The 104,839-nt window shown below is 72.8% G+C and carries 96 protein-coding genes and 2 pseudogenes; 50 read left to right on the top strand and 48 right to left on the bottom strand.

Annotated features, from left to right (window positions below; all coding sequences use genetic code 11):
- The 5 genes and pseudogenes from AB0E14_RS16385 to AB0E14_RS16405 form a co-directional block, all read left to right on the top strand.
- Positions 1-155, top strand: a pseudogene (locus AB0E14_RS16385) (biotin synthase BioB); the annotation flags it as partial.
- Positions 148-1,428 (top strand): adenosylmethionine--8-amino-7-oxononanoate transaminase, encoded by a 1,281-nt coding sequence (locus tag AB0E14_RS16390; RefSeq protein WP_362417395.1) that lies wholly within the window; start codon positions 148-150, stop codon positions 1,426-1,428. The pseudogene AB0E14_RS16385 and the gene AB0E14_RS16390, both read left to right, overlap by 8 nt.
- A gap of 53 nt (positions 1,429-1,481) precedes the next feature.
- On the top strand, positions 1,482-2,180 hold the full coding sequence (bioD, locus tag AB0E14_RS16395) for a dethiobiotin synthase (protein WP_362417398.1): 699 nt from the start codon (positions 1,482-1,484) through the stop codon (positions 2,178-2,180).
- Between the two features lie 72 nt (positions 2,181-2,252).
- Positions 2,253-2,597 (top strand): VOC family protein, encoded by a 345-nt coding sequence (locus tag AB0E14_RS16400; protein ID WP_362417401.1) that lies wholly within the window; start codon positions 2,253-2,255, stop codon positions 2,595-2,597.
- 53 nt (positions 2,598-2,650) lie between these two features.
- A complete protein-coding gene (locus AB0E14_RS16405) occupies positions 2,651-3,319 on the top strand; it encodes a class I SAM-dependent methyltransferase (RefSeq protein WP_362417404.1) in 669 nt (222 codons plus the stop codon).
- Between the two features lie 13 nt (positions 3,320-3,332).
- Here AB0E14_RS16405 and AB0E14_RS16410 read toward each other — a convergent pair whose 3' ends face one another.
- The 3 genes from AB0E14_RS16410 to AB0E14_RS16420 form a co-directional block, all read right to left on the bottom strand.
- Positions 3,333-3,704, bottom strand: coding sequence for a fic family toxin-antitoxin system, toxin component (locus AB0E14_RS16410; RefSeq protein ID WP_362417407.1), 372 nt, complete (start codon positions 3,702-3,704; stop codon positions 3,333-3,335).
- On the bottom strand, positions 3,701-3,928 hold the full coding sequence (locus AB0E14_RS16415) for an antitoxin (RefSeq protein ID WP_361957366.1): 228 nt from the start codon (positions 3,926-3,928) through the stop codon (positions 3,701-3,703). Before AB0E14_RS16415 ends, AB0E14_RS16410 begins: the two co-directional genes overlap by 4 nt.
- A 67-nt stretch (positions 3,929-3,995) precedes the next feature.
- A complete protein-coding gene (locus AB0E14_RS16420) occupies positions 3,996-4,406 on the bottom strand; it encodes a Fur family transcriptional regulator (RefSeq protein ID WP_362417411.1) in 411 nt (136 codons plus the stop codon).
- A gap of 236 nt (positions 4,407-4,642) precedes the next feature.
- Here AB0E14_RS16420 and katG point away from each other — a divergent pair, with 236 nt between their 5' ends.
- The 8 genes from katG (at position 4,643) to AB0E14_RS16460 (ending at position 14,270) form a co-directional block, all read left to right on the top strand.
- A complete protein-coding gene (katG, locus tag AB0E14_RS16425) occupies positions 4,643-6,865 on the top strand; it encodes a catalase/peroxidase HPI (protein ID WP_362417414.1) in 2,223 nt (740 codons plus the stop codon).
- Positions 6,866-7,003: 138 nt separating this feature from the next.
- Positions 7,004-7,441: a GNAT family N-acetyltransferase gene (locus tag AB0E14_RS16430; protein WP_362417417.1), complete on the top strand. Its 438-nt coding sequence runs from the start codon at positions 7,004-7,006 to the stop codon at positions 7,439-7,441.
- 146 nt (positions 7,442-7,587) lie between these two features.
- Positions 7,588-8,937: a hemolysin family protein gene (locus tag AB0E14_RS16435; protein WP_362417420.1), complete on the top strand. Its 1,350-nt coding sequence runs from the start codon at positions 7,588-7,590 to the stop codon at positions 8,935-8,937.
- Positions 8,934-9,950 carry a hemolysin family protein gene (locus AB0E14_RS16440; protein ID WP_362417423.1) on the top strand — a complete coding sequence of 339 codons (1,017 nt, stop codon included), beginning with the start codon at positions 8,934-8,936 and terminating at the stop codon, positions 9,948-9,950. The genes AB0E14_RS16435 and AB0E14_RS16440 overlap by 4 nt, the downstream gene beginning before the upstream one ends.
- Positions 9,951-10,131: 181 nt before the next feature.
- Entirely contained in the window at positions 10,132-10,911 is a 780-nt protein-coding gene (locus AB0E14_RS16445) for an SGNH/GDSL hydrolase family protein (protein ID WP_362417426.1), read from the top strand.
- Positions 10,912-11,020: 109 nt separating this feature from the next.
- Entirely contained in the window at positions 11,021-12,463 is a 1,443-nt protein-coding gene (gene purB / locus AB0E14_RS16450) for an adenylosuccinate lyase (RefSeq protein ID WP_362417429.1), read from the top strand.
- Positions 12,460-13,026, top strand: coding sequence for a G/U mismatch-specific DNA glycosylase (gene mug / locus AB0E14_RS16455; protein WP_362417666.1), 567 nt, complete (start codon positions 12,460-12,462; stop codon positions 13,024-13,026). The genes purB and mug overlap by 4 nt, the downstream gene beginning before the upstream one ends.
- Before the next feature lie 86 nt (positions 13,027-13,112).
- The gene (locus AB0E14_RS16460; protein WP_362417432.1) at positions 13,113-14,270 is read left to right on the top strand and encodes an ROK family transcriptional regulator; all 1,158 of its coding nucleotides are present in this window, start codon (positions 13,113-13,115) and stop codon (positions 14,268-14,270) included.
- A gap of 115 nt (positions 14,271-14,385) precedes the next feature.
- Here the strand turns inward: AB0E14_RS16460 and AB0E14_RS16465 are convergent, their stop codons facing one another.
- Both AB0E14_RS16465 and AB0E14_RS16470 read right to left on the bottom strand, forming a co-directional pair.
- Positions 14,386-15,126 (bottom strand): GntR family transcriptional regulator, encoded by a 741-nt coding sequence (locus AB0E14_RS16465; protein WP_362417436.1) that lies wholly within the window; start codon positions 15,124-15,126, stop codon positions 14,386-14,388.
- Positions 15,127-15,383: 257 nt separating this feature from the next.
- Positions 15,384-16,268: an RNA polymerase sigma-70 factor gene (locus AB0E14_RS16470; protein ID WP_362417439.1), complete on the bottom strand. Its 885-nt coding sequence runs from the start codon at positions 16,266-16,268 to the stop codon at positions 15,384-15,386.
- Positions 16,269-16,383: 115 nt separating this feature from the next.
- Here AB0E14_RS16470 and AB0E14_RS16475 point away from each other — a divergent pair, with 115 nt between their 5' ends.
- Positions 16,384-17,214, top strand: coding sequence for an alpha/beta fold hydrolase (locus tag AB0E14_RS16475; protein WP_362417442.1), 831 nt, complete (start codon positions 16,384-16,386; stop codon positions 17,212-17,214).
- Between the two features lie 45 nt (positions 17,215-17,259).
- Here the strand turns inward: AB0E14_RS16475 and AB0E14_RS16480 are convergent.
- Positions 17,260-18,096 (bottom strand): annotated as a pseudogene (locus AB0E14_RS16480) (EamA family transporter); the annotation flags it as partial.
- A 47-nt stretch (positions 18,097-18,143) separates the two neighbouring features.
- On the opposite strand from AB0E14_RS16480, the gene AB0E14_RS16485 reads away from it, so the two are divergent.
- The 7 genes from AB0E14_RS16485 (at position 18,144) to AB0E14_RS16515 (ending at position 29,723) form a co-directional block, all read left to right on the top strand.
- Positions 18,144-19,682, top strand: coding sequence for a PLP-dependent aminotransferase family protein (locus AB0E14_RS16485; protein WP_362417445.1), 1,539 nt, complete (start codon positions 18,144-18,146; stop codon positions 19,680-19,682).
- A gap of 112 nt (positions 19,683-19,794) precedes the next feature.
- The gene (locus AB0E14_RS16490) at positions 19,795-21,408 is read left to right on the top strand and encodes an alkaline phosphatase D family protein (RefSeq protein ID WP_362417448.1); all 1,614 of its coding nucleotides are present in this window, start codon (positions 19,795-19,797) and stop codon (positions 21,406-21,408) included.
- Positions 21,409-21,479: 71 nt separating this feature from the next.
- Complete coding sequence (locus AB0E14_RS16495; protein WP_362417451.1) at positions 21,480-22,901, top strand: SWIM zinc finger family protein; 1,422 nt, start codon at positions 21,480-21,482, stop codon at positions 22,899-22,901.
- The gene (locus tag AB0E14_RS16500) at positions 22,898-25,588 is read left to right on the top strand and encodes a DUF6493 family protein (protein WP_362417454.1); all 2,691 of its coding nucleotides are present in this window, start codon (positions 22,898-22,900) and stop codon (positions 25,586-25,588) included. The genes AB0E14_RS16495 and AB0E14_RS16500 overlap by 4 nt, the downstream gene beginning before the upstream one ends.
- A gap of 133 nt (positions 25,589-25,721) precedes the next feature.
- The gene (locus AB0E14_RS16505) at positions 25,722-27,131 is read left to right on the top strand and encodes a GNAT family N-acetyltransferase (protein WP_362417457.1); all 1,410 of its coding nucleotides are present in this window, start codon (positions 25,722-25,724) and stop codon (positions 27,129-27,131) included.
- Between the two features lie 334 nt (positions 27,132-27,465).
- Positions 27,466-29,172, top strand: a complete 1,707-nt coding sequence (locus AB0E14_RS16510) for a DUF885 domain-containing protein (protein ID WP_362417460.1) — start codon at positions 27,466-27,468, stop codon at positions 29,170-29,172.
- A 95-nt stretch (positions 29,173-29,267) separates the two neighbouring features.
- Entirely contained in the window at positions 29,268-29,723 is a 456-nt protein-coding gene (locus tag AB0E14_RS16515) for an Lrp/AsnC family transcriptional regulator (protein ID WP_362417463.1), read from the top strand.
- 37 nt (positions 29,724-29,760) lie between these two features.
- On the opposite strand, the gene AB0E14_RS16520 is transcribed toward AB0E14_RS16515, so the two are convergent.
- The 4 genes from AB0E14_RS16520 to AB0E14_RS16535 form a co-directional block, all read right to left on the bottom strand.
- Positions 29,761-32,769, bottom strand: coding sequence for an SMC family ATPase (locus tag AB0E14_RS16520; protein WP_362417466.1), 3,009 nt, complete (start codon positions 32,767-32,769; stop codon positions 29,761-29,763).
- Positions 32,766-33,944 (bottom strand): exonuclease SbcCD subunit D, encoded by a 1,179-nt coding sequence (locus AB0E14_RS16525; RefSeq protein WP_362417469.1) that lies wholly within the window; start codon positions 33,942-33,944, stop codon positions 32,766-32,768. The genes AB0E14_RS16520 and AB0E14_RS16525 overlap by 4 nt, the downstream gene beginning before the upstream one ends.
- 99 nt (positions 33,945-34,043) lie before the next feature.
- On the bottom strand, positions 34,044-34,670 hold the full coding sequence (locus tag AB0E14_RS16530) for a YigZ family protein (protein WP_362417472.1): 627 nt from the start codon (positions 34,668-34,670) through the stop codon (positions 34,044-34,046).
- Between the two features lie 9 nt (positions 34,671-34,679).
- Complete coding sequence (locus AB0E14_RS16535; protein WP_362417475.1) at positions 34,680-36,029, bottom strand: helix-turn-helix domain-containing protein; 1,350 nt, start codon at positions 36,027-36,029, stop codon at positions 34,680-34,682.
- 173 nt (positions 36,030-36,202) lie between these two features.
- Between AB0E14_RS16535 and AB0E14_RS16540 the strand changes: the two genes are divergently transcribed.
- Both AB0E14_RS16540 and AB0E14_RS16545 read left to right on the top strand, forming a co-directional pair.
- Complete coding sequence (locus AB0E14_RS16540; RefSeq protein ID WP_362417478.1) at positions 36,203-37,747, top strand: long-chain fatty acid--CoA ligase; 1,545 nt, start codon at positions 36,203-36,205, stop codon at positions 37,745-37,747.
- The gene (locus tag AB0E14_RS16545) at positions 37,747-39,345 is read left to right on the top strand and encodes a carboxylesterase family protein (RefSeq protein ID WP_362417481.1); all 1,599 of its coding nucleotides are present in this window, start codon (positions 37,747-37,749) and stop codon (positions 39,343-39,345) included. Before AB0E14_RS16540 ends, AB0E14_RS16545 begins: the two co-directional genes overlap by 1 nt.
- Before the next feature lie 29 nt (positions 39,346-39,374).
- Here the strand turns inward: AB0E14_RS16545 and AB0E14_RS16550 are convergent, their stop codons facing one another.
- A complete protein-coding gene (locus AB0E14_RS16550) occupies positions 39,375-40,547 on the bottom strand; it encodes an AI-2E family transporter (RefSeq protein ID WP_362417484.1) in 1,173 nt (390 codons plus the stop codon).
- A gap of 205 nt (positions 40,548-40,752) precedes the next feature.
- Between AB0E14_RS16550 and AB0E14_RS16555 the strand changes: the two genes are divergently transcribed.
- Positions 40,753-41,160: a CoA-binding protein gene (locus tag AB0E14_RS16555; RefSeq protein ID WP_362417487.1), complete on the top strand. Its 408-nt coding sequence runs from the start codon at positions 40,753-40,755 to the stop codon at positions 41,158-41,160.
- Positions 41,161-41,226: 66 nt separating this feature from the next.
- Here AB0E14_RS16555 and AB0E14_RS16560 read toward each other — a convergent pair whose 3' ends face one another.
- Positions 41,227-41,784: a YbaK/EbsC family protein gene (locus tag AB0E14_RS16560; protein WP_362417490.1), complete on the bottom strand. Its 558-nt coding sequence runs from the start codon at positions 41,782-41,784 to the stop codon at positions 41,227-41,229.
- A gap of 44 nt (positions 41,785-41,828) precedes the next feature.
- On the bottom strand, positions 41,829-42,401 hold the full coding sequence (locus AB0E14_RS16565; RefSeq protein WP_362417493.1) for an XRE family transcriptional regulator: 573 nt from the start codon (positions 42,399-42,401) through the stop codon (positions 41,829-41,831).
- Between the two features lie 115 nt (positions 42,402-42,516).
- On the opposite strand from AB0E14_RS16565, the gene AB0E14_RS16570 reads away from it, so the two are divergent.
- Positions 42,517-43,386, top strand: coding sequence for a DMT family transporter (locus AB0E14_RS16570; protein ID WP_362417496.1), 870 nt, complete (start codon positions 42,517-42,519; stop codon positions 43,384-43,386).
- Between the two features lie 46 nt (positions 43,387-43,432).
- On the opposite strand, the gene AB0E14_RS16575 is transcribed toward AB0E14_RS16570, so the two are convergent.
- Positions 43,433-44,176, bottom strand: a complete 744-nt coding sequence (locus AB0E14_RS16575; protein ID WP_362417499.1) for an acyltransferase — start codon at positions 44,174-44,176, stop codon at positions 43,433-43,435.
- Positions 44,177-44,296: 120 nt separating this feature from the next.
- On the opposite strand from AB0E14_RS16575, the gene AB0E14_RS16580 reads away from it, so the two are divergent.
- Positions 44,297-44,824: a gamma carbonic anhydrase family protein gene (locus AB0E14_RS16580; RefSeq protein WP_362417502.1), complete on the top strand. Its 528-nt coding sequence runs from the start codon at positions 44,297-44,299 to the stop codon at positions 44,822-44,824.
- An 84-nt stretch (positions 44,825-44,908) separates the two neighbouring features.
- Here the strand turns inward: AB0E14_RS16580 and AB0E14_RS16585 are convergent, their stop codons facing one another.
- A complete protein-coding gene (locus tag AB0E14_RS16585; protein ID WP_362417505.1) occupies positions 44,909-45,580 on the bottom strand; it encodes a DedA family protein in 672 nt (223 codons plus the stop codon).
- Between the two features lie 196 nt (positions 45,581-45,776).
- On the opposite strand from AB0E14_RS16585, the gene AB0E14_RS16590 reads away from it, so the two are divergent.
- The 3 genes from AB0E14_RS16590 to AB0E14_RS16600 all read left to right on the top strand — a co-directional run bounded on the left by AB0E14_RS16590 (position 45,777) and on the right by AB0E14_RS16600 (position 49,940).
- Positions 45,777-47,138, top strand: coding sequence for a hypothetical protein (locus tag AB0E14_RS16590; protein WP_362417508.1), 1,362 nt, complete (start codon positions 45,777-45,779; stop codon positions 47,136-47,138).
- Between the two features lie 163 nt (positions 47,139-47,301).
- The gene (locus AB0E14_RS16595) at positions 47,302-48,585 is read left to right on the top strand and encodes a MoxR family ATPase (protein ID WP_362417510.1); all 1,284 of its coding nucleotides are present in this window, start codon (positions 47,302-47,304) and stop codon (positions 48,583-48,585) included.
- Positions 48,582-49,940 carry a VWA-like domain-containing protein gene (locus AB0E14_RS16600; protein ID WP_362417513.1) on the top strand — a complete coding sequence of 453 codons (1,359 nt, stop codon included), beginning with the start codon at positions 48,582-48,584 and terminating at the stop codon, positions 49,938-49,940. Before AB0E14_RS16595 ends, AB0E14_RS16600 begins: the two co-directional genes overlap by 4 nt.
- Positions 49,941-49,985: 45 nt before the next feature.
- Here the strand turns inward: AB0E14_RS16600 and AB0E14_RS16605 are convergent, their stop codons facing one another.
- Entirely contained in the window at positions 49,986-50,447 is a 462-nt protein-coding gene (locus AB0E14_RS16605; protein WP_362417516.1) for a DUF4442 domain-containing protein, read from the bottom strand.
- A 106-nt stretch (positions 50,448-50,553) separates the two neighbouring features.
- On the opposite strand from AB0E14_RS16605, the gene AB0E14_RS16610 reads away from it, so the two are divergent.
- Positions 50,554-51,639, top strand: coding sequence for a hypothetical protein (locus tag AB0E14_RS16610; protein ID WP_362417519.1), 1,086 nt, complete (start codon positions 50,554-50,556; stop codon positions 51,637-51,639).
- Between the two features lie 47 nt (positions 51,640-51,686).
- Positions 51,687-53,009 carry an MFS transporter gene (locus AB0E14_RS16615; RefSeq protein WP_362417522.1) on the top strand — a complete coding sequence of 441 codons (1,323 nt, stop codon included), beginning with the start codon at positions 51,687-51,689 and terminating at the stop codon, positions 53,007-53,009.
- Here AB0E14_RS16615 and AB0E14_RS16620 read toward each other — a convergent pair.
- The 3 genes from AB0E14_RS16620 to AB0E14_RS16630 form a co-directional block, all read right to left on the bottom strand.
- The gene (locus AB0E14_RS16620; protein ID WP_362417669.1) at positions 52,996-53,790 is read right to left on the bottom strand and encodes a fused MFS/spermidine synthase; all 795 of its coding nucleotides are present in this window, start codon (positions 53,788-53,790) and stop codon (positions 52,996-52,998) included. The two genes, AB0E14_RS16615 and AB0E14_RS16620, sit on opposite strands and share 14 nt — an antisense overlap.
- A gap of 164 nt (positions 53,791-53,954) precedes the next feature.
- On the bottom strand, positions 53,955-55,124 hold the full coding sequence (tuf, locus tag AB0E14_RS16625; RefSeq protein ID WP_362417525.1) for an elongation factor Tu: 1,170 nt from the start codon (positions 55,122-55,124) through the stop codon (positions 53,955-53,957).
- Between the two features lie 286 nt (positions 55,125-55,410).
- The gene (locus tag AB0E14_RS16630; protein ID WP_362417528.1) at positions 55,411-56,118 is read right to left on the bottom strand and encodes a DNA alkylation repair protein; all 708 of its coding nucleotides are present in this window, start codon (positions 56,116-56,118) and stop codon (positions 55,411-55,413) included.
- A gap of 197 nt (positions 56,119-56,315) precedes the next feature.
- On the opposite strand from AB0E14_RS16630, the gene AB0E14_RS16635 reads away from it, so the two are divergent.
- Positions 56,316-57,110: a TVP38/TMEM64 family protein gene (locus tag AB0E14_RS16635; RefSeq protein ID WP_362417531.1), complete on the top strand. Its 795-nt coding sequence runs from the start codon at positions 56,316-56,318 to the stop codon at positions 57,108-57,110.
- A gap of 105 nt (positions 57,111-57,215) precedes the next feature.
- Here AB0E14_RS16635 and AB0E14_RS16640 read toward each other — a convergent pair whose 3' ends face one another.
- Positions 57,216-58,385, bottom strand: coding sequence for a thiolase family protein (locus tag AB0E14_RS16640; protein WP_362417534.1), 1,170 nt, complete (start codon positions 58,383-58,385; stop codon positions 57,216-57,218).
- A gap of 118 nt (positions 58,386-58,503) precedes the next feature.
- Here AB0E14_RS16640 and AB0E14_RS16645 point away from each other — a divergent pair, with 118 nt between their 5' ends.
- The 5 genes from AB0E14_RS16645 to lnt all read left to right on the top strand — a co-directional run bounded on the left by AB0E14_RS16645 (position 58,504) and on the right by lnt (position 62,541).
- Positions 58,504-58,983, top strand: a complete 480-nt coding sequence (locus AB0E14_RS16645) for a helix-turn-helix domain-containing protein (protein WP_362417537.1) — start codon at positions 58,504-58,506, stop codon at positions 58,981-58,983.
- A 130-nt stretch (positions 58,984-59,113) separates the two neighbouring features.
- Entirely contained in the window at positions 59,114-59,989 is an 876-nt protein-coding gene (locus AB0E14_RS16650) for an undecaprenyl-diphosphate phosphatase (protein ID WP_362417540.1), read from the top strand.
- Between the two features lie 83 nt (positions 59,990-60,072).
- Positions 60,073-60,288 (top strand): hypothetical protein, encoded by a 216-nt coding sequence (locus tag AB0E14_RS16655; RefSeq protein ID WP_137990668.1) that lies wholly within the window; start codon positions 60,073-60,075, stop codon positions 60,286-60,288.
- A gap of 74 nt (positions 60,289-60,362) precedes the next feature.
- Positions 60,363-60,800 (top strand): nuclear transport factor 2 family protein, encoded by a 438-nt coding sequence (locus tag AB0E14_RS16660; RefSeq protein WP_362417544.1) that lies wholly within the window; start codon positions 60,363-60,365, stop codon positions 60,798-60,800.
- 79 nt (positions 60,801-60,879) lie between these two features.
- Positions 60,880-62,541, top strand: a complete 1,662-nt coding sequence (gene lnt / locus AB0E14_RS16665) for an apolipoprotein N-acyltransferase (RefSeq protein WP_362417547.1) — start codon at positions 60,880-60,882, stop codon at positions 62,539-62,541.
- Here the strand turns inward: lnt and AB0E14_RS16670 are convergent.
- A complete protein-coding gene (locus tag AB0E14_RS16670; protein WP_362417550.1) occupies positions 62,465-63,370 on the bottom strand; it encodes a Gfo/Idh/MocA family oxidoreductase in 906 nt (301 codons plus the stop codon). The two genes, lnt and AB0E14_RS16670, sit on opposite strands and share 77 nt — an antisense overlap.
- A gap of 41 nt (positions 63,371-63,411) precedes the next feature.
- On the bottom strand, positions 63,412-64,599 hold the full coding sequence (locus tag AB0E14_RS16675) for an FAD-dependent monooxygenase (protein ID WP_362417554.1): 1,188 nt from the start codon (positions 64,597-64,599) through the stop codon (positions 63,412-63,414).
- A gap of 111 nt (positions 64,600-64,710) precedes the next feature.
- Between AB0E14_RS16675 and AB0E14_RS16680 the strand changes: the two genes are divergently transcribed.
- Positions 64,711-65,349 carry a TetR/AcrR family transcriptional regulator gene (locus tag AB0E14_RS16680; protein ID WP_362417557.1) on the top strand — a complete coding sequence of 213 codons (639 nt, stop codon included), beginning with the start codon at positions 64,711-64,713 and terminating at the stop codon, positions 65,347-65,349.
- Between the two features lie 52 nt (positions 65,350-65,401).
- The gene (locus AB0E14_RS16685; RefSeq protein WP_362417559.1) at positions 65,402-65,923 is read left to right on the top strand and encodes a DinB family protein; all 522 of its coding nucleotides are present in this window, start codon (positions 65,402-65,404) and stop codon (positions 65,921-65,923) included.
- A gap of 70 nt (positions 65,924-65,993) precedes the next feature.
- On the opposite strand, the gene AB0E14_RS16690 is transcribed toward AB0E14_RS16685, so the two are convergent.
- The 11 genes from AB0E14_RS16690 to AB0E14_RS16740 form a co-directional block, all read right to left on the bottom strand.
- Positions 65,994-66,473: a hypothetical protein gene (locus AB0E14_RS16690; RefSeq protein ID WP_362417562.1), complete on the bottom strand. Its 480-nt coding sequence runs from the start codon at positions 66,471-66,473 to the stop codon at positions 65,994-65,996.
- A gap of 95 nt (positions 66,474-66,568) precedes the next feature.
- Positions 66,569-67,252 carry a uracil-DNA glycosylase gene (gene ung, locus AB0E14_RS16695; RefSeq protein ID WP_362417565.1) on the bottom strand — a complete coding sequence of 228 codons (684 nt, stop codon included), beginning with the start codon at positions 67,250-67,252 and terminating at the stop codon, positions 66,569-66,571.
- A 115-nt stretch (positions 67,253-67,367) separates the two neighbouring features.
- On the bottom strand, positions 67,368-68,945 hold the full coding sequence (locus AB0E14_RS16700; RefSeq protein WP_362417568.1) for an ABC transporter substrate-binding protein: 1,578 nt from the start codon (positions 68,943-68,945) through the stop codon (positions 67,368-67,370).
- A 150-nt stretch (positions 68,946-69,095) separates the two neighbouring features.
- The gene (locus tag AB0E14_RS16705) at positions 69,096-69,863 is read right to left on the bottom strand and encodes an SDR family oxidoreductase (RefSeq protein WP_362417571.1); all 768 of its coding nucleotides are present in this window, start codon (positions 69,861-69,863) and stop codon (positions 69,096-69,098) included.
- A gap of 26 nt (positions 69,864-69,889) precedes the next feature.
- Positions 69,890-70,651 (bottom strand): 3-oxoacyl-ACP reductase FabG, encoded by a 762-nt coding sequence (fabG, locus tag AB0E14_RS16710; protein ID WP_362417574.1) that lies wholly within the window; start codon positions 70,649-70,651, stop codon positions 69,890-69,892.
- Between the two features lie 148 nt (positions 70,652-70,799).
- Positions 70,800-71,183 carry a DUF3037 domain-containing protein gene (locus tag AB0E14_RS16715; RefSeq protein WP_362417577.1) on the bottom strand — a complete coding sequence of 128 codons (384 nt, stop codon included), beginning with the start codon at positions 71,181-71,183 and terminating at the stop codon, positions 70,800-70,802.
- On the bottom strand, positions 71,180-72,019 hold the full coding sequence (locus AB0E14_RS16720; RefSeq protein WP_362417580.1) for a HipA family kinase: 840 nt from the start codon (positions 72,017-72,019) through the stop codon (positions 71,180-71,182). The genes AB0E14_RS16715 and AB0E14_RS16720 overlap by 4 nt, the downstream gene beginning before the upstream one ends.
- Positions 72,020-72,180: 161 nt before the next feature.
- Positions 72,181-73,371, bottom strand: coding sequence for a Gfo/Idh/MocA family oxidoreductase (locus AB0E14_RS16725; RefSeq protein ID WP_362417583.1), 1,191 nt, complete (start codon positions 73,369-73,371; stop codon positions 72,181-72,183).
- Positions 73,368-75,029: a hypothetical protein gene (locus AB0E14_RS16730; protein WP_362417586.1), complete on the bottom strand. Its 1,662-nt coding sequence runs from the start codon at positions 75,027-75,029 to the stop codon at positions 73,368-73,370. The genes AB0E14_RS16725 and AB0E14_RS16730 overlap by 4 nt, the downstream gene beginning before the upstream one ends.
- A gap of 72 nt (positions 75,030-75,101) precedes the next feature.
- Entirely contained in the window at positions 75,102-76,040 is a 939-nt protein-coding gene (locus AB0E14_RS16735) for a carbohydrate ABC transporter permease (protein ID WP_362417589.1), read from the bottom strand.
- Positions 76,037-77,062, bottom strand: a complete 1,026-nt coding sequence (locus AB0E14_RS16740) for an ABC transporter permease subunit (protein WP_362417592.1) — start codon at positions 77,060-77,062, stop codon at positions 76,037-76,039. The genes AB0E14_RS16735 and AB0E14_RS16740 overlap by 4 nt, the downstream gene beginning before the upstream one ends.
- 397 nt (positions 77,063-77,459) lie before the next feature.
- Between AB0E14_RS16740 and AB0E14_RS16745 the strand changes: the two genes are divergently transcribed.
- Positions 77,460-78,608: an ROK family protein gene (locus tag AB0E14_RS16745; protein ID WP_362417596.1), complete on the top strand. Its 1,149-nt coding sequence runs from the start codon at positions 77,460-77,462 to the stop codon at positions 78,606-78,608.
- Between the two features lie 200 nt (positions 78,609-78,808).
- On the opposite strand, the gene AB0E14_RS16750 is transcribed toward AB0E14_RS16745, so the two are convergent.
- From AB0E14_RS16750 to AB0E14_RS16785, 8 genes are all read right to left on the bottom strand, one after another.
- A complete protein-coding gene (locus AB0E14_RS16750) occupies positions 78,809-79,399 on the bottom strand; it encodes an exonuclease (RefSeq protein ID WP_362417599.1) in 591 nt (196 codons plus the stop codon).
- A gap of 25 nt (positions 79,400-79,424) precedes the next feature.
- A complete protein-coding gene (locus tag AB0E14_RS16755) occupies positions 79,425-79,742 on the bottom strand; it encodes a hypothetical protein (protein WP_362417601.1) in 318 nt (105 codons plus the stop codon).
- The gene (locus AB0E14_RS16760; protein WP_362417603.1) at positions 79,735-80,862 is read right to left on the bottom strand and encodes a hypothetical protein; all 1,128 of its coding nucleotides are present in this window, start codon (positions 80,860-80,862) and stop codon (positions 79,735-79,737) included. Before AB0E14_RS16760 ends, AB0E14_RS16755 begins: the two co-directional genes overlap by 8 nt.
- Entirely contained in the window at positions 80,859-83,666 is a 2,808-nt protein-coding gene (locus tag AB0E14_RS16765) for an ATP-binding protein (protein WP_362417606.1), read from the bottom strand. Before AB0E14_RS16765 ends, AB0E14_RS16760 begins: the two co-directional genes overlap by 4 nt.
- Entirely contained in the window at positions 83,666-83,791 is a 126-nt protein-coding gene (locus tag AB0E14_RS16770; protein ID WP_362417609.1) for a hypothetical protein, read from the bottom strand. Before AB0E14_RS16770 ends, AB0E14_RS16765 begins: the two co-directional genes overlap by 1 nt.
- A 95-nt stretch (positions 83,792-83,886) precedes the next feature.
- The gene (locus AB0E14_RS16775; protein WP_362417612.1) at positions 83,887-86,085 is read right to left on the bottom strand and encodes a hypothetical protein; all 2,199 of its coding nucleotides are present in this window, start codon (positions 86,083-86,085) and stop codon (positions 83,887-83,889) included.
- Between the two features lie 28 nt (positions 86,086-86,113).
- Positions 86,114-87,649: a M48 family metalloprotease gene (locus tag AB0E14_RS16780; protein ID WP_362417615.1), complete on the bottom strand. Its 1,536-nt coding sequence runs from the start codon at positions 87,647-87,649 to the stop codon at positions 86,114-86,116.
- 327 nt (positions 87,650-87,976) lie between these two features.
- Entirely contained in the window at positions 87,977-88,810 is an 834-nt protein-coding gene (locus tag AB0E14_RS16785) for a methyltransferase domain-containing protein (protein WP_362417618.1), read from the bottom strand.
- Between the two features lie 214 nt (positions 88,811-89,024).
- On the opposite strand from AB0E14_RS16785, the gene AB0E14_RS16790 reads away from it, so the two are divergent.
- Positions 89,025-90,395: an MFS transporter gene (locus tag AB0E14_RS16790; protein ID WP_362417621.1), complete on the top strand. Its 1,371-nt coding sequence runs from the start codon at positions 89,025-89,027 to the stop codon at positions 90,393-90,395.
- Positions 90,396-90,423: 28 nt separating this feature from the next.
- Here the strand turns inward: AB0E14_RS16790 and AB0E14_RS16795 are convergent, their stop codons facing one another.
- On the bottom strand, positions 90,424-90,900 hold the full coding sequence (locus AB0E14_RS16795; RefSeq protein WP_362417624.1) for a hypothetical protein: 477 nt from the start codon (positions 90,898-90,900) through the stop codon (positions 90,424-90,426).
- Positions 90,901-91,096: 196 nt separating this feature from the next.
- Between AB0E14_RS16795 and AB0E14_RS16800 the strand changes: the two genes are divergently transcribed.
- The 3 genes from AB0E14_RS16800 (at position 91,097) to AB0E14_RS16810 (ending at position 94,735) form a co-directional block, all read left to right on the top strand.
- Positions 91,097-91,558 carry a hypothetical protein gene (locus tag AB0E14_RS16800; protein ID WP_362417628.1) on the top strand — a complete coding sequence of 154 codons (462 nt, stop codon included), beginning with the start codon at positions 91,097-91,099 and terminating at the stop codon, positions 91,556-91,558.
- A gap of 373 nt (positions 91,559-91,931) precedes the next feature.
- Positions 91,932-94,235 (top strand): alpha-N-acetylglucosaminidase, encoded by a 2,304-nt coding sequence (locus AB0E14_RS16805; RefSeq protein ID WP_362417631.1) that lies wholly within the window; start codon positions 91,932-91,934, stop codon positions 94,233-94,235.
- A gap of 77 nt (positions 94,236-94,312) precedes the next feature.
- A complete protein-coding gene (locus tag AB0E14_RS16810; RefSeq protein WP_362417635.1) occupies positions 94,313-94,735 on the top strand; it encodes a Rieske (2Fe-2S) protein in 423 nt (140 codons plus the stop codon).
- On the opposite strand, the gene AB0E14_RS16815 is transcribed toward AB0E14_RS16810, so the two are convergent.
- Positions 94,722-95,405 carry a cysteine hydrolase gene (locus AB0E14_RS16815; RefSeq protein WP_362417638.1) on the bottom strand — a complete coding sequence of 228 codons (684 nt, stop codon included), beginning with the start codon at positions 95,403-95,405 and terminating at the stop codon, positions 94,722-94,724. The genes AB0E14_RS16810 and AB0E14_RS16815 overlap by 14 nt on opposite strands.
- A 175-nt stretch (positions 95,406-95,580) precedes the next feature.
- Here AB0E14_RS16815 and AB0E14_RS16820 point away from each other — a divergent pair, with 175 nt between their 5' ends.
- A complete protein-coding gene (locus AB0E14_RS16820; protein WP_362417641.1) occupies positions 95,581-96,048 on the top strand; it encodes a pyridoxamine 5'-phosphate oxidase family protein in 468 nt (155 codons plus the stop codon).
- A gap of 90 nt (positions 96,049-96,138) precedes the next feature.
- On the opposite strand, the gene AB0E14_RS16825 is transcribed toward AB0E14_RS16820, so the two are convergent.
- The gene (locus AB0E14_RS16825) at positions 96,139-97,044 is read right to left on the bottom strand and encodes a LysR substrate-binding domain-containing protein (RefSeq protein WP_362417644.1); all 906 of its coding nucleotides are present in this window, start codon (positions 97,042-97,044) and stop codon (positions 96,139-96,141) included.
- 73 nt (positions 97,045-97,117) lie between these two features.
- Between AB0E14_RS16825 and AB0E14_RS16830 the strand changes: the two genes are divergently transcribed.
- A complete protein-coding gene (locus AB0E14_RS16830) occupies positions 97,118-98,227 on the top strand; it encodes a DMT family transporter (protein ID WP_362417647.1) in 1,110 nt (369 codons plus the stop codon).
- A gap of 96 nt (positions 98,228-98,323) precedes the next feature.
- Here the strand turns inward: AB0E14_RS16830 and AB0E14_RS16835 are convergent, their stop codons facing one another.
- Complete coding sequence (locus tag AB0E14_RS16835; protein ID WP_362417649.1) at positions 98,324-99,655, bottom strand: aminotransferase class I/II-fold pyridoxal phosphate-dependent enzyme; 1,332 nt, start codon at positions 99,653-99,655, stop codon at positions 98,324-98,326.
- Positions 99,656-99,690: 35 nt separating this feature from the next.
- On the opposite strand from AB0E14_RS16835, the gene AB0E14_RS16840 reads away from it, so the two are divergent.
- Both AB0E14_RS16840 and AB0E14_RS16845 read left to right on the top strand, forming a co-directional pair.
- The gene (locus tag AB0E14_RS16840) at positions 99,691-100,365 is read left to right on the top strand and encodes a pyridoxamine 5'-phosphate oxidase family protein (protein WP_362417651.1); all 675 of its coding nucleotides are present in this window, start codon (positions 99,691-99,693) and stop codon (positions 100,363-100,365) included.
- A 9-nt stretch (positions 100,366-100,374) separates the two neighbouring features.
- Positions 100,375-101,025 (top strand): FMN-binding negative transcriptional regulator, encoded by a 651-nt coding sequence (locus tag AB0E14_RS16845; RefSeq protein ID WP_362417653.1) that lies wholly within the window; start codon positions 100,375-100,377, stop codon positions 101,023-101,025.
- A 92-nt stretch (positions 101,026-101,117) separates the two neighbouring features.
- Here the strand turns inward: AB0E14_RS16845 and AB0E14_RS16850 are convergent, their stop codons facing one another.
- The 3 genes from AB0E14_RS16850 to AB0E14_RS16860 all read right to left on the bottom strand — a co-directional run bounded on the left by AB0E14_RS16850 (position 101,118) and on the right by AB0E14_RS16860 (position 103,837).
- The gene (locus AB0E14_RS16850) at positions 101,118-102,056 is read right to left on the bottom strand and encodes a DMT family transporter (protein ID WP_362417672.1); all 939 of its coding nucleotides are present in this window, start codon (positions 102,054-102,056) and stop codon (positions 101,118-101,120) included.
- A 198-nt stretch (positions 102,057-102,254) separates the two neighbouring features.
- Positions 102,255-103,244: an EamA family transporter gene (locus AB0E14_RS16855; protein ID WP_362417656.1), complete on the bottom strand. Its 990-nt coding sequence runs from the start codon at positions 103,242-103,244 to the stop codon at positions 102,255-102,257.
- Between the two features lie 41 nt (positions 103,245-103,285).
- Positions 103,286-103,837 (bottom strand): Clp protease N-terminal domain-containing protein, encoded by a 552-nt coding sequence (locus AB0E14_RS16860; RefSeq protein WP_362417659.1) that lies wholly within the window; start codon positions 103,835-103,837, stop codon positions 103,286-103,288.
- Positions 103,838-104,034: 197 nt separating this feature from the next.
- On the opposite strand from AB0E14_RS16860, the gene AB0E14_RS16865 reads away from it, so the two are divergent.
- Together AB0E14_RS16865 and AB0E14_RS16870 are read left to right on the top strand one after the other, a co-directional pair.
- Positions 104,035-104,244, top strand: coding sequence for a hypothetical protein (locus tag AB0E14_RS16865; RefSeq protein ID WP_362009586.1), 210 nt, complete (start codon positions 104,035-104,037; stop codon positions 104,242-104,244).
- A 68-nt stretch (positions 104,245-104,312) separates the two neighbouring features.
- A complete protein-coding gene (locus AB0E14_RS16870; protein WP_362417663.1) occupies positions 104,313-104,741 on the top strand; it encodes an SRPBCC family protein in 429 nt (142 codons plus the stop codon).
- Positions 104,742-104,839: the final 98 nt, after the last annotated feature.

Raw genomic sequence — 104,839 nt, forward strand, 5'->3', positions numbered from 1 at the left:
GCGGTGGCCACGCGGCGACGGCCGCAGCGGAGCCGGTCGCTCAGTCCGACGCCGAGGTGCCGACGCAGGTCGCCGCCGACGCGTCCAACGCCCGGACCGACCTGGTGGCCGTGCGCCGTCGCGGCGCCGGAACGGACCTCGCGCCGAATGCGTAACGACGAGCTCGTCGCCCTTGACCGGGCGCACGTCTGGCATCCGTACGGCCCCATGCCGGGACGCGTGGATCCGCTGGTCGTCGCGTCCGCGTCCGGGGTGCGCCTCCGTCTCGCCGAACCGGCGTACGGACAGGCCGAGTTGATCGACGGCATGTCCTCGTGGTGGTCCGCGATCCACGGCTACAACCACCCGGTGCTCAACGAGGCCGTGCGCGGTCAGCTGGACCGGATGAGCCACGTCATGTTCGGCGGACTCACCCACGAGCCGGCGGTCCGGCTCGCGACGCGGCTGGTGGAGATCACCCCCGAGCCGCTGCGGCACGTCTTCCTCAGCGACTCCGGTTCGGTCTCCGTCGAGGTCGCGGCCAAGATGTGCCTGCAGTACTGGCGCTCGGTCGGGCGCCCGGAGAAGCAGCGGTTGCTGACCTGGCGCGGCGGCTACCACGGCGACACCTGGCAGCCGATGTCGGTGTGCGACCCCGAGGGCGGGATGCACGAGCTGTGGTCGGGCGTGCTGCAGCGGCAGATCTTCGTGGAGGCGCCGCCGGTCGCGTACGAGGAGCGGTACGCGGAGCTGCTGCGGGCCGAGATCGCCCGGTACGCGGACGAGACGGCGGCCGTCGTCGTGGAGCCGGTCGTGCAGGGCGCCGGCGGCATGCGGTTCCACGCGCCGGAGTACCTCCGGGTGCTGCGGGAGGCGTGCGACGCGCATGACGTCCTGCTCGTGTTCGACGAGATCGCGACCGGCTTCGGCCGTACGGGCGCCCTCTTCGCGGCGGACCACGTGGGCGTCTCGCCCGATGTGATGTGTGTGGGCAAGGCTCTGACCGGCGGTTATCTGTCGATGGCGGCGACGCTCTGCACCTCCCGGGTCGCCGAGGGGATCTCGCGCGGCGAGGTCCCGGTCCTCGCCCACGGGCCGACGTTCATGGGCAATCCGCTGGCCGCCTCGGTGGCCTGCGCCTCGATCGATCTGCTCCTTTCCCAGGACTGGGCGGTGGAGGTCAAGCGGATCGAGTCCGGTCTGCGCGCGGGCCTGGCGCCCGCGGCCGCGCTGCCGGGGGTCCGTGACGTACGGGTCCTCGGCGCCATCGGTGTCGTCCAGCTCGATCACGAGGTCGACATGGCCGCGGCGACGGAGGCGGCGGTCCGCGCGGGCGTCTGGCTGCGCCCGTTCCGCGACCTGATCTACACGATGCCGCCGTTCGTGACGGGCGACGACGACCTCGCGCGGATCTGCGCGGGGGTCCGCGCCGCCGCCGCGGCGGGCTGAGGACATCGCACGGAGCCGGCCGCGACAGGCCGGTCGGAGAGGACTGCACACACATGAGCGTCATCGTCGTCAGCGGTACGGGTACGGAGATCGGCAAGACGATCGTCACCGCCGCCCTGGCTGCCGTGGCCGTCCGTGAGGGCCGGTCCGTGGCCGTGCTCAAGCCCGCGCAGACCGGACTCGCGCCGGGCGAGCGCGGGGACGCGGACGAGGTCGTCCGGCTCTCCGGGGCCACGACCTCGGTCGAACTGGCTCGGTTCCCCGAGCCGTTGGCGCCCGCGACCGCCGCCCGGCGGGCCGGGATGACCCCGGTCGGCCCGCGCGCGGTCGCGGAGGCGGCGGGCAAGCTGGCCACCGAGTACGACCTGGTCCTCGTGGAGGGCGCGGGCGGGCTCCTCGTCCGCTTCGATCACGACGGCGGCACGCTCGCCGACGCGGCCCGGCTCCTCGGTGCCCCGGTCCTGGTGGTGACGCCCGCCGGGCTCGGCACGCTCAACTCGACCGCGCTGACCGCCGAGGCCCTCGCGGCGCGCGGCATCGAGCAGCTCGGCGTCGTGGTCGGCAGCTGGCCGGCCGCACCCGACCTCGCCTCGCGCTGCAATCTGGCCGATCTGCCGGAGGCGGCGGGCGCGCCGCTGCTCGGTGCGGTGCCGGAGGGCGCGGGCGGTCTCGACCCGGACCTGTTCCGGGCGGAGGCCCAGCGGTGGCTTGCCCCGGCGCTCGGCGGGACCTGGGCGGCGGACACGCTCTGACGGCGGGGGCGGCTCGGCCCTCTCAAGGCCCTTCGGCCGCCGCGGTCCGCCCGGTCTCCGTAGGCTTGTGCCATGCGCGCACACGTCTCGGAGCTGGTCTTCGACTGCGGTGACCCGGCTTCTCTCGTGCGGTTCTGGGCCGGGCTGCTCGGCGGCAGCCCGGTCGACCGGAGCCCCGACTGGTCGTACGTCGAGCCGCCCGGGTTCGTCCGGATCGCCTTCCAGAAGGTGCCCGAGGGCAAGGTCGCGAAGAACCGGCTCCATCTGGACCTGCACGCGCCCGATGTGAGCGCGGCGGCCGACGAGGCCGTCCTCCTCGGGGCCGCGCGCTCGGGCGGGCTCGTCACCGACGAGCAGGGCGACTTCCAGGTGATGCTCGACCCCGAGGGCAACGAGTTCTGTTTCGTGGCGGGCTGAACGGGGCGGAACGGGGCAGAATCACCCCGTTCGTGTCGCACGAGGAGGCCCCGATGTCATCCCGTACCGCCCGGGTCCCCCGGGACGCCGTCCACCATCCGCTGTTCGCCCGCTTCTACGCCCGCTTCAGTGTCTCCGCCGACACCAAGGGCGGCGTCGGCGCCCTGCGCGCGGAGCTGCTGACCGGTCTCGCCGGCCGGGTCATCGAGATCGGCGCGGGGAACGGGCTGAACTTCGCGTACTACCCGGCGGCGGTGTCCGAGGTCGTGGCGATCGAACCGGAGCGGCATCTACGGCAGTTGGCCGTCGAGGCCGCCCGGGGCGCCGATGTGCCGGTGGACGTCGTGCCGGGGGCGGCGGAGGCGCTTCCGGTGAAGAGCGAGGCCTTCGACGCGGCGGTCGCCTCGCTGGTGCTGTGCACGGTACGGGACGTGCCGCGCGCGCTCGCGGAGGTGCGCCGGGTGCTGCGGCCGGGTGGCGAACTGCGCTTCTTCGAGCACGGGGTGGCGCCCTCGGCGGGGATGGCGCGGACCCAGCGGGTGCTGGACCGCACGGTGTGGCCGCTGCTGTTCGGCGGCTGTCACACGGGCCGTGATCCGGTGGCGGCGATCGAGGCGGCGGGCTTCGAGGACGTCACGTACCGCAGCTTCGTCGTCCCCGAGGGTGGGCCGAAGCTGCCCAGCTCGTACTGCGTGCTCGGCACGGCGCGCCGGCCGGGCTGAGCGATCGGGTGCCTCAGCGGCTCCACTGACGCAGTTCGTCGGCGATGGCCCGGACGTCCGCCTCGCCCTTCTTCACCAGCCGGGCCAGGTCCCTGACCTGCTCCGGCGAGGTGACGACCTTGAGGCCGCTGGCGACGAGGTAGCCGTAGGCGACGGCCGAGGCGAACATGGCGTTGGAGTGCTCCAGGGCCGGGACGTGCAGCAGGAGTTGGAGCAGGGCGGCGGCGCGGGCGTGCGGGTCTCCGTACACCGGCACGCCGAAGATCTCGGCGTCGTGCCGGCCGACCGCGGCGACGAGCGCGCCCCAGTCGGCGACCTGGGGGTCGCCGGGCGTCTGGTGTTCGGCCACCATGAGCAGCCAGGAGAGGTCGACCGTGAGGCTCATGCGGTGCGGTCGCGCTCCGTCCCGAACTCTTCGGCGAACACCGATTCGTACTGCTTCATGAAGTCGGCCGCCGCCTCGACGAAGGCGCGCCCGGACTCCCCGGCGTCCTGCTGGACGAGTTCCTCGATGTACCGGTTGACGCTCACGCCGCGCTGCTGCGCCCGCCGGCGGGCGGTGTCGGCGGTCGTCTCGTCCACCCGGACGTTCAACTGGGTCTTGGCCACACGACCACGCTAGCGCCGGGGCGCTAGCACCGGCAAGGGCGACGGCGCGGCGCACGGTCCCCGGGCGCTACGCGCAGGACGGGCAGAGCCCTCGGTACGTGACCTCGGCCGTCGAGACCGTGAAGCCGAAGCGCTCCCCCGCCGGGAGGTCGGCCAGCGGGTCGCCGTGCGGGTGGACGTCCCGGATGGTGCCGCAGCGGGAGCAGACGAGGTGCTGGTGCGGGTGGTGGGCGTTCGGGTCGTAGCGCTTGGCCCGGCCGTCGGTGGAGACCTCGACGACCTCGCCGAGGGAGACCAGCTCGCCCAGCGTGTTGTAGACGGTCGCCCGGGAGATCTCCGGGAGCCGCTCGGCGGCGCGGACGTGGACCTCGTCGGCCGTCAGGTGCACATGGTCGCCGTCGAGGACCTCGGCCACGACACGCCGCTGGGAGGTCATCCGCCAGCCACGTCCACGCAGTCGCTCCAGCAGGTCGCTCATTTCGGTTCACCCATTCAGCTTGGATTTCGGCGGGACACACGACGTTCACCCAGGGACGGCAGGCTTTCCGATCGGGTAGAGGGTTGGCGTGCTTCTTGACTTGGACTCTGTCCATCGTAGGATCGGTTCCGGCAATAGCCAAGGGACAACATGGCTCCGGTCGAGCGGCACAACCACTCGCCCGGACCGCCCGCCCCGGCTGAGCAACGCGATCCGCCCCGTCCGGAAGGATTCCCATGTCCGAGAACCACGACGCCATCGTCACCGACGCGAAAGCGGAGGGCGCGGGTGGCTGCCCGGTGGCGCACACCGCGCGCGCCGCGCACCCGACCCAGGGCGGCGGAAACCGCCAGTGGTGGCCGGAGCGGCTCAATCTGAAGATCCTCGCCAAGAACCCGGCCGTGGCGAACCCGCTCGGCGAGGAGTTCGACTACGCCGAGGCGTTCGACGCGCTCGACCTGCCGGCCGTGAAGCGGGACATCGCCGAGGTGCTCACCACCTCGCAGGACTGGTGGCCGGCCGACTTCGGCAACTACGGCCCGCTGATGATCCGGATGGCCTGGCACTCCGCCGGCACGTACCGCATCAGCGACGGCCGCGGTGGCGCCGGCGCCGGCCAGCAGCGCTTCGCGCCGCTGAACAGCTGGCCGGACAACGGCAACCTCGACAAGGCCCGCCGCCTGCTGTGGCCGGTCAAGCAGAAGTACGGCCAGTCCATCTCCTGGGCCGACCTCATGATCCTCACCGGCAACGTGGCCCTGGAGACGATGGGCTTCAAGACCTTCGGCTTCGCCGGCGGCCGCGCCGACGTGTGGGAGGCGGACGAGGACGTCTACTGGGGCCCGGAGACCACCTGGCTCGGCGACGAGCGCTACACCGGTGACCGCGAGCTGGAGAACCCGCTCGGCGCGGTCCAGATGGGTCTCATCTACGTGAACCCGGAGGGCCCCAACGGCAACCCGGACCCGATCGCCGCCGCCCGCGACATCCGCGAGACCTTCCGCCGCATGGCGATGAACGACGAGGAGACCGTCGCCCTCATCGCCGGTGGCCACACCTTCGGCAAGACCCACGGCGCCGGCCCGGCCGAGAACGTCGGCGCCGACCCCGAGGCCGCGCCGATGGACGCGCAGGGCCTGGGCTGGTCCAGCACGTACAACACGGGCAAGGGCGCCGACGCGATCACCAGTGGCCTGGAGGTCACCTGGACCACGACGCCGGCCCAGTGGAGCCACGACTTCTTCAAGCACCTCTTCGAGTACGAGTACGAGCTCACCCAGAGCCCGGCCGGTGCGCACCAGTGGGTCGCGAAGAACGCCGAGGCGATCATCCCGGACGCGTACGACGCCTCGAAGAAGCACCTCCCGACGATGCTCACCACCGACCTGTCGCTCCGCTTCGACCCGGTCTACGAGCAGATCTCGCGCCGCTTCTACGAGAACCCGGAGCAGTTCGCGGACGCCTTCGCCCGCGCCTGGTACAAGCTCACGCACCGTGACATGGGCCCGGTCGTGCGCTACCTCGGCCCAGAGGTCCCCGCGGAGGAGCTCCTCTGGCAGGACCCGCTGCCGGCGCGTGAGGGCGAGCAGCTCGACGCCGCCGACATCGCCTCCCTCAAGGAGCGGATCCTCGGCTCGGACCTCACGGTCTCGCAGCTGGTCTCCGCCGCCTGGGCCGCCGCCTCCTCCTTCCGGGGCAGCGACAAGCGCGGTGGCGCCAACGGCGGTCGCATCCGCCTGGAGCCGCAGCGCAACTGGGAGGTCAACAACCCGGACGAGCTGGCCCAGGTCCTCCGTACGCTGGAGTCGATCCAGGAGTCCTTCAACGCCGCCGGCTCCAAGAAGGTCTCGCTGGCCGACCTCGTGGTGCTCGCGGGCTCCGCGGCCGTCGAGCAGGCGGCCAAGGACGGCGGCTTCGCCGTCGAGGTGCCGTTCACGCCGGGCCGTGTCGACGCCGCGCAGGAGCAGACGGACGTCGAGTCGTTCGCCGCGCTCGAGCCGGCCGCCGACGGCTTCCGCAACTACGTCGGCAAGGGCAACCGCCTGCCGGCCGAGTACCTGCTGGTCGACAAGGCGAACCTGCTGACGCTGAGCGCGCCCGAGCTGACCGTCCTCGTCGGTGGTCTGCGCGTCCTGGGCGCCAACCAGGGCGGTTCGAAGCACGGTGTCCTCACCACCAAGCCGGGCACGCTGTCCAACGACTTCTTCGTGAACCTGCTCGACCTGGGCACCGCGTGGAAGGCGACGTCCTCGGCGCAGGACGAGTTCGAGGGCCGCGACGCCGCCACGGGCGCCGTCAAGTGGACCGGCACCCGTGCCGACCTGGTCTTCGGCTCGAACTCCGAGCTGCGCGCGCTCGCCGAGGTCTACGCGAGCGACGACGCGAAGGAGAAGTTCGTGAAGGACTTCGTCGCCGCGTGGGTCAAGGTCATGGAGCTGGACCGCTTCGACCTGGTCTGATCGCCCGGTAGCCGTCTGTCGTGACGTCCGGGCCCGCCCTCGGGGGCGGGCCCGGACGTCCGTCGTTCGGCGTAAACCGCGTTCCGCATGGCGAAACGCGGTTTACGCGTGGCCGAACCCGGTGGTGGGATTCCGGACATGACCGCACCGCAGACACGGGCCGCCTCGCCGGCCGACCTCGACGCCGTCCTCGCCTTCTGGAAGACCGCCGCCGAGGGCACGAGCATCAGCGACGACCGCGACGGGATCGAGCGCCTCGTCGCCCGTGACCCCGAGGCCCTGATCCTGGCCGAGCGGGACGGGGAGCTCGTCGGCACGGTGATCGCCGGCTTCGACGGGTGGCGCTGCCACCTCTACCGCCTCGCGGTGCACCCGGACCACCGCCGCCAGGGCATCGGCGCGGCCCTGCTCGCAGCGGCGGAGGAACGTTTCGTACGCCTGGGCGGGCGGCGCGCGGACGCGATGGTCCTCGACCGCAACACGCTCGGGCAGCACGCCTGGCGAGCCGCCGCGTACGGCCCGCAGGAGCAGTGGACCCGCTGGGTGAAACCGCTGTCCGCGGCCCCGCGCCCGTAACCCCTCTTTGCACGTCCTTTACGATGGGTGATCCCACCCAGCACGACCGAAAGGTGTGAGCGTCCGCCCATGGGCGAGCCTCCTAGTACCAGTACCAAGCGAGCGATCTCTCCGTCCCTGACTGATCATGGAACGGAGGTGAACCGATGATCGAAGTGCTTCTGCTCGTGGTGGCGCTGTTGCTCTCGCTCGCCTGCGGTGCCTTCGTCGCGGCCGAGTTCTCGCTGACCACCGTCGAGCGGTCCGATCTCGAACGGGCCGCCGAGCGCGGCGAGCGGGGCGCGACGAGCGCGCTCAAGGCCGTCAAGTCGCTCACCTTCCAGCTCTCCGGCGCCCAGCTCGGCATCACGGTGACCAACCTGATCGTCGGCATGCTCGCCGAGCCCTCGATCGCCGCGCTGCTGCGCGGGCCGTTCGAGGCGCTCGGGCTGTCCGCGTCGGTGGCCTCCTCGGTCGCCCTCGTCGTCGGCACCGCCCTGTCGACCGTCGTCCTGATGGTCGTCGGCGAGCTGGTGCCCAAGAACTGGGCGATCTCCTCGCCGCTGGCGGTCGCCAAGCGCGTCGCGACCCCGCAGCGGGTCTTCACCGCCGCGTTCAAGCCGCTGATCAGCCACCTCAACAACACGGCCAACCGGATCCTGCGCCGCCTCGGCATGGAGCCGACCGAGGAGCTGGCGTCCGCCCGCTCCCCGCAGGAGCTGGTCGCCCTGGCCCGCCACTCCGCCAAGGAGGGCGCCCTGGAGGCGGACACCGCGGAGCTGTTCGTACGGACCCTCAACCTGGCCGAGCTGACCGCGGAGAACGTGATGACCCCGCGCGTCCAGGTCACCGCCCTGGAGGTGCAGGCCACGGCCGAGGACGTCGCCAACGCGACCCGGGCGACCGGTCTGTCCCGTTTCCCCGTCTACCACGGCAACCTCGACACCGTCGTCGGCATCGCGCACATCAAGGACGTGCTTGCGATACCGGCCGACGAACGGAGGCTGCGGCGGATCGGCGACATGCTCCGTGAGCCGCTGCTCGTCCCGGAGACGCTGACCGTGGACCGGCTCCTGGACCGGCTGTCCGGCAAGCAGACGATGGCCGTCGTCATCGACGAGTACGGCGGCACCGCCGGTGTCGCCACGCTGGAGGACATCGTCGAGGAGGTCGTCGGCGAGGTGCGCGACGAGCACGATCCGCACGAGACCCCCGACCTCGCGCGGGCGGGCGTCGACGCGGACGGGCGCGAGCTCTGGTCCGCCGACGGCGCCGCCCGCACCGACCAGCTGGAGGCGATCGGCCTGCGCGTCCCGGACGGACCGTACGAGACGCTGGCCGGCGTCATCGCGGCCGAGCTGGGGCGGATCCCGGCGGTCGGCGACCGCGTGGAGCTCGCCGACTGGCAGCTCGACGTCGTGGACGCCTCCGGGCGCAGGGCCGCGCGCGTGCTCATGCACATGCCGCCCGTCCAGGAGACCGGTGAGTCCGGTACGACCACGGAGGCCGGCCGATGATCGCGATCCAGTTGCTGATCGGCGCGCTGACGCTGGTCGTGAACGCCTTCTTCGTCGGCGCCGAGTTCGCCCTGATCTCCGTGCGCCGCAGCCAGATCGAGCCGGAGGCCGAGGCGGGCAACCGCCGGGCCCGCAGCGTCATCTGGGGCCTGGAGCACGTCTCGGCGCTGCTCGCGGCGGCCCAGCTCGGCATCACGCTGTGCACCCTGGTGCTCGGCATCGTCGCCGAGCCCGCCATCGCGCACCTGCTCGAACCGGTCTTCGACGCGGTCGGCGTGCCGCACGGTCTGGTGCACCCGATCTCGTTCGTCATCGCGCTGGCGGTGGCGACCTATCTGCACATGCTGCTGGGCGAGATGGTCCCGAAGAACATCGCGCTCGCCGAGCCGACCCGCTCGGCGCTCGCCCTCGGCCCGCCGCTGGTCGCCTTCGCCCGGGCGCTGCGCCCGGTGATCTTCACGATCAACGCCTTCGCCAACGCGCTCCTGAAGCTGTTGCGGGTCGAGGTGAAGGACGAGGTGTCGGCCACGTTCTCGGACGACGAGCTGGCCCGGATGGTGACCGACGCCGGCCACGCGGGGCTGCTCGACGACCGCGCGGCGGAGCGTCTGCACGACGCCCTGGAGCTGGGACGCCGGCCGGTGGTCGACGTCGTCATGCCGGTCGAGAAGGTCGTCTACGCGGCGGTCGGAACGACCCCTGAGCAGCTGGAGGCGCTCTCGGCCGAGTCGGGCTTCTCCCGCTTCCCGGTCGTCGACACGGGCCGCCGCATCCTGGGCTACCTCCATGTGAAGGACGCCCTCGACGTGACGCCGAGGGACCTTCCCTTCCCGGTCTCGGCGCTGCGGCCGATCGCCCGGGTCCGGGCGGCCACGCCCATGGACGACGTCCTGACGGCGATGCGCCGGGGCCGTACGCACCTGGCGGCGGTCCTCGACGAGGACGGCAAGCTGGCCGGGCTCGTCACGATGGAGGACGTCCTGCGGGAGCTGGTCGGCAGGCCGGCCGGGTAACGGCGGAACGGGCGGGACACCCGCCAGGGCCCCGGGGCGCGCGATGCGCCCCGGGGCCCTTTCGTTCCGCCGCGTGGCACGAGGTCCTTCCGCCATGTCGTGCGGCACGAGGTCGTTCCGGCCGTGCGGCACGAGGGCTCGGACCGGCGTCCGCATACCGCACGGTATGATCGCTTCCGCCATGGAGATGAATGCCACGTACACCAGTCTTGTCGCCGTCGGCGACAGCTTCACCGAGGGAATGTCGGACCGGCTGCCCGACGGCACGTACCGGGGATGGGCGGACCTCCTCGCGGCCAGACTGGCCGCCCGCACCCCCGATTTCCGGTACGCGAACCTCGCCGTGCGCGGCAAGCTCATCGGCCAGATCGTCGAGGAGCAGGTGCCCCTCGCCGCCGTGATGAAGGCGGACGTGGTGACGCTGGTCGGCGGCCTGAACGACACCCTGCGGCCGAAGTGCGACATGGGGCGCGTACGGGGCCTGCTCACGGAGGCCGTCGAGACCCTGGCGCCCTCCTGCGGGCAGCTGGTCCTGATGCGCAGCCCGGGCCGCAACGGCCCCGTCATGGAACGTTTCCGGCCGCGCATGGAGGAGCTCTTCGACCACGTCGAGGCGCTCGCCGCGCGCCACGGGGCCGTGGTGGCCGACCTGTACGGGGCGCCCGCGCTCGGCGACCCCCGCATGTGGGACGTCGACCGGCTCCACCTCACCGACGAGGGCCACCGGAGGGTCGCCGAGGCGGTGTGGCAGACACTCGGCCTGGCCCCGGAGCAGGACTGGCGGACGCCGCTCCCGCCGACCGCGCCGCCGTCCTGGCCGGCCCGCCGCCTCGGGGACGCCCGCTTCGCCAAGGAACACCTCGGTCCGTGGATCGGCCGCAGGCTGACCGGCCGTTCCTCGGGCGACGGCCGCCCGGCCAAGCGCCCGGAGCTGCTCCCGTACGAGCCGCCGACGGCCTGAGCGGCCGCCCGTCACGCGCGCGTGACGGGCGTCTCCCGGCGGTCTCGTAGTAAGAGACGAATCCGACCCTGGCGCTGGCCTGCAGAAATCGCCAGTAGAATTCGGTCACGTGACTGCTGTGACTGCGAAGCCCCGTATCCCCAACGTCCTGGCCGGCCGCTACGCCTCCGCGGAGCTCGCCGTCCTCTGGTCCCCCGAGCAGAAGGTGAAGCTGGAGCGCCGGCTGTGGCTCGCCGTGCTGCGCGCCCAGAAGGACCTCGGGATCGAGGTTCCCGACGCCGCCCTCGCCGACTACGAGCGCGTGCTCGACCAGGTCGACCTCGGCTCGATCGCCGAGCGCGAGAAGGTCACCCGGCACGACGTGAAGGCGCGGATCGAGGAGTTCAACGCCCTCGCCGGTCACGAGCACGTCCACAAGGGCATGACCTCGCGCGACCTCACCGAGAACGTCGAGCAGCTCCAGATCCGGCTCTCCCTGGAGCTGATGCGCGACCGCACCGTCGCCGTCCTGGCCCGCCTCGGCAAGCTGTCCGGCGAGTACGCCGAGCTGGTCATGGCCGGCCGCTCGCACAACGTCGCCGCCCAGGCCACCACCCTCGGCAAGCGCTTCGCGACCGCGGCCGACGAGCTGCTCGTCGCCTACGGCCGCGTCGAGGAGCTGCTCGCCCGCTACCCGCTGCGCGGCATCAAGGGCCCGGTCGGCACCGCCCAGGACATGCTCGACCTGCTCGGCGGCGACGCCGGCAAGCTCGCCGAGCTCGAGAACCGGATCGCCGGTCACCTCGGCTTCGCGCACGCGTTCACCTCGGTCGGCCAGGTCTACCCGCGCTCGCTCGACTACGACGTGGTCACCGCGCTCGTGCAGCTGGCCGCCGCGCCGTCCTCGGTCGCCAAGACCATCCGCCTGATGGCCGGTCACGAGCTGGTGACCGAGGGCTTCAAGCCGGGCCAGGTCGGCTCGTCCGCGATGCCGCACAAGATGAACACCCGCTCCTGCGAGCGCGTCAACGGCCTCATGGTCATCCTGCGCGGCTACGCGTCGATGACCGGCGAGCTGGCGGGCGACCAGTGGAACGAGGGCGACGTGTCGTGCTCGGTGGTCCGCCGGGTCGCGCTGCCGGACGCCTTCTTCGCCCTGGACGGCCTCCTCGAGACCTTCCTGACCGTGCTCGACGAGTTCGGCGCGTTCCCGGCGGTCGTCGCCCGTGAGCTGGACCGGTACCTGCCGTTCCTGGCCACCACGAAGGTCCTGATGGGCGCCGTCCGCGCCGGTGTGGGCCGGGAGATCGCCCACGAGGCGATCAAGGAGAACGCCGTCGCCTCCGCCCTCGCCATGCGCGAGCAGGGCGCCGAGCGCAACGAGCTGCTCGACAAGCTGGCCGCCGACGAGCGGATCCCGCTGGACCGCGCCCAGCTGGACGCGCTGATGGCGGACAAGCTGTCGTTCACCGGCGCCGCCGCCGACCAGGTCGCCGCCGTGGTCTCCCGCGTCGAGGAGATCGTCAAGCAGCACCCGGAGGCCGCCGCGTACACCCCCGGGTCGATCCTCTGACCCGGTTCACCCCGCAGCAGCTGGAGGCCGCCCGCGACCGCGTCATCCCCGACGTGGCCTCGGGCGGCCTTTCGGTCCTCTTCTGCGGGATCAACCCCGGCCTGATGTCGGCCGCGACGGGCCACCACTTCGCACGCCCCGGGAACCGCTTCTGGCCGGTGCTCGAACGGTCCGGCTTCACGCCCCGGCTCCTGAACCCCGCGGAGCAGGAGGACCTCCTCTCGTACGGCCTCGGCATCACGAACGTGGTCGCGCGGGCGACGGCTCGGGCCGACGAGCTGAGCGACGAGGAGTTCCGGGAGGGCGGCCGGCTGCTGACGCGGCGGGTGGAGCGGCTGCGCCCGCGCTGGCTGGCCGTGGTCGGGATCACCGCGTACCGCACGGCGTTCGGTGAGCGGCGCGCGGTCGTCGGGCCGCAGGAGCGGACGATCGGCGCGACCCGGATCTGGGCGCTGCCCAACCCCAGTGGCCTGAACGCGCATTGGACCCTGCAGACGATGGCGGAGGAGTTCTCCCGGCTGCGCGAGGCGGCGGGGGTGCCGGACCGGGGCGCGCAACCGTAGTCGGACCGTGCCCGGGCGGGCCTCGCCGCACTCCAGTCCATTGAGTAACATCCGGCACACATGCGCACGAGCTGGGAGGACACACGGTGGGGCGGCTGACCGGCGGAGATCCGTCGCTGCTGCGGCGGATCAATTCCGCGGTGGTACTCCATGCTCTGCGGGGCGCCGACGCGCTCACGCTCACGGACCTGACCCGGGTCACGGGTCTGTCCCGGCCGACCGTCGAGGGCGTCGTCGAGGGGCTCATCGTCGGCGGGCTCGTCGTCGAGGTCGCGCCCGAGGAGGGCGAGGCGAGGCGCCAGGGGCGCCCGGCCCGGAGGTTCCGCTTCCGTGCGGAGGCAGGGCATCTCCTCGGCATCGAGATCGGCCCGCACCGGGTCGCCGCGCTGCTCTCGGGCCTCGACGGCCGGATCATCGGCGCGGGCTCCCGCGAGGTCTCGGAGTCGGCCCCGGAGGACGAGCGCCTGGAGCGGGTCCGCACGGTCGTCGCGGACGTGCTGCGCAGGACCGGGGTGCCCCGGGCGAACCTGCGGGCTGTCGGCGTCGGCACGCCCGGGATCGTAGAGGCGGACGGCACGGTACGGCTGGGCACGGCGCTGCCCGGCTGGACGGGTCTGGCGCTCGGGGAGCGGCTGCGGCGCTCGTTCAAGTGCCCGGTGCTCGTGGAGAACGACGCCAACGCGGCGGCGGTCGCCGAGCACTGGAAGGGCGCGGCGACCGACTCCGACGACATCGTCTTCGTCCTGGCCGGGCTGAGCCCGGGCGCGGGGTCCCTGATCGGGGGGCGTCTGCACCGCGGGTACGGCGGGGCGGCCGGCGAGATCGGCGCGCTGCACCTGCTGGGGCGCGGGGTCACCCCCGAGCACCTGCTGTCGACCACGGACGAGCCGTTGCACCCGCTGGACGAGCAGGCGGTGGCGGAGGTCTTCGCGCTGGCGCGCCGGGGCGACGCGCGCGCCGAGGCCGCGGTGGAGCGGTTCACGCAGCGCCTGGTCCACGACGTGGCGGCGCTGGTCCTCGCGCTCGACCCGGAGCTGGTGGTGATCGGTGGCTGGGCTGCGGGCCTGGACGGGGTCCTCCAGCCGCTCCGCGACGAGCTGGCCCGCTTCTGTCTGCGGCCGCCGCGCGTGGTCCTGTCGCTGCTCGGCGAGGCGGCGGTGGGGACGGGCGCACTGCGTCTGGCCCTCGATCACGTGGAGGAGCAGCTCTTCGCGGTGGAGGGCACGGCGACGGCGCGCCGCTGACGGGTCCGGGAGAACCGAGGGGCTTGGGGAGAACCGACGAGCCCGTACGGTGCCGCTGGTGGCGGTTCCGTACGGGCTCGTGCGGTGTGCTGGTGGCCTTACGGCATCGGGTCGGTCAGGACGCCATGACCAGGTCGCCGGAGTCCCCGAAGGTGAGGCGGCAGGTGTCGGCGCGGTACGTGGCGACGGAGACCGCGGCCGTGCGGCCCTCGGAGAGGTAGCGGGTGGTGACGACGAGGACCGGGGCGCCGGGGAGGCGGTCCAGTTCCTTGGCGTCGTCCGCGCGGGCCGAGCCGAGCTCCACGGAGCGGTCCTGGCCGTCGAGGGCGAGGCGCTGGAGCTCGCGCAGGACGCTGCGGGCGCGGGCCGGGCCGTTCGGGGTGTCGATCGCGGTCAGCTCGGGGACCGAGCCGGACGGCACGTACAGCAGCTCGGCGGCGACGGGCTGGCCCTGCGTGACGCGCAGTCGGCGCACCACGTGCACCTGCTCGTCGGGGGCGAGGTCCAGGAGCCGTGCGACGGCCGTGGGGGTGGTGTCGAGGGTGGAGTCCACGGACTGCCAGGTCTCTTCGGAGACGCCGGGCCAGACGTGCTGGGTCGTGGAGACGTCGACACCCACGCGCGGCGGGGCGACGGTCGTGCCGACCCCGCGGCGGCGCTGCAGACGGCCCTCCAGCTCCAGCTGCTCCAGGGCCTGCCGGAGCGTGGCGCGGGCGACGCCGAAGCGCGCGGCCAGTTCCCGCTCGTTGGGCAGGATCTCACCGACCGCGAAGTCGGAGTCGAGCGCCTCGCCGATCACGGTCTTGAGGTGCCAGTACTTAGGCTCCGGCACCGATTCCAGCTGCGTGGTCCCCACCCTGATCCTCCGCAATTCGCCGTGTCCCGCGGCGGTTTTCCGCGCCCTTGTTTATTAAAGGTTCCTGCACTAACTCTGCGACCATAGGGCGGCGCACCCACTTGGTCAAGACCAATCCTGACCTCGATGCCCCCGAATGCGGCCCTCTGACGTAGATCGTTCACAGGACGTTCGCACCGTTGTGTGCCCTGCGCAGCAAAGTGCCCCGCCTCCGGGCGGAGGCGGGGCAGCGTGTTGAGCGGGCCAAGCGGACCGGGTCAGGAGGGTGCGACCGCGTGCAGCTTGTCGGGGTTGCGCACGATGTAGACGCACTGGATGCGTCCGTCGCGCACCTCGATCTGGAAGACCGTGTCCGGCTTCCCGTCGACGAGGGCGAGCAGTGCCGGCGCGCCGTTCACCTCCGCGAAGCGGAACTCGAAGAGCGACTCGGCGCCCGCGGCCACGGCCAGCAGGAAGCGGCCGACCTTGTCCGCGCTGTCGATGATCCGCAGCGGCGCCTTGGACTTGCCGCCGCTGTCGCCGACGAGCCTGACGTCCGGGGCGAGCAGGGCGAGGAGCTCGGCCAGGTCGCCGCCGGCCGAGGCGGCGAGGAAGCGCTCGGTGAGGTCGCGGCGTTCGGCCGGGTCGACGTCGTAGCGGGGCCTGCCCTCGTCGACGTGGCGGCGCGCGCGGCCGGCGAGCTGGCGGACGGCGGCCTCGGAACGCTCGAGGGCGGTGGCGGTCTCCGCGAAGGGGAAGCCGAAGGCCTCGCGCAGGACGAAGACCGCGCGCTCCAGCGGGGAGAGGGATTCGAGGACGACGAGGACGGCGAGCGAGACGGAGTCGGCGAGCATGGCCTGCTCGGCGGTGTCGGGGACGGCCGGTCCGTAGTCGGTGAGGACGGGCTCGGGCAGCCAGGGCCCGATGTAGGACTCGCGGCGGGCCTGGGCCTGGCGCAGCCGGTCGAGGGCGAGTCGGGTCGTGATCCGTACGAGGTAGGCCCGGGGCTCGCGGACGTCCTCGCGGTCGGTCGCGGTCCAGCGGAGCCACGCGTCCTGGACCACGTCCTCGGCGTCGGCGGCGCGGCCGAGCATGCGGTACGCCACACCGTGGAGCATGGGGCGGTGTTCTTGGAAGACGTCGGTCAGCGTGTCGGTCACCACTCCCCCATCCCAGCCGATGGATCGGCCCGCTGTCCAGTTCCTTCCGGGCCCTTGAACTCGTATCTACCGAGCGGTAATTCTTGCTGACAGGGTGTCTATGTCAAGGAGCACGCGTATGTCCGCACAGATCTCGTTCTCGATCGAGACCCCCGGGGGTCCGCGCACGGCCTCCGTGACGTACGAGCGCAGGGGCGCGGGCGAGCCGCTCCTGCTGCTGCACGGCATCGGCCACCACTGGCAGGCCTGGGAACCGGTGCTCGACATCCTGGCCGCCGAACGCGACGTCGTCGCCGTCGACCTGCCGGGATTCGGCGCCTCCGCAGCGCTGCCGGAGGGCTGCGCCTACGACCTGGCCTCGGTCGTCCCGGTGCTCGGCGCCTTCTGCGCGGCCCTCGGCATCGAACGGCCGCACGTGGCGGGCAACTCGCTGGGCGGGCTGCTCGCCCTGGAGCTCGGCCGGGAGAAGCTGGTCCGCTCGGTCACCGCCCTCTCCCCGGCCGGCTTCTGGTCGGAGGGCGAACGGCGGTACGCCTTCGGGACCTTGCGGGCGATGCGGGCCGCCGCGCTGTCGATGCCGGTACCGCTGATCGAGCGGCTGTCCCGCAGCGCCGCCGGGCGGACGGCGCTCACGAGCACCATCTACGCGCGCCCCGGGCGCCGTTCACCCGAGGCGGTGGTCGCCGAGACGCTCGCCCTCCGGGAGGCCACCGGCTTCCACCAGACTCTGGAGGCCGGCCGGACCGTGCTGTTCGGCGACGACGTCACCGCCGTGCCCGTGACCGTCGCGTGGGGTACGCGGGACAGGCTGCTGCTGCGCCGCCAGGGCGTCCGGGCCAAGCACACCGTCCCGGGCGCCCGGCTGGTGCGGCTGCCCGGCTGCGGGCACGTCCCCATGAGCGACGACCCGGCTCTCGTGGCGCGGGTGATCCTCGACGGCAGCCGCTGACGGTGCGCGGCGGCGGGTGAACAGCCCGGTCCCGAGAGCCGCCCCCGCCCCGACGAGAAGGCTGCCGACGGCCTGCGGCAGACCGAAGCCGCCGGTCGCGACCAGCGCGGCCGTCAGGGCGGCGGCGACCGGGATGGCTCCGGTGAACAGGGTGGCCCGCTCCATGCCGATCCGCTGGACGCCCATGTAGAAGAGCACGAACCCGACGACCGTGGCGAGGACCGCCTGCCACACCAGCGCGCCCGTCTCCACGGCCGTCGGCGTCCGCAGGAACCCGCCGCCGTCCACGACCAGTCCGAGCACGGCCGACTCGGCGGCCGCGATCCCGCACACGGCGGCGGTCAGCAGCTTCGGCCCGAGCGGCCGGAGCACCGGTACGGCGAGCACGGTGAACCCGACCTCGCCCGCCAGTGCTCCTACGGAGTAGGAGAGGCCGGCCAGGTCGGTCCGCCCCCACCCCTGGACGGTGAAGGCCCCCGCGGCGACCAGCAGGGCGCCGTACAGGACGGGCCTGCTCGGCCTGCGCCCCTCCAGGAGCGGCACGAGCACGGCCACGACCACCGGGGCGCAGCCGACGAGCACACCGGGGACGGCGGGCTCCGCCGTGCGCTCCGCCGCGAGGACAGCCAGGTTGAAGCCCACCATGCCGACGGCGGCGAGCACGGCGAGGCGCACCCATCCGCGGGCGCCGAGCGCCTTCAGCGGCGCGAGTCCGCCGGGACCGAGCAGGGGCAGCAGGAGGAGACAGGCGGCGCCGTAGCGCAGGGCCTGGCCACCCGCGTACGGATAGTCGCCCAGCAGGCTGTTGGCGGTGAAGGAGGCGCCCACGAGGGCGTAGGCGACGGTCACGAGGAGGGCCCCGCGCAGGGAGTTCTGGTTCATGGTGCCGACGCTAGGAAGTCCGCCGGACCGGTTTAAGGTCCACTTCCATGACGAGTTCGGGGACCACTTCGCACCCGGCGGGCGGGCGCCCGGAGCCTTCGGCCGCCTGGGAGTTGCTGGTGACCGCGGCCGGGGCGCCGGCCAGGGGCCGGGGGCGGGCTCTGCAGGAGGCGTTGCGGGACGCGGTGCGATCGGGGCGGCTGACGGCCGGGACACGGTTGCCGTCGAGCCGGGAGCTCGCGACCGATCTGGGCGTCTCGCGAGGGCTCGTGACGGAGGCGTACGAGCAGCTGACCGCCGAGGGGTATCTGCGCAGCGACCGCGGTTCGGGCACGTGGGTCGGGGAGACGGCACGGGCCGCGACCGGGCGGACCGTAAGAGATCCGGCGCCTCGCGCACCGGGCGTGACGGGTGCGTCAGGCGTGACGGGTACGCCGGGTGCGCCGGGTGTGGCGGGTGTGGCGGGTGCGTCAGGTGTGGCGGGTGTCCAGGTGGACTTCCGGCCCGGGACGCCCGACCTCGCGCTCTTCCCGCGCGCGGCGTGGGCGGCGGCCCAGCGGTCGGTGCTGTCCACGCTGCCCCACCGGGCGCTCGGCTACCCGGATCCGCGGGGGCTCCCGGAGCTGCGGAGCGCGCTCGCCGCGATGCTCGCGCGGCGGCGCGGTGTGGTGGCGGACCCGGAGCGCCTGGTGGTCTGCTCGGGGGTCGCGCAGGCGTCGACACTGCTCGGTTTCGTCCTGCGGGCGCGCGGGATGCGCACGGTCGGGATCGAGGATCCCGGCAGCCCGGAGCACGGCCGGCTCTTCGCCTCGACCGACATGGACGTCCGCTGGCTGCCGGTCGACGAGGAGGGGCTGCTGCCCGGTCCGCTCGCCGCGTCGGGGGTCCGGGTGGTGGTGACGACGCCCTCGCACCAGTTCCCCACCGGCATCGCGTACTCGGCGGGGCGCAGGGCCGCGCTCCTGGACTGGGCGCGGACGGTCGACGGCTACGTCCTGGAGGACGACTACGACGGCGACTTCCGCTACGACCGGGCTCCGGTGGGCGCCCTCCAGGGCCTCGACCCGGAGCGGGTCGTCTACACCGGCTCGGTGAGCAAGTCGCTCGCTCCGGGGCTGCGGCTCGGCTGGATGCTCGTACCGCGCGAACTGCACGCCGAGGTCGTGGAGCGCAAGCGGACGATGGACCTCGGCAACCCGGCCCTCGACCAGGCGCTGCTCGCCGAGTTCGTCACGCGCGGCGCCTACGACCGGCATCTGCGCCGCTGCCGGCGCGCGTACCGGGAGCGGCGGGACGTGCTGGTGGCCGCGCTGACGGGGGCCTTCCCCGGCACGACGGTGAGCGGGATCGCGGCCGGGCTGCACATCATCGCGCGCGTGGAGCCCCGGCACGGTCCCACCGCGCGCTTCGTGGAGCGGGCGGCGGCCGCCGGGGTGGCGCTGCGCCCGCTGGAGGAGTTCGGCACGTCCCGGCAGGCCGACGGCGCGGTCCGCCTGGTCCTCGGCCACGCCCATCTGACCCCGTCGGCCATCGCACGCGGGGTGCGGCTGCTTGCCGACGCCTGCGGGAGGCACGGAGAGGGCTGAACGGGGGGCGGGCCCGGGGTGTTCACCCCGGGTTCGTGTGCCCGCCGCCCCCGGCCGTTAGGGATGGGAGGTCACAACGACCCCATCCGGCACCGCACTTGGAGGCGCTTCGATGTCCCACTCCGTCCCCGGACCGACCCCCGCCCGCCGCAGCGTGCTGCGCGGCTCCCTGGCCGCCTCCGCGGCGCTGGCCGTCGGCGGTGGGGCCGCCGCCGGCGGAGTCCTCGGTTCCGCCGCGCCCGCGCTCGCGCTGTCGGGCCGGCCCCGGGCCGCCTGGGGCGTGCAGGCGGGCGACGTCACCGCCTCCTCCGGCCTGGTGTGGGTCCGCTCGGACCGGCCCGCCCGGATGATCGTGGAGACCTCGGCGAGCGAATCGTTCCGGCGTGCGCACCGTCACCACGGGCCGCTGCTCGGACCGGGCAGCGACTTCACGGGGACCACGGCGCTGCGCGGCCTGCCCGCGGGCGAGCAGATCCACTACCGGGTCACGCTCGCTGACCCCGACGACCCGCGCCGCACGGGCGAACCGGTCGTCGGCACCTTCCGTACCGCCCCGGCGCGGCGGCGGGACGGGGTGCGGTTCCTGTGGTCGGGCGACATCGCCGGGCAGGGCTGGGGCATCAATCCCGACGTCGGCGGCTTCCGTGCCTTCGAGGAGATGCGCGGGCTGAACCCGGACTTCTTCCTGAGCAGCGGGGACACGGTCTACGCGGACGGCCCGCTCCAGCCGAGCGTCACGCTGCCCGACGGCCGGGTCTGGCGGAACCTCATGACCCCCGAGAAGGCGAAGGTCGCGGAGACCCTGGACGAGTACCGGGGCCAGTTCCGGTACAACCTGCTCGACCACAACGTCCGCGCGTTCAACGCGCAGGTGCCCTCGATCGTGCAGTGGGACGACCACGAGGTGCGCAACAACTGGTACCCGGGCCAGATCCTGGAGGACGCCCGCTACACGGAGAAGGACGTGGACGTCCTCGCCGCGCGCGCCTCCCGCGCCTTCGCCGAGTACTTCCCCGTGTCCACCCTCCACGCGCGCGGTGACGGCCTCGCCACCCGGGGCCGGATGCACCGCGTCGTGCGCTACGGCCCGCTGCTCGACGTCTTCGTCCTCGACATGCGCTCGTACCGCAACGCCAACTCCCCCGGCCGGCAGGCCGACGACACCGAGGGCATCCTCGGCGCGGAGCAGCTGGCCTGGCTCAAGCGGGAGCTGAGCCGTTCGCGGGCGGTGTGGAAGGTGCTCGCGGCGGACATGCCGCTGGGGCTCGTCGTCCCGGACGGCGCGGCGAACTTCGAGGCGATCGCCCAGGGCGATCCGGGCGCGCCGCTCGGCCGCGAGCTGCAGATCGCGGAGCTGCTCAGGTTCATCAAGCACCGGCGGATCTCCGGCACGCTGTGGCTGACCGCCGACGTGCACTACACCTCGGCGCAGCACTACGCCCCGGAGCGCGCCGCGTTCCAGGACTTCGCGCCGTTCTGGGAGTTCGTCTCGGGTCCGCTGGCCGCCGGTGGCTTCCCGGCGAACGCGCTGGACGCCACGTTCGGCCCCGAGCGGGTCTTCGTCCGGGCGCCGCAGCGGGCGAACGTGTCGCCGATGGAGTCGCCGCAGTACTTCGGCGAGGTCGACATCGACGGCGGGAGCGGCGAGTTGACGGTCCGGCTGCGGGCGGAGGGCGGGACGGTCCTGTTCGGCAAGGTGCTCCAGCCGGGGCGGGTCGGGCAGTAGCGGGGGCCCGTTTCCGCAGGTCCGGAGGGATCCGGAGTCGATTGTCAGTGGTGGGTCCTAGCGTTTTTCCCATGACGCGATCCGTACAGGCGCTCGCCTACTCACGCCCGTCCGCCCTGAGTTCCTCCGGCAGCGGGCGGCTCCTCGGCCTGGAGACCTCCGGTGGGCTCACTCCCACCGGGGCCGAGGCCCATCCCCGGTTCTTCAGCGGGTTCCTGACGTCCCCGCAGGTCGCCGCGCGAGGTCTGCTCGCGGTGGCCGACGTCGCGGCGGCCCGCTACCACCAGCGGATACGGCCGGGTTCGCTGGACCCGGTCGTGACGGGGAACGGCGACCGGCTGCGGTTCGAGTCCTTCTCCGGGTGCGGCGGGGTCTACGCCCGGCTCGACGTGCTGAGCGAGGGCCTCGACGGCGCCGAGACGGGGCACGGCACGACGAACGTCGATGTCAACAACCCGCTGCGGGAAGCCCTGTCCCGGATGACGGGGACCGATCCGCTGCATCTGCGGGTCGGCCCCGAGGAGCTGGCCGTGACGACGCTCGCGGGCGCGGTCGTGGAGAAGAAGGTACCGCTGCCGGACCGCTGGCTGCGCGGTTTCGCGGAGGCCCAGGTGGCCTCGGCGGGCTTCGATCTGCGCGCGGAGCTGACGGGTGCGGAGGCCGTGCGGTTCCTGCGCTCGCTGCCGCGCTCGCAGGGGGCGGGGCGACGCGCGCCGCTCTGGGTGGTCCAGGCGGGGCGGACCCTGCGGCCGACGACCCGGCCGGTTCCGGGGGCGGTCTGTCTTCCGGGGCCCGACCGGCTGGTGGCCCTGGAGCGGGTGTTGCGCCACGCGACGGCCCTGCGGGTGTACGGGCCGGTGCCGGACGGCGTGGCCGCGGCGAGCGCCTGGGAGGTGACGCTGCCCGGGATGCGGCTGACGCTCACCCTCTCGCCCGACTCGGCGCGCGGATTCTCCGGCGAGGGCGGGGTCCTCGAGGCGCTGGCGACGGAGGAGGCCGCGCAGGACGCCGAGCTGATCTCGGTGCTGCTGGCCTGGGAGCCGAAGATCGACCCGGCGGAGCTGGGTGAGCGGTCGGGGCTTCCGGTGGACCGGGTGCGGGCGGCGCTGACCCGGCTCGGCACCGCCGGCCGGGTGGGGTACGACGTGGCCGACGCGGCCTACTTCCACCGTGAGTTGCCGTACGACGCGGATCGCGCGGAGCGGCACAATCCGCGGCTGGTGGCGGCGCGGGCGCTGGTCACCGAAGGGGCCGTGGTGCTCGACGGGGAGCTCGCGACGGTGGCTTCGGGCGAACGCCGCTACCGGGTGCGGGAGTCGGGCGGCGTCCTGAGCTGCACGTGCCAGTGGTGGGCCGACTACCGGGGCCGCCGGGGCCCGTGCAAGCACGCGCTGGCCGTGCGGATGAGCCGCCGGAGTGCCGTGAGCGCGGCGGCGGCCGCCGGCGTGACCGGTGGGACGGCCGGGGTCGAGGCGTTCGGGGGTGCGCGATGAGCGACGGATTCGACGCGGTGGCCTTCAAGGCGCGGCTGACGGCGGCACGGGACGACCGAGCGGTGAACGGGCTGCTGACGGCGGTCCGCGCGGGACGGGTCGACGCCGTCCCCGGGCTGCTGAAGGAACTGGACCCGGGCGACCGGAAGAAGGCCCTGATCGAGCTCAAGGCCCTGCGGACCGAGGTGCGCGGCTGGGACTGGAGCCGCTGGAACCAACAGGTACCGATCCAGAAGGCGCTGCGGGTCGCCGGGGCCGGCTGCCATACGGGCGCGGCGGCGGCGGCCGCCTGGATCGCCGGGCGTGACCTCGCGGACTGGGGCCGGTCCGCGAGCGGGCAGGTCCTGGAGGTCCTGGCCGACCGGGACCCGGCCTGGCTGGGCGACGTCGCGCAGCGGCTCGCGGAGCGGCCCACGGTGGCCGAGAGCGACTACGCCCTGGTGCGGGAGCTGGTCACGCGCGCGGGCTGCGCCGTGCCGACGACCGACGGCTACGTCCTCGGCTGGACGACCGCGAAGGACGGGCAGCGCCTGGTGGAGGACCTGCGCGCCGACCCGCAGACGCCTCTCCTGGTGCCCCGGATCCTGGACATGATCGAGACCCCGGACCGGCTCACGTGGTCCGTGTCGCCCGGGACGCGCGGCCACTGGCCGACCGCGCTGGCGACGCTCGCCACGGAGGGCGTGCTCGACCGGGCGTCCCTCGTGGACGGCTGTGTGGCGCGGCTGCTGCGCGGGGGCAGGCTGCGGGACCTGCGGTTCCCGTTGGCGCTGCTCCAGCTGCTCGAGCCGACGCCCGAGGAGCGGCGCGGCCGGACGGCGGACTGGATCGGGATGGCCGCCGACGCGCCGTCACCGGTCGCCGCGTACGCACAGGAGGTCCTGGCGGGCCTCGCCGCCGAGGGCGAGCTGTCGACGCCGGAGCTGGCGGAGATGTCCGCGCAGGTGCTCTTCCGCACGGAGAAGAAGCTCCTGCGCGCCCAGCTGACGCTTCTGACGAAGCAGTTGCGGGGCGACCCTGGTGCGGCGGCCGAGCTGCTGCCGGTGGTCGCGGACGCCTTCGGTCACGAGGACACCGGGATCCAGGAGCGGGCCCTGAAGCTCGTCGGGCGGTACCTGGCGACGGTGGACGAGCAGGTGCGGGAGGAACTCGCGGGCGCCGCGGCCCTGTTGAGCCCCATGCACCGGCAGGCCGCCGAGGAGCTGTTCGGCGCCTCGGAGTTCGCCGACGACCTTCCGTACGAGGAGACGCTGCCGCCCGTGCCGGAGCCGCGGCGCGTGGCGGGTCCGGCGGCGACGGTCGCGGAGCTGGTGGCGGATCTGGTGACCGTCTCCAAGGGCCGCGTCGACGCCTCGCCGGAGGAGTTCGAGCGGGTGCTGGACGGGCTCGTCCGCCACGCCCACCTGCACCGCGAGGAGCTGACGGCCGCGGTGACGGAGGCCTTCGCCGACGCGTGGTGGGCGGACGGCGAGGTCCACGGTCGCGATCCGTTCGCCCACGAGACGTACGGCGTGGATGTGGTGGCGGCCACCCTCATGGGCCGGGTCCGGGCGTCCCGTGTCCATGCCGCGCGGGTGCGCGGGCACGCCCCCTCGGCGTGCGTGCACAAGGCCTTGGACACGGTGGTCGACGCCCGGCTGTGGGAGGTGGCCGCCCTGGTCTCCACGGACCGGCTGCCGTTCCTGCTCGCGGCCCCCAACTGGCACACCGGAGCGATCGAGCCGTCCGTGCTCGTCGAGCGCCTGCGCGCCTACCGGGACGCGGGTGTCGATCCGGCGCCCGTCGACTTCGCGCAGGCGCTGCTGCGCCTCCGCAAGGGGGACCCGTCAGCGGCCGGGGCGGCCGCTGAGGCCGCCGCGCTGGGCACGAGGGCCGGGGAGCGACTCGCGGAGTGGCTGACGGAGCGGGCCTCCCTCGCCCCCGGCGCCCGGTTCCTCGCCCGGCAGCCGGACGGCACGCCGGGTGGCGTCGCGCTGGTCGACCGGTTCGTCCTGAAGCTCCGGGAGCGGCGGGGCGTACGGGACGAGTTCCCGCCCGCGTTCCGTTGGCTGGGCAGCGCCGAGACCGAGGCCGCTCACCCGTGTCACCGCTGGTTCCCTCAGGGGCCGCACTGGCCGGGCGTCCTGCCGGACGACCGGGAGACGCTGGCGGCGTTCCTGCTGCCCGTCCTCTCGGCCGGGGTGGACTGGGGAGAGCGGGGAGTCACCTGGGGGCTGACGGCGCTGGCCGAGTCGGACGGGCCCGTCGGCGAGACGACCCATCTCGCGCTGGCCGTCGCGCTCGGCTGCCGGCACACCGAGGACCGGCTGACCGCCGTGGACACCCTGCTCGTGCTCGCCGCGCGGGGCGAGCTGGATCCCGGCCTGCTGGGCGCTGCGCTGGCCCGGCTGGTCGGCGAGGGCACGGTGAAGCCCAACCGGATCGCCGACGCGGCCCGTACGGCGGCGGCCACGGGGGCGTACGGCACGGCCTGGGCGGTCCTCGCGCCGCTGCTGCCCTCGCTGCTCGCGGCCGAGAAGCCGGCCCGCGGGCTGGGTGAGCTGCTGGCCGTCGCGGCGGACTGTGTGGAGCGGTCCGGGGCGGCCGGGGAGCCGGCGGGGCTCGACGCGATGGCGGACCGGCGCGGTTCCTCGCAACTCGTCGTCCAGGCGGGAAGGCTGAGGAGGGCGCTGCGGGCCGACTCGTAAGAACAGGGCTTCAGGGCCGATCAGGACCTGACACAACCGGTCGAAATCGACCAGTAAACCCGCAGATCGGCGCTTAACCCGTCAGTCACAAAGCGTTCGTGATCACGCAACACCGTTGGGCCACAGTGTGGTCATGACCGATGTGACGTCCGCGAAGACCGCCCGCCGCCCCCACCACTGGCGGCGGGACCTGATCGAGCTCGCCGCCCTCTTCACGGCCGTGGTGGTGGCCGACACCATCGCCAAGACCGTGGTCCGCGGCGCCGACGGCCCGTACATGCTCGTCTTCTCCGCGATCGCGCTGATCGCCACGGCGACCTTCCACACCTGGTGGGCCAGGCGCCACAGCCATGCACCGCCCGTCGGCGATCCCGGCGGCACCGGGCTCACCCCGCTGCCGCCGGCCACCGAGACCCACCCCGAGGGCGGTGCTTCCGGCGCGCCCGTCGAGACCGCCCTCTGGCGGATGCGGACCACGGTCCGCGACACCCCGGGCAGCCTCGCCGCGCTGTGCACGGCGCTGGCCCGCCACGGGGTCGACATCCTGACCCTGCAGACCCACCCGCTCGCCGAGGGCACCGTCGACGAGTTCCTGCTGCGCACTCCCGGCGCTCTCCAGGCGGGCGAGCTGACGGCGGAGATCGCCGCGGCCGGTGGCCGGGACACCTGGATCGAGCGGGCCGACGCCCACGACCTGGTGGACACCCCCACCCGGCTCCTCGGCCTCGCCACCCGGACCGCGCTCGACGCGGCCGAACTCCCCCTCGCCCTGCGCCAGCTCCTCGGCCGCTGCAGGATCCACTCCCTGCCCGCCGTCTCCCTGAGCGGCCGGCCCACCGGCGAGACCGCCCCCGTCGAGGGCGTCCTGGAGGAGACGGTGATGCGGCTGCGCGACCCGAACGGCGGCGTGCTCACCATCGAGCGGGCCCACCTTCCCTTCACCCCGACCGAGTTCGCCCGCGCCCGGGCGCTCGTCGAACTGGACGCCCGCCTCGGCCCGCGCATCCCCCGCAGCCAGGACGTCCTGACCCTGCCCGAGGGCAACGAGATCACCGTCCGCCGCGCCGACCAGCGTGACCTCGCGGCCGCGCGCGCCATGCACGACCGCTGCTCCGCCCGGACACTCGCCCTGCGCTACCACGGCCCGGTCGCGGACGCCGACCGCTACCTCGACCATCTCCTGAGCCCCCGCTTCGGCCGCACCCTGGCCGTGCAGACGACCTCCGGCCGGCTCGTCGCCCTCGGCCACCTGCTCTGGGACGGCGACGAGACCGAGGTGGCCCTGATGGTCGAGGACGACTGGCAGCGCCGGGGTATCGGCGCCGAACTCCTCGGCCGACTGGTCGCGATGGCCGTCGAGGCCGGTTGCGCGAGCGTCTACGCCGTGACGCAGTCGTCCAACACCGGCATGGTGGCCGCGATGCGGGCCCTGAACCTCCCCCTCGACTACCAGATCGAGGAGGGCACCCTGGTCATCACGGCCCGTCTGGCCACGAAGCCCGCGCCCGCCGCCGTCCGCCGGCTGCAGCTCGGCGAGCGCTGACCACCGGACGCACGACCGACGCACCACGGCCGCCCACGGCCGCAACTTGGCCGGATCCTTCGCATGGCACCCGGGACGACCGGGGAACCGCCGCCGACGGGATCCGGCCAAAGTCGACTTGGGGCTTGCTGCGTGGCCGCCGGTCATGCGGCGGCGGCACCGGCGCGAACTGTTCGGCCCGTCCGTCGAGCGCATGCGCGCGGTGACCCGCGTAGACCGTCGGCGGGTCCCCGTCCGGGGGGCGCGCGAGCCCTCGATCCGAGCGCTCATTTGTCAGCCTCATGAGATCGATCGAGGATGACGCGAGGACCGTGGAGGCAGGAGGATGACCCCCATGCCAGAGACTTCCAGCAGCCCGATGCCCCGCCAGGTCGCCGACAGCTACGTCGACGCGCTCATCGAACTCGACCCGATCACCGGTACCTACCTGGGAGTCGAAGCGAGCGCAGGCCTCCTCCCCGACTTCTCGCCCGCCGGCCAGGAGGCGGTGGCGGAACTCGCCCGCCGCACCCTGGCCCGGCTCGACGAGGCCGAGCGGCTCCCGGGCGCGGACACCGACGCCGAACGGCGCTGCGCCCGGCTGCTGCGGGAGCGCTTGACGGCCGAACTCGCCGTCCACGACGCCGACGAGGGCCTCTGCGCGGTCGGCAACATGCGCTCCCCCGCGCACAGCGTGCGGATGGTGTTCACGGTGGCGCCGACCGAGACCGAGGCGGACTGGGAGGCCGTCGCCCAGCGACTGCGCGGCGTTCCGGCGGCGCTCGACGGCTACCGCGAGGCCCTGGCACTGGGCCTCGAGCGCAAGCTCCTGGGCGGGCCCCGGGCGACCACCACCTTCATCGGCCAGCTGACGGAGTGGGCGGGCGGGGACGACGCCGGGGCGCGGGGCTGGTTCGAGGAGTTCGCGGCCACGGCGCCGGAGTCGCTCCGCGCCGAGCTGGGTGCGGAGCTGGCCTCGGCGGCCCGGGGCGCCACGGAGGCGGTCGTCGCGCTGCGGGACTGGATGCGCGACGTCTACGCCCCGGCCGTCGCCGGCGCGCCCGACACGGTGGGCCGCGAGCGGTACCGGCGCTGGTCGCGGTACTTCAACGGCACCGACCTGGACCTCGACCAGGCGTACGCGTACGGCTGGTCCGAGTACCACCGGCTCCTCGGCGAGATGCGGACGGAGGCGGACCGCATCCTGCCCGGCTCCGGCCCGTGGGAGGCGCTCGCCCATCTCGACGTCCACGGCACGCACATCGAGGGCGTCGAGGAGGTACGGGTCTGGCTCCAGGGCCTGATGGACGAGGCGATCGAGGCGCTGGACGGCACCCACTTCGAACTCGCCGAGCGGGTGCGGAAGGTGGAGTCGCACATCGCCCCGCCGGGCGGCGCCGCCGCGCCGTACTACACGGGTCCGTCGGAGGACTTCTCCCGGCCGGGCCGCACCTGGCTGCCGGTCGACGGCCAGAACCGGTTCCCGGTGTACGACCTGGTGTCCACCTGGTACCACGAGGGTGTGCCCGGCCACCACCTGCAGATCGCGCAGTGGGTGCACGTCGCCGACCAGCTCTCCCGCTACCAGGCGACCATCGGCGGGGTCAGCGCCAACGCGGAGGGCTGGGCCCTCTACGCGGAGCGGCTGATGGACGAGCTGGGTTTCCTGCCCGACGCCGAGCGGCGCCTCGGCTATCTGGACGCGCAGATGATGCGGGCCTGCCGGGTGATCGTCGACATCGGCATGCACCTGCGCCTGGAGATCCCGGCGGACTCGCCGTTCCACCCGGGCGAGGAGTGGACGCCCGAGCTCGCCCAGGAGTTCTTCCAGCGGCACAGCAGCCGGCCGCCGGCCTTCGTCGAGAGCGAGATGACCCGCTACCTCTCGATGCCGGGGCAGGCGATCGGGTACAAGCTGGGCGAGCGGGCCTGGCTGCTCGGCCGCGAGAACGCGCGCGCCGCGCACGGCGACGCGTTCGACGCGAAGGCGTGGCACATGGCGGCTCTCTCGCAGGGGCCGCTGGGCCTCGACGACCTCGTCGAGGAGATCTCGCGGCTCTGACCAGGTGGGACATCCCGCCCGTCGGGTGTTCCGGACGGTGAGAACTCCCCGGCGATCGCTTGATCGCCCGGGGATTCCCCTGCACCATCACGGTCATGACCGTCTTGACCGGATACACCCCGGACGCCACCGACTGGCGCATCCTCGACGCCCTGCAGAGCCAGGGCCGGGCCAGCTTCACCGAGCTGGCCCGCGCCGTGTCCATGTCGGCCTCCGCCGTGACCGAGCGGGTGCGCCGGCTGGAGGAGGCCGGGGTGATCACGGGGTACGCGGCCGTCGTCGACCCGGAGCGGCTCGGTCTTCCGATCCTCGCCTTCGTCCGGCTGCGCTATCCCAACGGCAACTACAAGCCGTTCCACGACCTGATCGCCTCCACCCCCGAGGTGCTTGAGGCGCACCACGTGACCGGCGACGACTGCTTCGTCCTGAAGGTCGCCGCCCGCTCCATGAAGCACCTGGAGGAGATCTCCGGCAAGGTGGGCGCGCTGGGTTCGGTGACGACGAGCGTGGTGTACTCCTCGCCCCTCCCCCGCCGCTCGATCGGCCGCTGATCCCGGGCGGGACGGCACCGGCCCGGCGCCGGCACGCTCAGGCGCCGGTTCCCTTCTGCCGCACCGCCGATCCCGTCCGTTCCTTGACGACCTCCAACTGGGCGGGAATGCGCCGTCGCAGGTCGGCGACGTGGCTGACGATGCCGACGCTGCGGTCCCGCTCGCGCAGCGAGTCGAGGACGTCCAGGACCTCGTCCAGGGTCTGGTCGTCGAGGCTGCCGAAGCCCTCGTCGATGAAGAGGGTGTCGAGGCGGACACCGCCGGCCTCGTCGGTGACGACGTCGGCGAGGCCCAGGGCGAGGGACAGGGAGGCGAAGAAGGTCTCGCCTCCGGAGAGAGTGGCGGTGTCCCGCTCGTTGCCCGTCCAGGCGTCGACGACGTGCAGGCCGAGGCCGGCCCGCTTGCCGCCGGAGCGGGCGTCGGAGTGGACCAGGGTGTAGCGGCCGGAGGACATCCGCTGGAGCCGGGCCGTCGCCGCGGCCGCGACCTGTTCGAGCCGGGCGGCGAGGACGTAGGACTCCAGGCGCATCCTGCGTTCGTTCTCCGCCGAGGTGCCCGCGGTCAGTCCGGCGAGCCGGGCGACCCGGTCGTACTCCGCGCGCAGCGGTCCGAGACGGCGGACCTCGGTGTCGGTCTGCCGGGAGAGGCGGGCCAGTTCGGCGCCGCGCTCACGGACGGCGGCGAGGGCCGAGCCGGCCTCGCGCAGGGCGCGCTCGGCGCAGGTGTGAGCCGCCTCCGCGGCCTCCGGGTCGGCGGGCGGGTGCCCGGCGGCGGCCCGGGTCTCCGGCTCGGCGAGCCGGTCGGCGACGGCGGCCGCCTCCGCCTGCCAGGCGTCGAGGCGGTGCTGGAGCGTGCGGTGCTCACCGTCGTGGAGGAGGGCGGCGGCGGCCTCGTCGGGGGTGTCGAACCCTGCGCGGAACGCGGTGTCGGCGAGCTTGCCGTCGGCCTCCTTGAGGCGGCGGGCGGTCAACTCCACCTGGCGTACCGTCTCTGCGGCCTCGATCAGGACGGCGATCTTCCGCTCCAGCAGGGAGGCCTGCTCGGCGACGCTCGCGGACGCGCCGCGCCCCCGGGCCACTTCGGCCTCCAGGGCGGTCTGCTCCCGGTCGAGCGCCTCGCGCCGCGAGGTCCGCGCGGCGACGCGCCGCTCGGCGTCCCGCTGTGCCGCCACCCGGTTCTCGTACTCGCGCTCGGCCCGTGCGAGGGCTTCCCGCGCGCCGTGGGTCTGGGCGGCGAGCGCGTGCGCCTCGGCGTGCCGGAGCGTCAGCTCCTCCACCTCGGCGGCGAGTTCGGCGACGGAAGGGCCGGCCTCGGGGCCGGCCCCTTCGCGGGCCTCCTCGCGGGCCGCCGCCCATGCCTCGGCGGTGGCGGCCGCCTCGACCTCGGCCGCCGTACGGTCCTCCTCGGCGCGCGTGAAGGCGGCGTACGCGGCGTCCTCGGTGACCCGGTCGACGTGGTCGGCGCCCGTGCGGGCGGGGGCCGGGTGGTCGGCGGAGCCGCAGACCTGGCAGGGGTCGCCGGGCGTGAGCGCGGCGGCCAGTTCGGCGGCGATGCCCTGGAGACGGCGGGACTTGACGTCGAGCCAGCTCTCGTGGGCTTCGTTGCGGTGCTCTCGGGCGGCCGTCAGACGGGATTCGGCGGCGGTCGTCCGCTCGGCGAGTTCGTCCCTGCGCCGGGCGGCGCCCAGCCGGCGGCGGGCCGGTTCGAGCCGGCCCGCGAGGTGCTCGGCGCGGGCGGCGGCTTCCTGGGCGGCTTCGATACGGGTCGCGAGTCCGGCCCGGCGGGGCTCCCAGCCCGAGAGCCAGCCGCCCGCGTCCTGAAGGATGTCGTCGTCCGCGCGGGCCTGCCGGTCGAGGTCCGCGCGCTCCCGCACGACCTCGGCGGCGCGTCGCTCCGCCCGCCGGGCGGACTCGAGGCCGCCCAGCTCCTCGGTCAGCCGTCGCTCCCGGGCGGACAGCTGCTCCGCGCCCTCGTCGGCCAGCTCGGCGGGCAGCCGGCCGAGGCTCCGCTCGCGGGCCGACCGCGCCGACCCGTGGTCGCGCTCCGCGTCGGCGCGCAGGGAGAGGGCCGGGGCCACGAGATCGGCCTTGCGCGAGCGGTCGAGCACCGCCTGGACGCGGTCCCGCTCGGGCCTGCCGGACTCCAGCGCCTCCTGGCGGCGCAGGGTCTCCTCGTACCGCGCCTGACGGGCCGCCAGGTCCCGTTCCCGGTCGAGGGTCCTGCGTGCGGCGGCCTGGCGCGACTCGGCGGCAGAGACCGCCGCGTCGGCGATGTCGAGGGCCTCGCGCGCCTCGGACCGGGCGACGGCGGCCTGGGTCAGGACGGCCTGGGCGAGGCCGGGCTCGCCCGGCCGCTCGTCGACGACCGCCCCGCCCGCGACCTGCGCCGTGCGGTGGGCCAGCGCGAGCAGCCGCTCGTCGCCCTCCCGCACCTGCTGCTCGGCGGCGCGCCGCAGCTCCGCCAGGCGCTCCTCGACGGCCGCGAAGCGGCGGGTGTCGAAGAGCCGTCCGAGCAGCTTGCCGCGTGCCTCCGCGTCCGCGCGCAGGAAGCGCGCGAAGTCGCCCTGCGGCAGGAGCACGACCTGGCAGAACTGCTCGCGGCTCATGCCGACGAGCTGGGTGATCTCCTCGCCGATCTCCTGGTGGGAGCGGCTGAGGGCGGTCCACTCGCCCGTGCGGGAGTCGTGCTCGCGCAGCCAGCTCTGGGCCTTCTCGGTGGTGAAGCCGCCGCCCCGCTTCTTCGGGCGGGGCTGCGCGGGCCGTCGGGTGATCTCCAACCGCCGCTCCCCGACGGTCAGTTCGAGCAGCACCTCGGTGTACGTGCCGGACGGGGCGTGGTCGCTGCGCAGCGAGGTCCCGGGCGACTGCCGGGCGCCGGGCACCGCTCCGTACAGGGCGTAGCAGACGGCGTCGAGGACGGAGGTCTTGCCCGCGCCCGTGGGACCGTGCAGGAGGAAGAGGCCCGCGTCGGAGAGCGCGTCGAAGTCGACTTCCTGGGTGGCGCCGAAGGGGCCGAAGGCGGTGACGGAGAGGCGGTGGAGTCTCACCGGGCGCCCACCTCGCGCTCCGCGGCCGCCGCGTCGACGCGGACGTCGTCGAAGGCGCCGTACAGCACGGTCCGTTCGGTGTCGTCGGGTCCGGCGCCACCGCGCACATGGGCCACGAAGTCCTCCGCGATCTGCTGGTCGCTGCGGTCGCGCAGCCGCTGGGCGTACGAGGCGGACGGGTCGTCCTCGGCGCGCTCGGGCTCGAAGACCAGGTGCAGGGTGTGCGGGAAGCGCTCGGTGAGCCGGGCCATGGGCTCGGCGGGCCGTACCGGGTCGGTGAGCGTCGCCTCGACCCACGCCTCCTCGTGCGCGGCGAGTGCGGGGTCGGCGAGCAGGTCGTCGAGCCGGCCGCGGATGCGGGCGAGGGCGCGGGGGGCGGGGCAGTCCACGCGCTCGGCCGCCTCGATCGCGCCGTCGGGACCGAGGTCGATCAGCCACATGGTCTTGCGGTGGTGGACCTCGGAGAAGGAGTACGCGAGGGGCGAGCCGGAGTAGCGGACGCTCGGGGTGACGGTCTGGCTGCCGTGCAGATGGCCGAGGGCCACGTAGTCGACGCCGTCGAACACCCCGGCGGGCACGGCGGAGACACCGCCGACGGTGATGTCCCGCTCGCTGTCGCTCGGTTCGCCGCCCGCGACGAAGGCGTGCGCGAGGACGACCGAGCGGGTGCCCGCGGGCCGGGCGGCGAGGTCGGCCCTGACCCGGTCCATGGCGGCGGAGAGCACCGCCTCGTGTCCTGCCTTGGCGGCGCCGAGGCGCTCGCGCACCAGGGCCGGCTCCAGGTACGGCAGGCCGTAGAGCGCGACGTCGCCGTGGGCGTCGGCGAGGACGACGGGCGTGCCGACGCCGGCCGGGTCCGTGCGCAGGTGGATCCCGGCCCGCTCGATGAGCCCGGCGCCGACGCCGAGGCGGCGGGCCGAGTCGTGGTTGCCGGAGATCATGACCGTCGGCACCCCGGCCTCGGCGAGCCGGTGCAGGGCGGTGTCGAAGAGCTCCACGGCGGAGAGCGGCGGCACGGCCCGGTCGTAGACATCCCCGGCGACCAGGACCGCGTCCACGTCACGCTCGCGCACCGTCGCCACGAGGTGGTCCAGGAACGCGGACTGGGCGTCGAGCAGGCTCACCCGGTGGAACGACCGCCCCAGGTGCCAGTCCGACGTGTGCAGGAATCTCATGATCCAGGAGCGTATCGGTGGGGTCGGACAACGGCGGTGGCTTCGGGGATTCCGGTCGTCGGGGCCGCCCCGGTCCCGGTGGCGGCCCTGCGATCGCGCTCACGCATCGCCGTACGCCTCGCCGCCCAGCTCCAGGCTCGCGGCGCCGGCCGTCACGTCGGCGAGCCAGCCGCGGAAGGCGTCGACGTCGGCGTCCGGGAGCCCGATCTCCAGGGTGACGGCCTCGCCGTATCGCACCTCGCGCACGTTCCGGCCGGTCGCCCGCAGGTCGTTCTCCAGCTTGCCCGCGCGCTGGTGGTCGACGGTCACGGTGGCGAGCCGGTACCGCTGCCGGGTGAGGGTGCCGAGCGCGTCCAGGGCCTCGCCGACCACGCCGCCGTACGCCCGGATCAGACCGCCCGCGCCGAGCTTCACACCGCCGTAGTAGCGGGTGACGACGGCGGCGACGTACCGCACCTCGCGTCGCAGGAGCATCTGGAGCATGGGGACGCCGGCGGTGCCGCCCGGCTCGCCGTCGTCGCTCGCCTTCTGGACGGCGGCGTCGGCGCCGATGACGTACGCGAAGCAGTTGTGGCTCGCGGTCGGGTGCTCCCTGCGGACGCGCGCGACGAAGTCCTGCGCCTCCTGCTCGGTCGCCACCGGTGCCAGCGCGCAGAGGAAGCGCGAGCGGTTGATCTCGGTCTCGTGCACACCCTCGCGGGCGATCGTGCGGTACTGCTCCTGCATCCCGCCACCCTATGCGCCCGGGAACGCGCCCCTGTCCCCCTCCGTCCGCTCCTGCTCGTCACCGAGGTCCGCGAGGGGCAGGGCCCGCAGGGCCAGGGCCCAGCCGAGGCGGGTCTCGCCCGACTCGCTGGAGCGTCCGGTGAGCTCCGCGATACGACTGATGCGGTTGAGGACGGTGTTGCGGTGGCAGTAGAGCCGCTCGGCGGCCCGGGCGGCGGAACAGCCGCAGTCCAGCCAGACCCGGAGAGTCTCCAGGAGGGCGGCGCGCTCGCCGGCGGTGGCGAGGACCGGCCCGAGGTGGACGGCGACGATCCGGTCCACGATGTCGCCCCGGCCGCTGAGCAGCACCTCGGTGAGCCGGTCGTCGAACGCCGCGGCCTCACCGCTGCCGACGGGGAGGGTACGGAGGGTCTGTTCTGCGAGCCGGAGGGCCCGGCCCGCCTGGGCGAGCCGGTCGAACTCGGGGGATACCCCGGCGGTGGTGCCGGTCTGCCGGCGGAGCAGGTCGAGCAGCCCGCGCGCGGCGTCGGCACCGGCGCCGCGCGGCAGCCGGACGATGCCGGCATAGCGACCGGCGCGCGGTCGCCAGAAGGACCACAGGCCCGCGGCCTCCAGGACGGGTGCCGGGTGGGGCGGGGCGGCCGGGTTCTGGGCGGCGACCACGACGACGTACCGGTCGCTCACGGGGACCCCGAGGGCGGTGGAGGCGGCCGCGGCGACGGCGGGATCGTCGGCGCGGCCGTCGAGCAGGGCCTCGAAGAGGGCGACGCGGCGGGTGTCCTGGCGGCTCTGCATCTCCAGCTGGGTGAGCCGGTAGGCGTCGGCCATGGCGACCGAGTAGCGGTCGATCGTCTCCCACAGGGCGCCGGCGACGTCGAGTTCGGTGTCCCTGGTGTCGCTGTCCCGGCCGGGCCGGGCGCGCAGGTGTTCCGCCATGACCTGCCAGAGCACCCGGCCGCCCCGCCGGTAGGCGCGCAGGACGGTGTCGAGCGGCACGTCCTGCTCGGCCCGGCGCCGGCCGGTCTCGCGCGCGGCCTGCTCGAAGTCCACGCCGGTGGGGGCGAGACCGCCGAAGTCCTGAAGGGCCCGCAGCAGATTGTCCCGGCAGATCTCCCACAGGTCCGCGCGGGTGACGGGGGTCCCGGAGGCGTACGTACCGCTGTGGGCGCGGATGTCGTCCACGGCCCGGTCGGTGAGCCGGGCCAGGTCGCCGATGAGGGAGGCGGCGAGGGTACGGCGCAGGGTCGCCCCGGCGACGCCACCGGGCACCGCCACGGGAACGACGGGGGCGGGGCCGGACGTGGGGCCGGTGCCGGTCCGGGGGCCGGGGCCGGATGTCGCCGCCGGAGTGGGGTTCATGGGCGCACCGTAACGCCGCCGTTTGGCGGATGCCACGCTCCCGACATCTCGGAGGGGCCGCTGCCCACCTCGCGAGGGCACATGCTGGGCAGATGCACATGGTGCCCGGCCCGTGCCAGGAACGATTCTGGGCCGTGTCCGGCCTGTCAACGCAGCGTTTCCTGGAGCGTGCCATGTCACTGAGCGTCGCCAACGTCCTGGGCGAGTCCGCCCGCCGGTACCCGGACCGGATCGCGGTCGTCGAGGGGGCGGTCCGGCTGACCTACCGGGAGCTGTGGCACGACGCGCTGCGCTGCGGGGCCGGGCTGCGGGCCGCGGGGGTGCGGCCGGGCGACCGCGTGGCCGTGCTGCTGCCGAACACCACGGAGTTCCTGCGGGTGTACTACGGCGCGCTGGCCGCCGGGGCCACGGTCGTCCCGGTCCACGGCCTGCTGGTCGCCGAGGAGGTGCGGTACGTCCTGGAGCACAGCGGCGCGGTCGCGCTCGTGAGCGGCGGGCCCCTGTGGGCGGTGGCCGAGGAGGCGGCGCGGAGCGCCGGGGTGCGCGCGCTCCAGGGCGCCCCGATGGCGCCCGAGCCGCTGCGGGCCGCCGAGCCGGCCGGGCCCGGCGACACCGCGGCGATCCTCTACACGAGCGGGACGACGGGCCGCCCGAAGGGCGCCCGCCTCACCCATCTCAACATCGTCCTCAACGCGTCCGTGACCTCGCAGGACCTGTTGGGCATGGGTGAGCGGGACGTCGTCCTCGGCTGTCTGCCGCTCTTCCACAGCTACGGGCAGACCTGCGCGATGAACGGGACACTGCGGGCCGGCGCGACGCTCGTCCTGATGCCCCGGTTCAGCGGCCCCGCCGCGCTCGCGGCCCTCGTCGAGGAGGGCGTCACCGTCTTCATGGGCGTACCGACGATGTACCACGCGCTGGTGGAGGCGGCGGCCTCCGACGAGCGGCGGCCGGTGGCGCTGCGGGCGGCCGTGTCGGGCGGCGCCGCGCTTCCCGTCGCCGTCCTCGAACGATTCGAGGAGACGTTCGCCACGCAGGTCCTGGAGGGGTACGGCCTGACCGAGACCTCACCGGTCGCCACCTTCAACCAGCCGCACCTCGGGACGCGGCCCGGCACCGTGGGGCACCCGGTGTGGGGCGTCGAGGTCGAGGTCGCCGACGCCGGCGTCGACGACCGGATCGAACTCCTCGCGGACGGCGAGATCGGCGAGGTCGTCGTGCGCGGCCACAACGTCTTCGCGGGGTACCTGGACGATCCGGAGGCGACGGCCGCGGCGGTCGTGGACGGCTGGTTCCGCACGGGGGATCTGGGCGTTCGCGACGAGGACGGCTTCCTGAGCATCGTGGACCGGAAGAAGGACCTGGTGATCCGGGGCGGCTTCAACATCTACCCGCGCGAGGTCGAGGAGGTCCTCGTCCGGCACCCGTCGGTCGCGGAGGTCGCGGTGATCGGCGTCCCCGACGAGGCGAGGGGCGAGGAGATCTGCGCCGTCGTCGTCCTGCGGCCGGGGGCGGGGGACGTCGGGGCGGCGGAGCTGGTGGAGTGGTCGAAGGAACGCCTGGGCCGCCACAAGTACCCGCGGCTCGTACGGTTCGTGGACGCGATGCCGCTCGGCCCGACCGGCAAGGTCCTCAAGCGGGCGCTGGCCGGGGTGGGGGCGGGGGCGGATTCGGGCTCGGGCTCGGGCTCAGGCGGCTCGGAAGGGAGTCGTGGCTGATGACCGGGCTTCGCGAACCGATGGTGTCCACGCGGGGCGGGACCCTGCGCGGGTTCTGGGCGGAGCGGTCGGGGTCGGCGTCGGGGTCGGCGTCGGCGTCGGCGGGGTCGGGATCGGGATCGGCGCGTGCGGAGTCGAGGTCGGCTGGTGCGGAGTCGGCGTCGGCGGGTGCGGAGTCGAGCTCGGGTGTCGCGGCCTTCCTCGGGGTGCCGTACGCCCAGGCGCCGGTGGGGCCGCGGCGCTTCCGGGCGCCCGAGCCCGTCGAGCCGTGGGACGGCGTGCGGGACGCTCTCGCCTTCGGGGCGACGGCGCCCAAGCGCCCGTACAGGGCCCCGCTCGACACACTCCTCCCGGACCCTGATGTCGCGGGGAAGAACTGCCTCAACCTGAACATCTGGGCCCCATGGCCGCCGCCGGGCGGGCGGAGTGCCACGGGCCGACCCGTCATGGTGTGGATCCACGGCGGTTCCCTGGTCCACGGGTCGTCCGCCGTCCCCGTCTACGACGGGGAGGCGTTCGCCCGCGACGGTGTCGTGCTCGTCTCCCTCAACTACCGGCTCGGCATCGAGGGGTTCGGGGTCTTCCCCGACGCCCCGGCCAACCTGGGGCTGCGTGATCAGCTGGCCGCGCTGACGTGGGTACGGGAGAACATCGCGGCCTTCGGCGGTGCCCTGGACCGGGTCACCGTCTTCGGTGAGTCGGCCGGCGCGATCTCCCTCGCGGCGCTGCTCGCCTCGCCACTCGCGCGGGGCCTGTTCCGGAGGGCCGTGCTCCAGAGCGGAGCGCCGACGGCACTGCCCCTGGACCGGGCCCGTCGGACGACGGAGGCGATCGCCCGGCGGCTGGGCGTGGCGGCGACGGCGCGGGCGCTGTCCGCCGTACCGCCGGAACGGCTCCTCGACGCCCAGACCGAGGTGACGGGGAAAGGGTCGCCGCTGACCGGCGGACACTCCTTCCAGATCGCCGTGGACGGCGAGGTCCTGCCCCGCGATCCGTTCGAGGCACTGCGCGCGGGTGCTGCGGCGGACGTGGACCTGCTGATGGGCACGAACACGGAGGAGTACCGGCTGTGGTTCGTGCCGAGCGGGCTCACCGAGCGCATCGGCCGTCTCGCGCTGCGCGCGGCGGCGTGGAAGGCGGGGGTGCCGGCGCGGACCGTACGGACGTACCGGTCGCGCCGGCCCGGGGAGACGCCCGGCGAGGTGCTGGGCGCGCTCGCCACGGACAAGCTGTTGCGGGTGCCGCAGAACCGGCTGGCGGACGCCCGGGCGGCGGGGCCGGGGGCCACATATGTCTACGAGTTCGGCTGGCGCTCCCCGGTCCTCGGCCTGGGCGCCTGCCACGCCCTGGAGATCGCCTTCGTCTTCGACACCCTCGACCGGCCAGGGGCGGCGGCCCTGACGGGTCCTGACGTGCCGCGCCCGCTCGCCGACGCGATGCACTCCGCCTGGGTGCGGTTCGCGACGACGGGCGACGCGGGCTGGCGGAGGTGGGACGGATCACGGCCGGTGATGACCTTCGGCCGCCCCGGCGACGACGGACCGACCGTGGTCGAGTCGCCGCGCGAGGAGGAGCTGCGGGCCTGGGGCGTCGGCTGAGCGCGCCGATTCGGGAGTCCGGACCGAACCTAGGCCGGGACGGGGGTGTCGAGGGGCGCGTCCCCGGCGTCGCCGGACTCGTCGGTGCGCCCGAGACTCTCGGCCTCCGGCTCCTCCTGCCCCTCCAGCTCCGCCGCCGGTTCGCTGAGCTGTTCGCGCAGGTAGTTCCAGACGACCGCGATCAGCGCGGCGATGGGTACGGCGAGCAGGCTGCCGACGATGCCGGCGAGGCTGCCGCCCAGCGTCACGGCCAGCAGGATCACCGCGGCGTGGAGGCCGAGGCCGCGGCTCTGGATCATGGGCTGGAAGACGTTCCCCTCCAGCTGCTGCACCACCACGATGATGGCGAGCACGATCAGCGCGTCCGTCGGGCCGTTGGACACCAGGGCGATGAGGACCGCGACCAGGCCGGCGAACAGGGCTCCCACGATGGGCACGAAGGCCGACACGAAGGTCAGCACGGCCAGCGGGAGCACCAGAGGTACTCCGAGGATCCACAGCCCGATGCCGATGAAGACGGCGTCGAGCAGACCGACGAACGCCTGCGAGCGCACGAACGCGCCCAGCGTCTCCCAGCCGCGCGCGGCCACGACGGGGACGTCGGTGGCCAGTCGGCCGGGGAGCTGGCGGGTCAGCCAGGGCAGGAACCGCGGGCCGTCCTTGAGGAAGAAGAACATGAGGAAGAGCGCGAGGACGGCGGTGACCACCCCGTTGAACACGGTGCCCACGCCCGTACCGACGGCGCTGACCAGGCTGCCGACACTGTTCTGGACGCGGTCGACCGCCGTGTCGAAGGCGCCGGAGATCTGCTCGTCGCCGATGTTCAGCGGGGGTCCGGCCGCCCACTCGCGCAGCGTCTGGATGCCTTGCACCACGCCGTCGGCCAGCTCCCCCGACTGGGACGAGACGGGGACGGCGATCAGCGCGACGATGCCCGCGGCGACGAGGAGGAAGAGCACGGTCACGGCCGACGCCGCGAGAGCGGGCGGCCACCCCCAGCGGCGCAGGAGACGGGCGAGGGGCCAGGTGAGCGTGGTGAGGAGCAGGGCCACTATGAGGGGCCAGACGACCGACCACATCTTGCCCAGCAGCCACAGCGCGACCGCGGCCATGACGAGGACGACGAGCAACTCGGCGGATACGCGGGCGGATCGCCGGAGTGCGGCGGCGGCCTTCGTGGAACTCAGGGTGGTGGCAGGCATGGGGTCACCCTATGGGGACCGGCCGATCCCGATGGATGCCGGTTCTCTCCTCGGCGCGGTTGGCCGCGGGTGATGGAGGTAAAGACGCGGTACTGGTCGAGCGCGGCCGGCTTGCGGGGCGGCGGGCCGCTGCGGCGGGAATCGTCGGCGGCCGCGGCATGTTCCGACACTGGGAGTGTTTGAACTCGGAGACCGGAGACAGAGCGTGCACAGCGACACCGAAACCATCCGCAGGATCCTCGACCAGGCCGGCGACACCTGGGCCGTCGTCGGGCTCTCCGCGAACGAGGAGCGCGCCGCCCACGGCGTCGCGGCCTTCCTGCAGCGGCACGGCAAGCGGATCGTCCCCGTGCACCCGAAGGCCGAGACCGTCCACGGCGAACAGGGCTACGCCTCCCTCGACGACATCCCCTTCGACGTCGACGTCGTGGACGTGTTCGTCAACAGCGCGCTCGCCGGCGCGGTCGCCGACGAGGCCGTCGCCAAGGGTGCCAAGGCCGTCTGGTTCCAGCTCGGCGTCGTGGACGAGGCCGCGTACGAACGCACCCGGGCCGCGGGCCTCGACATGGTGATGGACCGCTGCCCGGCGATCGAGATCCCGCGACTCGGCTGAGAGCCCGCCCCACAGGGCCCCGCGGAGACCCGGCCCCCCAGGGCCCGGTCTCCGCGGGGCCCTGGCTCACTCGATGCCGAGGCCCTCCAGGACGACCGCTCCGGGCAGCTCCGCGAAGGCCTTGCCCGGGACGATCAGCTTGCCGCGCCGCCGCCCGCTGCCGATGAGGACCCAGGGGGTGTCGACCACCGTCGCGTCCACGAGGACGGGCCAGTCGGCCGGGAGTCCGATCGGGGTGACGCCCCCGTACTCCATGCCGCTCTCGCCCGTCGCGGTCTCCATCGGCGCGAACCGCACCTTGCGGGAGCCCAGTTGGCGGCGGACCAGGCCATTGACGTCGATCTTGGTGGCCGAGCGCACCACGCAGGCCGCCAGCGTCGTCTCCTCGCCGCGCTTCCCTGCGACGATCACGCAGTTCGCGGACTGTTCGAGGAGTTCGCGGCCGTGGTTCTCGACGAAGACCGCCGTGTCGGCGATCTCCGGGTCGGTGTCGACGTACAGCAGCTGGTCCGTCGGCACACTGCCCTGCCAGCCGCGCACGGCCGCCGCCACCGGTTCCGTGAGCAGGTCGAGGCAGTCGGCGGCGGGAACGGCGTTGTCGAAGTCTCCGATGGGTGCGCGCATGGCGACCAAGCTAACAGCGGCCGCCGGTAACGGCGTTCGGCGTCTCAGCGTACGGGCGGGATGGAGACGGCCATCGTCATCTCCACCTTCTCGTCGCCGTCGTTGCGGTACGCGTGCGGCACGTTGGCCTCGAAGACGGCGGAGGTGCCCGCCGGGATGCGGTGGTCCTCGCCCTCGACCACGAGGGTGAGCTCCCCGGCCGAGACGTGCAGCAGTTCGGTCGTGCCGTCGGGGTGCGGGTCGGAGGAGCTGCCGTCGCCGGGCATCAGCGTCCAGGCCCAGAGCTCCAGCGGGCCGCGCGCCTCGGTGCCGGCGAGCAGGGTGGTGTGGCTGCCGGTGGAGGTGGACCACATGCGGACGGCCTGGTCCGGCGGAACGAGGCGGACGTGCGGGCCCTGCTCGTAGTCGAGGAGTGTGGTGATCGAGACCCCGAGGGCGTCCGCGAGCTTCACGGTGGTGCCGACGCTCGGGTTCGTCCGGGCCTGCTCGATCTGGATGATCATGCCGCGACTGACGCCGGCACGGGCGGCGAGCGCGTCCAGCGTGAATCCGCGTTCATTGCGCCACCGCTTCAGATTCCGCGCGAGCGACTGCGTGAGCTGATCGAGGTCCGACACATTCCGTCCAATATTTTGGATGACAGAGTCCAACAGACTGAACTACGGTGGGGTCTACCGCGGTGTACCAGCTGTCCACCGCACTGTACTGCGAGACCGCTCCCTGCGAGGATCCATGACTGCGCTGTTCGCCCTGGCCACCGCCCTCCTCTGGGGGCTGGCCGACTTCGGCGGCGGGCTGCTCACCCGGCGCATGCCCGCCCTCACGGTGGTCGTGGCCTCGCAGACCGTCGCGGTCGTCGTCCTGGGTGCGATCGTGGTCGCCACCGGCGGCTGGTCCGAGGCGGGCCCCCAGCTCTGGTACGCCGTCGCCGCGGGCGTGGTCGGCCCGGTCGCGATGCTCTCCTTCTACAAGGCCCTCGCGCTCGGCCCGATGGGCGTGGTCTCCCCGCTCGGCTCGCTCGGTGTCGTCGTGCCCGTCTCGGTGGGCCTGCTCATCGGCGACCGGCCGGGGCTCCTCCAGTTCGCCGGGATCGGCGTGGCGATCGTCGGCATCGTCCTGGCCGGCGGTCCGGAGCTGCGCGGGGCGCCCGTGCAGCGCCAGGCCGTACTCCTCACCCTGGTCGCCGCCTTCGGCTTCGGCTCGGTCATGGCGCTCATCGCCGAGGCCTCCTCGACACTGACCGGCCTGTTCCTCGCCCTCTTCGTGCAGCGGGTGACGAACGTGGCGGTGGGCGGCGGCGCGCTCTACGTCTCGGTGAAGCGGGGCGGACGGGCGCTGCCCGAGGGCGGTGGCGGGATGAAGGTCGTGTGGGCGGCCCTCCCGGCGCTCGCCTTCGTCGGCCTCGCGGACGTCGCCGCGAACGGTACGTACTCCATCGCGGCGCAGACCGGGCCGGTGACCGTCGCCGCCGTCCTCGCCAACCTCTACCCGGTGGTCACCTCGCTCGCGGCGCGCGGGGTGCTGAAGGAACGGCTGCGCGCGGTCCAGGCGGCGGGCGCGGGCCTGGCCCTGGTCGGCACGGTCCTGCTGGCCACGGGCTGACGGCGTCGCCCACGGGGCGGCTCCGGCGCCGTCTCCGCGAGCCTGGTCAGCCCTCCGCGAGGTCCCAGGCCGCGAGTGCGGCGAGCTGCTCGTGCATCACCCCGTCCGGCACCGGGGTCGGGGCCGGGGTCCGCAGCGGCGGCTGCCAGCCCCGCTCCGGGTCCCAGCTGCGTACGACCTTCGCCGGGGCGCCGGCGACCACCGAATGGTCCGGCACCTCTCCCCGTACGACCGCGCCCGCCGCGACCACCACGTTCCGGCCGAGCTTGGCACCGGGCAGGATCACGGCCCCCGTGCCCAGCCAGCAGCCCGGGCCGATCTCGACGGGCTCGGAGCGCGGCCACTGCCGGCCGACCGGCTCGTCGGGGTCGTCGTAACTGTGGTTGGTCGAGGTGATGTAGACGTACGGCCCGCAGTAGGTGTCCGAGCCGATCGTCACCGAGGTGTCGGCGATGACATGGCTACCGCGCCCCAGGACGACGCCGTTGCCGAGGGTCAGGACCGTGTCGGGGCCGAGGTCGAGGCCGGGCAGCATCCCCGCGGTCAGGGTGACCTGCTCGGCGATGATGCAGCACTCGCCGATCTCGATCCACCGCTCGCCGAAGACCGTGCCCTGCGGGAACGCCAGCCGGGTGCCCGCGCCGAGGCGCTTGAAGCGCAACCGCCCGGGACTGTCGGCGGTCACGGCACCGGCCTCCTGCACCCAGCGCCACCCGCCTTGGACGGCACGGGCGAGAACGCGGCGCCGCCAGGCGGTGAGAGAAGAGAACGTGTTTCTGTTCCTGGGCACCCGCACACGGTAGTCGGCACGGTCGTACCTGATCAGTGGGGTGCCCTGTGATGTCCGTCATGAGCCACGGTTAGGGTGCCGGTGAGGCGTGACGCACGTACGAGGGAGCAGGAGCGAACGATGACCGAGGCGTTGATCAAGGGCGTGGGCGGCAAGGAGCCGCAGGTCGATCCGACCGCCTTCACGGCGCCGACCTCCGTGGTTCTCGGCGACGTCACGCTGGGTGCCCGCGCGAGCGTCTGGTACCACGCGGTGCTCCGGGCGGACTGCGGCCCCATCGCCGTCGGTGAGGACTCGAACATCCAGGACAACTGCACCGTCCATGTCGACCCGGGCTTCCCGGTCTCGATCGGGGACCGGGTGACGGTCGGCCACAACGCGACCGTGCACGGCTGCGTCATCGAGGACGACGTCCTGGTCGGCATGGGCGCCACGGTCCTCAACGGGGCCAGGGTCGGCGCCGGTTCGCTGATCGCGGCGCAGGCGCTCGTCCCGCAGGGGATGGAGATCCCGCCGGGTTCGCTGGTGGCGGGCGTCCCGGCGAAGGTGCGGCGGCCGCTGACCGAGGAGGAGCAGGCGGGCATCCGCCTCAACGCGGAGATGTACCTCCACCTGGCCAAGGGCCACGCCGAGGCGTTCCAGGACTGAGATCCCGCTTCTGCACAGCGCGAGGGCGCGGCGGCCGTGCGGCCACCGCGCCCTCGCGCGTACGTCGCGGTTCCCGCGCAGCGCTCAGTCCGCCACCGGCACCGGCGTCGGCGCGGCCTCCGCCGCCTCCACCGGCTGCGTCTCGGCCTTCGCGGCCGCCTTCTTCGCACGGTTCTTCAGGATCAGCATCGACGTGACGCCGACCAGGACCGCGAGCACGAGACCCAGCCACGAGAAGCGCTTGAGCCACGCCTCGGCGACGATGCCCACCGAGTAGATGACGGCCGTCGTGCCGCCGGCCCAGAGGATGCCGCCGAGGACGTTGGCGATGGCGAACTTCCAGTACGGCATGCGCAGCACGCCCGCGAGCGGTCCCGCGAAGATCCGCAGCAGGGCGACGAAGCGGCCGAAGAAGACCGCCCACATGCCCCACTTCTCGAAGGACCGCTCCGCCAGCGCCACATTGGCCTCGCCGCAGTGCTTGGGGAACTTCTTGGCCAGCCAGGCGAGCAGCGGGCGCCCGCCCTTGCGGCCGATCGCGTAGCCGATCGAGTCGCCGATGATGGCCCCGGCGATGGCACAGGCGCCGAGCACGTACGGGTTGATGTCACCGTGCTGGGAGGCAAGCAGGGCCGAGCTGACGAGGACGATCTCGCCGGGGAGCGGGATTCCCAGGCTTTCGAGCCCGATCACCACTCCCACCAGGGCGTAGATCGCCACCGCGGGGATCGTCTCCAGCCACTCCTGGACGTGCAACGCGGTTTCCTCCCGGGTCGTGGCGCGCGCCGCGTCGCGCGCGCCGAGGCAGCCTACCTGGTCGCGGCCGGCCCTCCGGCCGCCTCCCGTCCCGTAAATCAGTGGTCGCCCGCGGACGCGGCGCGCTACGCTCCGCGGCGATGACGACTCACACCTCTCAGTGTTGGGGGGTCCCGTCCGCGCAAGGTGAGTGCTGATGACCACTCACACCGCGTACGAGGATGCCCACGCTTCCTTCCTCTCCTTCTGGCTGCGCGTCCGCGAGTTCGCCGTGCCGCCGTCCATGATCGCGACAGCGACCGCCCGCCGCCTCTCCGGTGACTGGGCCGGGGCGTGTGCCGCGGCACGCGTCGACGTCGACCTCGACCTGCGGTCGGTGACCCGGGCGCATGGCCGGGACCTCACCGACCGGGTCCGGCGCGATCTCCGCCATCTCGTTCCCGACCTGCTGCGCTGGCACATGCCGAGGGTGGCTCCGCACGGGCTGCTGCGCCCGGGTCTGACGATCTCGCTGGCCCGTTACGCCCGGGCGGATCCGACGGCGCGGGCGAGCCCGGTGCATCTCGTGGCCAGGACCCCGCCCGCGTGGGCGGAGGGCGGCCAGCGGATCAGCCTCGCCCTCTGGGGCGGCTCCTCCGCCGGGTCCGTCGGCCAGGGCACCGCCGGGCGCCACCCGCACCCTCATCCCGGTCGGCGCTTCCGTCTCGATCTGCATCGCCACCTGTGGGACGCGCGCAGGGCCGACGAGCTAAGGCTGCGCTCGGGGGCGGACACGCCCGCTGCGGGCGGGGCGGAGGCGCCGGAGGGGTACCTCTGCGCCGTCGACCGCTGGCCGGCGGAGGCGAGGCTCGTCCTCCACGAGGAGGGCAGGTCCGAGGGCCCGGTGACCGTACGCCTCGACGCGCGCCGCCGCCTCACGCTCGCGGTGGCCCCGGAGCCGGGGGCTCCCCGGGATGCCGGGAGCCGGGGCGCGCCGGTCCTCCTGCCGGATGCGGCGACCTGGGTGCTGCCCGACCTGGAGCTGCTGCGGGCGGGCGCGATCGAGGCCGGGCGCCTGCACCCGCTGGTCGCCTCCGCGCTCGTACCGGACCATGTGCCGGCCGACCGCGGCGACGAGCGGGGGGCGTCGGGGCCCCGGCTCGTGGAGTGCCGGGGCGACCTGCACCGGATCGCTCTGGTCGACGGCGTACTGGCTCCGCTGGACCACGGCCCGGACGAACTCGGCCGGGAGGAGCTGCTCGGCGCGCTCGGCGGGCCCCCGCTGCCGTGTCTGCGGGCGATCGACGAGGCGCACCGGCGCCCGGACTGCCTCGCCGGTGTCCGCGAACGTCTGCAGCACGGTGACGTGGCGGGCGCGCTCGCCGTCGTCGAGGGCCTCCTCGGGCCCGGAGCGACGCTCCGCGGCGGACCGTTGCGGGACGCGCTGGAGGAGGCGGCCCGGCGGCGGATCGCGTACGGGCTGTTCCGCTCGGGCCTCGACGCACCCCCGCCCCACCGCACCCTGCCCCCTCCGCGTCGGCCTCGCGACGTACGGACCCGGCCCCGCCTCGCGCACTGACGCACATCACCGGCGCAAGCCCTCATCACCCGCGCCACCCGACGTCCACTTCGCCCGCGCCACCCCGGCGTCCACATCACCCGCGCCGCCCACATCACCCGGGGTTCCGACCCCGTACCACCTCACTTCTCACGGTCCCACCGACCTCCACAGGTGATCACTCATGACTGTTCTGTCCACCATGCCCGCGTACGCCCCCGCCCCCGCCCCCGCTTCCACGCCCGCCCCCGACTCCCCGCTCCACGTCGCCGGCGCCCTGTTGACGCTCCTGGACGACACCACCACCGAGCCCCGGCCCGACACCCAGCTGGAGGCCCTGACGCTGGCCGTGGCCGCCGACCTGCCCGTGATCCTCTGGGGCGAGCCGGGGATCGGGAAGACTGCGGCCCTGACCCGGCTGGCCGAGGAGCTCGACCTTCCCCTGACCACGGTGATCGCCAGCGTGCACGAGCCCTCGGACTTCTCGGGCCTGCCGGTCGTCGGCGACGACCCCGCCGAACAGGGCGTCCCGATGGCCCCGCCGGACTGGGCCGTGCGGCTGGTCAGGGCGGGCCGGGGGCTGCTGTTCCTGGACGAGCTGTCCACGGCGCCGCCGTCCGTCCAGGCCGCGCTGCTCCGGCTCGTACTGGAGCGGCGGATCGGCGCCCTCCGGTTGCCGCCCGGGGTGCGGATCGTGGCCGCCGCCAACCCGAGGTCGTCGGCCGCCGACGGCTGGGAGCTGAGCCCGCCCCTGGCCAACCGGTTCGTCCACCTGCAGTGGGTCCATGACGCGGAGGTCGTCGTCCGCGGCCTCGGCGGAACCTGGCCCCGGGCCACCCTGCCCCGACTCGACCCCGCCAAGCTGCCCGAGGCCGTGGCGTTCGCCCGGCGCGCGGTCTGCGGGTTCCTGACCGTCCGCCCCGAGCTGGTGCACCGGCTCCCCAATAGCGAGACACGGCGGGGCGGTCCGTGGCCCTCGCCCCGGAGCTGGGACATGATCCTCCGCCTGATCGCCTTCGCGACGGCGGCCGGCTCCTCACGCGATGTCCTGGCCCAACTGGTGCGGGGCACCGTGGGGGACGGCCCGGGCCTCGAACTGATGGCGAGCGTCGACCGGATGGACCTGCCGGACCCCGAGACGCTGCTCGCCGACCCCGGGGCCGCCGAGCTGCCCGACCGCGGCGACCTGCGCCAGGCGGCGCTGGACGGGGTGGTCGCCGCGGTGCGCGCGCGTCCGGACGAGGCGCGCTGGGACGCGGCCTGGGCGGTCCTGGTACGGGCGTTGGAGACCGGGGCCCCGGACCTGGTCGTCGTCCCCGCGACGACGCTCGCCTCGCTGCGGCAGGCGGACTGGACGGTTCCCGAGGCGATCGAGAAGCTCGCGGGCGTGGTCTCCCTGTCCCGGCGCGCCGACGACGCGGCGGCCCGGGCCGCCCAGGCGGCCCTGAAGCCGCAGGGCCGCCGATGACGCCGGGCACGCGCGGAAACCCCGCCGCACCCGGAACCCCCGCCGCACCCGGGACTCCCACGGCACCCAGAACCCCCGCCACGACCGCCGCCAGCGCCGCGCCGGAGACGCCCGTCCCGAACCGGGCGCCCCTCGCACTGGACCTCGACAAGCTCTACACCGCGCGGCTGCAGGCCGCCCGGGCCAGGCCGTACCTGGCGACGGCGCTGTTCGCGCTGCACACCGTGGAGTCGCGGCAGGTGCCGACGATGGCGGTCGACGCGTACTGGCGCTGCTACGTCTCCCCCGGGTTCGTGGACCGCACCCCGGTGGAGGAACTGGCCGGAGTGTGGGTGCACGAGGTGTCGCATCTGCTGCGCGACCATCACGGGCGCGGCGAGCGGGTCGCCAGGACGCGGGGTCTGACCGGCGCCGCCGAGCGGCTGCGGATGAACATCGCGGCGGACATGGAGATCAACGACGACGTGTTCGGCGACGGTCTGGTGCGCCCGGAGGGCGCCGTCCTGCCGAGCCACCTGCACCTCCCCGCGGGGGAGCTGATGGAGGACTACCTGCGCCAGTTCTGGCTCGGGCCCCGGACGGCGCACCTGGTCTGGCTGGACTGCGGCAGCGGCGCGGACGGCAGCGAGCGGGAGTGGGACCTCGGGCCGGACGGCGCGGACGGTCTGAGCGAGCAGCAGCGGGACGCCGTGCGGTTCCGGGTGGCGCAGGGCATCTCCGGGCGGCCGGGCAGCGCCCCGCAGGGGTGGCGTCGATGGGCGGAGGAGGCCTTCCATCCGCCGCAGCCGTGGCGGGAGTTGCTCGGTGCGGCGCTCCGCTCGGCGACCTCGGGCCCCGGGGCGGGAGACGACTACAGCTACGGCCGTCCGTCCCGGCGCTCGACCGGGCTGCCCGGTGTCGTGCTGCCGAGCCTGCGGCGCAGGCCGCCGCGCGTCACGGTGGTCATCGACACCTCGGGCTCGGTCAGCGACGCCGAACTGGGCAGCGCGCTTCTGGAGGTCGCCGCGATCTCCCGGACCGTGGGCGGCCGGCGCGACCTCGTCAGCGTGGTGTCGTGCGACGCGGCGGCCCGGATCGCGCACCCGCTCTGCCGCGCGGAGGGGATCCCGCTGATCGGCGGCGGGGGTACGGATCTACGGGCCGGCTTCGCCAAGGCCCTGGGCGGGCGGCCGCGCCCCGATGTGATCGTGGCGCTGACCGACGGCCAGACCCCGTGGCCCAGCGCACCGCCGCCGTGCCGGACGGTGGTGGGCCTCTTCCCCCGTGCGAAGAGGCCCCGGTACAACGAGGACAACCCCGACTACGTCCCGGACGAACCGCCCGGCTGGGCGCGCGTGGTCGTCATCGACGGGTGAGGGAAGGGGCGGCGGCGAGCCGCCGGCCGCCCTTCCCTCGGCCGCCTACTTCCCCTGGCCGTTCGGCCGGAGCGTCCAGACGACGGTCATCTCGCCCGTCACCGCGCCGTCCTCGCGGGTGATCGCGATGTGGACCGGGAACTCCGGGCGCTCGCCCGCGTCCAGTGCGGCGACGACCTCGCCGGCCGGGCGGCCCAGGGTGGCCGTGGCGGTGACGACGCCCATGGCCAGCTTCTTGTAGCCGATCTCGGCCGTCACGGCGAGCGGCACCGCGCGGTTCAGCTGGTCGCCGAAGGCGGCCAGGACGATCGCGCCGCTGGCCGACTCGGCCAGCGTGAACATCGCTCCGGCGTGCGGGCCGCCGACGTGGTTGTGGTAGTCGGCCTGGTCCGGCAGGCGGACGACGGCACGCTCGGAAGTGGTCTCAAGGAACTCGAGGTTGAGGGTCCTGGCCATGGGGACGGTGGCGGCGAGCATCTCGCCGACGGACATCTGGTCTGCGCTCATGAGCGCGATGTTACCCACCAGTAGCACAGATGGCCATCCCCGCCGTCGCGTGCCCGCGGGGGGCGGACGTAGCAGGGTTCGCGCCACACCTCTATGGTTACTGGCCATGTGGCCAGGACAGCAGCCGCCCGGGGGCGAGCAGAACCCGCAGGACCAGAGTCAGAACCCCTACCAGCAGTCGGGGTACCAGCAGCCGAACCCGTACCAACAGCCGGGCTATCAGCAGCAACAGCCGGGATACCCGCAGCAGCCGCCCACGCAGCCGGGCTTCCCGCAGCAGCCCGCGCAGCCCGGCTACCCGCAGCCCAACCCGTACCAGCAGCCGACCATGCCGCAGCACGCGGTGCCGGGCGGCCCGCAGGGCGGACCGGGCGACGGCAAGAAGAAGCAGACGACCCTGGTCGCCATCGTCGCCGCGACCGCCGTCGTCGTCGCGGCGGGCGTCACGGGCTTCCTCGTCCTCGGCAAGGACGACGAGAAGAAGACGGAGGCGGGCGGCGACCCGAAGGCCTCCTCGTCCGCTCCCGCCACCCCGTCCGGGCCCGCCACCACCTCCCCCGGCATCGACAACCCGCGTGACGACGCCGATCTGCAGCCGACGATCCCCGGCTGGAAGGTCGTCCACAACCCGAAGTACGGCACGCTCTTCGACGTCCCGCCGGAATGGGAGCTCCTGAAGCCCGGCAGCGTCACGTTCTTCGAGGACGAGAAGAAGGGTGACGGCACCCCGGTCGTCACGATGTCGGCTCCGGTGCGCTACAAGAGCAAGTGGTGCACGTTCGACACGAACAAGGACGGCTCGAAGGAGAGCTGGGGCCTGAGCAGCGCCGGCACCAAGGGCGGCCAGGGCGCCAAGAACACCGACGAGGCCGCGTTCAACGAGGCGGGCAACTGGGTGTGGGCGGGCTACGCGCAGCACATGCCCAAGGGCACCATCAAGATCACCAAGGCCGTGCCGTACACCACCACGTCGGGCCTCACCGGCAGCATGGCGACCGCCACCGCCCCGGGGATCAAGAAGCGGAACCCGTGCGAGTCGGACGGCAAGTCCCTCGCGTTCTCCTTCAAGAACTCCAAGGGCGACTTCTCGTCGTTCGTGATCTACGCGGCCGACGGGGTCAAGGACGAGCTGGCGGACGACCTGATCCAGAAGATCCTCGCGACCGTGCGCCTGGCTCCGGCGTCGTCCTGACGTAAACCGGTTTGGCAGGAGGCGGCGGCGACGGGGATAGTCCCGGAGTGAGAAAAGCCGCCGCCTCCCCGCGCACCCCGCTCTCCGCCCGCCGCCCCGAGTGGGCGGGCCGGAACTACGTCCTGCTGACCGCCGCCGCGATCGTCACCAACCTCGGCACCCACGGCGCCCTGATCGCGGCGGCGTTCGCGGTCATCCAGACCGGCGGGGACGGCGGCGACGTGGGCCTTGTCGCGGCGGCCCGCACCCTCCCGCTCGTCCTCTTCCTGCTCATCGGCGGCGCCGTGGCCGACCGGATACCCCGGCACCGGGTCATGGTGGCCGCCAACGCGCTGAACTGCGTCTCGCAGGCCGCCTTCGCCGTCCTCGTCCTCGCGGGCGACCCGCAACTGTGGCAGATGATGCTGCTCACCGCGCTCTGCGGAACGGGCCAGGCCTTCTTCAGCCCGGCCGCCGAGGGCATGCTGATGTCCAGCGTCAGCGGGGAGCAGGCCGGCCGCGCCTTCGCCCTCTTCCGGATGGCCATGCACGGCGCCGGCATCGGCGGGGCCGCGCTCGGCGGCGCGATGATCGCCGCCGTCGGCCCCGGCTGGGTCCTCGCCATCGATGCCGCCGCTTTCGCCGTCGCCGGCGCGTTCCGCGCCTTCCTGGACGTCAGCCACATCGCCGAGCGCAAGCCGGGCGGCGGGCTGCTCGCCGATCTGCGCGAGGGCTGGCAGGAGGTCGTCGGCCGCCCCTGGCTCTGGTCCATCGTGGCCCAGTTCTCCATCGTCGTCGCCCTCGTCGGCGCGGCCGAGTCGGTGTACGGACCGCTGGTCGCCCGGGACGAGCTCGGCGGCGCCCGGCCGTGGGGAATCGCGCTCGCCGCGTTCGGCGTGGGCACGCTGTCCGGCGCGCTCCTGATGATGCGGTGGAAGCCCCGCCGGATGCTGCTCGTCGGCACCTTGGGCGTCTTCCCCATCGCGCTTCCCTCGGCGGCGCTCGCGGTGCCGCTGGACGTCGTCGGGCTCTCGGCGGCCATGTTCGTCAGCGGAGTGGCCATCGAGGTGTTCGGCGTGGCCTGGATGACCACGCTGCACCAGGAGATCCCGGAGGAGAAGCTGTCCCGGGTCGCCGCGTACGACTGGTTCGGCTCGACGGCGATGCTCCCGCTCTCCACGGCGCTCGCGGGACCCGCGGAGAGCCTCTTCGGCCGGAGTCAGGCGCTGTGGGGTTCGGCGGCGCTGATCGTGGTCGTCACGGCACTGGTGCTGCTCGTCCCGGACGTGCGGAACCTGACGCGCCGTACGCATACGACGGAGTTCACGCGCGGCACACCCGCCCCGGCCGCCCAGGCATCCCCGGCGGAGGAAGCGGTCAGCCCACGCTGAACGCCCCGTCCGGCGGTACGGGCGAGGGCACCGCGTCCGCGTCGCCCACCGGGCGGGCGTCGCCGGTGAACCGCGCGAGGCTCTCGCCGTACTCCACGCGCGCGGGGAAGGCGTCGGCGGCCGCTCGGCGGGCCAGGAAGGCGGTGTCGATGTCCCCGTCGGAGGCGACGAGGACGGCGTTGCCGAAGCGGCGGCCGCGCAGCACGGCCGGTTCGGCGATCAGGGCGAGCCCGGTGAAGACGGCCGCGAAGGTGGCCAGTTGGGAGCGGAGGAACGCGAACGGGGACCCGTCGGCCAGGTTCGCGGCGTAGATCCCGCCCGGCCGCAGCACGCGCCGGGCCTCGCGCGCGTACTCCAGGGACGTCAGGTGCGCCGGGACCCGTGAGCCGCCGAAGACGTCGGCGACGAGGACGTCCACCGACGCGGAGGGGGCCTTCGCCAGCCAGTCGCGAGCGTCCGCCCCGTGCACGGCCACCCCGGAGCCCTCCGGCAGCGGAAGGTGCTCGGCGACGAGATCGAGCAGGGGCAGGTCGGCCTCCACGACGTCCTGGCGGGAGCCGGGGCGGGTGGCGGCGACGTAGCGGGGCAGGGTGAGCGCGCCGCCGCCGAGGTGGAGGACGGAGAGCGGCGCGGCGCCGTCGTCGGCGGCGCTGTCGAGGACGTGGGCGAGCCTGCGCGCGTACTCGAACTCGAGGTACGTGGGCTCGTCCAGGTCGACGTACGACTGCGGCGCGCCGTCGACGGTCAGCAGCCAGGCCCGCTCCCGGTCGATGTCCGGCATGAGCCGGGCGGTGCCTCCGTCGACATCACGCACGACGGGAATCTGCTCGTTGACCTCGTTCACACCCTCATTGTGCCCGTGGCCCCGGCCGGCGGTAGCGGCCGGCGGTAGGCCCGCATTCCGTGGGGTACGGAATGCGGGCCCCCCACCCCGAGCGCGGAGGCTCAGTCCACGGTCGTGACCGTCCCCGCGCCGACCGTGCGGCCGCCCTCGCGGATCGCGAAGCCGAGGCCCGGCTCCAGCGGTACGTCACGGCCCAGCTCGACGGTCATGGTGACCGTGTCGCCGGGGCGCGCGACCGCCGCCTCGCCGAGGTCGACGTCGCCGACGACGTCCGCGGTCCTGATGTAGAACTGCGGCCGGTAGCCGGTGGAGACCGGGGTGGTGCGCCCGCCCTCCGCGCCCGACAGGACGTACACCCGCGCCGTGAACCGCCGTCGCGGCACGACGCTCCCCGGCGCCGCCACGACGTGCCCGCGACGGACCCCGTCGCGTGGGACACCGCGCAGCAGCAGCGCCACGTTGTCGCCCGCCTCGGCGGACTCCATGGGCTTGCCGAAGGTCTCGACGCCGGTCACGACCGTCTCCGTCTCCGCGCCCAGGACCTCGACCCGGTCGCCGACCCGGACCGTGCCCCGCTCGATCGCGCCCGTGACGACCGTGCCGCGGCCGGTGATGGTGAGCACGTTCTCGACGGACATCAGGAACGGCGCGTCCACATAGCGCACCGGCATCGGCACGTAGGTGTCCACGGCGTCCAGGAGCGCCTCGATCGCGCCCGCCCACCGCGCGTCCCCCTCCAGGGCCTTGAGGCCGGAGACCCGGACGACGGGCACGCTGTCGCCGGGGTAGCCGTGCGAGGTCAGCAGCTCCCGCACCTCCAGCTCGACCAGGTCGGTCAGCTCGTCGTCCCCCGCGTCGGCCTTGTTGAGCGCGACGACGATGTGGTCGACGCCGACCTGCCGGGCCAGGAGCACGTGCTCGGCGGTCTGGGGCATGATCCCGTCGAGGGCCGAGACGACGAGGATCGCCCCGTCGAGCTGGGCGGCGCCGGTGACCATGTTCTTGACGTAGTCGGCGTGGCCGGGCATGTCGACATGGGCGTAGTGCCGGGTGTCGGTCTCGTACTCGACGTGCGCGATGTTGATGGTGATGCCGCGCTGGGCCTCCTCGGGCGCGCGGTCGATGCGGTCGAACGGCACGAACGTGCCGGTCCCGCGCTCGCTGAGGACCTTGGTGATGGCAGCGGTGAGGGTGGTCTTGCCGTGGTCGACGTGGCCCATGGTGCCGATGTTCAGGTGCGGCTTGGTGCGCACGTATGCCGTCTTGGGCATGGTTCGCTCGTTCCTTGAGCTCGAAGCGTGAGAGGGGACCCCGGGACCGAACCGACCCTCCCCCTACGGGGTCCGCCGGACGATCCGGGGAGGGTCAGCTTCGGACGCCGTCGAATGCGAGGACGGCGAGGAACGTGGATGCGACGACGGCAGCCTTCGGCGCGGCCGCGACTGCGGGCCGTGCTGCGAGGAAGGCGTGCCGGAACATGCCCCCGATCATCGCGGGGTGAGCGCCCCGGCGTCGAACGATTTTCCGCGGAGGGGGCGTTGAGGGCGCTTTAGGCCCTCAGAGGTGCTTGAGCGCCTCGCGCGCCGAGAGCGGGGCCAGCCGGGTCCGGTGCGCCTCGACGAAGGCGCGGACCTCGCCGGGGGCGGTCTTGGCGTACTCGCGCAGGGCCCAGCCGATGGCCTTGCGAAGGAAGAAGTCGGTGTCCGCCGCGCGGCGCAGGCAGTAGGAGAAGAGTCGGTCCGCGTCGGTGGCGTCCTTGAAGCGCAGTTGGTGCAGGAGCGCGGTCCGCGCGACCCAGAGGTCGTCGTCCTCGATCCACTCGTCCATGCGCGCGGCGAGCGCCGGATCGGCGGCGACGAGCCCGCCGACCACATGGGCGGCGAGGTGGTCGACGGTGTCCCACCAGGAGTCGGTGGTGATCAGCCGGCGGGTGACGGGCAGGAAGCCGGAGGAGCAGCGCCGGACGTGGCGCCGGAGGTAGTCGACGGCGAAGTAGTGGTACTCGCGCTCGGGCAGGGCGAAGCAGCGCAGGGCGACGGCCGCGCAGTCCGCCTCGTCGGGGCGCGGCGTGCCGTCCAGGACCGTACGGGACAGGGCGCGCCGCTCGGGGGTGCGGATGCCGAGGAAGGGGACGACGCCCTTCATGTACGCGACCATCTCCTGGGCCCGGAACGGGTCGCCCGCGGCCGGGTAGACCTCGGTGAGCCGCCCGAGCAGGGTGTCGGCGAGGGCGCTGGCGGGGACGGCGGACGGCACGGACGTCATGCGCGTCACAGTACGGCGGAAGCCGGAACGGCGGGCCTCGGGCCGGGCGGGGCGCGGGGGCACGCGGGCAGGGCGAGGCGTGGGGGCACGCGGGCCGGCGGGGCGCGGTGTGCGGCCGCACACCGTTCATCGGATGGCAGTACGGCGGATGACGGACATTACGGCGATCACATGGGTGTGTCGGTTACTCTCCCCGGATGCTCGACCCCGTCACCCGGCCGCCGGGCTCCCTCGCGCTCCGATGCTCCCGGGCCCTGCTGTCGCCCTGGTCGCGCCTCTCCCTGCTCGCCGCGCTCCTCGTCGTCGCGGCGACGACCGTCCTGCTCTACGAGCCACAGCGCCTGCTCGCCGAGGGCTGGCCGGCCCAGTCGAGCGGTGCGGGCGCGGTGCTCCTGTTCGGTCTTGCGTACGGGGTGTGCACGGCGGCGTTCGTACCGCGGCCGATCCTGAACCTGGCCGCGGGGGCGCTCTTCGGTACGCAGGTGGGGCTGGTCGCAGCGGTGGCGGGGACGGTCCTGGGCGCGGGCATCTCGTTCACCCTGGGACGGCTGCTCGGCCAGGACGCGCTGCGGCCGCTCCTCCGGGGCCGCTGGCTGACCGCGGCGGACGGGCAGTTGAGCCGGCACGGTTTCCGCTCCATGCTCGCGATCCGGCTCTTCCCGGGAGTCCCGTTCGCGGCGGCCAACTACTGCGCCGCCGTCTCCCGTATGGGGTACGCGCCGTTCCTGCTCGCGACCGGGCTCGGCTCGATCCCGAACACGGCGGCGTACGTGGTGGCGGGGAGCGAGGCCGCGTCGCCGACCTCGCCCGCGTTCCTGATCTCGACGGGCTTCATCGTCCTCTCCGGCCTCGCGGCGGCGGTCGTGGCCTGGCGCAAGCGTCACGGCCTGCGCGCCCGGGCGGCGGCCGCGAGCCGGGCGTCGACGGCCTCCGCGCCGGATCCGGTCCCCGTGCGCCCACTGGAGACGACGGGAGCCGGGGAGCCGCGCTAGTCCCCCGGGCCCCACGGATCCCGGGGTTCCGGGGCTCCGGGGTTCCGGGAGGACTCGACGCCCGTCGACGCCCCTCAGCACGCCTCAGAAGCGCCTCAGAGCGCCTCAGAGCGCCTCGACGATCATCGCGTTCGCCAGGCCGCCCGCCTCACACATCGCCTGGAGGCCATAGCGGGCCCCCCGGGCGCGCAGAGCGTGGACCAGGGTGGTGGTCAGGCGGGTGCCGCTCGCGCCGAGCGGGTGGCCCAGCGCGATCGCGCCGCCGTGGACGTTGACCTTGGCCGGATCCGCACCGGTCTCCTGCTGCCAGGTGAGCACGACACTGGCGAACGCCTCGTTGATCTCGAAGAGATCGATGTCGGCCAGGCCGAGCCCGGCCCGCCGCAGCACCTTCTCCGTCGCCGGGATCACGCCGGTCAGCATGAGCAGCGGATCGGAGCCGGTCACCGCGAAGCTGTGCAGCCGGGCGAGCGGGCGCAGCCCGAGCCGCTCCGCGGTCTCGGCGGCCATGACGAGGACGGCCGAGGCACCGTCGTTGGTCGGGCTGCTGTTGCCCGCCGTCACCGACCACTCGATCTGCGGGAAGCGCTCGGCGAAGCCGGGGTCCTCGAAGGCGGGCCGCAGCCCGGCGAGGATCTCCGGTGTGGTCGTCGGCCGTACGGACTCGTCGCGCCGGACGTCTCCGTACGGGACGACCTCGGCGTCGAAGAGCCCGGCCTCCCAGCTCCGCGCGGCCTTGGCGTGCGAGGCGGCGGCGAAGGCGTCCATGGCCTCGCGCCCGATCGACCACTTCGCGGCGATGAGCTCCGCGCTGATCCCCTGCGGGACGAGGCCCTCCGGGTACCGCTCGGCGACACCGGGTCCGAAGGGGTCGGCGCCGGGCGGCACGTTCGACCACATCGGGACCCGGCTCATCGACTCGACCCCGCAGGCGATCGCCATGTCGTACGCCCCCGAGAGCACCCCCTGCGCCGCGAAGTGCACGGCCTGCTGGGAGGAGCCGCACTGCCGGTCGACGGTGGTGGCGGGCACCGACTCGGGGAGGCCGGCGCCGAGCCAGGCGTACCGCGTGGTGTTCATGGCCTGTTCGCCGACCTGGTCGACGGTGCCGCCGATGACGTCGTCGACGAGGGCGGAGTCGATGCCGCTGCGCTCGACGAGGGCGCGCAGGGTGTGCGAGAGCAGGGCGACGGGGTGCACCTCGGACAGGGCGCCGCCCGCCTTCCCCCTGCCGATGGGCGTGCGGACCGCTTCGACGATGACGGCGTCGCGCATGATGACGGCTCCTCGATCACCTGGTGGGTTGGATTTCTGGACTAACACCTGCCAGTAACATAGCCCAGCGGGTTGGACTTTCAAACCCACCCCTGCCCGCTGCCTTAGGCTGGGGCGCATGAAGGCCGCTCCCCGCCCCTGCTCGATCGCCGACGCCCTCGCCCTCGTCGGCGAGAAGTACTCCCTGCTGGTGCTGCGCGAGATCTCCCTCGGCGTGCGCCGCTTCGACCGGATCGCCCGGAACACCGGAGCCCCGCGCGACATCCTCACCGCGCGCCTGAAGCGCCTGGTGGAGGCGGGGATCCTGGAGAAGGTGCCGTACAGCGAGCGTCCGGCGCGGTACGAGTACCGGGCCACGGCCGCCGGGCGGGAGCTGCAGCCCGTCCTCCTGACGCTGATGGCCTGGGGCGACCGCCATCTGAACACCGAGGACCGCCCCGTGGTCCTGGAACACGCGTGCGGGGAGGTGCTCAGCCCGCGCGTGGTCTGCGCCTGCTGCGGCGGCGAGGCGGACGCCGAGAGCCTCACGCACCATGTGCGCTCGGCCGGCTGGACGACGGCGGGCCCGGTGGAGCCGACGGCACCCGCGGACTCCTGAGACCCCGGCCCCTGGGGCGGGGCCTTCATCCGAGGACGGTACGCTGCGCAACGACCGGCGGTTGATCTCCGATCCGAGACGCGACCGCCTTTTCTGACGGCACGAGCACATTCGGGACGGCCCTAGCCCCATGAGTTGGTTCGAATCATTCATCCTCGGACTCGTCCAGGGGCTGACGGAGTTCCTTCCCATCTCCTCCAGCGCGCACCTCCGCCTCACCGCCGCCTTCGCCGGCTGGGAGGACCCGGGCGCGGCCTTCACGGCGATCACCCAGATCGGTACGGAGGCGGCCGTCCTCATCTACTTCCGCAAGGACATCGCGCGGATCGTCTCGGCCTGGTTCCGCTCGCTGCGGGACAAGTCGATGCGGGGCGACCACGACGCCCAGATGGGCTGGCTCGTCATCGTCGGCTCGATCCCGATCGGTGTCCTCGGCGTGACGCTGAAGGACCACATCGAGGGGCCGTTCCGCGACCTGCGGCTGATCGCCACGACGCTGATCGTGATGGGCATCGTCCTCGGCATCGCCGACCGGCTCGCCGCCCGCGACGAGGCCGGCGGCCGGCACCGTGTCGTCCGCGAGCGCAAGACGCTCAGGGACCTCGGCGTGCGGGACGGTCTCATCTACGGCGTCTGCCAGGCGATGGCTCTGATCCCGGGCGTCTCGCGCTCGGGCGCGACGATCTCCGGCGGCCTGCTCATGGGGTACACCCGCGAGGCGGCGGCGCGGTACTCCTTCCTGCTCGCCATCCCCGCCGTGCTGGCCTCGGGCCTCTTCGAGCTGAAGGACGCGACCGAGGGCGGCCATGTCTCCTGGGGCCCGACGATCTTCGCGACGCTCATCGCCTTCGCGGTCGGCTACGCCGTCATCGCGTGGTTCATGAAGTTCATCACGACCAAGAGCTTCATGCCCTTCGTGATCTACCGGATCCTGCTCGGCATCCTGCTCTTCATCCTGGTCGGCACGGACGTCCTGAGCCCCCACGCGGGCGAGTCCGCGGGCTGACCCCGCTCAGCTCCACACGCTCCACAAAGCTTCGCGCCGCCCACCGCCGGGCGATCTTCGGGTGCGCACCGCACCCTGGAACCATGGCCTGGCAAGCACCCATCGTCGTGCACCGCCCGTCCCCCGGCGGCGGGCGGCGCGTCACCGTCCGCGGACAGATCGTGGGCCTGGCGCACAACGACACCGACCTCGTCGAGTTCCTGCGCAGAGCGGGCCTCGAGGACGCCGACATGATCCTCGACGACCCCCACCTGGTGGAATGGCGCGGCGGCCGCCCCCACCGCTGGGAGGCGGCATAGAGCCGGGCATCAAAAGGTCCCCCGGCGCACGCACGGCTCTTGGCCCGCGCCTTCCGCTGCCCGACACTGAAGCGATGACGCAGCGCGTGGATCTCGCGACCGTGATGGACCGGATGGCCATCGACGACCTCGTCACCGGATACGCGGTGGCCGTGGACGACTCCGACTGGGCGGGCTACCGGGCGCTGTTCACCCGCGACGGCCGCGCCGACTACCGCGGTTCCGGCGGGGTCGAGGGGCCTGTCGCCGAGGTCGCCGACTGGCTCGCCGAGACGATGCGGCTCTTCCCGGTGCGCCAGCACCTCATCGTGAACCGGCGCGTCCGGATCCAGGACCTCGGCGGCTACCCGGGCGACAGCGCGGACGTGCGGGCCGACTACGTGAACCCGATGCGGTTCGAGTCGGGCGAGGACTTCGTCTGCGGCGGCCGCTACACCTTCTCCCTGGCCCGGACGGACGCCGGCTGGCGGCTGCGCTCGGTGGTCGTCGAGGAGAAGTGGCGCCGCTTGTAGCCCTGTCGCGCTCGTGGCGGGCACGGCCGGCGGCTGTCGTACGGCGCACACTGGAGGCGACACCTGGAGGCGACGCGGCATGCGGAATCCGTTCGGCCGTCGCGGTGGTCGCGGTACTGACGCCGCGCCGTCCACCGCGACAACGCCCCACCGGGCCCCGCACGCCCCCGCGCCGACGCCCCACCGGGGCGCGCGCGCCGTGGCCGCGGTCGTGTCCGGCGCGCTGCCCGCGCTCGCCTTCCCCGCGCCCGCCCTCTGGTGGTTCGCCTACATCGCGCTCGTCCCCTGGCTGCTGCTGCTCCGCACCGCGCCGACCGCGCGCCGCGCGGGCCTCGAGGGCTGGCTGGGCGGGGTCGGCTTCATGCTGGCCGTGCACCAGTGGCTCATGCCGAGCCTGCACGTGTTCATCCTCGTCGTCGCCGCGCTGCTCGGTCTGCTCTGGCTGCCGTGGGGCTGGCTGGTGCGGGCGATGCTGAGCGACGGGGCGTCAGGAACGCGCGCGGCGGCCGCGCTTGTCGTCGTCCCCTCGGGCTGGCTGCTCATCGAACTCGTCCGCTCCTGGGAGGGCCTGGGCGGCCCGTGGGGCCTGCTCGGCGCCAGTCAGTGGCAGGTGGCCCCGGCGTTGCGGCTCGCCTCCGTCGGCGGCGTCTGGCTGGTGTCCCTCCTGGTGGTCGCGGTCAACACCGCCGTCGCCCTCCTCGTGGTGTCGACGGCCGCCGTACGGATGACGGCGCTCGTCGGCCTCGTGGTGTGCGCCCTGGTCGTGGGCACGGTCTGGTGGGGTGTCGGCCCACCGCGCGAGCAGGGCACGGCACGGATCGCCGTCGTCCAGCCCGGGGTGTACGACGGGCCGGGCGGCGCGGAGCGGCGGTTCGCCCGTGGCGAGGAGCTCACCCGGGAACTCGCGGGCCAGGACCTCGACCTGGTCGTGTGGGGCGAGAGCAGCGTCGGCTCCGATCTCACCGCCCGCCCCGACTACGCGAAGCGGCTGACCGCCCTCTCCCGGACCGTGGACGCGCCGATCCTCGTCAACGTGGACGCCCGGCGCTCCGACCGGCCGGGCATCTTCAAGAGCAGCGTCCTGATCGGGCCCGAGGGCCCGACGGGCGACCGGTACGACAAGATGCGGCTCGTGCCGTTCGGCGAGTACATCCCCGCGCGCCCGGTCCTCGGCTGGGTGACCTCGATGGGCAAGGCGGCCGACGAAGACCGGCGGCGCGGCACGGAGCCGGTGGTGATGACGGTGCCCGCGGAGGGCGGCCGCCCTGCGCTCCGGATCGGTCCGCTGGTCTGCTTCGAGTCCGCGTTCCCCGACATGAGCCGCCGGCTCACCCGCGACGGCGCCGCGGTGCTGATCGCCCAGTCGGCGACCTCCACCTTCCAGGACAGCTGGGCGCCCGCGCAGCACGCCTCGCTCGGCGCCCTGCGCGCGGCGGAGACCGGCCGCCCGATGGTGCACGCGACGCTGACCGGCATCAGCGCCGCCTACGGCCCCGACGGGCGCCGGATCGGTACGCCGCTGGGCACCGACCGGAGCGCGGCGGCCGTCTACGACGTACCGCTCTCGCGGACGACGACCGGCTACGTCCGGTACGGGGACTGGCCGTTGTACCTCGCCCTGACCGCCCTGGCCGCGCTCTGCGCCGCCGAGGGCATGGGCGCGCTCAGGACGCCTGCGTCGACGCTTCGCGCACCACGCGCTCGCACAGCTCGTGGGTCAGGAGAGCGTCACGGGCGCTGAGCGTGCGGCCGTCCTTCACCGCGTCGAGGAAGGCGAGGACGGCCTGCTCGATGCCGCGCTGGCGAGCGACCGGCACCCAGTCGCCGCGTCGGCGGACGGTCGGCTGGCCCTTGTGGTCGACGATGTCCGCCAGGTTGAGGATCTGGCGCTTCGTGTCCTGGCCTGAGACCTCCAGGATCTCCTCGGTGGAACCGTTCCTCCGGTTCATCATGCCGATGGCGGTGAAGCCGTCGCCGGAGAGCTGGAGCACGACGTGGTGCATGAGCCCGTCGCGGATCCGGGCCCGTACGTCGATGTGCTCGACCTCGCCGGGCAGCAGGAAGCGCAGGGTGTCGACGACGTGGATGAAGTCGTCGAGGACGAGGGTGCGCGGGTCCTCGGGCAGCCCGACGCGGTTCTTCTGCATGAGGATCAGCTCGCGCGGGTGGTCGAGGCACTGCGCGTACCCGGGGGCGAGCCTGCGGTTGAAGCCGACGGCCAGGCTCACCCCGCGCGCCTCGGCGAGCTCGACGAGCGCCTCGGAGTCGGCGTACTCGTACGCGAGCGGCTTGTCGACGTACGTCGGGACCCCGGCTCGGAGGAGCCGGGTGGTGATCTCGGGGTGCACGGCGGTCGGCGCGTGCACGAAGGCGGCGTCGAGTCCGGCGGAGAGCAGCGAGTCGAGGTCCTGGTGGCGCCGGTCGGCCGGCACGTGGTGGGCCTCGGCGACCCGGTCCAGGGTCGCCCTGGTCCGTGTCTGCAGGTGGAGTTCGACCCCGGGAAGGGCGGCCAGGACCGGGAGATATGCCTTCTGCGCGATGTCGCCGAGTCCGATGCAGCCGACCTTCACGGGTTCTCCCTGACGCTTGTCCGAAGTGCTGTTCGCGCCGGTCAGCTTACGCGGGGGAGATCGTCGCGGAGCGGCGGCCGCCAGTCGGCGATGCCGTCGAAGCCGCGCAGCACGAGGCCGGGGCCGAAGCGCGAGACGGCCGTGATGAGCGCGTCCCGGGCGGCGACGGCGGGCCGGGCTGAGAGCAGGGTGAGCCGGCCGGTGCGGGCGGCCTTGCGGACGATGGCGGTGGTGCGCGGCAGCCGGTCGGCGGTGTACGCGGCCAGTGCGCGGCTGGGCTGGAGGCCGCGGCCCGCGTGGTGGGCCAGGACGACGGCGTCCTCGATGGCCTGGTTGCCGCCCTGGCCGAGGGTGGGCTGCATGGCGTGGGCCGCGTCGCCGAGCAGGGCCACGCGGCCGTGGTGGAAGGCGGGCAGGGGGTCCGGCAGGTGGTGGACGTCGTGGCGCAGGACGGCGTCGGGGGCGACGGCGGCGAGGATCTCGGGGACCGGGTGGTGCCAGTCGCCGAAGAGCCGCTGGAGTTCGGCCCGTTCGTCGTCGGGGGCGTGGGCGCCTTCGGGGGCGGCGGCCATGGCGTACGCGTACACACGGCCGTCCTTGAGGGGCTGGGTGCCCCAGAGGCGGCCGCGGCCCCAGGTCTCGTGCGGGGCGAAGGTGCGGTCGGGGGCGGGGACGACGACGCGCCACGTGGTGAATCCGGAGTAGCGCAGGCCCGGGTGGTCGGGGAACAGGCTGCGGCGGACCGCCGAGTGGATGCCGTCGGCGGCGACGACCAGTTCGGCGTGGAGGTCGCCGTGCGAGGTGCGGACGACGGCGGGCCGTTCGTCGTCGCCGGGTTCGGCGACGGAGGCGGGCGCGCCCGTCCGGACGACGCCCTCGGGAAGCGCGGCGGTGAGGATCTCGACGAGGGTCGCGCGGTGCAGCAGGACGAGCGGTCCGCCGAAGCGGTCGGCGGCGGCGCGGGCGCTGGTCCGGGCGAGCCAGCGGCCGTCGGGCGCGCGCATGCCGCCGTCGCCCTGCCAGGCGGACAGTTCGCGGACCCGGTCGCCGAGGCCGATGACGTCCAGGGCGCGCTGGGCGTTGGGCGCGAGGCCGATGCCCGCCCCGACCGGGGTCAGCGCTGCGGCGCGCTCCAGGACGGTGACGTCCCAGCCGCGCCGGCGGAGAGCGACGGCGGCCGTGAGCCCGCCGATGCCGGCTCCGATCACGACGGCACGGTGCTGTTCCATGGCTTCTCCTTCGACGGACTCCCTCGGCAACTACAGCTGTAGTGCCGCTACGGGAAGACGGTACTACAGATGTAGTCGCAACGGGGGTACGGCGGTCGATAGGTTGTCCCCATGACCGCCCGCACCCCGGAAGCCACCCATCCGGAACCCGCTGATCCGGACTCCCCCGCCCCGGCCCCCTCCCGCCCCACCCTGATCGGCGACGCAGCGCTCGACCTGCTCGTCGAACGGGGGATGCGCGGGCTGACCCACCGCGCCGTCGACGAGCGCGCGGGACTGCCGCAGGGGTCGACGTCCAACCACGCCAGGACCCGGCAGGCGCTGCTCGAAACGGCGGTCCGCAGACAGGTCGAGCGGGAGGCACACGTCCTCACCCTGGACGAGATGCCGGGGCCCGAGGACGGTCCCGACGCCCTCGTGGACGCCCTCTCCCTGGCCCTGCACCGGTACCTCACCGACCACCGCGCCCTGCTCGTCTCGCGGTACGAGCTCGCCCTGGAGGCCACCCGGCGCCCCGAGCTCCGCTCCTTCTTCGACGCGGCGGGTTCGGCGGCTTTCCACGGACCGCTGATCGCGATGATGGCGGCCGCGGGCTCGACCGCGCCGGAGCGGCACGCCCTCTCCCTGATCGCCTGGTGCGAGGGGCTGATGTTCTCCTGCGCGGCGGGGTCGTTCCACGCGGCCGTACCCAGCCGCGCGGAGCTGCGCACCGGATTCCAGGAGTTGCTGCGGGGCATGCTCGGCGGGTGAGCGCCCCCCACGCCCCCTGGCGCGGGCCCCGGCCGTGGGCCAGGATGCCCGGATGACCTCCGTCGACGACAGCGCGCGTACCGAACCGTCCACCCTCGCCGGCGAGCGCGAGATGCTGGAGGGCTGGCTCGACTACCACCGCCAGACCCTCGCCCTGAAGTGCCGTGGCCTCGACGAGACCCAGCTGCGCACCGCCTCCGCTCCCCCGTCCGACCTCACCCTGCTCGGGCTGGTCCGCCACATGGCGGACGTGGAGCGCGGCTGGTTCCGGCGGATCATGGCCGGGGAGAGCGCCGAGCGGATCTACAACACGGACGAGGACCGCGAGCGCTCGTTCCGGGTCGGCGAGGCGGAGGGATGGGAGGAGACCCACGCCACCTGGCAGCGGGAGATCGAGGCGGCTCGCGCCGCCGCGGCGGCCCATGGGCTCGACGACGTGAGCGCGGGCAAGCACCCGAGCGGCGAGGTGTTCAACCTGCGCTGGATCTACGTCCACATGATCGAGGAGTACGCCCGCCACAACGGCCACGCGGATCTGCTGCGCGAACGCATCGACGGGGCGACGGGCGAGTGAGGGGCGGCGCCGTCCGCACCCTGCCGGGCGACTGGACCTGGGGCGGGCGGGGCTGGCTGGGCGAGGCGCGCTATCGGTCCCGCTCCCGCAGCCGTGCCTCCAGGCGCTCGATCGCGGCCCTGACCCCGTCGCCGTAACCGTCGTCGTCCAGGGCATCCGAGGCGGCACGGGCCCGGTCGAGGTGGATCCGGGCCGCGTCGGGCCTCTGGAGCTTCAGATAGTCGGCGGCCAGGTTGAGGTGGAGCGAGGGGTACAGGGCCCTGAGCGCGACGGCCGCGTCGTGGGCGGCCGGCCGCTCCTCGGTCAGCTCCTCGGCCGCGAGGAGGGCCCGCAGGTCCCAGGCCAGCTCGGCGTCGGGGTCGTCCTGCGCGTCGGCCATGTAGTGCGCGAGCGTGCAGCGCTGCAGGGGATCACCGTCCGGGCCGATCTGCGCCCACAGCGCGCCGAACCGGTTGCGCGCCTCCTCGCGGTCCCCGCCGTGGAGCAGCATCGTCGCCTGCCCGATCCGGGTCAGGACGCCGTCGTCCGCCACCTGCTGCTGCTCGGTCACTGCGGGCCTCCACGCGCTCACCGTCCGGGGGCTCCGACGCTAACCGCCGAGGCCCCCGATCCGGCACAGGCTCGGGTGGCTGCCCGCCGGACGGCTCAGCCGAGGTTCGGGACGCGCCAGTCGATCGGCTCGTGGCCCTGGGCGGCGATCGCCGCGTCGATCTGCGTGAAGGGGCGGGACCCGAAGAACTTCTTCGCCGACAGCGGGGAGGGGTGCGCGCCCTTGACGACGACGTGCCGCTCCTCGTCGATCAGCGGGAGCTTCTTCTGCGCGTAGTTGCCCCAGAGCACGAAGACCGCCGGGTCCGGCCGCGAGGCCACGGCACGGATCACGGCGTCGGTGAACTTCTCCCAGCCCTGGCCCTTGTGCGAGTTCGCCTCGCCGGCCCGGACGGTGAGGACCGCGTTGAGCAGCAGCACGCCCTGCTCGGCCCACGGCATCAGATAGCCGTTGTCCGGCACGGGGTGGCCCAGCTCCTCCTGCATCTCCTTGTAGATGTTCCGCAGGGAGGGCGGGGTCTTGACGCCGGGCCGGACGGAGAAGCAGAGGCCGTGCCCCTGCCCCTCGCCGTGGTACGGGTCCTGACCGAGGATCAGGACCTTCACCTTGTCGTAGGGCGTCGCCGCGAGTGCGGCGAAGACCTCCTCGCGCGGCGGGTAGACCGGCCCGTTGGCCCGCTCCTCCTCGACGAACTCGGTCAGCTGCTTGAAGTACGGCTTCTGCAGCTCGTCCCCGAGGACGCCGCGCCAGGACGCGGGCAGCATGTCGGTGTCGGTCACGTCAACAACCTCCGGTAGGCGATCTCTTCTACGCCTCAGAACCTACCGGGGGCCACTGACAACGCCGCCGCTCGGGCCGACCGCGACCGCCGGCCGAGCGGCTACGGGCTGCCGCCTACCAGCTGGCCCTGCGGCTGAGCTCCCACATCTGCATGACGGTCTGCGGGTCGAGCGCGCGCTCGGCGCCGCCGATGTCCTCGCTCGCCGCGATGTAGAGCTTGCCCTGCCACAGCGGGAGCAGCCGGACGTCCTCGACCATGATCTCCTGGGCCTTGCGGAACTGGGCCACGGCCGCACCGCGGTCGGTCTCGCGCCGCGACTTCGGCAGGATCTCGTCGGTGATCTCGGGGCTCACGTACGGCGTCCCGAGGGCGTTCTGCTTGCCGACGAACGGGGAGATGAAGTTGTCCGCGTCCGGGAAGTCGGGGAACCAGCCTCGCCCGAAGATCGGGTACTGGCCCTTCTGGTAGTCGGCGGCGAACTCCTTCCACGGCTTGCTCTTCAGAGTCACCTGGAAGAGCCCCGAGGAGTCCAGCTGCCGCTTGAGCTCGGCGAACTCCAGCGCGGTGCCGGAGCCGTACCGGTCGGTGGTGAACCAGAACGTGAGGTCGACGGGCTTCTTGATCCCGGCGTCGCGCAGGATGTCCCGCGCCTTGGAGACGCTCGGCTCGCCGAAGCGGTCGAAGAACTCGGTCGTGTGGCCGACGATGCCCTTCGGGACCATGGAGTACAGCGGCTCGGCCGTCCCCTTGTACGCCTTGGCGACGAGCTCCTCGCGGTCGACGAGCTGGGCGATCGCCCGGCGGACGGGCTCCTTGGCGACGGTGGTGTCCTGGGCGTTGAAGACGAGGTAGCGGATGTCGGCGCCGGTCGACTCGATCAGCTGGAGGTGCTCGTTGGCGTCGCTGGCGTCCTGGAGGTCGACGACCTCCTCGGCGGTGAGACCGCGGTAGGTGGCGTCGATCTCCTTCTTCTTCAACGCCTGGACCATCGGCTCGGACTCCTTGAAGTACCGGATGGTCACGCCGGCGTTCTTCCGGTCCGCGAACCCCTTGTAGGTGGGGTTCTTGGTCAGCTCGGCCGACTCGCCCTCGGTGTACTCGTCGAGGACGTACGGACCGGAGCCCATGAGCTTGCCGTCCTCGCGGAGCTTGTCCGCCGGGTACTCGGCCGGGTCGACCAGCGACATGGCGGGGGTCGCCAGGATGAAGGGGAAGGTCGCGTCGGGCTTGTTCAGCTTGAAGACGACCGTGCGGTCGTTGACCGTCTCGATCGTGTCGAGCGAGGCCAGCATCCCGTTCGGGCCGCCGTCGGCGTCGATCTTCCGGATGCGCTCGATCGAATGCTGCACGGCCTTGGCGTCGAGCGGGTTGCCGTTCGAGAACTTCAGCCCGTCCTCGAGCGTGCACTCGAAGATCCGGCTGGAGGTGTCGGTGAATTTGCAGTCGGCCGCGTCGGACTGCGGGGACGTACTTCCCGTCGGGAAACTCACCAGCGTCTGGAAGACATTACGGAACAGCTCCCAGGAATTGTCCCAAGAGGCCGCCGGGTCGAGCGTGGTGGGAGAACTCGTCGTGCCGACCACGATTCTCTGGTCCGCCGCGGACTCATTGTCCGAAAACAGGCCGCATCCGGACACCAGGGATATGGACGCAAGGGCTGCAGCGACCTGCAGACTGGTCCGGTTGAACACGTGCGCACGCTCCTCGTTCAGCCTTGGGTCGGCCGACCATACCGCAGTGCCCCGCCAGATCAATGTTCGACCCTGACGGGGCACTTGAGGCATTCAACGATTAACCGGGGTCAAACCGGTCAGAAATTCAAGCGAGTGTCCGGATAGCGGTCACCCGACACCGGCGTTGAGGAAAATCCCACCGTCGACCACCAGAGTCTGGCCCGTGATCCAGTCCGACTGGTCGGAGGTGAGGAACGCCGCGGCGCCGCCGATGTCCTCCGGGACGCCCAGCCGGCCGAGCGGGTAGGCGGCGGCCGCCTCCGCCTCCCGGCCCTCGTAGAGAGCCTGCGCGAACTTGGTCTTCACCACCGCCGGGGCGATCGCGTTGACCCGGACGACTGGCGCGAACTCGTGCGCGAGCTGAAGGGTCAGATTGACCATCGCCGCCTTGCTCATGCCGTACGCGCCGATGAAGGGCGAGGGGGAGATGCCGGCGACCGACGCGATGTTCACGATCGCCCCGCCGTGCTCCTTCTGCCAGGCGTGCCAGGTCTTCTGGGCGAATCCGAGCGCGGAGATCACATTCGTCTCGTAGACCTTGCGGGCCACGTTCAGATCGAGATCGGCCATCGGTCCGAACACCGGGTTCGTCCCGGCGTTGTTCACCAGGAAGTCGACCCGCCCGAAGGCCTCCATGGTCGCCGCGACGGCAGCGGCCTGGTGGGCCTCGTCGTGGGCCTTTCCGGGTACGGCGATCACCCGGTCGGAGCCGAGCTGCTCGACGGCCTCCTTGAGGGCCTCCTCGCCGCGGCCGGTGATGCAGACCCGGTCGCCGCGGGCCACGAGGGCCTCGGCGACGCCGTAGCCGATGCCCCGGCTCGCGCCGGTGACGAGGGCGACCTTGCCGGACAGCTCGGGCAGTTCCTTGCTGCTCATGTACGTCTCCTCTTCCCGCGCGGGCGTCAGTTGAGCGGGCCGCCGGCCACGTACATGACCTGGCCGGAGACGAAGCCGGCGTCGTCGCCCGCGAAGAAGGCGATGGCGTTGGCGACGTCCTCGGGCCGGCCGACCCGCTGCACCGGGATCATGGAGGCGGCCGCGGCCTGGAAGTCCTCGAAGCCCATGCCGACGCGCTCGGCGGTCTGCGCGGTCATCTCGGTGACGATGAAGCCCGGGGCGACGGCGTTGGCCGTGATGCCGAACTTGCCCAGCTCCTTGGCGAGGGTCTTGGTGAAGCCCTGGAGACCGGCCTTGACCGCCGCGTAGTTCGCCTGGCCACGGTTGCCGAGCGCGGAGGACGAGGAGAGCGAGACGATCCGGCCGAAGCCCGCGTCCACCATGTGCTTCTGGCAGGCCTTGGCCATCAGGAAGGCGCCCTTGAGGTGGACGTTCATGACCATGTCCCAGTCGGACTCGGACATCTTGAAGAGCAGGTTGTCGCGGAGCACGCCCGCGTTGTTGACGAGGATAGTCGGCGCGCCGAGCTCCGCGGCCACGCGGGCGACGGCGGCCTCGACCTGCGCGCTGTCGGAGACGTCGCAGCCGACGGCGATGGCGGTGCCACCGGCGGCGGTGATCTTCTCGACGGTGTCCTTGCAGGCCGCCTCGTCGAGGTCGAGTACGGCGACGGCGCGGCCCTCGGCGGCCAGCCGTACGGCGGTCGCCGCTCCAATGCCCCGCGCCGCGCCGGTGACGACGGCTACGCGCTGCTCGGTGGTCGACATGCTGATTCTCCTCGCCCTTGGATCATCCACGGTGGCGGCCGCAGGGTGCGTCCCTGCCGCACATGAGCGACCGCTTAGTACCTTCGCAGACGAGACGCTAGAAGCCCTGGCACCCGGTGTCAACGGCCCACCGGGTGCACCGCCTCACTCAGCGCACCAGCAGGGCGAGCAGCCGGTCGACCTCACCCTCGGGATCGGCCGTGAGACCGGTGTGCACCGGCCCCGGCTGGACGACCGTGGACCGGGGCGCGATGAGCCACCGGAAGCGCCGTCCCGCGTCGTCACCGGACGCCTGGCCCGCGTCGTCACCCCCGAGGCAGACGCCCTCGACGGCGTGCAGGGCGGCCCGTACGCCGACGACGTCGGCACCGGGGTCGAGCGCGCGGAGCTTGCCCTCGTCGAGGTGCGTCCTGGCGGCGACGAAGGACTTGGCGCGGCAGTAGACCACCACTCCGGCGTTGAAACACTCACCGCGCTCGACGCGGGGCACGACGCGCAGCAGCGCGTACTCGAAGACATCGCGGTCGGTCACGTGGTGCGGTCCTTCTGGGTGGAGTGCCGGGGGGCGAGGCGCTCGGCGAGCCAGCCGGGCGGCTGCGCCGGCCCGCGCTCGACGCGCGGGCCGAGGGTGATGCGCTCGTGGATGGTCGCGGCGCGCGGCAGCAGCGCCTCCACATAGGCCTGCCGCAGCGCGTCGGTCGTGTCGAAGCCGGGCTCGTCGACGAGCCACTCGTCGGGCACGTCGGCGGCGACCTCCTCCAGGAGCTCCCGCGTGACCAGCGGCGCCAGCTCGGCAGCGGCGGCGGCGACGTCCGGCGAGAACGGCGCGAGGGCATGGTCGGAGGCGTCGTACGGCTTCGCGGCGGAGGTCGGGGCACCGGGCCAGTTGTGGTGCCAGATCATGGTGGCGCCGTGGTCGATCAGCCAGAGGTCGCCGTGCCAGACGAGCATGTTCGGATTGCGCCAGGACCGGTCGACGTTGTTGATGACGGCGTCGAACCAGACGACCTTGCCGGCCTCCTTCGGATCCACTTCGTAGGCCAGCGGATCGAACCCGAGGGACCCGGGCAGGTAGTCCATCCCGAGGTTGAGCCCCCCGCTCGCCTTGAGCAGCTCCTGCACCTCCTGATCGGGCTCGGAGAGCCCGATCACGGGGTCGAGCTGGATCCCGACCAACTCGGGCACCCGCAGCCCGAGCCGCCGCGCGAGCTGCCCGCAGACGACCTCGGCGACCAGCGTCTTCCGCCCCTGCCCGGCACCGGTGAACTTCATGACGTACGTACCGAGGTCGTCGGCCTCGACGATCCCGGGGAGCGATCCACCCTCACGCAGCGGCGTGACGTACCGGGTCGCTACGACCTCTTCCAACACTTTCCCAGGCCACCCATCTCTTCCGGGGAGTCTCGGCCGGCGAGCCGGTCTCTCCGCCCCCGCGGTAGACCGTCGATGGTGCTGGGCCCTTGCTGCCGGCCTTCGGCATAAAACACACATGGTAACCGAGGGTGATCTCCCTGGTTTCGGCAGAACCGCTACCGATCTCCTTGTCCGCGCCGCTGTCCGTCCCTGAAATAGGCGATCAGGTGCGGGTCCAACGGCGGCACCTCGTACGCCGCGCCGTCCTCGCGCAGCGAGCGCGTCGCCATGACCCCGGCGGCCACGCTCATCCGGGCGGCGACCGGCGAGGTGTCCGTGGCGCCGCCCTGGCGGGCGAAGCGGCAGAACTCCTCGATGATCCGCGCGTCGGCACCGCCGTGGCCGCCTTCCGCGTCCGGCACCTTGTGGACCGCGTCGGCGTCGGGCCGGTAGTCGCTCGGACCGGTGTTCCAGACACGGACCTCGTCACCCGGCCGGTCGCCGAAGTTCTCCAACCGGCCCTCGGTGCCGATGACCGTGTAGTTGCGCCAGTAGTCGGGGCTGAAGTGGCACTGCTGGTAGGCGGCGACCACCCCGTTGTCCAGGCGCATGTTCATCACCGAGACGTCCTCGACGTCCACGATGTGATGCAGGTCCGTGCGTGCGCCCGGCGGCCAGTCGAAGGAGCGCAGCCAGCCTTCCGGCCGTGGTGTGCCTGCCTCACGACGCGGCAGGTCGCCGTAGACCATCAGGTCTCCGAGGGCGTTGACGCGCTGCGTGTATCCGCCGGCCAGCCAGTGGATCACGTCGATGTCGTGGGCCGCCTTCTGCAGCAACAGCCCCGTCGTACGGCGGCGGTCGGCGTGCCAGTCCTTGAAGTAGTAGTCACCGCCGTACGAGACGAAGTGCCGTACCCAGACGGTCTTCGGCTCACCGATGTCGCCGCGGGCGATGATGTCGCGCATCAGGCGCACGACGCCCATGTGCCGCATGTTGTGACCGACGTAGAGACGGCTGCCGGTCTCGTACGCGGTGCGCAGAATCGTGTCGCACTGCTCGACGGTGATCCCGAGGGGTTTCTCCACGTACACCGCCTTGCCCGCCTCCAGAGCGGCGCAGGCGACAGCCTCGTGGGTGTCGTCGGGAGTGGCGACGACCACGGCGTCGAGGGTGGCGTCGTCGAGCAGCGCCTTGTGGTCTTCGAACACCTTCGCGTCGGGAAAGCGCTCGGGAACCCTCGCCCGCACCCCTGGGTCGAGGTCGGCGACCGCGGCGACGACCGAGCCTCGGCCCGGACGATGGGCGGACTTGGCGAGATTGCCGCGAAGGCCGAGGCCGATGACGCCTATGCGCAGGTCGTCGGTCACTTGGCACCGCCCTGGGCGATGGCCTTCTCGTACTCGCGGCGGATCGCGTTGCCCGCGGAGCGCTGCCACTTGGGCAGGATCTCCTTCTCGAAGGAGGAGAGGGGCTTGCGCCCGGCGACGATGTCCCCGAGAGCGGTGTAGAAGTCGCCGGACGCCGAGGCGCCCTTGTTGGCGTCGGTGTCGGAGAAGTAGCCCGTGGTCGGGTTGGTGCGGGCGATCTTCATCAGCTCCGTCTCCGTCCGGTGGATGTCACGGGTGGTATCGGGCTTGCCGGGCAGGTAGAGCGTCTGGGGTGCGTTGCCGAAGAAGGTGATGGCCTGTCGGGTGGTGAGGACTTCGGCGTTGCCCTTGGTGTTCAGGGTGACGTCGCCGTCCTTGGACCGGCTGTGGTGGGTGCCTTCCATGCCGTAGTCGAGGAAGAGCCGCTCCTCGCTGCCGAACGGTGCGCAGAGGTAGTCCATGACCTGCAGCAGCGTCTCGATGCGCGCCTTGCTCACCGTGTTGTTGATGGCGGTGAAGCCGACCGAGCCGTAGCCGAAGCTGTAGCTCGGAGTGCTGCCCTTCTCCGCGGCGAAGGGGACGATGACCTTCGCCGGCCAGTCGTACATCGCACTGTCGTTGAGGAAGCCGGGGAAGGACTGGACGTGCGCGCCGAGGAATCCGCCCTCCAGCTTCTCCAGCGTGGTGGCGAGGTTGGGGTCGGGCCAGAAGAGTTTCGCCTCCTGGCACTTGAGGGCGAACTCGACACCCGCGAAGAACTCGTCCGTCTCGAACGTGTGGGTGAGCTTGCCGCCGTCGAGTCGCCACCGGTTGGGCGCTCCGTACCAGAGGGCGAACTGCATGATGTGGTTGACGTAGGCGGGCTCGAGCACGTACTTCTTGCGCTTGACGTCGAGGAGTTCCTTGCCCTTGTCGAGAAACTCCTGGGCGCCGGCGAAACTCACTCCGCCCACCGGCTTCCAGAACTCCTCGTTGGCCACGTAGACCTGGCCCATCCGGCCGTACGGGACGGCCACCCCCCAGATCTTGCCGTTGAAGACAGCGGTCTTCCACGCGAAGTCGGGGATGTTGGCGAGGTTCGGGTACTTCTTGACTGCGTCACCGGAGAGGTACGGCGTCAGGTCGTGGAACTTCGCCTGCAGCAGCGCCGGAACGTTCTTGAGGCCCTGGTTCGGCGGAAACCACATCAGGTCGTGCATGTCGCCGCCGGCGACGGTCGCGTTGAACTTCGCCCGGTAGACGTCCTCGGCACCGAGGCCGTTGACGATCGTCATGCGCAGTTCGGATCCGAGCCGCCGGTTGAGCTCCTGCCAGTAGGCGTTGCGGTTCATGGCCGGAGCCGCGGTGGTGAAGGTCTCCGTCAGAGCGGTGATCGGCTCCCCGTCTCCCGGCACCCCGGACACACTGCGGGCGGGGTCCTTGGGGTAGCGCAGGTACGCCGCGTCCAGGCCGTCGCCATTGCCCGGGAGGTCAGGCGCGGCCACACGCGCCGCCACGTAGGCCGGCAGCTTCAGCTTCGCCGAAGCCTCCGCGCCGGCGCCCTGGGACGGCGCGGTCCCGGTGCTGCAGGCGGCGAGGGCACCGCCACCCGCGACGGTGAGACCGGCGGCACCGGCCGCGCCGAGGAACCCACGGCGGTTCAGGTTTCTGGAGGACATGGCTCTCCTTGAAGGGTGCGGGGTTGAAGGATGGGGGACGTCGGAGGGCGAGGTCCCCGTCGGTCGAAGGGCTCAGGCCTTGATCGCTCCGGTGAGGACGCCCTGGGTGAAGTACTTCTGCAGGAACGGATAGACGGCGACGATCGGCAGAACGGCCAGGATGAGCACGGCCATCGACAGCGAGGTGCCGGCCGGGAGCACGCTGACGCCCATCGCCTTGGCGTTGAAGGTGTCGCCCTGGAGGACGTACGAACGAAGGACGACCTGGAGCGGCAGCTTGTCCGGGTCGTTGATGTAGAGCATCGCGTTGAAGAAGCTGTTCCAGTAGGCGACCGCGTAGAACATGCCGACCACGGCGATCACCGCTTTGGACAGCGGGAGCACGATCTTCAGCAGCACCTTCAGGTCGCCGGCCCCGTCGAGGCGTGCCGCCTCGTGGAGTTCCTCGGGGATGCCCTGGAAGAAGGCACGGACGACGATGACGTTGAAGGCGTTCAGCATGATGGGCACGACCATCGCGCCGTAGGTGTCGAGCAGTCCGAGCGCCTGTGCCACCAGGTAGTTGGGGATGATGCCCGGGGTGAACAGGAACGTACCGACCACGATGAGGAGCAGTGGCTTGCCCGCGAGGGTCCCCGGCCGGGAGAGGCCGTAGGCGAGGCAGACGGTACACAGGAGGCTCAGCGCGGTGCCGACGAGGGTGATGCCGACGCTGACGAGCGCAGCACGGGTCACCACGCCACCGGACAGCACCACCCGGTAGGCCTCCAGGGTCGGTTCGGTGGGGAACAGCACGTACCCGCCGTTCGCCGCGAGTTCGGCCTTGGTGGCCAGGCTGGTACCGACAGCGAGCAGGAAGGGGTAGCCGACCGCGACGGTCATCGCGACCATGACCAGCAGTTTGAGGCCCTGTCCCGCCCGGCTGGGCCGCTCCATCCAGGCGGGGCGCTCGGCCGGGCGTGGCCCGCGCCGCGCCGCGCCGAGACGCGTCGAAAGCGACAGCTTGCTCATCGGTAGACCCCCTGCTCCCCGAGACGGTGAGCGAGTTTGTTCGCCAGGACGATCAGGACGAATCCGATGACGCCCTTCATCAGCCCGGCGGCGGTGGACATGCCCCAGTCCCCGTCGACGACACCGTGGAAGTAGACGTAGGTGTCGAGCACCTCCGCGGCCTCGGCACCGACGGCGTCCCGCTGGAGCAGCATCTGCTCGAAGCCGACGGAGAGGATGTCGCCGAGCCGGAGGATCAGCAGCATGATCATGACCGGCCTGATGCCGGGCAGGGTGATGTGCCACATGCGCCGCAGCCGGCCGGCGCCGTCCATGGCCGCTGATTCGTAGAGCGAGTTGTCGATGGACGCCATGGCGGCGAGGAAGATGATCGCGCCCCAGCCTGCGTCCTTCCAGACGGCCTGGGAGGTGAGCAGCAGGATGAACGTGTCCGGGTTGTTCATGATGTTGCCGACGGGGATGCCGTTGTCGTTGAGCAGGCTCGTCACCGTGCCCGCGCCCCCGAAGACCTGCTGGAACATGCCCACGACCACGACCCAGGAAAGGAAGTGGGGCAGATAGACCACGGTCTGCATCAGCCTGCGAACCCTGGTACTGAGCAAGGAGTTGAGAAAGAGCGCGAGAGCGATCGGCGCCGGGAAGTAGAGGAACAGCTGGACGACGCTGATCTCCAGGGTGTTCCACACGGCGGACCAGAACTCGGGCTGCTCCATCAGCGCGGCGAAGTTGGCCCAGCCGACGAACGGGCTCTGCTGGAAACCCAGATACGTCTGGTAGTCCTGGAAGGCGATGACGTTGCCGGCCAGCGGCAGGTAGAAGAAGACCGCGAAATAGAGGATGCCGGGCACGCACAGAAGGAGAAGCATCCGGTCTCGTCTGAAGCGGTCCCGGAAGCCGCGTCGAACTCCGGTCTCGCGGCCCGCCTTTCCGGCCTCGGAACGCGAACGTGCGCGACGCCGGTCGCGCGGCGGAGCTGGTCGAGGCGTGTCCGGACGGGGCGAAGCGGGTGCGGTGGCCGACACATGCACCTCCTGGGACGGGGAAGCGGGGGGAACGTCGACACATGCCCGGACGGTCGCGGTGCGCCGGGGCACACAGTGACGTCGGGGGCACACGGTGACGCCGGGGTCCCGACAGACCCGGATTCGGGTCGGTGCCGCCGGGGCTCCGTGCGAATGGGCAGGAGTCAACAGGTCCGGTCGGGCACGGTCAAGATGTTTATTCAAATCATTTTGCTAACAGGCGCGCGACGCCTCCCCGGCTCTCCGCACGGGCGGCGACCCCTTCACCTCCGCACCGACCGCCGCATCCCCAGGTGACGCGGTGCAGGCGGCCTCCACCCCGACAGCAGAGGCAAGCAGCGACGAAAACCGAAGGTCCCGCCTTTCCCTGCGAACTTTCGTAAGTAGGATGCGAGCCATGAACCAGCACGGCGGTGACGCCTCCCTGTTGCGGCGGTTGAACTCCGCCGCCGTACTGCGCGTCCTGCGGCACCGCGAGACGGCCGCGACCCTGACCGAGCTGGCCCACCAGGTGCAGGTCTCGAGGCCCACGGTCGAGACGATCATGGAAGAGCTGCTGGAGCAGGGCTGGGCCGAGGAATGCGGGCAGGAGCGCGGGCTGCGCGGGAGACCCGCCAAGCGCTACCGGTTCCGCGCGTCGGCCGGGCGCGTCCTCGGGCTGAGCGTGGGCGCCTACCGGTTGCAGGCAGTGGGTGTCGACCTCAGCGGGCAGGTCACGCAGTCCCGCAAGGCCGCGATCTTCCCCGACATGACCGTGGACGAGCGCCTCGACTCGATCGCGCGCTTCGTCGACGACTGCGCGGAGGAACTCGGCCAACGCCCCATGGCCGTGGGGGTGGGGACCACCGGGGTGGTCGACGGTTCCGGGCGGGTGGTGAAGAGCTCGGTCCTGCCGGGGTGGACGGGCCTCGCGCTGCAGGACGAGTTGTCGGACCGGATCTCGGCCCCCGTGGTGGTCGAGAACGACGTCCGGCTGGCCGTCCTGGCCGAGCGGTGGCGCGGCGCGGCCGTCGACCGGAAGGACGTGCTCTACCTCTTCGCCGGCAACCGGATGTCGCTCGGCATGCTCGTGGGCGGCAAACCGTACCGCGGAGCCCACTCGGCCTCGGGCGAGATCGCCGAACAGGCCACCGGCCTGTGGCAGGTCTTCGGCCCCGTCATGGACTTCGCGATGACGGTCGAACCGGGAGAGCTGCGCTCGCCGGCGCAGGCCGCGGAGTTCGCCTTCGGCAAGGCCGTCACGGGCGACCCGCGAGCCTCGGAGGCCGTGACCGCGCTCGCGGTCGGACTGGCGGAGGGCCTGGTGACGGTGGTGGGCCCCTTCGACCCGGAGATGGTGATCATCGGCGGCTCGCTCGCGAGCGGCGGCGCGCTGCTCGTGGAGCCGATCCAGGAACACCTGAACCGAACCTGCCTGTACCCGCCCGAGGTCGTGGCGTCCGGCCTGGGCAACGACTCGGTCGCCATCGGAGCGGCGCGGCTGGCCCTCGAGCACACGGAATCCGACATCGCCATGGTCCCGGAGCCGGACACCAAGCAGACATAGCGGTCAGTCCCCCCGCCGAGGAGTCCGAAGCACGGTGTTCGGACACCAATAAACATGACGGCTTTCATAAAGTGCGCCACTCTCGCCCGCCGCAGGGACCAGCACGCGCCGAGCGAGCCCCGTAGCGGCAGGTTCGCGGCCCCCTGTGTCCCGGCGGGGAGACGGCCTCAAGACCCGCCGTTCCCCTCGCTATGAGAGGTTCAGGCGCCGGCTTCCCATCTCATCAGGTTCTGGAACAGCTCGGCCTGCTCGATCGCGTCGTCCAGGGCATTGTGGGTGTGGGGCCGCGAGGACAGCAGGTCGCGCGGCATCGACCGCTTCGTCGCCCGGTGGAGCGGTACCGACGCCTTGGCGGCGTACAGCGTCTTCACGTCCAGGCAGCGGGAGTGCCCGAAGGGCGAGCCGGCCTCCGCGAAGCTCATGAAGTACCAGTACATCCACATCCAGTCGTAGCCCAGCGGATACGCGACGAACACGGGAACGGCGCCCAACTCCTCGGCCGCCCCCGCCAGCCAGCCGGCCGCGGCGTTCATCGCCTCCGCGGGTTCCCGCCCCTCCCGGCCCAACCGCTCGCGATCCAGCCCGCTGACCGCCAGGGCCTCGGGGTCGTAGCGGTCACTGATCGGCTTGAGCTCGGCGTAGAACGTCCGCTCGGCCGGGTCGTGCGCCGTGAACGCCGTCCCGTCGTGCACCCCCGCGACCGCGAGCCCGAAACTCGACATCGAGAACGGCCCGGGCACGGGCCCGTCGGCCTCGACATCGGCCGACACATAGAACTCGGCTTTCGCCATCGTCACTTCTCCGCGTTCCCGAGGTCTACGAGGGGGACTGGGCGCTGATGGTCATTCCAGCGCGCGCGGCCGCGTCGAGAATGCTGCGCCGCAGCTCCGCCACTTCCGCGTCGGGCAACGGGTCCCGCTCGTAGGTAAGGGAAACCGTCCAGTCGTCATCCGCGTAGCGCCAGAGCGTCAGCCTCACCCGCCCTTCCTCCTTGGAGCGCAGCTCGCGCCTCCCGAACTCCTCGTCCCACTCATCGCTGAGGCGTCCACGCCGCGCCAACCCCACCTCCTCCCGGAAGGCGGAGAGCCGGTCGCCGAGCTCTCCCTTCATTCGGATCTGCAGCTGCTCATTCATCTACGTCGCCTTTCGGACGGTTGATGATCCAGTCGGTTTCACGGAAATGTGTGGAGATTCCCTTACCCACATCGGTCCTGTCCGGAGGGCCTTCCGACGAGAAGAGGGCCGGAGCCACTTCGCGCCCGGTCTCCTGCTCCCAACGATCCTTCCACTCAGCCAGAGCCGGGAACGTCTGCTCCACGGTCTTCTTGTCCACGAAGTCATACTTCGGATGGATGACAGTGGCCCGTCGTTGGTCAGGGTCCGTGGCCTCCCACGTCTCCGTAGCCCTGTCGACCATCTCGCTCGAGGAAAGCTGAACATCGTAGTCGCTGGGCGGTTCCGACCCGCCTTCCCCGTCATCCACACCCAGCCGATGCTTGGCGTCGAAGGGCACCCGGGCAGGCCGATCGGATTCCGGACGGTCGCCCATCCAATCGGCAAGCCTGGACTGTGCCTCAGGCTGGTCGCTCAGGTCCTGCTCAGTGGGAAAGTCCTTGTGGGAACCGGAGAAGAACTGCGCCGAGGAGCCCTGCAGGCGGATATCGACCTGCTCCGGGTCGATTCCGTCCTCCGCGAGAGCCTCGTTCAGGCTGGACTTGAATTCCGTGTACTGCTCCGGGCTCATGCCCAACGGAGCTTCGAACCGCTGCCAGGCCTCCACCTGTTCTTCGTCCAGGCCCAGGTACTCCAGATCCTCGGCTCGAATCTCGTAGCCGGTGTCGTCACACGGCCGGCCCCTCACGCGGTCGCCCGATTCGAGTTCCTCGACGGGAACACGCCCGGACTCATCGATCATTCCGTCGGCCTGCGCGGCTCGTTTCCTGGCATCAACCGCATCGGCGACATCCGCAGTATTCGTGGCATCAGTCGCCTCGGGGCTTTCCTCGTTCTCGATGGCGCCGGTCAAAGACTCCGCCGGATCCTCGGGGTCTCCAGGCTCTCCCGGCTCCTCCGGCTCCTCGAAATCGCCCGGGAGCGAGTCGTCTCCGTCTTCGCCGTCGCCCGCGTCCCTCACCTCCTGCGGTTCCTGAGGTTCCTCCGGCTGTTCCGGCTGTCCGACCCGCTCGAGAGCGTCGGGCAGCCGGGCGGCCGGAAGGTTGTCCGCAGGAGTGGTGCTCGCGTCGAGCTCGCTCACTTCGTCTCCCCCGTGGACTGCTCCGGCGGCACCGGCTTGCGCGGTCTGCGGTCGAAGCACGCCAGCGTGCGGGCGAAGCGCTTGGCCCACTCCTCCGACGGGTCCGTGCAGCCCACCAGCTTCTCCAGCACCGACGGTGCGTACCGCCCGTGGTAGAACTGCCGCGTCCTCGTGCCCTTGCGGGCCTTCCAGTGCGGCTCGGCGACCGGGCAGGGGTCGTGGCCGTCGAGTTGGGCGCGCATCACCCAGGCCACGTGCTCGGCGAGGGCGTCCGGTGAGGACGGGGCTCCGACGCGGCTGTGGACCGCGCGGTCGACCGCCTGCCCGATGGCGCACTCGACCACGCGGCGGTGCGCGGACCAGTAGGGGCCGAGGGCGCGGCGCATGGCCTCACCGGGCAGGGGCGTGGTCCAGCTCAGCAGATGGGCCGCCACCGCCATCTCCGCCCAGAGCGTGATCCGCAGTTCGTCCTCTTCGTTCAGGCGCTGCGCGGTGCGCAGTTGCCGGAGCGTGCACGGTGCCGTGCCGCAGTCCGTGCCGCACGCCCGGCTCCGCGTCGCGATCATCGGCGCGGGAGAGGCCGGACGGATCGCCGCCGCGTCCTCGCGTGCCGTGCCGTCCTGCATGCGGACCAGGAGCGGATAGTCCATGCCGTCGGTGAACACGGCCGCCTCACCGGGCTTCAGCGTGACCAGGTACTCCGACTGGGCCTCGGTGATGTTCATGGTCGCACCGACGGCCTCGCGGTCGTCCTGCGCCGGCAGGCGGTGGACGACCTTGGCGGCGGTGTTCTTGATGACGTCCGGGACGAGCTTGCTGGGGATCTGGTCGGCGATGACCAGTCCCTCGCCGTAGGCCCGGATCTCGGCGAGCAGACCGGCGAACATCTCCACGGCGTGAGAACTCGCACCGCCCTCCTCCGACCTGCGCAGGAGCCTGTGGGCTTCCTCGAAGACGGTCAGGTGGCGCAGGGGGAAGGAGAGCCTCCGGGTCGTGCGCTGTTCCATCCTCAGGTACTCGATGAGCCGGATCAGGATCGTGCCCATCAGGAACGCCTTGTCCTTGTCGTCCCCGACGTCCTCGATCTCGAAGACCACATTGCGCTTGAGGAGTTCACCGAAGTCGATCGGGTGGCCTCCCTCCAGGAACCGCCCCGTGGTGCCGAGCCGGAGACTGGCGAGCCGGATCTTGATGAAGCCCTGGACGTTGTCGGTGATCTCCTTGCCGTAGCCGATCTCGGACACGATCTGGAGCGCCGTGTGCTCCAGGTCCTCCAGGGTCGGGTAGCGCGGCTCCGTCCCGGCGGCCTTCGGTTCGCCGAGGGTGAGGTCCCATCCCAGGTCCTCGTAGCACCGGGTCAGCGCGGCGCTCAGTACCTGCGGGAACGGCTCCTGCGGGTCGAAGGAGGCGAGGAAGAGCGCGCGGACCATGTCGAGGTGGGTCTGCAGGGGGAAGCGTTCGCCCCCCGCGAAGACCGAGGGTTCCAGCGGGTTCAGTCCGGCGGGGAGCGCGTCGCGGTCACCGGGCTTGATGACGATGACCTCGTCCTCGTCCCCCAGCCGCGCGGACATGAACCGGTACTCCGCCTTCGCCGGTTCGACGACCAGCCACGGCAGGCCCTCCCGCGTGGCCGCTTCGAGCAGGCCGCGGACCGTCTGCGACTTGCCTCCGCCCGTCGCGCCGCAGACGAAGGTGTGCCGGTTGAGCGTGGAACGGGGCAGGTCGAGATCGCCGACGGCGCTGCGGTTGCGGTCCAGGATCGACCCGAGGCGAATCGGCGCGGCGACCGGTCGCACACCCGGGGCGGCGGCCTGCGGGGCGGCGTGCTCCGGGGTGACGTCGAACTCAGGGCGAAGTGCGAACCGTACGCCGGGAATCTCCTGCGACGGGGTACGGGCCACGGCTGCCAGCAGTTCGGAACTCGCGTGGAAGGGGAAACCGGCCCCCTCCTGCAGCGTGGCGCCGATCAGGTTCGACAGATCGGACACGAGACCGGTCGGCTTCAGCGCGTACGGCAGCCCTTCGAGGTCCGAGGAGGCGCAGACCAGGGCGGCGACCCGGTGTGCGTCCTCCACGGTGGCGGCGCCGGCCAGGAGACGGATCCGCCACAGGCCGGTGGCCTCCGCCCGGGACAGTTCCTTGTGCCGGTGCTCAAGCCGGGCGAGTTCGAGGCCGTACTCGGGTGAGCTCTCGGCCTTGGACTTCACGCGCCGCTGCCGGTCCGCCGTCTCACCGACCATCTCGTCGAGCTCTTCCGCCGCGACCGGGTCGGCCACCACCAGCCAGGCGAAGGAGTCCTGCCATACGCCGAGGAGGCTGTCCTCGAGCGTGGGGCGGACGCGACTCGTCCCACGGTCCCGGGAATCGTCGTCGACCAGCAGCCCGTCCGCGACTCCGGATATGGCGGTCCAGTAAGGGAAACGGGCCATGGCCTCGCCGAAACTCCCGGGCGGCGTCCGCCGGGCCCGCGCACCTGCGGGGAGCCGCAGCAGGACGGTCTCCGGGTCGACGGCGTCGTCGCTGCCGACGAGGGACGAGCCGCCGAGGAGGACGTCGACGGAGCGGGCGGCCGAGGGACGGGACCAGCTGAGCAGGATGCGTCCCGGGGGCGGCGTGGCCGCGTCGGCCGCGGGACCGATGGTGTGGCACGCGGAGACGAGCGCGGCGAATCGCTGGGCGCGCAGTTCGTCCTCGCGCTCCGCGGGGCGGGAGGAGTCCTGCCTCGCGCGCGGCACTTCGGTCAGCCGGTACGTCGGCATGCCCAGGACGGAGTGAACGGCCTGGTTCTCGTGGGTGCTCCACATCAGAGGCGCTCCCGCCCGAGCTGCGGGAACGCGGCCGCGATCCGCTCGGTCATCTCCGGGAAGGACACGACCGAGGCACCGTCGCTGACATGGTCGTCTTCGTGTTCACGCAGGCCGGTCGGCACGACTCCCCCATCGATTCGATCTTGAGATCGATCCTAGTTGTTCTGTCTGACAGCCGTGGGGCCACCGCGGATGCGGCGGCCCCACGACGATGTGGCTACTGCTGCGGCGGCCAGCCCTGGCCTGGCCACTGCTGCTGGTGCTGCTGCGGCTGCGGCGCCTGGGGCGGCCAGGTGCCGGGCGGCTGCTGCGGGGCGCCGCCTTGGGGCCAGGGCCATGCCGGTTGCTGCTGCTGCCCGGTCGGCTGGGCACCGTAGACGCCGTACGCGCTGCCGTGGGGTTGACCGCCCGGCGCGGGCTGCGGCTCGTACACCGGGTGGGTGGGCGCCTGGGGCGGCGGGGCCGGTGCGGGTTGAGCCTGGGCAGCGGCGGGCTGCTGGGGTGCCCATGCCTGCGGCGGCAACGGCAGTTCGGCCAACGGCTGGTTGCTGAAGCGCTCCAGTTTCACGATGTTCGGGTTGCACACGGCCGCATGGGTCCTGACGGCTCCGTCCGGGCCGCGCTCGACGAAGACGAGGCTGAACTCCGCGAGCCCCTGCAACTGCGTCGGCTCCAGCACGTATTCGTACACGCGCTGCGTCGTCGTCCCGTCGCTCGTGTTGACGGTCGTGCCCTTCGTGTGCGCGGTCGACTCGTTGGTGCCGAACGTGTTGGTCACACTGCGGTTCTCCGACTCCGAGTAGTTGCCGCCCGAACTCGAACCACTGGTGGTGCTGGTCGGGAAGCCGAAGCCGTCGGAGTAGGTGCTGGAGGAGCTGGTGCCCCAGTTCCTGCCCCAGGAACGCGAGAAGCCGACCGAGGTCGCGGTGGAGGTGGAGGTCCCCGTCGTGTGGGTCACCGAGTCACTGACGCTCTCACCCTTGGTGTCCGTCAGCGAGTGCAGGATGAACTTGTAGTCGCGCCCGAGGAAGTCCGCCGCGACACCGGCTTCCTGGTGGTTGCCGAGGCGCATGAACGCCACGGCCCCGCCACCGATCATGTCGCGGGCGGTCTCCCGCAGATGAGCGTGCATGACGGTCAACTGCGCGCCGCGCCACTCGCAGACACGGGCCAGCTGCTCCAGGTGACGTCGCTGCACCTCGTGCTCGCCGAGGGCCACGACCACGGCCGGCGCCTGCTCCTCGACGAGAGTCGAGAGACGACGCGCCACGCTCAGGATGGCGAGATCGGTGAGGAGTTCGACGCTGGCGCTGCCCGTCGTCCGGTCGAGGCTGAAGCAGGTCAGGTAGCCGGGGCCGCGCCCCGCCCGCTCGGTGCCGAGTCCCGCCAGCGGCTGGACGAACGACTCCAGCCGCATCAGCCCCTCACGAATCTGGTCCTTGCTCTTGTCCGGGAGCAGGTCGTCCGAGATGCGGTTGCGCTCGGCGCGGGTCAGAGTGCCGCTGTCGTCGAGATCGCCGAGCAGCGCACGCAGCCCGGCAGCGATCCTGGCCGGCGTGACGTCTTCGCCCAGGGCCTCGCAGAGCCGGTTGAGGATCCGGCTGTCCATGCTGCGGCCTGCCCGTGTGGCCTCCGACGTGTCCCCGTAGACGGCTTCGACGAGCGCGTCGACCAGTTCGGTCGGCTGCAGGCCGTCGAGGATGCTGCTCTGCGGCTGCTGGCTGGGCAGCAACTGCACGTCGACGGGGGCGCCCATCTCCGCGGAGAGGATCGACAGTTCCCGGCAGATCTGGGACTGCGTCAGGTCCAGCACGATCAGCGGACGTTCGCGCAGCGTCGAGGCGCCGAAGACGGTGAGGAAGCCCTCCCGGCTGCGTCGCGTTCCGCCGAACACGTCCAGACGCGCGTTCCCGGTTCCGACCGGGAGGGCGCCCCAGATGTCGAGACCGCGGATGCGCTGGTCCTCGGTGTACTCGAACTGGGCCTTGGCATGCGTCCACGCGGCGGACTCGTGCTGGTAGCGCTGGGCCAGCTCGTGACGCGTGTGCTCCACCTTCTGGTCGGCCGTCGTCGCCGCGCCACCGGACTGTGTGTAGAGCAGGACGGCGCCTGCGGCGCTCACGGCCGCCAGCACCAGTCCGACGGTCCCGGCGAACAGTGCGACCACGAGGAAGAACGCGGTGAGGCCACCGCCGACCTTCAGGGCGTTCCCCTTCCGGTCCGCGGTGTTCAGGCGGGCGGCGCGCGCCCGGTTGAGCAGCGACTCGGGAACGTCGACGAGTGCGGGCGGCGGCTGGGTGAAGGCGTGACGGAAGGCCTCGGCGTCACGGTAGACCCAGCCGATCCGCTGTCCCGGGTCGAACAGCCGGGACAGCGGCTCCACTTCCGCGTGTTTTGCGTCGGGTTGAACGGTCATGACATGGACTCCTGGTCGGGCGCGTCGCTCAGCGGGCTGCGTCGGCGAACTTCTCCAGTTCGCGGATGCGCTGGTGCATCGGGGGGTGCGTGGCCATGAGGCGCTCCAGGAGCTTCTCCTCCGCCCTCTCGGCATCGGACGACTGCCAGCCGCTCAACACCGCGTGCAGCAGCGGGCCGTAGCCCAGTTCCGCGGCCGTGCGGTCGGCACGCAGTTCGGCCGCGCGGCCCGCCCAGGCGAGAAGGTACGGCGTGACGAACACGATCAGGACGGGCGGGAACGTCACCGCGACGGCGATCACCAGGGCCACGAAGACGAGACCGACGAGGCAACCGAGGAGCGGAACGACCTGGGCGACAACGGCGACGACGCGGAGCACCCAGCCCGCCAGGCGCCTGGCGACCCGGCCCGGAAGGGCGTACCACAGACCGAGCAGACCGGCCCAGGCATGGCCTCCGACATGGTGACCGAGCTCATGGGCCAGGACTGCCGTGAGCCTCTCCGGCGGGAGGTGGTGCAGCGACCAACGGGTCACGCCGACCATGTGACCGGCGGCGGCGGCAGCGTTGATCTCCTCCTTGTCCTCGATCCAGAGTTCGTACGCCGCCGGATTCTTGATGTTCGCCCTGGCCATCACTTCGTCCCACAGCGGCCGCAGCGCGGCGAGCTCGGCCCCGGTCGGCTCACGCCACCTGAGGACGGTTTTGGCGAACAGCCTCTCGGCCGGGCGGTAGAAGACGAGTGCGCCGGAGGCCAACCAGGCGATGATGAAGGCCACGTCGACACCCGCGGGCATCAACGCGGAGACCGCCCACACGACGAGCAGGCTGCCGAAGAAGTTCGGCAGCATCAGCAGCAGGGTCGTCAGAGCCGTCGCGTCGGCCCGTCGCTGGACCGGCTGGACGTGGACGTCAGGACCGGGCGCGTACGCGGGTGCCGGAGGACCCGCAGGGGCCTGAACAGGGGGGTATCCCTGCGTCGGGACCGGAACCGGAGCCTGCGACGGAGGCGCCTGCCCGGGGTACCCCTCGGCCAGGTACGGCTGCTGCGTGGGCGCGGGCGGAGGCGACTGCTGGTCGACGGGCTGCTGCGGTGCGAATCCCTGGGCGACCTGCCCGTACTGCGCGTAGGGCGCGCCCTGCTGGGGAGGGAAGCCGGGCTGCGGTTGTTGCGGCGCGTACCCGGGCTGGGGCGCGTAGCCGGGCTGAGGCTGCTGCGGCGGGTACCCGGCCTGCGGCTGCTGCGGCGCGTAGCCGGGCTGAGGCTGCTGCGGCGCGTAGCCGGGCTGAGGCTGAGACTGCGGCGGTGCTCCGTAAGTGGGCTGCGTTCCGTACCCGGGCTGCTGCGGCGCGTACGGAGGCTGAGGCTGCTGGGTCCCGTACTCAGGCGTCGGCTGCTGAGTTCCGTACCCGGGCTGAGGCTGCTGTGCTCCGTACCCCTGCTGAGGCTGCTGTGCCCCGTGCCCGGGCTGCGCTCCGTACCCCGGCTGAGGCTGCGCGCCGTACCCGGGCTGGGGAGGGTACCCCTGAGTCGGCTGGCCCTGCGCCGTGGGCGGCTGGGGCACCTGCTGGTGTGGTGGCGGACCGTATCCCCCTTCAGGCACGGGGGGTTGGGGCGATGCGGGTTGCTGCTGCTGCCCTTCGTTCGACGCGTACGGGTCCGTCGGGTGACTCACCAAGGTTCCCTTTCAAGGCCGCGACCGGACAGCGATGCTGCCTGGCCGCGAATGCGAGGGCCTCGGACAACTGCGTGGCGCGACCAGTGGCGACGGACATGACGAGTCCCGTCCCCATCCCCCGGTAATGACAGCAGTCGCACTGGCCTTTGAAGAAAGCGCCATGGTTACTCAATCGAACAGGGGTTGTCCACTTGCGTATTCGGCAGGGTGCGCTCAGCGGGTCGTCGTGTCCATGTTCGGCTTGCGGCCCCAGGCCGTGAGCATGCCGGCCGAGAGCGCGGCGCACTCCTCTGAGTCCAGATAGCGGATCGCCGCGTCGACCGCCGCGTCGTCGACGAGTCCGGTGGCGCGCATCGCGGCTCGACTGCGCTCCCATGTGTCGGCCCAGAAGCGGCTGATGGGGCTGCCCGGTTCGAGTGGCGGTACGTGGATCTCGGCGGCGACCGGTACGAGCCCGGCCTCGCGCAGCAGTCGCGGGTACGACGGCACCCAGGAGACGTCCGTGCCGATGGTGTCGCGCAGGCCCCGCCACATCGCGCGCATCACCTCGGTGTACGGCGAGTCGGGCGTACGGTCGCCGAGCAGGTCGACCGCGTCGCTGAGGACCAGTACGCCTCCGGGCTCGACGAGTTCGGCGAGGCGGCCGACGAGCCGCTCGTGCTCGGGGAGATGCATCAGGACGAAGCGGGCGTGGACGAGCCGGAAGCGGCCCGGGGCGAAGTCCGGTGCCGTGACGTCGGCTTCGCGCACGTCGAGCCCGGGCACGGGCCGCTCGCGGAGGAACCGCACGTCGCGGTCGACCGCGAGGACACTCGCCACTCCGGCCTCCTCGAGGAGCCTGCGGGAGACCGTGCCCGTCCCGGCGCCCACGTCGAGGCAGTGCCATCCGGGGCCGGCGCCCAGGGCACGGAGCCGGGCCATCGTGATGTCGTCGTACGCGAGCGCACCGAAGTCGATGCGCTCGCCCTCGCCCGCCTGCTCGGGACGGAACACCGCCTCGCCGTAGCGCCCGCTCCCCCGCGCGTCCCCACGCCCGGGGACGCTCACCTCGCCCGCCCCGGCAGGAGCGGAGGCATGGGGTCTTCGCACTGTGTCATGGCCGGATCTCTTCACACGGTGGGGCGCTACCGGCCGAGGCGCGCCGCGTCTGCGCCGATCGGCCCAAGGGGCGCCGCCCCGGGGCCCGGGAGTCGGGACTCGGCAGTCGGGAGTCGGCTGGATCTCGGGCGTACGGAGTGCGGAGCCGGGGCAGGTCGCGATCATGACAGACACCCCTGGCGCCGGACTCGGCCCCGCCGGCCTCGGTCCCACCACCCCCGGCCGGCCCGCCGTCGCCCCACCGTCCTCGTCCTCGTCCCCGCACCCGCCCCCGCGCCCACGCCCACGCCCGCTGCGCCAGTTGCTGGCGGCCTCCGTCGGCAACGCGGTGGAGTGGTACGACTGGTACGCGTACACCTTCCTCGCGGCCTACATCGCCACCCAGGTCTTCCCCCAGGGGTCCGGCAACTCCCTGGTACCGCTCCTCTCGACGTTCGCCGTCTTCGCCGTCGGCTTCTTCATGCGGCCCGTCGGGGGCCTCCTCATGGGCGCCGTGGCGGACCGGCACGGCCGGCGGACCGCGCTCACCGTCACCATCCTCCTCATGGGCGGCAGCAGCCTGCTGGTGGGCCTCACCCCGACGTACGCCGCCGTCGGCGTGCTCGCCCCCGTCGTGCTCGTGGTCGCCCGGCTGCTCCAAGGTCTCTCGGTGGGCGGGGAGTTCGCGGCCTCCACGACCTTCCTGGTCGAGTCCGCGGGGCCCAGGCGCCGCGGGCTCTTCTCGTCGTTCCAGTACGTCTCGACGTCCGCCGGACAGCTCGCCGCCTCCGGTACGGCCGCGCTGCTCGTCGCCGTGCTCGGGGACGACCGGATGAACGGCTGGGGCTGGCGCGTTCCCTTCCTCCTCGGGGCCGTGCTGAGCCTCGCCGGTTTCTGGATCCGCCGGGGCGCCGAGGAGACCCACGACGTAGCGCGCCAGGACGCGCCGCGCCCGGGCCTCTTCGAGGCGCTGCGACGCCACCCCCGCTCCTCGTTGCTGATCGGCGGCGTCACGGCCGGCGGAACCCTCGCGTACTACACGTGGACCTCCTACCTGCCGACGTACGCGGAGCTCAACACCGGCATCGACAAGGCGGACGCGCTGCTCGCCGGGACGCTGTCGCTGGCGTTCTTCGCCCTGCTGCAGCCGGTCGGCGGGCTGCTCTCCGACCGGTTCGGCCGCAAGCCGCTCCTTCTCTTCTTCGGTATCGGTTTCGCGCTGCTCGGCGTGCCGCTGCTGCGCGCGCTCGACGGCTCGTTCGGCTCGCTCCTGCTGGTGCAGTGCGCGGGGATGGTACTGCTGACCGGCTTCACCTCGATCTCGGCGGCCGTGAACGCCGAGCTGTTCCCCGCCCGTGTCCGCGCGGCCGGGATCGGCTTCCCGTACTCGCTGACGGTCGCCGTCTTCGGCGGAACCGCCCCGTACGTCGGCACGCTCTTCAAGGAGTTGGACCGGCCGGGACTGTTCCCCTGGTACGTCGCGATGCTGTGCCTGGTCTCCTCGGCGGTGTACCTGCGGCTCCCGGAGACCGCTCACAAGGAGCTGGACCGCTGAGGCGGCCGCACACACCGGGGAGCAGGGATCAGGCCGCGGGCCGCGCGTGGGTGCGACTTCCTGGCAGCCACATCGGTACGACCGCTGCCGCCGCCAGGAGGTCGGGCAGGGCGTTGCACGCGACCCACCACGCAGGCCCCACGCCGCCCATGCCGTCCATGCTGAAGTCACTGAGCCGGAACAGCAGAAGCCCCGCGCCGACAGCGGTCAGCACCATCCGGGCCCAGCCGCGTCCGGCCCGCATCCACAGCGCGACGGCCACCCAGGCGGCCAGCAGGAGGGCCAGCACACCGGCCGAGACGACGAGCCGCGCCACCGCCTCCTCGCGCCCCGCGAACGCGGTCAACTCGTCAAGGCTGGTGGGCGCGACGACGAAGGCGCCCAGGACCCAGACGGCGACTTCCGCCGCCACGGCGGCGAGCGTGACCGCCCACGCGAGGCGAAGCCCTCCCGGGCGCCTGCCCTTGCCGCCTGCCATGCCTCTGCTCGTGAAATCGCTCGTCATCGGGGCCTCCTTCGGGCTCGTTCTACGAGAGGGAGAACACGCCGCCAAGGTTCCGGGTGGGTGACGGTTCGGGGCGGTCCACGCACCCGCTCTCCGTGGTGGATTCCGTGGTGAGCACGGAGGCGGCCCGTACCCCCGCCGGGCGAAGCTGTGACCACAACGAACGGGCCGCCGGCCCACGACGACGGGAGTGGTCATGACCAGCACGACGAACCGGACGAGCAAGAGCTACGAGGGTTTCACCGCCGAGGAGCGCGCCGCGATGAAGGACCACGCGGAGGAGCTGCGGGCGGCGGCGCGGCCGGGCTCGCGCGCCGGCAAGGCGGCGGAGGCGGAGCGGGCCGTACTCGCGAAGATCGCCGAGATGCAGGAGTCGGACCGGACGATGGCCGAGCGCCTGCACGCCGTCATCACCGCCGCCGCCCCCGCCCTCGCGCCGAAGCTCTGGTACGGCATGCCCGCCTACGCGCTGGACGGCAAGGTCCTCTGCTTCTTCCAGAGCGCGGAGAAGTTCAAGGCGCGCTACGCCACGCTCGGCTTCAGCGACCTGGCTCGGCTGGACTCCGGCCCCATGTGGTCCGCCGGCTTCGCCGTGACGGAGGTGACGCCCGAGGTGGAGGCGCGCGTCGGCGAGCTGGTGCGGCAGGCCGTGCGCTGACGGCCCGACCCGCCCAGCGCCGGTCCCCACGGCTCGTAGCGAAACGCCGGACGCCCGTGACGCGCGGGACGTCCGGGGCGGTCGGGACGCCCGGGGCCGCCCGGGACCTCCGCGGCATCCGGGGCGTCCGGGCCTCCAGGCCTCCGGGCCTCCGGGCCTCCGGGCCTCCGGGCCTCCGGGCCTCCGGGACCAGCGTGGCGTCCCGGAAGTCCCGAGCGCCCCGACCGTCCGGTGCCCCCGAGCGCCCCGAGCGCCCAACTCTGCACCCGCACGGATGAGCGCCGCCGGACACCGGCTCCGCCTGCGTCGCGGGGCCGGTCGTTCGTCGGACAGTGGGTTGATCATGCGTCAACCAATCCGAGGAGCACACTGGATGGGCAGTCACCTCGTCCTTCGATGCCGTAGGACGCTCGCCGTCGTGGCACTGGCCGCGACGACCGCGCTGGCGCTCCCCGCCGCCCCGACCCCCGCCACCCCCCGGACCCCCGCCACCCCGGCTCCGGCCCCGGCCCCGGCCCCGGCCTTCGAAACCACCCCCGCTCGCACCCCCACCCGCGCCGCAGCCTTCGACACCGCGCCCGCGCGCGCCGCCCTGGAGCGTCTGCTGCCCTCCCGGGCAGCGCAGTTCACGCTCGTCCCGGTCCCCCGGACGCCCGGCTCGGAGGAGGACTCCTTCGCCGTCTCCGGACGGGCCGGGGCCATCGTCGTACGGGGTACGTCACCGGCCACGCTGCTCACCGGCGCCGGCTGGTACCTGGAGCATGTCGCCGGGGTGGACATCGGCTGGCCCGGGGAAAGCATCGGCCGCCTTCCCGCCACGCTCCCGGCGGTCGAGGGCGAGGTCGCGCGCTCGGCGAGCGTGCCTCATCGCTACGCCCTGAACGACACCGACGAGGGCTACTCCGGCGCGTACCGGGACTTCGCCTCCTACCAGCGCGACATCGACCTGCTGGCACTGCACGGGGTGAACGAGGTCTTCGTCCCGACGGGCGCCGAGTACACCTACTACGAGACCTTCCGGCAATTCGGTTACGACGCTGCCGAGTTGCGCGCCTGGATCCCGGCCCCGGCCCACCAGGGCTGGTGGCTGCTGCAGAACCTGTCCGGCTTCGCGGGCCCCGTCTCCCCTCAACTGATCGACGGCCGCGCCGAACTGGGTCGCAGGATCGCCGACCGGCTGCGCGCCCTGGGCATGACCCCCGTCCTACCGGGCTTCTTCGGCACGGTGCCGCCCGGCTTCGCCGACCGCAACCCGGGCGCGGTCACGGTGCCGCAGGGTTCGTGGGTGGGGTTCGCGCGGCCGGACTGGCTCGATCCGACGGGGCCGGTCTTCGACCGGGTGGCCGCCACCTACTACCGCGTGCAGCAGGAGCGGTTCGGCGCCACGGACATGTTCAAGATGGACCTGCTGCACGAGGGCGGCAGCGCGGGTGCCGTCGACGTCCCGAGCGCGGCCGGCGCCGTCCAGCAGGCCTTGGAAAGGGCCCATCCAGGCGCCACCTGGGTCATGCTCGGCTGGCAGAACAATCCGTCGGCGGCCCTCCTCGACGGAGTGGACCGCAGCCGTGTCCTCGTCGTCGACGGCCTCTCGGACCGGTACGACAACCTGGACCGTGAAGCCCGCTGGGGCGGTACGCCGTACGCCTTCGGGACCATCCCCAACTTCGGCGGTCACAGCAGCCTCGGCGCCAACACCGGCGCGTGGGTGAGCCGGTTCCACGCGTGGCTGGCGAAGCCCGGCAGCACGCTGCGCGGCATCGCGTACCTGCCCGAGGCGACCGGCGTCAGCCCGGCGGCCTTCGACCTGTTCACCGAACTCGCGTGGCGCTCCGAGCCGATCGACCAGGCGGCCTGGTTCGCCGCGTACGCGGCCCGCCGCTACGGAGGCGAGGACCCGCACGCGTCCGCCGCGTGGGAGCAGTTGCGCCGCGGCCCGTACAGCATGCCCTCCGGCAGCTGGAGCGAGCCGCAGGACAGCCTGTTCGCCGCCCGTCCGAGCCTGACGGCGGTCCGCGCCGCGCGCTGGAGCCCGTCCACGATGCGCTACGACGCCGCGACCGTGGAACGCGCGCTGGCCGAGCTGCTCCGGGTCGCTCCGGCCCTGCGGACCACGGACGCGTACCGCTACGACCTGGTCGACGTGGCCCGCCAGGCGCTCACCAATCGCAGCCGCGTCCTCCTCCCCCGGATCAGAACCGCGTACGAGGCCAAGGAGCTCGCGGCCTTCCGGGCGCTGGTGGGCGAGTGGAACGCGGACGTGGAGCTGCTCGGCCGGCTGGTCGGATCGGACCGGCGCTTCCTGCTCGGGCCGTGGCTCGCCGACGCCCGCTCGTGGGGCGCGGACGCCGCCGAGCGCGACCGGCTCGAATACGACGCCCGGTCGATCCTGACGACCTGGGGCGACCGCGTGCCGAGCGAGGGCGGGCTGCGCGACTACGCCAACCGCGAGTGGTCGGGTCTTGTCCAGGACCTGTACGGGCCGCGCTGGCGGACGTACTTCGCGGGTCTCGACCGTGCGCTGGTCGACGGCACGGCTCCGGCCGCGGTCGACTGGTTCGCGGTGGACGACGCCTGGGCGCGCGGTCACACGCCGTACCCGACGCGGCCGACCGGTGATCCGGTCGCTCTCGCGGGCGAGGTCCTCGTGGCGTTGCGCTCCGGCTCTTCGGCCGTTTGAACATTTCCGAGCCCCGGCTCGTACAGACTCCACAAGGAGATCGAAACGGATCAGGATCAGGACGCAAGGGGAGTGCGATGAGTGGTGTGGCGCGTCGGACGGTCGTCGCGGCGGCGGGTGGGGCGGGCCTGGTGGCCGCGCTCACCGCCTGCGGAGGCGGCGGCACGGACGACAAGGGCAGCGGCGCCGGGACGGGCGCGCCGCAGGAGGCCGGGGCCGCGCTCGCGAAGACGGCGGACATCCCGGTGGGCGGCGGCAAGGTCCTCGACGGTCAGGGCGTGGTGATCACGCAGCCGAAGGCGGGCGAGTTCAAGGCCTTCTCCTCCAAGTGCACCCATCAGGGGTGCGCGGTCAGCGGTGTCGCCGACGGCGTGATCACCTGCCCCTGCCATCAGAGCATGTTCGACGCGTCGGACGGCAGCGTGAAGGGCGGCCCCGCCACCGCGCCGCTGCCGCCGACCCCGATCAAGGTGGAGGGCGACTCGATCACGCTCGCCTAGCGCGCCGCGGGCTCTTCCAGCAGCGCAGCACGTCCTCGGTGGTCGTGACGGTGGAGACGAGGGCGAGCGTGTGACGGATCATCGCGGGGGTGTAGTCGGCCGGCACCCCCGCGATGGCGTCCCCGGGCACGACGACGGTGTATCCGAGGTTGACCGCGTCGAAGACGGCGTTGGGGATCGCCACGTTCGCCGAGACACCGGTGACGACGAGCGTGCGACAGCCGAGGTTGCGCAGCAGTGGGTCGACGTCGGTCCCGGCGAGCGGCGAGAGCCCATGCAACCTCCGTACGACCAGGTCCTGTTCGGTGACCTCGATGGGTTCGGCGATCCGCACCGCCGTGCTGCCGCTGTGCTGTTGCACGGGCAGCCGGGCGGCGGCCCGGAACAGCCGGGCATTGCTGTTGGCGCCGCGTCCGTCAGGTCTGCGCTCGGCCACGGCGTGCAGGACCTGCACGTCGGCCTCGTGCGCGGCGGCGACCAGTCGGGCGACGTTGGCCAGCGCGCCCGACGAGCGGGCGGCGACGGCCAGTTCGGGCAGGGCGCTGTCGCGCCCGACGACCCCTTGCTGACACTCGACGGTGAGCAGCACCGTTCCGGCCGGTTCGAGCTGCTCCTGCAGCTGCGCCCACTGCTTGGCGGTGGACGCCGAACCCTTCGTGGCATCGGCCATGATCGTCTCCCCTGTCCGTTGGCCCGAGTCCCCCGGCGCCGTGCCTGCTCGGCGCCGCGCCTGGCGCGCGGCTTCTGGCGCACTCCGGGCGGGGGAGGCTAGCCACCCTTGCCCCAGGAGGGAAGAGCGCCCATGATTTCTGACACTCCATCAGAATGACGCGAAGGGACGGACGATGACCGTCACACAACGCCGTGGCCGCCGGATCATGATGACTCCGGAGGAGCTGGACGACTTCCTCACCGAACAGCGCACCTGCCGGGTGGCGACCGTCTCCGCGGACGGTCGGCCTCATGTCGGCGCCCTCTGGTTCGCCTGGGACGGGACCTCGCTCTGGCTCTACTCGATCACCAGGAGCCGCCGCTGGGCGGAGCTGCGCGCCGACCCGCGCATCGCGGTGGTCGTCGACGACGGCGAGGAGTACGGAGAATTGCGGGGCGCCGAGCTGTCGGGAACGGCCGTCTTCGTCGGCGAAGCCCCGCGCACGGGTGAGCCGTGCCCCGAACTCGATGTTGCGGAACGGCTGTTCGCCGCGAAGAACTTCGGCCTCGACACGATGCCGCACGACGGCCGGCACGCGTGGCTCAAGCTGACCCCGGACGCCGTCGCCTCCTGGGACTTCCGCAAACTTGCGACCCTGTAGCCACCCCGCCCGCGACCACCCGGCCCCCACCCCGCCCGCGACCACCCGGCCGCACCCGCCCGCGACCACCCGGCCGCACCCGCCCGCACCTCAGAGGCTCAGCGGACCCCCGACGCCCCGCAGCGCCTCGACCGCCGCCCGGATGGACGGCCGCCGGTCGGCGTCGCTGCGCCAGGTCGCGTAGATGTGCCGCTTCACCTTCTGCCGCACCGGCACGAACGCGATGCCCTCCGGCGTCGGCCCGCGACCGAGGCGCGGGGTGACGCACACCCCGAGGCCTGCGGCGATCAGCGCGAGCTGGGTGTGGTGCTCGCCCGCGAGATGGGCGATGCGCGGTTCCATGCCCTGCGACCGCAGCGTGAACATGAGCCAGTCGTGGCAGAATTCGCCCTCGGGCCAGGAGACCCAGTCGTCGTCACCGAAGTCGGTCAGGTCCACCTCGTCCCGGCCGGCCATCGGGTGCCCGGCCGGCACCGCGACGTCCGCCGCGTCGTCCAGGAGGTGGGCGCGCTCGAGCCCGCCCGGCACCGGGGCGCGCTTGTTGCTCCAGTCCAGGACGATGGCGAGGTCGGCGTCGCCCCGCAGCACCTCCCGGATGCCCTGCTCCGGCTCCAGCTCGGTGGTCTTCACCCGGAGATCGGGGTGGGCCGTGCGCAGCGCGGCGAGGGCGCCGGGCAGGAGACCGCGCGCGGCCGTCGGAAAGGCGGCGATCCGGACCTCGCCGACGACCTGTCCGCGCTGGGCCTCGATGTCCGCCTGGGCGAGCTCCACCTGCGACAGGATGCGCGCCGCGTGTTCGGCGAGCAGCAGGCCGGCGTCGGTGAGCCGGACGCCCCGGCCGTTCTTGGCCAGCAGCTGCTGGCCGATCTCCCGCTCCAGCTTGGACAGCTGCTGCGACACGGCCGAGGTGGTGACGTGCAGGCCGTCGGCCGCACCGCTGACCGAGCCGTGCCGTGCGACGGCGTCCAGGGTCCGCAAGCGCTCCAGGTTCAACATGTAAGCAATACTAAGGGGAGAGCTTCACTTAATCTCGCTTGTTCTACGAGGTTGAAGCCTCCACTCTGAGGACATGAGCTCCGCGACCTCTCCGCCCCCTCCCTCCGCCCACCGCGCCCGCCTGCTGGACTGGCGGGTCCGCTTCGGCGTGCTGGCTCTGATCTGGGGCTTCAGCTTCGTCTTCATCAAGGTCGGCACGGAGGGGTTCGCGCCGTTCCAGGTGACCTTCGGCCGCCTGCTGTTCGGTACGGCGGTGCTGGCCGTCGCGATGCTGGTCAAGAGGGAGCGGCTGCCGCGCGGCCGCCGCACCTGGCTCCACCTGACGGTGGCCGCGTTCCTGCTCAACGCGCTGCCGTTCTCGCTCTTCTCGTACGCCGAACTGACCATCCCCTCGACGCTCGCGGGGATCTGCAACGCCACGACACCCCTGTGGGGCATGGTCCTCTCGCTGGTGGCCCTCTCCGAGGACCGCCCGACACGGGTGCGGGCGGCGGGGCTCGGCATCGGCTTCATCGGGGTCCTCACCGTGCTCGGCGCCTGGCAGGGCTTCTCCGGTCTGGACGTCACGGGCACGGCGATGGCCCTGCTCGCCTCCTTCAGCTACGCGGTCGGCTGGATCTACGTCCGCCGCACGCTGGCCGGCACGGGCGCGTCGAACCTCTCGCTCGCCGGCTCGCAGGTGGGGCTCGCGACGCTCCAACTGGCGGTGGTGACCCCCCTGTTCACCTCGCTCCCGACGTCGGTCGAGGTCGTTCCGCTGCTCGCCGTGATCGCCCTGGGCGCGCTCGGCACGGGGTACGCGATGCTGCTCCAGTACGGGGTCGTCGCCGAGGTCGGACCGACGACGGCGTCGATGGTCACGTACTTCATCCCGGTCATCGCCACGGCGGCGGGCGTGGCCCTCCTGGACGAGCGACTCGCCTGGAACACCCCGGTCGGCGCGGCGATCGTCCTCGCGGGCGCGGCCCTGACGCAACGCCGCGCCCCGGCGAGGCACCCGAAGTCCACGGCGCACCCGATCACGCGGGGAACCACACCCCCGGCGCACCCCCTCACGCAAGGTGCCGCCCCCACGGCGCCCGCCCCCGCACCGAGCCCCACATCGACACCTCCGGCACAGGACCCGGCGCGGAACCCGGCGCAGGACCCGGCGCAGGACCGCCACCCCGCCGGCCGCCCGTAGCGGACCGGCACGTCCGCCACAGCCGTAGCTCCTGTACGGAAGCCGCAACCTCGGCTCTTCCGGGGAAGACTCACCCACGACTCCTCCACGGCGGCCTCAGCCGTAGCTCCGCGCCGGCGCCGGTCCCGCCGCGAGGGCGACCGCGTCGGCCAGGGGCTCGATGTCCGCCGCGCGCAGTCCGGAGACGGTGACCCGGACGGCCGGCCCGGCGCCGAGGCGGAAGCGGGCGCCCGGGGCCACCGCCCATCCGGCGGCGAGGAGCCGGGTCACCGCTCCCGTCTCGTCGGCGACCGGGACCCACACGTTCATCCCGCTCCGCCCGTGCGCCTCGACCCCGCGCCGCTCCAGGGCCCGCACGAGCCGGTCGCGCCGCTCCGCGTAGGCGCCCGCGACGGCGGCCGGATCCACCGCCCCCGTGGCCCACAGGTGCGCGACGGCCCGCTGCAGGAGCCGGCTGACCCAGCCGGGACCGAGCCGTTGCCGCCCGAGCACCCGGTCGACGGTCTCGGCGTCGCCGGTCAGGCACGCGACGCGCAGGTCGGGCCCGTACGCCTTGGCCACGGACCGCACGAAGGCCCAGTGACGGGTCACCCCGGCCAGGGGAGACAGCGGCAGGTCGACGATGCCGTGCCCGTGGTCGTCCTCGACGAGCAGGACGTCCGGGTGGTCCGCGAGCACGCGGCGCAGCGCCTCGGCGCGCTCGGGGCCCACGGCCGCGCCGGTCGGGTTCTGCGCGCGGTCGGTGACGATCACCGCTCGCGCCCCGTCCCGCAGCGCCCCCGCCAGGGCCGCCGGCTGCGGCCCCTCGTCGTCGACCGGGATCGGCACGGGCCGTAGCCCGAGCGCCGGGACGAGGTCGAGGAGACTCCCCCAGCCCGGGTCCTCGACGGCGACGGCGTCGCCGGGCCTGAGATGGACCGCGAGGACCCGCTCGATCGCGTCGAGGGCCCCCGAGGTGACGGCGATCGGCCCGTCGGGGACGCCGTCCGCGTCGAGCGCGGCGCGCGCGAGCCGGGCGAAGTCCGCGTCCACGGGAGCCTCCCCGTACAGCCCGGGCCGTTCCGCCTCGCGGCGCGCGGCCTCGGCGAGCGCCACCCCGAGCGGGGGCAGCAGCTCCGGGTCGGGGTTGCCCCGGCTGACGTCTCGTACGCCCGGCGGCGCCTCGACCCGGATCGACCCGCGGGCCGTCGTCGCGGGCGTGGCCCGCACCCGGCTGCCGCGCCGGCCGTCCGTCTCGATGACCCCGCGCTCGCGCAGGGTCCGGTAGGCGGCGGCGACCGTGTTCGGGTTCACCCCGAGCACGCCGGCCAACTCCCGCATGGGCGGCAGTAGTTGTCCCGGCTCCAGTGCGCCGCCCGCGACCCCGCGCTCGACGCTCGCGGCGATCTCCGATGCGCGACGACCTTCGATCCGATACTCTCCTAGCACAAACCCGATTATGCACTAGTGCAATGGAGAACGCAATGACGACGGACACCTACGAGCCGACCGCGCGGACCGTCCCGACCCGGTCCCGCAAACGCGCGTCGTACGACCGGGCGCTGGTCCACTCGATACTCGACGAGACGTACGTCTGCCACCTCGGCTTCGTCCGCGACGGCGCGCCCGTCGTGCTGCCGACGCTCTACGGCAGGATCGGCGACCGCCTCTACGTGCACGGCTCCACCGGATCGCGCCCGCTGCGCATGGCGGGTGCCGGCGAGGGGGCCCCCGGGCTGCCGGTCTGTCTGACGGTGACCCACGTCGACGGCCTGGTCCTGGCCAAGTCGGCGTTCCACCACTCGATCAACTACCGCTCTGTCGTGGTCCACGGCATCGCGCACCAGGTCACCGAGCCCGAGGAGCTGCGCACCGCCCTCGACGCCCTGGTCGACCACGTCGTCCCCGGACGCGCCGACGACTCCCGGCGGGCCAACGCCAAGGAGCTGGCCGCGACGGCCGTCCTGCGTCTGGAACTCGACGAGGTCTCCGCCAAGGTCCGCACGGGCGGCCCGAACGACGAGCCGGAGGACGCGACGCTTCCCCACTGGTCCGGTGTGGTGCCGGTGGCCAGGGCCTACGGCACGCCCGTTCCCGCGGACGACCTCGACCCGTCCGTCGACCTGCCGGCCTACCTCGCCCCGACCGCCACCCGCTGAGGACGCGCCATGCTGATCCACCCCTGGGACGCCGTCCACGACTCCGACGAGTGGCGCGCGTGGTTGTCCCGGCACGACTTCGGCCAGCTCGCCGTCAACGGCCTGTCCGGCGAGCCGCCGTGGGTACAGCCGCTGCACTTCCGGTACGACTCCGAGCCCGGCCCCCACGGGCGGGTGCTGACCCATCTCGCCCGCCCCAACCCGCTGTGGCAGGCGATCGAGGAGAACCCGACGGTCGTCCTCAGCGTGGTCGACGACTACGCCTTCGTGCCGGGCCCATGGGCGGCGCCCGTGGGGGCCCCGCCCGAGCACGGCACCCCCACGTCCTTCTACGCGGCCGTCCAGCTGCGCTGCACGGCCCACGTGGTCGACGACCCCGCGGAGAAGGCGGCGCTCCTCAACCACCAGGTCGCCCACTTCCAGCCGGAGGGCGGCACCGCCCGGGTCGCGCCGGGCGAGGCCCCGTTCGGCCGCCTTCTGGCGGGGCTGCGGGGCCTGCGCCTCGACGTGACCGACGTCCGCGCGAAGTTCAAGTACGCGCACCACAAGCCGGAGCCGGTACAGGACGCGATCGTGGCGGGCCTGACGGCCAGGGCGGCCCGGGGCGACGCCGAGGCGGCGGCCCACCAGCGACGCCGCCGCCCCACCGACTCGGCCTAGGTCGGCCCACGGCGTGTCCGGAACGTACGGCGGTCCGCCGGCAGAGCCTCGCGAGCCGGGCCGGACTTTCCGGACACGGCCCAGGGGGAGCCCTACGCCGCCCGCCGCCGCACCGCCGCCGACCGCGCTTCGGCGAGCGCGAGTCCCGTCACCGCCGTGAGCAGCACCAGCGTGCCCGCGACGGTGGCGGCGGCCAGCTCCTCGCCGAGGACCGCCACCGCGATGACCGCCGCGCTCACCGGTTCCAGGAGCATGATCACCGACACCGTGGCCGCCCTGACCACCGCGGCTCCGGCGAAGTACAGGGCGTACGCGAGGGCCGTCGGGACCGCCGCCACGTACACGAGGAGCGCGAGCACCTCCAGCGGCTGACCCGTCCGGGGCAGCAGCCCGCCCGGGGACTCCAGGAGCGCCATCGGCAGCAGCCCGGCCGCGCCGATCGCGAAGGCCCAGGTGGTCGTCGACAGGGCGTCGGAGCCGCCCCCGTCCCGGCCGAGCCACCGCGTGAGCAGGGTGATCGCCGCGTACCCGGCGGCCGAGAGCACCGCGAGGCCCACCCCGACCGGCCTGACCTCGCCGCCCTCGCCGCCGAGGACGAGCACGCCGAGTCCGAGGAGCGCGCCGGCCACGGCCGCCGTTCCCCCGCGGCCGAGCCGTTCGCCCATGCCGAGCCGGGCACCGAGCGCGATCAGGACGGGGCCGGCGCCGAGGGTGACGACGGTGCCGACGGCGAGCCCGGTGGCCTCGACGGCGGCGAAGTAGGCGCTCTGGAAGACGGTGAGACCGATCCCCGTGCCGAGGATCCGGATCAGCCGCCTCCGACGGGGCTCCGCGCCCCCGACGACTTCCCTGCGCGGCCGCAGGGCGAGCGCCCCGAGCAGCAGGAGGAGGCCGCCGGCGCACCGCCAGAAGGAGAGGGCGAGCGGCCCCATGTCGCTGACCCGGAAGATCAGCGAGGCCGCGGCGCCCGCGGTGCCCCAGGCGATACCGGCGACGATCAGATAGAGCAGGCTCCGCCCGACGGCCGGCATGGCCACGGCGGACGAGGACAGCGAGGAATGAGACACGTGCTTCTCCGTACGAAGACAGGGTGAGGGGGTCGCTCAACTCCGCACGCGGGCAGCGACGAACCGCTCGGCGACTGGCCGAGCCCGGTCTTCGTCAGGGAGAACGCCGCCCGCGCCTAGGCGGCGGGAGGCGGAAGCACGGTCGAATGCATGATCGTCACCTTAGGCGCCGGTCCGCGCGGCGGACAACTCGGATTCGTCACGGGTGTTCTTCGCCGAGCCGGCCACGGGCTCCGCGGACGCCGCCTTGGGCGTCGACGACTGGGCGATGAACGCGCCGACGAGGACCACCGCGCCGCCGATGATCTGCGGCGCCTCCAGGTGTTCGCCGAGCAGCACCCAGGCCAGGACCGTCGCGATCACGGCCTCCAGGCAGGCGACGACACCGGCGACCTGCGGCGAGAGGCGGCGGACCGAGACGACGCCGGTGACATAGGCGAGGACGGTGGCGATCAGCACGATCCAGCCGAGGAGCAGCCAGGCGGGCACGCCGTTCCCGTCCATGTCCGCCCGACCGGCGAGGACCGACCACTCCATGCCCCACGGGCGGGCGACGACGGTCAGCACGAGGGCGCCGAAGAGCAGCCCGTAGGCGATGACTCCCAGCGGGTCGACCGGGTCGGACTCGTCGCCGCCCTGGTCGGAGAGGACGAAGTAGCCGACCTGGCAGCAGGCGGCGCCGAGCGCGAGGAGAAGTCCGATCAGGTCGAAGCTGAGCCCGGACCAGATCTGGACGACACAGGCGAGGCCGCCGACGGCGAGGACGACGCCGAGCGCGGCGGCGCGTGTGACGGGCCGGCGCTGGACGAAGCGGACCCAGCCGAGGACCAGGGCGGGGGCGAGGTACTCGATGAGCAGCGCGACGCCGACGGGGATCCGGGAGATCGAGGCGAAGTAGAAGGCCTGGACACCGGCGACGGCGAGGAGACCGAAACCGGCGAGCAGGGCGGGCTTGCGTCGCAGGAGATCGCGGTGGCGCCAGGCCACCGGCAGCATGACGAGGGCGGCACCGGCGACCCGGAGCCACACCACATGGAGCGGGTCGAGCCCCGCTTCGATGAGCGGCTTCGCCGCCACACCTGAACCGCCGAATGCGAAGGCCGATACCAGGGCGAGTCCCAGGCCGGCGCTTCTCCCCTGAGACGCGTGCATCCGGCCATCATGACAGGACTACGTCAGGAGCGTCACCCCCGTCACACCTGTTGAGACAGCTCCCCGATCCGGTCCGTGAGAACACGCGGATCGACCCCGGCTCGGCGCAGCACCTCGACCGCCCTGCTCTCCGGGTCGGCGGCGATGACGGCCAGCAGATCGAGGCCCCGGGCCCGCGGGTCCCCGCGCAGCGCCGCCCGCTCCCAGGCGCCGTCCATGGCGGCGGCCGCCGTGGGCGACCACCCGGCGGCCGTCGCCTCGGCCGCCACCGTGTCCCGTACGACCTCCAGGGCGCCGGAATCCTCGACGGAGGCCCGCCACCGCAGGCCGTAGCCGATGGAGCGCTGGACGAGATAGCCGAGCAGGCGCGCGAGCTGCGGCGGGCCTCCCGCGAAGGCCGCGCCGACCTCGGGGTCGGATTCGATCAGGGAGTGCAGCAGATGGGCGGTGTCGATCTGCCGGTCACCGTCGCGCAGGGCCCGGCGGCGCGCGCCGGCCACGACCGTCGCGAGTTCGGCGGTGAGCCGGCCGAGCTGGATCTCGGGGCGGCGGGACGCGGGCTGCTGCGGTACGCGGGGGACAGGAAGGTGCACCCTCCCACCTCATCAGCCCCGGGGCTCCGGAGCATCCCCGCCGAGAAGCATGTGCGCATCCCACCACAGTTGGGCACAGGCGACCGGTTCCTCCTCCTTACGGAGGAGATTGCGACCGATCGCGACCGAGGGGCGCGCGCCGCCTTGCTTTGCGCCCCGAATGCAACCATGAGGCCCTCCCGTTTCGTCTCCTGGATATGTTCTGGATGGTCGCTCTGCTCGCGCTCGACGGGCGGCAGTACGTCTACCGCGTGTACGCGCCGCGGGACGCGCTGCCCGCCGATCTCTTCTGGGCCGCGTTCCACTGCCATGACGAGAGCGGCGGCCCGCGCGCCTCCGACTGGTTCGACGCGGCGCAGATCTGGTGGATCGGTGACGTCGAAGAACTGACGGTTCATCAGTATTGAATGTTCGCGGCCCCCCGGCTACGTTCCGCGACACCAGAGTCGGACGGAACCCGCGAAGGGGTGGTCGTATGGCCGAAGTCAGCGCCGAGGCACGGATCGATGCGCCGGCCGAGAAGGTCTGGGCGCAGCTGACGGACTTCTCCTCGTACGGCGAGTGGAACGCCACCCACACCAACTTCCCCCACGGCGGCCCCGCTTCCCTGGAGGCGGGCGCCACCTTCGCGGAGAACATGAAGCTGATGGGCTTCCCCGCCGAGGTGACCTGGACGGTGGAGGAACTGGAGACCGCACGGGTCCTGGCCATCCGCGGCAAGGGCCCGATGGGGGTGATCGTGGCGACCCGCTACTCCCTGGCGGCGGACGGGGACGCCACGACGGTACGGATCGACGGCGAGTTCACGGGCGCAGCGGTGTCGCTGATGGCGGGCAAGTTGAAGGACTCGGCGACAGCGGCCCTGAACGAGTCCCTGCGGAAACTGACCGGCCTGGTGGCCTGAGCACCACGCGCACAAGCAACCCACGCGCGCGAAGCACCCCACGCGCGCACGAGGGGCCCGCCCGGCGCGACACCCGCCGGGACCACCCCCACTCGCAG

It is taken from the genome of Streptomyces sp. NPDC047981, from assembly GCF_040653315.1.
In the GTDB taxonomy this organism is placed as follows: domain Bacteria; phylum Actinomycetota; class Actinomycetes; order Streptomycetales; family Streptomycetaceae; genus Streptomyces.

Bases quoted from the DNA above. Each gene is read 5' to 3' on its own strand.
- AB0E14_RS16390 (WP_362417395.1), top strand. From the start codon at position 148: ATGCGTAACGACGAGCTCGTCGCCCTTGACCGGGCGCACGTCTGGCAT.
- bioD (WP_362417398.1), top strand. From the start codon at position 1,482: ATGAGCGTCATCGTCGTCAGCGGTACGGGTACGGAGATCGGCAAGACG.
- AB0E14_RS16400 (WP_362417401.1), top strand. From the start codon at position 2,253: ATGCGCGCACACGTCTCGGAGCTGGTCTTCGACTGCGGTGACCCGGCT.
- AB0E14_RS16405 (WP_362417404.1), top strand. From the start codon at position 2,651: ATGTCATCCCGTACCGCCCGGGTCCCCCGGGACGCCGTCCACCATCCG.
- AB0E14_RS16410 (WP_362417407.1), bottom strand. From the start codon at position 3,704: ATGAGCCTCACGGTCGACCTCTCCTGGCTGCTCATGGTGGCCGAACAC.
- AB0E14_RS16420 (WP_362417411.1), bottom strand. From the start codon at position 4,406: ATGAGCGACCTGCTGGAGCGACTGCGTGGACGTGGCTGGCGGATGACC.
- katG (WP_362417414.1), top strand. From the start codon at position 4,643: ATGTCCGAGAACCACGACGCCATCGTCACCGACGCGAAAGCGGAGGGC.
- AB0E14_RS16430 (WP_362417417.1), top strand. From the start codon at position 7,004: ATGACCGCACCGCAGACACGGGCCGCCTCGCCGGCCGACCTCGACGCC.
- AB0E14_RS16435 (WP_362417420.1), top strand. From the start codon at position 7,588: ATGATCGAAGTGCTTCTGCTCGTGGTGGCGCTGTTGCTCTCGCTCGCC.
- AB0E14_RS16440 (WP_362417423.1), top strand. From the start codon at position 8,934: ATGATCGCGATCCAGTTGCTGATCGGCGCGCTGACGCTGGTCGTGAAC.
- AB0E14_RS16445 (WP_362417426.1), top strand. From the start codon at position 10,132: ATGGAGATGAATGCCACGTACACCAGTCTTGTCGCCGTCGGCGACAGC.
- AB0E14_RS16475 (WP_362417442.1), top strand. From the start codon at position 16,384: ATGTCCGCACAGATCTCGTTCTCGATCGAGACCCCCGGGGGTCCGCGC.
- AB0E14_RS16485 (WP_362417445.1), top strand. From the start codon at position 18,144: ATGACGAGTTCGGGGACCACTTCGCACCCGGCGGGCGGGCGCCCGGAG.
- AB0E14_RS16490 (WP_362417448.1), top strand. From the start codon at position 19,795: ATGTCCCACTCCGTCCCCGGACCGACCCCCGCCCGCCGCAGCGTGCTG.
- AB0E14_RS16495 (WP_362417451.1), top strand. From the start codon at position 21,480: ATGACGCGATCCGTACAGGCGCTCGCCTACTCACGCCCGTCCGCCCTG.
- AB0E14_RS16500 (WP_362417454.1), top strand. From the start codon at position 22,898: ATGAGCGACGGATTCGACGCGGTGGCCTTCAAGGCGCGGCTGACGGCG.
- AB0E14_RS16505 (WP_362417457.1), top strand. From the start codon at position 25,722: ATGACCGATGTGACGTCCGCGAAGACCGCCCGCCGCCCCCACCACTGG.
- AB0E14_RS16510 (WP_362417460.1), top strand. From the start codon at position 27,466: ATGCCAGAGACTTCCAGCAGCCCGATGCCCCGCCAGGTCGCCGACAGC.
- AB0E14_RS16515 (WP_362417463.1), top strand. From the start codon at position 29,268: ATGACCGTCTTGACCGGATACACCCCGGACGCCACCGACTGGCGCATC.
- AB0E14_RS16525 (WP_362417469.1), bottom strand. From the start codon at position 33,944: ATGAGATTCCTGCACACGTCGGACTGGCACCTGGGGCGGTCGTTCCAC.
- AB0E14_RS16530 (WP_362417472.1), bottom strand. From the start codon at position 34,670: ATGCAGGAGCAGTACCGCACGATCGCCCGCGAGGGTGTGCACGAGACC.
- AB0E14_RS16535 (WP_362417475.1), bottom strand. From the start codon at position 36,029: ATGAACCCCACTCCGGCGGCGACATCCGGCCCCGGCCCCCGGACCGGC.
- AB0E14_RS16540 (WP_362417478.1), top strand. From the start codon at position 36,203: ATGTCACTGAGCGTCGCCAACGTCCTGGGCGAGTCCGCCCGCCGGTAC.
- AB0E14_RS16545 (WP_362417481.1), top strand. From the start codon at position 37,747: ATGACCGGGCTTCGCGAACCGATGGTGTCCACGCGGGGCGGGACCCTG.
- AB0E14_RS16550 (WP_362417484.1), bottom strand. From the start codon at position 40,547: ATGCCTGCCACCACCCTGAGTTCCACGAAGGCCGCCGCCGCACTCCGG.
- AB0E14_RS16560 (WP_362417490.1), bottom strand. From the start codon at position 41,784: ATGCGCGCACCCATCGGAGACTTCGACAACGCCGTTCCCGCCGCCGAC.
- AB0E14_RS16570 (WP_362417496.1), top strand. From the start codon at position 42,517: ATGACTGCGCTGTTCGCCCTGGCCACCGCCCTCCTCTGGGGGCTGGCC.
- AB0E14_RS16580 (WP_362417502.1), top strand. From the start codon at position 44,297: ATGACCGAGGCGTTGATCAAGGGCGTGGGCGGCAAGGAGCCGCAGGTC.
- AB0E14_RS16590 (WP_362417508.1), top strand. From the start codon at position 45,777: ATGACCACTCACACCGCGTACGAGGATGCCCACGCTTCCTTCCTCTCC.
- AB0E14_RS16595 (WP_362417510.1), top strand. From the start codon at position 47,302: ATGACTGTTCTGTCCACCATGCCCGCGTACGCCCCCGCCCCCGCCCCC.
- AB0E14_RS16600 (WP_362417513.1), top strand. From the start codon at position 48,582: ATGACGCCGGGCACGCGCGGAAACCCCGCCGCACCCGGAACCCCCGCC.
- AB0E14_RS16605 (WP_362417516.1), bottom strand. From the start codon at position 50,447: ATGAGCGCAGACCAGATGTCCGTCGGCGAGATGCTCGCCGCCACCGTC.
- AB0E14_RS16610 (WP_362417519.1), top strand. From the start codon at position 50,554: ATGTGGCCAGGACAGCAGCCGCCCGGGGGCGAGCAGAACCCGCAGGAC.
- AB0E14_RS16620 (WP_362417669.1), bottom strand. From the start codon at position 53,790: ATGCCGGACATCGACCGGGAGCGGGCCTGGCTGCTGACCGTCGACGGC.
- tuf (WP_362417525.1), bottom strand. From the start codon at position 55,124: ATGCCCAAGACGGCATACGTGCGCACCAAGCCGCACCTGAACATCGGC.
- AB0E14_RS16630 (WP_362417528.1), bottom strand. From the start codon at position 56,118: ATGACGTCCGTGCCGTCCGCCGTCCCCGCCAGCGCCCTCGCCGACACC.
- AB0E14_RS16635 (WP_362417531.1), top strand. From the start codon at position 56,316: ATGCTCGACCCCGTCACCCGGCCGCCGGGCTCCCTCGCGCTCCGATGC.
- AB0E14_RS16640 (WP_362417534.1), bottom strand. From the start codon at position 58,385: ATGCGCGACGCCGTCATCGTCGAAGCGGTCCGCACGCCCATCGGCAGG.
- AB0E14_RS16645 (WP_362417537.1), top strand. From the start codon at position 58,504: ATGAAGGCCGCTCCCCGCCCCTGCTCGATCGCCGACGCCCTCGCCCTC.
- AB0E14_RS16650 (WP_362417540.1), top strand. From the start codon at position 59,114: ATGAGTTGGTTCGAATCATTCATCCTCGGACTCGTCCAGGGGCTGACG.
- AB0E14_RS16655 (WP_137990668.1), top strand. From the start codon at position 60,073: ATGGCCTGGCAAGCACCCATCGTCGTGCACCGCCCGTCCCCCGGCGGC.
- AB0E14_RS16660 (WP_362417544.1), top strand. From the start codon at position 60,363: ATGACGCAGCGCGTGGATCTCGCGACCGTGATGGACCGGATGGCCATC.
- lnt (WP_362417547.1), top strand. From the start codon at position 60,880: ATGCGGAATCCGTTCGGCCGTCGCGGTGGTCGCGGTACTGACGCCGCG.
- AB0E14_RS16675 (WP_362417554.1), bottom strand. From the start codon at position 64,599: ATGGAACAGCACCGTGCCGTCGTGATCGGAGCCGGCATCGGCGGGCTC.
- AB0E14_RS16680 (WP_362417557.1), top strand. From the start codon at position 64,711: ATGACCGCCCGCACCCCGGAAGCCACCCATCCGGAACCCGCTGATCCG.
- AB0E14_RS16685 (WP_362417559.1), top strand. From the start codon at position 65,402: ATGACCTCCGTCGACGACAGCGCGCGTACCGAACCGTCCACCCTCGCC.
- AB0E14_RS16705 (WP_362417571.1), bottom strand. From the start codon at position 69,863: ATGAGCAGCAAGGAACTGCCCGAGCTGTCCGGCAAGGTCGCCCTCGTC.
- fabG (WP_362417574.1), bottom strand. From the start codon at position 70,651: ATGTCGACCACCGAGCAGCGCGTAGCCGTCGTCACCGGCGCGGCGCGG.
- AB0E14_RS16730 (WP_362417586.1), bottom strand. From the start codon at position 75,029: ATGTCCTCCAGAAACCTGAACCGCCGTGGGTTCCTCGGCGCGGCCGGT.
- AB0E14_RS16735 (WP_362417589.1), bottom strand. From the start codon at position 76,040: ATGAGCAAGCTGTCGCTTTCGACGCGTCTCGGCGCGGCGCGGCGCGGG.
- AB0E14_RS16745 (WP_362417596.1), top strand. From the start codon at position 77,460: ATGAACCAGCACGGCGGTGACGCCTCCCTGTTGCGGCGGTTGAACTCC.
- AB0E14_RS16750 (WP_362417599.1), bottom strand. From the start codon at position 79,399: ATGGCGAAAGCCGAGTTCTATGTGTCGGCCGATGTCGAGGCCGACGGG.
- AB0E14_RS16755 (WP_362417601.1), bottom strand. From the start codon at position 79,742: ATGAATGAGCAGCTGCAGATCCGAATGAAGGGAGAGCTCGGCGACCGG.
- AB0E14_RS16765 (WP_362417606.1), bottom strand. From the start codon at position 83,666: ATGTGGAGCACCCACGAGAACCAGGCCGTTCACTCCGTCCTGGGCATG.
- AB0E14_RS16775 (WP_362417612.1), bottom strand. From the start codon at position 86,085: ATGACCGTTCAACCCGACGCAAAACACGCGGAAGTGGAGCCGCTGTCC.
- AB0E14_RS16790 (WP_362417621.1), top strand. From the start codon at position 89,025: ATGACAGACACCCCTGGCGCCGGACTCGGCCCCGCCGGCCTCGGTCCC.
- AB0E14_RS16795 (WP_362417624.1), bottom strand. From the start codon at position 90,900: ATGACGAGCGATTTCACGAGCAGAGGCATGGCAGGCGGCAAGGGCAGG.
- AB0E14_RS16800 (WP_362417628.1), top strand. From the start codon at position 91,097: ATGACCAGCACGACGAACCGGACGAGCAAGAGCTACGAGGGTTTCACC.
- AB0E14_RS16805 (WP_362417631.1), top strand. From the start codon at position 91,932: ATGGGCAGTCACCTCGTCCTTCGATGCCGTAGGACGCTCGCCGTCGTG.
- AB0E14_RS16810 (WP_362417635.1), top strand. From the start codon at position 94,313: ATGAGTGGTGTGGCGCGTCGGACGGTCGTCGCGGCGGCGGGTGGGGCG.
- AB0E14_RS16815 (WP_362417638.1), bottom strand. From the start codon at position 95,405: ATGGCCGATGCCACGAAGGGTTCGGCGTCCACCGCCAAGCAGTGGGCG.
- AB0E14_RS16820 (WP_362417641.1), top strand. From the start codon at position 95,581: ATGACCGTCACACAACGCCGTGGCCGCCGGATCATGATGACTCCGGAG.
- AB0E14_RS16825 (WP_362417644.1), bottom strand. From the start codon at position 97,044: ATGTTGAACCTGGAGCGCTTGCGGACCCTGGACGCCGTCGCACGGCAC.
- AB0E14_RS16830 (WP_362417647.1), top strand. From the start codon at position 97,118: ATGAGCTCCGCGACCTCTCCGCCCCCTCCCTCCGCCCACCGCGCCCGC.
- AB0E14_RS16840 (WP_362417651.1), top strand. From the start codon at position 99,691: ATGACGACGGACACCTACGAGCCGACCGCGCGGACCGTCCCGACCCGG.
- AB0E14_RS16845 (WP_362417653.1), top strand. From the start codon at position 100,375: ATGCTGATCCACCCCTGGGACGCCGTCCACGACTCCGACGAGTGGCGC.
- AB0E14_RS16850 (WP_362417672.1), bottom strand. From the start codon at position 102,056: ATGCCGGCCGTCGGGCGGAGCCTGCTCTATCTGATCGTCGCCGGTATC.
- AB0E14_RS16855 (WP_362417656.1), bottom strand. From the start codon at position 103,244: ATGCACGCGTCTCAGGGGAGAAGCGCCGGCCTGGGACTCGCCCTGGTA.
- AB0E14_RS16865 (WP_362009586.1), top strand. From the start codon at position 104,035: ATGTTCTGGATGGTCGCTCTGCTCGCGCTCGACGGGCGGCAGTACGTC.
- AB0E14_RS16870 (WP_362417663.1), top strand. From the start codon at position 104,313: ATGGCCGAAGTCAGCGCCGAGGCACGGATCGATGCGCCGGCCGAGAAG.